We start from the raw sequence: 101,605 nt of genomic DNA, 5'->3' as shown, positions 1-101,605 counted from the left end.
CGCCAGTTTGGGGGCTTTTATGTCTGTTCGCGCGCTGACAGAATGGCGAACGAATGCGCGGGCAGCTTGGCGCTGTCGGCGTCGACCTTCGGCTCGCCCCAGGCGAGCACGAGCTCGCCGGTCACGGGCACGGTCACCGGCTCGGCGCCCAGGTTGCAGGCGATGCGTAATCCGCCGCGGTGCAGCGTGATCCAGCGCTCGGCCTCGTCGTATTCGACGACGAGGTGCTGCAGCCACGGGTCGGCCATGTCGGGGTCGTCGCGCCGCAGCGCGATCAGGTCCCGATAGGTGCCGAGCAGGCGGGCGTGCTCACCGGCGCCGACTTCGCCCCAATCCAGCTTGGAGCGTTGAAATGTCTCCGGGTCCTGCGGGTCGGGGATGTCGTCGGCGTTCCAGCCGTGTTCGGCGAACTCGGCCTTGCGTCCCTCGGCCGTGGCCCGCGCCAGCTCCGGTTCGGGATGCGAGCTGAAGAATTGGAACGGTGTCGACGCCCCCCATTCTTCGCCCATGAAAAGCATTGCGGTGTAGGGCGATCCGAGGACGAGGGCGGCCTTGACCGCCAGCTGGCCGGGGCTGAGGTTCTGGGAGGGGCGATCGCCGAGCGCCCGGTTGCCGACCTGATCATGCGTGCACGTGTAGGTGACCAGCCGGGTGGCCGGGATGGTCGCGGTGTCCAGCGGTCGCCCGTGGCGGCGGCGCCGGAACGACGAGTAGGTGCCGGCGTGGAAGTAGCCGCGCCGCAACGTCTCCGCCAGTGTGGCCAGTGAACCGAAATCGGCGTAATAGCCCTGCCGCTCGCCGGATACGGCGGTGTGGATGGCGTGGTGGATATCGTCGGCCCACTGCGCCGTCAGCCCGTAGCCGTTGCGATCGCGCGGGGTGATCAACCGTGGGTCGTTGAGGTCGCTTTCGGCGACGAGCGACAACGGGCGGCCCAGTTGGCGTGACAGCGCGTCGGTTTCGGTGGCGAGCTCCTCGAGGATGTGGATGGCCGTGGTGTCCACCAACGCATGGACGGCGTCGAGCCGCAGGCCGTCGGCGTGGAAGTCGCGCATCCAGCGCAGCGCGCAGCCGATGATGTAGCGGCGCACCTCGTCGGAGTCGGCGTCGGCGATGTTGATGCCCTCTCCCCACGGGTTGCTCGCCGACGACAGGTAGGGGCCGAAGCGGGGCAGGTAATTCCCCGACGGGCCGAGATGGTTGAACACCGCGTCGATTAACACCCCCAGCCCGCGCGCGTGGCAGGCGTCGACGAACCGGACCAGGCCGTCGGGCCCGCCGTAGGGTTCGTGCACGCTGTACCACAGCACGCCGTCGTACCCCCAGCCGTGGGTGCCGGCGAAGGAGCTGACCGGCATCAGCTCGACGAAGTCGACCCCGAGATCTACCAAGTAGTCCAGCTTTTCGATGGCGGAAAAGAAGGTGCCGCCGGCGGTGAACGTGCCAAGGTGCAGTTCGTAGATCACCGCCCCTTCGACCGACCGGCCCGCCCAGCCGTGGTCGGTCCAGGCGGCGTCGGCGGGGTCCCACAGCTGCGAGCGGGCGTGCACCCCGTCGGGCTGGCGCGGCGAGCGGGGGTCGGGCAGCACGGTGGGGTCGTCGTCGAGCAGGTACCCGTACCGCGCCGCCGGCGGCGCGTCGACGTCCGCGTGCCACCAGCCGTCGTCGGACCGCGTCATCGGGTGCACGGCGCCGTCGACGTCGAGGCGCACCCGCGCGGGTTTGGGCGCCCAGACCCGGAATTCAGTCATGCCGGCGTTCCAACAGGACGACGGGCAGGTCCGAGAACAACTGGGCCGCCGAGGTCGCCCCGCTGGCCACGGCGCCGGACAGCGCGTCGGTCCAGGTGCCCTCGGGCAGCGGCACCACGGTGTTGCCCCAGCCCTTTTCGGCCAGCCGGACGGTCCAGCGGGTCACCGCGACCAGAACGTCGTCGCCGCGGCGAAACGCCACCACGTGGTCGGCGGCATCGCCGGCGGCGAGCACCGGCCGGTGGCCGCCCCGCAGGAACGTCTCCGGGCGGGAGCGGCGCACCCGAAGCGCCGCGGCGACGACGCGAATCTTCGGATGCTGCAGGTCTTTCAGGGCGGCCCGGCGGGCGGCATAGTCGACGGCGCGCCGGTTGTCGGGGTCGACCAGGCTGTCGTCCCACAACTCGGTGCCCTGGTAGACGTCAGGTGTCCCGGGCACGGTGAGCGCGAGCAGCTTCTGGCCGAGCGCGTCGCTTGCGGCGTGCGGATTAAGTTGGGCCACAAGCTCGGTCAACTGGCCGGCCACCGGACCGTCGAGGATAGTATCCAGCCAGCGGTGCACCGCGTCCTCGAAGGCGGTGTCCGGGTCGTTCCACGAGGTGTGCCAGGCCGCCTCCCGGATGGCCTTCTCGGCGTAGGCATGCAGGCGGGCGCGCAGTTCCCCGGTCACCTGGCCGCTGACCGGCCACACCCCGAAGATGTTCTGCCACAGGAACTGTCCGGTCGCGGGGTCGGGCGAGGGGGCCTGGACCTCCCAGCGGGCCAGGAACTCGGTCCACAGCGACGGCACCTGGGAGAGCACGCCGATGCGGGCCCGCACGTCCTCGCCACGCTTGGTGTCATGGGTGGTCAGCGCCGTCATCGTCTGTGGCCACAAGCGGGCGCGGTCGGCGGCGCTCTGGTGAAACTCCGCCAGGCCGACGCCGAAGCGGTGCGGTTCGCCGCCCACCTCGTTGAGCGAGACCAGCCGGGCGTCGCGGTAGAACAGGCAGTCCTCGACGGCCTTGGCGGTCACCGCGCCGCAGAGCTGCTGCAGCCGGGTCGCGGGCTCGCCGCCCTCGGCCAACGCCGCCGCCAGCACCTGCAGCGCGGGCCCCAATTGCGGTGACTCGGCCTGGGTTTCGGCCAACGCGGTGGGCAACAGGGCGACCAGGCCGGGGTAGTCGCTGCGGTAGACGGCGATGTGGGTGAGCAGCGCGGCGATCGCGTCGGGCAGCAGCGGGTGATCGGTGCCCGCCGTCGCCGCGACCGCCCGTCGCAGCCGGGCCAGCTCGCTGCCCAGGGTCTGGGTGGCGGCGCGAACCTTCAGCTCGGCGAGCAGCGCGGGCATGGCGCCGTAATCCACACCCGCCGAGTCGACGAGCGCGGTGAGCGCCTCCTCACCGGCCGGGTCGACGAAGACGCCGCCCACCTGCCGCAGCACGTCGTAGCCGGTGGTGCCGGCAACCGGCAGCGTCGGCTCCAGGGCCTCGTCGACGGCGAGGATCTTCTCGATGACGATCCACGCGTCGGGCCCGAGCAGCTCCCGCAGGCGGGCCAAATACCCGCAGGGATCGGACAATCCGTCCGGGTGGTCGATGCGCACGCCGTCGACGAGTCCCTCCTCGAACCAGCGGGCGATTTCGGCGTGGCTGGCGTCGAACACCGCACGGTCTTCCTGCCGCAGCCCGGCCAGCGAGGTGATCGAGAAGAAGCGCCGGTAGCCGGTGACCCCGTTGCGCCAGCCAACCAGCCGGTAGTGCTGGCGGTCGTGAACTTGCGATCCGTCTTGCGGGCCGCCGCCCTCCGCGGTGCCCGGGGCGATGGGCAGGGCGAGATCGCCGAGCCGCAGCCGGTCGCCGTCGACCTTCAGGTCGGCCGCGTCGTCGTCGGAACCCAGTATTGGCAGCACAATTCGGCCGTCCTCGTCGAGGTCCCAGTCGATGTCGAAGAACGCCGCGTACTGCGAGCCCCGGCCGTGCCGCAGCACGTCCCACCACCACGCGTTTTGCTCGGGGTCGTCGATGCCCACGTGGTTGGGCACGATGTCGACGATCAGGCCCATGCCGCGCGACCGGGCCGCCGCGGACAGCCGCGCCAGGCCGTCGGCGCCGCCCAGCTCCGGTGCGACCGTGGTGGGATCGGTGACGTCGTAGCCGTGGTTGGACCCCCGGGCGGCGGTCAGCACCGGGGAGAGGTAGAGATGGGTCACGCCGAGGTCGTCGAGGTAATCCAGCAGGTTCTCGGCGTCGGCGAAGGTGAACGCGAACCCGCTGGACTCACCACGCAACTGCAGCCGGTAGGTGGACAGGACGGGAAAGGTCATGCGTCACAGGGTCTTACGAAGGATCAGCAGCGAACGTGAGGGCAGCGAGACCTTCTCTTCGGCGCTGACCACCTGATCCGCCTCACCGGCGGGATGATTGGTGTCCAGCTCCACGGTCCACTCCTGGGCGTAGTCGTCGGGCGGCATCACGAACTCGACCCGGTCGTCACCGGCGTTGAAGCACAACAGGAACGAGTCGTCGACCACGCGCTCGCCGCGGGCGTTGGGTGCGGTGATGGCGTCGCCGTTGAGGAACACCGCCACGCACTTGTGAATGCTCTCGCCCCAGTCCTCGTGCGTCATCTCGCGGCTGCTCGGATTGAGCCAGGCGATGTCGCGGACCTCGTCGCCGCTGCGGATCGGCTCGCCCTCGAAGAACCGGCGCCGGCGAAACACCGGATGGTTCTTGCGCAGGGTGGTCACCTTGCGCGCGAACGCCAGCAGGTCCGCGTTCTTTTCCACCAATGACCAGTCCATCCAGGACAATTCGGAGTCCTGGCAGTAGACGTTGTTGTTGCCGCGCTGGGTGCGGCCGAACTCGTCGCCGTGCGCGATCATCGGCGTGCCCTGGCTGACCAGCAACGTCGCCCAAAAGTTGCGCATTTGGCGGCCGCGCAGCTCCAGGATCTCGGGGTCGTCGGTGGGACCTTCGACGCCGCAGTTCCACGACCGGTTGTGGCTTTCGCCGTCGCGGTTGTCCTCGCCGTTGGCCATGTTGTGCTTCTCGTTGTAGGAGACCAGGTCGTTGAGCGTGAACCCGTCGTGGGCGGTGACGAAGTTGATGCTGGCGCTGGGGCGCCGGCCGGTCACCTCATAGAGGTCCGACGACCCGGTCAGCCGGGAGGCGAACTCGCCCAGGGTCGCGGGTTCGCCCCGCCAGTAGTCGCGCACAGTATCGCGATACTTCCCGTTCCACTCGGTCCACAAACCCGGGAAGTTTCCGACCTGGTAGCCACCCTCGCCGACGTCCCACGGCTCGGCGATCAATTTGACCTGGCTGATGACCGGATCCTGCTGCACCAGGTCGAAAAACGCGCTCAGCCGGTCGACGTCGTGCAGCTCGCGGGCCAGCGTGGCGGCCAGGTCGAAGCGGAACCCGTCGACATGCATCTCCAGCACCCAGTAGCGCAGCGAGTCCATGATCAGCTGCAGCACGTGCGGGTGACGGGGGTTCAGGCTGTTGCCGGTGCCGGTGTAGTCCTTGTACAACCGCAGGTCCGTGTCGACGAGCCGGTAGTAGGCCGCGTTGTCGATGCCGCGGAAGTTGATCGTCGGGCCGAGGTGATTGCCCTCGGCGGTGTGGTTGTACACCACGTCGAGGATGACCTCGATGCCGGCCTCGTGGAAGCTGCGCACCATGGATTTGAACTCGGCGACGCTGGCGGTGCGGTTGGCCGCGTACTGGTTGTGCGGGGCGAAAAAGCCAAAGGTGTTGTAGCCCCAGTAGTTTCGCAGCCCCAGGTCCAGAAGTCGGGAGTCGTGCATGAACTGGTGAACGGGCATCAGCTCGATCGCGGTGACATTGAGCGACTTGAGGTGGTCGATGACCACCGGGTGGGCCAGCCCGGCGTAGGTGCCCCGAAGCTGCTCGGGGATGCCGGGATGGGTCTGCGTCATGCCCTTGACGTGGGCCTCGTAGATGACGGTCTCGTGGTACGGGGTGAGCGGGGCCCGGTCGGAGCCCCAGTCGAAGAACGGGTTGCTCACCACGCTGGTCATGGTGTGACCGAGCGAGTCCACCATGGGCGGAGTACCGGGGTCGAGCCCGTCGGCGTTCGGGCCGTCCGGGTCGACGGCCTTGAGGTCGTAGGAGAACAGCGCCTGCCCGAATTGGAAATCGCCGTGAAAGGCCTTGCCGTACGGGTCCAACAGCAGCTTGCTGGGGTCGCACCGGTGCCCGGCCGCCGGGTCGAAGGGCCCGTGCACCCGAAAGCCATAGCGCTGGCCCGGGACGATGTTCGGCAGATAGGCGTGCCAGACGAACCCGTCGACCTCATCCAGCGGGATGCGCGACTCGCTGCCGTCGCCGTCGATCAGGCACAGCTCGACCTTGTCGGCGATCTCGGAGAACAGCGAAAAGTTGGTGCCCGCCCCGTCATAGGAGGCGCCGAGCGGGTATGGATTTCCCGGCCAAACGGTGGCCAGTCGGGGCTGGGCCGCGCCGGCATCGTGTGCGGCGGCGGCGCCTTCGTCCGAGCCTGGTTTGTTCGTAGGCATCATCTGACCTTATCCGCGCCCGGGTGCGGCGGCCTGTCACCACCAACCGGTGCCGGCCCCGATCTGGCGGCCCAGCTCGTTGGTCATGGTGCGCACGTAGGTGGGCGACAGGTGGTGCGCGCCGTGGTAGATCAGCACGTTTCCCTCGACGGGGCGGCAGACGTCGGCGCGGCAGATCGCGTCCGACATGTCGAGGACCTTCAGCAACGGGAATTGTGTGACGAAGTCGAGCGTCTGGTTGCGGTCGGCCAGCACGTCGGAGCGCTTGACCGCGCATGAATCGGGGCTGCCGCCCTTCTTCGCCAGGCAGTCCGCGGGGTCGAACGGCTTGCCGTTCTTGACCAGCCACGGGGTGTCCCTCATGCCGAGGATGGGAATGTTGTTGTCCGACAACGTTTGCCAGATGCCGATGTAGGTCGCCGGCATCACGTCGCCGGCCTTGATGTTCCACGGGCGGGTCGTCGTGGTGAACACGTAGTCGGGACGGTCGGTGACCAGCTTGCTCATCGTCCGCTGGACCCATTCCCGGCACTGCATGTACGGGGCGTTGTTGCCCATGATCAGCGGGACTTCCTCGGTGGACAACGGGCAGCCCATCTTCAGATAGGTGACCACCTTGAAGTGGTGCAGCTGGCCCAGCAGGTCCAGCGCGGGCAGCCAGTGCTCCGCGTGCGACCCGCCGGCCAGGGCGATGCTGCGGGTGGCCTCGACGTCGCCATAGGTGCAGTTGACCAGCGCGGGGTTGACAAAGTCACTGATGCAGCCGTCACGCGTCGAGATCGGCAGGTCCTCCTTGACCTCCAGCACGCTGGGCCGCATCGGCAGCGCCGGGACCCGCACGTGCTCGGTCAGGGCGCGCGCGCCCGGGTAGTCCTGCGGGTTGAGGACGCTGAGCTCCTTGCCCGCCGCGCGCAACACCGTGACGTGCTGACGCCAGGTGAACGACGTCGCCGTGAGCGTGACGGCGAGCAGCACCACCATCGATCCCAGCGCCATCGTCGGCCTGCGCAGGCGCAGCGACCACGGGACCGAGGGGACCCTCGGCGCGGGCGCCGGGGACGCGGCGGACGACCGGTAACGCAGCGGGTCCTCGACGAGGCGGGTGGTCAGGTAGGCCAGCGCCCCGGACACCAACAGGACCGCCGCGCCGTCGACGAAGCCGGCGTGGCGGTGGCCGCTGTAGGACAGCCAGAAGATGAGCAGCGGCCAGTGCCACAGGTACAGCGAGTAAGCCATCGCCCCCAGCGCCACCAGCGGCCCCGCCGCCAGAACCCGGTTGGGCAGCGGCATCCGGTTATCGGCGCCGGTCGGTAGGTTGGCCCCGGCCAGGATCATCAGCATGGTGGCCCCGACGGGGACCAGCGCCCAAGGGCCAGGGAATTCCTTGACGCCGTCGATGAGGGCGCCGCACGACACGATCGCCGCCAGCGCGGCGGTGGCGAGGGCGGTGCGCAGCCACATCGGCCAGCGGACGTAGGGCACGACGGCGCCGACGAGCGCGCCCAGCAGCAACTCCCAGGCCCGCGCGAAGCTGTTGTAGTAGGCCAGCGCCTGGTTGTCCTGATGGGCGACGGTGGCGTAGACGAACGAGGCCACCGTCAGCCCGCCGAGCAGTACCAGGAACGCCGTCCGCAGCCGCGGGCCGAGCGGGCGGCGCAGCAGGACGGCGCAGCCGGCGATCAGCAGCAGGAAGGCGACGTAGAACTGGCCCTGCACCGACATCGACCAGATGTGCTGCAGCGGGGTGACGGCCTCACCCGCGCGCAGGTAGTCCGCCGCCGAGTTGGCCAGCTCCCAGTTCTGGTAGTAGCCGAGGCTGGCCAGGCTCTGGTCGGCGAATGTCTCCCAGCGGGTTTCGGGTTGCACCAGGACGGTCAGCAGCCCGCAGCCGGCCAGGACCACCACCAGGGCAGGCAGCAGGCGGCGGATCAGCCGGGTCACCTCGGGAACCGGCGACAGCGGGACATCGGGGTTGAGCGCGGCGCGCAGGATCTTCCCGCCGAAGAAGAACCCGGACAACGCCAGAAAAACGTCCACGCCGCCGGACACCCGCCCGAACCAGACGTGGAACACGGCGACGAGCGCGATCGCGATGCCGCGCAGCCCGTCGAGGTCGTAGCGATAGAACCCGGCCGCGCGCGCCGGCACCGGTGCGGCGGCAACCGGTGGACGGGGCGGCGACAGGGTCTGCATGGTCAACCGCCAACTTAACCGAAAACCGCCACCCGCTCCTGGCGGCCGGCCTCGCGGCGAGCCTGCTCAGGGGAGCAAGTGGCGGGTGTTCGGCGGGGCGAAACGGCCCCGGCTGGGGGCTACCGCGTGATGCCGTAGGGCGACTGCTGCACCGGCGCCTGCTGCGGCTGCTGCAGCAGGGGCAGCTGCTGCACCGGTGCCTGCTGGACCGGGGCCTGCTGCAGGGGGGCCTGCTGGGTGGGCACTTGCTGGACCGGCGCCTGCTGCAGCGGGGCCTGCTGGGTGGGCACTTGCTGGACCGGCGCCTGCTGCAGGGGGGCTTGTTGGGTGGGCACCTGCTGCAGCGGCGCCTGCTGGAACGGCGTCTGCTGGACCCCGAGAACCCGGACCAGGTAGGGCGTCATGCCGTTGGCGCGGACCGGCGACACCTGGACCACGTCACCCACCTCGAGCATCTGGTTGTTGCCGAGGTACATCGCGACGCTCTGGGTGCCCTCGGGGCCGTAGAAGATCAGGTCGCCGCGTTGTGCCTGCTGCGGCAACACCTTCTGACCCAGCCGGTACATCTCACCGGAGGATCGCGGCAGCTTGATCCCCGCGCCGGCGTAGGCGTACTGCATCAGGCCCGAGGCGTCGAAACCGACGGTCATGGCGCCGGTGCCCTTGCCGCGGGTGGGGCCGGTGACGCCGCCGCCGGCCCAGGAAAACGGCACGCCGCGCTGCGAAAGACCGCGCATGACGACGATGTCGGCGGCCTGCTGGTAGTCCATCGGCCGGGTGCCGGGGTCGGCCGTCGCGATGCTGGCGGTGGCCAACGGGGCCACCAGCATCGCGAGACCGATCGCGAAAGCGAAGATGCGTTTCATGGGGTTCCCACCTTCTTGGGTCCTGGGCCTCCGTCGCGGTGACTTCGCGCGTCGGCCGCTAGTGCAGGCGGTGAAGGCCTCCCCGTCGGGGCCCGACGCCGCTGCATGACGCTTGGTGACGAACCCGGCCGGCCTGCCCGGATTCACACCAGTCACTACAGACACTTTTACAACAGAAGTGGACGGCGGAAAACGCCTGGTGGAGCTTCGGAAAGAATTATTTGTCGTAACGTGACCGGACGGTGACTGGCCGCCCCAATCGCGTGGGGCCCGTTGTGATTTGGGTCTCAGTGGGTCGGCGGGCCTTCAGAGCCAGTAGCGCTCGCTGAAGGTGGTCAGGATGAAGCCGGCCGCCGAGGCGACCATCAGCAGGACGAGCGACAGGACCGGCCAGAAGGACATGTACCAGCCCTTCAGGAGGGAAACGAACGGGCCGATTCCGGCCGCGGCAATCGCCGCGCCGATGCCGCCCCACACAACCGGGTGAATGTAGTAGTCGATCCCGAACGGGACCGGTCCGCAGTCCTCGCCCTGGCAGACCTTCCCGAGGTAGCCGAAGAGCCGCGCCGGCCAGTCCGTCGCCGTGGCGAGGACCAAGAGCAGCACCAGCAGCGTGACCGTGCAGATGACGTCCCAGGCCGCGATCCGCAATCGAAGCACCCGGGGGGCCTGGTGGTCGGGCTGGTCGGGGCGCCCGGGTGCCGGCGGAGCGGCGATGTGGTCACCCGGGTTTGGGTCGTCGGTCTGGTGCGGCGAAGCCATGGCCATAGATGGTCCCCGATGGCCGCGAATTGTGCGAACCGGCTGCCTCTACGCTCGATCTCTATGCCTGCGGCGAGGGCCGGGCTCACGCCCGAGGAGATCAGCGCGATCGACGCGGCGCACCTGTGGCATCCCTACAGCACCGTGGGGAGGGAGGCGGTGGCGCCCGTCGTGGCCGTCGCCGCCCGGGGTGCCCGGCTGACGCTGATCCGCGGCGGCGAGCCCGTCGAGGCGCTCGACGCGATGAGCTCCTGGTGGACCGCGATCCACGGGCACGGCCACCCGGACCTGGACGCCGCGCTCGCCGCGCAGCTGGCCACGATGAACCACGTCATGTTCGGCGGGCTGACCCACGAGCCCGCGGCCCGGCTGGCGCGGCTGCTGGTGGAAATCACGCCGGCGGGCTTGGAGACGGTCTTCTTCAGCGACTCGGGGTCGGTGTCGGTGGAGGTCGCGGTCAAGATGGCGCTGCAGTACTGGCGCAGCCGCGGCCGGCCCGCCAAGCACCGGCTGATGACCTGGCGGGGCGGCTACCACGGCGACACCTTCACCCCGATGAGCATCTGTGACCCCGATGGCGGCATGCACTCGCTGTGGACCGACATTCTGGCCCGGCAGGTCTTCGCCCCGCAGGTGCCCCGTGACTACGACGCCGCCTACATTGCGGCGTTCGAGGCACAGCTTGCCGAGCACGCCGACGAACTGGCGGCCGTCGTCGTCGAGCCGGTGGTACAGGGGGCGGGTGGGATGCGCTTCCACGATCCGCGCTACCTGACCGATCTTCGGGACATGTGCCGGCGGCACGACGTGCTGCTGGTGTTCGACGAGATCGCCACCGGGTTCGGCCGCACCGGCGAGCTGTTCGCCGCCGACCACGCCGGGGTGAGTCCGGACATCATGTGCGTCGGCAAGGCGCTGACCGGCGGGTACCTCAGCCTGGCCGCCACCCTGTGCAGCACCGAGATCGCGCACACCATCAGCTCGGGGGAGGCCGGCGCGCTGATGCACGGCCCCACGTTCATGGCCAATCCGCTGGCCTGCGCGGTCTCGGTGGCCAGCGTCGAGCTGCTGCTCGCCCAGGACTGGCGATCCAGGGTGGGGGAGATATCCGCGGGGCTGGCGGACGGACTGCGACCGGCCCGGGAGCTGCGCGGCGTGGCCGACGTGCGGGTGTGCGGCGCGATCGGAGTCATCGAATGCGACCGGCCGGTCGACCTGGCCGTCGCCACCCCGGCGGCGCTGGACCGCGGCGTGTGGCTGCGCCCGTTCCGCAACCTGATCTACGCGATGCCGCCGTATGTGTGCTCCGGCGAGGAGATCGCGCAAATCACGTCGGCGATGGTCGAGGTTGCGCGGGTGGTGGGCTTAACCGGTCGCGGTCACTCAGCGAATTCTCAGTAGATTCTTCGAAGCCGGTTAGCTCGGCTCAAAGGGTCCTCAAAGTCGCAGGCCGCAGGATCTAGCCCATGATGAGTCAGTCGCTCTGCGCCAAGTTGATCGACCGCTACGTACGCACCTGCGGCCTGCAGTTCCTCAAGGGCGAGCACGACGGCGAATACTTCTGTGTCGCCAACGCCGATGCGGGGCGGCTGCACATCCACCTCGAGATCTCACGGTCGTTCGGCGACATGTTGATCATCGGGATCGCGCCGGCCGGCTCCTTCCGCGCCGCCGACCGCCCCTGGCTCACGCGGTTAGCTGACACATGGAACAAGCAGAACCGCAAAGTCACCGCGATCGTGCACGGTTGCTCAGACCCGCAACGCGTGGGCCTCGTGGCCCGCAGGTCCCGGTGGATCCAGGACAGCATCCCCTTCGAGGAGTTCGGTTCCTTCGTCGACCGCACCATCGCCGACGCCGTCGATCTGTTTGCTGAGGCGACGGTGGTTGTCGAGTTGACCTCGACGGCGCAGCCGATGTTGCGCGACGCCAGCTGAGATTCTGGGCCGCGCGGCCGGGCGCGACGCCGCCGCAGTCCGGCCAGGCGGGGCCCGACCGCCGACGATGAAGTTGTGGCTGATCGAAGCCAACGGGGACGGTTTCCGGGGCGACTCCAGCCGCGGGGCCCGGTAGGAGCGCAACGACCCGGAGGAGCGCATGCTTTTCGGCCCACACGCACCATGTTCGAAAGCCCGCGAGCAGCGGGTATGCGGCGCCGCCAAGTTTTGTTGATCGCGATTACCGGAAGCGCCCGCGCGCCGTTGTACTTGTGTGTAATCTCCGTGACGGGCGTGACCCAGTCATCCTTCGTGCTTTGCCGCTGGGTCCGTTGTGACCGGCTGGAGGATAGATATGTCGTATGTGATGGCGTCGCCGGAGTTGATGGCGGCAGCAGCGGCGGATGTGGCTGGTATCGGTTCGACGCTCCGCGCGGCACACCTGTCGGCGGCGGCCCCGACCGTCGGGGTGATACCGGCGGCTGCCGACGAGGTGTCGGCGGCCGTCGCGCAGGTGTTCTCCCACGCCGCCCAGAGCTTTCAGGGGCTGGTCGGCAAGGCGTCGGCGTTCGGTCAGCAGTTCGCGCAGCAGTTGACGGCGGGTGGGGGCGCCTATGCGGCCGCCGAGGCCGTCAATGCCGCGTCCGTGTCCGCCGATTCGAGCTCGATTATTCAAGAACTCATCGACGCGCCGAGCGGGTTCCTCGCAGCGTTTAACAACCTCTATAACAGCACGACGGGCGTTTTGAAATTCTTCTTGAGCTTCTTCGAGCTACCGGTCTATATCGCATACGAGGCACTGGTTTTGACGTATTTGACGCTGGCCGGATTGATTGCCTTGGAGCAAACCTTGGCCAAATTCCTTACCGGCGCACCGATCCCGATTCCGTAAGCGGCCTACACGGTCAGCCGCGGGAGTTCGACCGTGGCCGGGTCGTCTTCGCGGTGCTCCTCGTGCAGCAGCAGGGACCGCACCAGCGCGCGTGGGCCTTCGGAGCGAAGCATGTAGCTGGCCGGGCGCGGGCGGACCGTCTGGGGCCACCAGAACCACCGTCCGAGCAACGCGGCGATCGACGGTGTCATGAAAGAACGCACGACCAACGTGTCGAACAGCAGGCCCAGGCCGATAGTGGTGCCGAGCTGGCCGATGACGAGCAAATCGCTGAATATCATCGAGGCCATGGTGAAGGCGAACACCAGGCCGGCGTTCGTCACGACCTTTCCGGTGCCACCCATGGCGCGGATGATGCCGGTGTTTATCCCGGCGGCTATTTCCTCTTTCATTCGGGCCACCAGAAGCAAGTTGTAATCGGATCCCACCGCCAACAGGACGATCACCGACATCGGAAGCACCATCCAGTGCAATTTGATGCCCAGAACGTACTGCCACACCAAAACCGACAGCCCGAACGATGCGCCCAGTGAAAGCACGACCGTCCCCACGATCACCAAGGCGGCCACAAAACTTCGCGTCAGCGCCAGCATGATGACGAAGATCAGGCAGAGCGCACCGACGAGCGCGATCCACAGATCGTATTTCGAGCCGTCGTCGAAGTCCTTATAGGTCGCCGCGGCGCCGGCAATGGAAATCTTGGCGCTCTGAAGCGGAGTCGTCTTGAGCGCCTCTTCGGCCGCCGTCCTGATCGGATTGATTCGCGCTATGCCCTCGGGCGTCGCGGGATCGCCACGGTGCGAAATGATGAACCGGGCCGCCTTCCCGTCCGGGGACACGAAGGAACTCATCGCGCGCTGGAAGTCGGCATTTTGGAAGACATCGGGGGGCAGGAAGAAGGAGTCGTCATTCTTGGCGGCGTCGAACGCCTGCCCCATGGTGGTGGCATTGCGGCTCGCTTCGTCCAGCTGACCGAACAGCCCGGACGTGGTGCTGTGGTTCGTCAACAGCGTCACGCGGGTGGCTTCCGCGATCGCGATCAGTGGCGGCGTCAGCAAGAGCAGTTGCGCCGCCAGCTCGTCCGCCTTCTCCGCATCCTTGACGACCATGTGCAATCTGTCGCTGAGCGCATCGACATTGTCGAACAGCTGAAATATCGACCTCAACGCAAAGCAGATGGGGATGTCGTAGCAGTGCTTCTCCCAGTAGAAGTAGCTTCGAATCGGCCTGAAGAAGTCGTCGAAGTCCGCGACGTGGCCTTCCAGCTCGTCCACGATGGATTCCATCTCTTTCGCCACGCCTACCGTTTCATGGGCCACGGCGGTGAGCTGCTTCTGCAATTCGTACAGGTGCTTCAATATCGCGATCTGTTTGGCAAGCGAGTCGGCCTCCGTGAGCATGTCGTTCATGCGGGCCTTCATGAATTGCATGTTTTGCATCAGGGACGAATTCTGAAGGCTGATCAGGAACGGTATGGAGGTGTGTTCGATCGGCGTTCCCTCGGGCCTGGTTATGCCCTGCACCCGCGAAATCCCCGGAACGCGGAATATCGCCTTGGCTATCTTGTGCAGCACCAAAAAGTCCGCCGGATTGCGCATGTCGTGGTCCGCTTCGATCATCAGAATGTCCGGCAACATTCGCGATTGCGAGAAATGGCGGTCGGCGGCCGCAAACCCCAGATTAGCGGGAAGGTCTTTGGGTAGGTATGGACGGTCGTCGTAGCTTGTTTGGTAGCCCGGAAGCGTCACCAGGCCGACCAGGGCGACCGCCAACGTCGTGACGAGGATGGGCGCGGGCCAGCGGACGATCGCGGTGCCGAACCCCCGCCATCGTTTTTGCGCGAGCCTGCGCTTGGGGTCACACAGCCCGAACCGGCTCCCGGTCGCCAGAACCGCCGGGACCAGCGTGACCGCGACGGCGACCGCGACGAGCATGCCCACCGCACAGGGCACGCCGATCGTCTGGAAAATGGGCATCCGGGTGAAGCTCAGGCACAGCATCGCGCCGGCGATCGTCAAACCGGAACCCAGGACGACGGGAGCGACCCCGCGGTAGGTGGTGTAGTACGCGGTTTCGGGATCCTCGCCGGCCTGACGGGCCTCCTGATAACGACCGAAGAAGAAGATCCCGTAGTCGGTCCCGGCCGCCATCGACAGGGTCACCAGCAGGTTGATGGCGAACGTCGAGAGCACGACGACGTTGTGATCGCCGAGAAACGCGATGATCCCTCGGGCCGAGCCCACTTCGACGCCGACCCCGATCACCACCAGGATCACGGTGGTGACCGACCGGTAGACCAGCAGCAGGACCACGAAGATGATCGCCCCGGCTATCAAGGTCATCTTCAGCAGCGAGTCGTTGCCACTGCGCACCATGTCCGGGATCAACGCCGCCGGGCCGGTGAGATGGACCTCGACACCGGGCGGGGGCGGCGTCTGCTTGATGATCTGGCGGACCGCAGTCACGGATTCCTGCGCCAAGGTGGTGCCCTGATTGCCGGCCAGATTCAGCTGCACGTACGCGGCCTTGCCGTCGGCACTTTCCACGCCCGTCGCCGTGAGGCGATCTCCCCACAGGTCCTGCACGTGTTCGACGTGCCGGGGGTCGTTTCTCAACTCGCGGACCAGTTCCCGGTAGAACGTGCGCGCGTCGTTCCCGAGCGGCTGCTTCCCCTCCAGCACGATCATCGCGAAGCTGTCCGAATCGGACTCCTTGAAGGCCTTGCCCATGCTCGTCATGGCCCGCACCGAGGGTGCATCCTGCGGTGCCAGGGGTACGGAGTGCTCTTCGCCGACCCGCTCCAAGGGAGGCACCCCGAACGTCACAAGAGCCGTCAAGGCCATCCACGCCAGGATGACGACGAGGGCAATCCGGCGGATCGTCCGCGCAAAGAACGGTCGCCGTTGGAGTTCGGTGCTCATGCGGCCTTCAACGCGCAGCCGGTGAACGCGCCCGGACCGGGCACGTCGAAGCGGCAGCCACTGCTTCCGCTATCGCCTGGTGCCACGATGCTCCCCACGGTTGCCGGTCTCGTCCTGAACTGGAAATGCGCCACTTGATCGCCGCTATCTCAGCAGTAAGGCACGCACCAACGGACGGGGTCCCGAGGGCCGCAGCATGGTGCTCGCGGGCCGGGGGCGAACCTGTTGCGGCCACCAGAACCAGCGACCCAGCAGCGCGGCGATGGACGGCGTCATGAACGCGCGCACCACCAGCGTGTCGAACAGCAACCCCAGGCCGATCGTCGTGCCCACCTGACCGATGGTTCGCAGATCGCTGACGAGCATGGACCCCATGGTGAACGCGAACACCAGCCCCGCGTTCGTCACGACCTTCCCGGTGCCGCCCATGGCGCGAATGATGCCGGTATTTATGCCCGCGCCGATTTCCTCTTTCATCCGGGCCACCAGCAGCAAGTTATAGTCGGAGCCCACGGCCAAAAGGACGATCACCGACATCACCAGCACTGACCAATGTATTTGTATGCCGAGCAAATTCTGCCAGGCGAATACGGAGAGCCCGAAGGAAGCGCCGAGCGACAGCAATACCGTGCCGACGATGACCAGGGCGGCGATGAAACTCCGCGTCATGATCAGCATGACGATGAAAATCAGGCAGAGCGCGGCGATTCCCGCGATCATGAGGTCGATTGTCGATGCCCGCACCTGGTCCCGCACCGACGCCGCCGTGCCGGAGAGGTAGATCTTCGAGTCCTCCAGCGGAGTTCCCTTGAGCGCCTCCTCGGCGGCGCTCTTGATCGCGTCCACCCGCGAAAGGCCGTCGGACGACGAGGGGTCGCCCTTCTGCAGGATGAGCATGCGGACGTCCTTGCCGTCCGGCGACACGAAGATGTTCATGATCCGCTGGAAGTCTTTGTTCTTCAACGTTTCCGGCGGCAGGTAGAAGGAATCGTCGTTCTGGGCGGTATCGAACGCCCTCCCCATGGCGGTTGAGTTGCTGCTGTTATCGCCCATGTTGCCGAGGACGCCGGACATGGTGCTGTGCATGGTGAGCAACATCGTCCGCGATTCCTGCATGATCGCGATCGTCGCCGGCAGCTGGGCCAGGATCTGCGGCAGCAGCGCGTCGACCTGATCGAGGTCCGCCACCAGCAGGATCAGCTTGTCGCTCACCGCGTCGACGCCGTCGAGCGAATCAAAGATGCTTCTGATCGCGAAGCAAATCGGAATGTCGTAGCAGTGCTTTTCCCAATAGAAGTAACTGCGGAGCGGCCTGAAGAAATCTTCGAAATCGGCGATGTGGTCGCGCAGCTCGCTCGTGAGGGCCTGCATTTCGTGCGTGTTGGCGACGACGTCATGCGTGGTGGCGACCAATTGCTTCATCACCTCGTACATGCGCTGCGTGATGTTGATCGCTTCGCTGATCAGGTCGGCCTGCTTGAGCAGGTCGTTCATGCGCGCTCGCTGAAAAGTGAGGAATTGCTGCTGGCCGGCGGCTTGCATGCTGAGTAAGTACGGGATTGTCGTGTGCTTGATCGGGGTTCCCTCGGGCCGCGTCACGGCCTGCACCGACGAAATCCCCGGCACCGCCAGGACGGCCTTGGCCAGTTTGTCCAGCACCAGAAAATCGGCCGAATCGCGCAGGTCGTGATTGGCCTCGACCAACAGGATTTCGGGCGCCATCATCGCCGACGGGGGAAAATGTCGCGCCGCGGCTTCATACCCCAAATTTCCGGGGATATCTTTGGGGATGAACTTCTGGTCGTTGTAGCTGGGGTTATAGCCCGGCAGCGTCAACAGCCCGATAAGCGTCACCGCGAGTGCCGCGGCGAGGATGGGTGCGGGCCATCGAACGATCGCCGTGCCCACCCGTCGCCATACGCGATAGCTAATTCTCCGTTTGGGTTCGAACAATCCGAACCGGCTTCCGACCGTCAGAACCGCCGGGATCAGCGTGATGGCGACCGCGACGGCGACTACAACGGCCACAGCGCAGGGGACGGCCAGTACGTAGAACGAGGGCAGCCGCGTAAAGACCAGGCAGTAAAGTGCTCCGGCGATCGTCAAACCCGAGGCCACGACGACCTTGGTGACCCCGTGGTACGTCGTGTAGAAAGCCGTCTCTCGGTCGTTGCCGGCCTGCCGCGCCTCCTGATACCGCCCAATGAAAAAGATCCCGTAGTCGGTTCCGGCCGCGATTACGAGGGAAACCAGCAGGTTTACGGCGAGGGTGCTCAGACCGATGATCCCGTGATAGCCGATAAATGCGACAACTCCCCGGGCAACCATTAATTCGATGCCGACCACCAGCAACAAAAGAATTACCGTGACGACCGAACGATAGACGATAAGCAGCGTAAAGAAGATCACCGCGATGCTCACCAGGGTGATCGTGGCAACCGTCCTGTCGCCACTGTGGCTCATGTCCGAAATGATCGCCGCGGGCCCGGTGACAAACGCTTTGACCCCTTGCGGCGCCGGCGTCCGCGCGACGATGTGCTGAACGGTTTCGATCGATTCGTTGCCCGCGGTGATAATCACCAGAACATATGCGGCCTTGCCATCGGCGCTTTGCGCGGCCTGTCTGGTTAATTCATCGCCCCAGAAATCGTTGACATGTACTACATGCTTCGGATCGTCTTTTAACTGAGAAATCAGTCGATCGTAATATCGGTGGGCATCGTCGCCGAGGGGTTGCTGACCCTCCAAAACGATCGTCGCCACACTCGTTGAACCCGATTGACCAGATTGGTCGGCCGCCTTGAAGTCTTCGTTCAGCCGTTGTGACGCCGTGGCGGACGGCGCATTAGTGAGCGTCGGGGAAACCGAATGCTGGTTCTCGACCTGCTCCAGCGGCGGGACGAAGAAATTCAACACCGCGATGATCGCCAACCACCCCAGAATTATGGCGACCGAAAATCGACGGATCGTCCGCGCCACCAAAGGCCGACCGGTCTGCAGCTGGTGGTTGGTCATGAGCCCTTCAGCATGCAGGACGTAAAGGCGCTCACCTCGTTGGTGACCTTCTCGGATTTGACCACTCCGTCGAGGAGGATGCGGCAACCGATGCTGTCGGTATCACCCTGCGCCGCAACACTTCCGATGCCCGTGGCCGCCGTGACCGCGAATTCCAGCGACCACGGCAGGGTCGCCGCGTCAATATGCTGCGGAGTACCGGTGTCGTCGTAGTAGCTGATCAGTGCCACGGTCCCCGGTGGTCCGAAGACTTCGTACCTCAGGTGCTGGGGGTTGTAGGGCTTGTTGTCGACCCTGGTGTCGGCATACGAGAGGCGCTTTTCGGAGCCGAAGAGGCCGTGCAGGCGCGAAACGGTGAATCCGCCGACGGCGATCACGGCCACGATAACCAGCGGGATCCAAAGCCGCCGCAGGCCCCGGAAGATCGCGGGCCCCGTGTTGCGACGACTCTTTTTAGGTGCCCCTTGGACCGGAGGCGTCAATGGCGGCGGGCCGGCATCTTGCCCGCTCTCGACGGCGATATCGGACCGCGCCGGCTCAACATCGCGCACACTGCCCCAGACCACCGCACCACCCTAACCGACACGAGTTGAATTACGGATGCAAACCTAATGGAGTCCAACAGCGCCTGACCAGGATTTAAGGAACTTCTCAGCATGGCTTCCGCGAAGCCGGCGCAGGGAACGATTCGTTACTCGATCTCACCGGTCAGGCCGAACTCCGCTAGCGCCCGCGCGGCGAGTTCGCGCAGTGCGGGCTTGGTGTTCTCGGCGCCCGGGTGGTAGGCCACGACGGTGAGATAAATCGTGCCGATCCCCGGCGTGCGGCAAGACACCACCTGCATATGTCCGCCCGTTCGCTCAAGCTGCTGACGCGTTGCGCGCTGCCTCGTTCCGCGGGCCCAGGCGTATTCGCATTGGGTGCCGTCCGCACAGCTCACCACCGAGCCCGCGTCGCCGAGGTTGGAAAAGATCACCGGCATGTCGGGGTCGTTGAGCTGCGTCTCGACGCCCCGTTTCCACGTCCGCTTGGGGGTGAAGGGGGACAGGGCAGCCAGTCGCGCCGATTCGTCCGGTTCACTCTGCAGAGCCTTGAGTGCCTGCTTGATGCCGGCTCGGGCGTCGCGCAGATCCGTGGTCAACCCGGTCGGGTCGAGGCTGACCCGGGCAAACGACACCGCGAGCGCGCGGGTATCGCCGTCGGTGCGGTCGGTCATGACGATTTGTAGAGTCACGGCGCCGTCGGACGCCCGTCGGCGCCCCAGGTGCTCCCCGAGTTTTGCGGCCAACGCGGCGGCCAGCGTGGTGCTCGTTCCGCCTAGCGACTCCGCGCGCGCATCCCACTGATCCAGGTCGACGAGGATCGCGATGCCCGGCACGATGACCGGGTCCGCGCCGTCGTCGACGCGACGGGCGACGGCCCGTGGTGCCGGCGACGATGGGGCCGCGTCGCGCCGCTGACGGCGACTCAGTTTTGCCAAAGCGACCAGCGCCCGAGCAACCTCGGGTGAGTCTCGAGCTGTTTGGCCGAGATCCTGCGCCAGCGCGCGCAGCCGGGTCCGCGAGCGCGGCGGCGGGTAGCCGAAATCGCGGTTGGCGCCCAGGATCGCGTCGGCGACCGCGACCAGACCGCCGACGCCGTCAATGATGTAGTGAGAGACCACCCACGTGACCGCCGTCGAGCCGTCCGTCAAGGGAAGCACGCTGAGATGCCAGCCGGGTCCCTCTTCTGGGTCGACGGGAACTTGCGAGCGTTCGTCCGCCCAGTCGCTGAGATCGGCGCGTGGGCGGGCGCGGTCGGCGAAATGTATCTCCGCCGGCCCCCGATCGACGACCCACCGATGCCGGCCGAACGGCAGCGGCGACCGCTCGATAAGCCGTCCGGACAACCCGTAACCAAAATTGTGGTGAAAACGTTTCAGCCCGTCGAAGTCGATAGCGTGCTCGTAGACCCACACGACCTGCATGACTTCCGTCTGGCCGATGGCGCGCTGTCCGGCAACGAAGCCTTGGTCCACCAATGCCAGCAGATTGTCCGGCCGGCCTTCGCCGTTGGACGCGTATTCGTTAGAGGATGCGCGGGCGCGGCGTATCCGGATTGGCACTGATTGGCCTCCTAAGACTTCAACATTCGCCCGTGACGCCTCGCGGGCATTCATGCGGTCGAGCCGATTCATCACAGCAGATTGGCCTCGGGTGCTTCGGCTCGGCCGAGCGTTTAGCCAAAAGTTAACCGGGTTCGGGGGCGCCCGGTGGCTGAAATACAGTCTGCGGCAGCCAAATCGCCGTCGGGGAAGGACCTGTTATTCGATCTCGCCAGTCAGTTCGAACTCGGCCAGCGAGCGCGCCGCCATCCCACGCAAAGCGGGCTTCGTGTTCTCCGCGCCGGGATGGTAAGCGAGCACGTGGATGAAAATCTTGCCGATTCCCGGCGAGCGGAGCGAAAGCAGTTGCAATTGCCCGCCCGTTCGCTCCAGCGTTTGCCGGGTTAGGCGCTGCCTGATCCCTCGTGCGTAGGCGTACTCGCAGTGGGTGCCATCGAGGTAGCCGACCACCGAGCCGACGTCGCCGAGGTTAGAACAAACGACGGGGCGATCGGGGTCGAGGAGCGCCGCGTCCACTCCCCGTCGCCACGCCCGTTTCGGGGTGAACGGGGCAAGCGGAGCCAGCTGCGCTGACTCGGCCGGCGTTTCCCGCAAAGTCTTCAGTGCCTGGTTGATGGCGGCGCGGGCGTCCCGCAGATCGGTCGTTACCAGCGTCGGGTCGATGCTGACGCGCGCGAAGGACACTGCGATCGCCCGCGTGTCACGAGGCGCGCGTTCGCTTATGGGCAGTTGCAGCGTGACGGCGCCGTCACCCGGACGTCGGCGCCCCATGCGCTCCCCGAGTTTCGCGGCGAGCCCCGCGGCGAGCGTGTTACTCGTGCCGCCAAGAGCCCCGGCCCGGGCATCCCAATGGTCCAGTTCGATGCCGATCGTGATGCCGGGCACGACGACGGGATCGTCGCGGTTGCCTCCGCGGTTTTCGCTGCCAGGGGCGACGGGTCGCGGTGACGGCGATCCGGCCGCTTCGCGCCGTTGACGACGGATCAGTTTGGTAAACGCGACAAGCGCCCGGGCGGCCTCGGGTGCGTCCCGGACCGTTCGGCCGGCATCCTGAACCAGCGCACGCAGTCGAGTGCGTGAACGCGGCGGCGAGTACCCGAGATCGCGCTTGTCGCCCCAGAGCGCTTCAACTATCGCGCTCAACAGCCCGATGCCGTCGACCAAATAGTGGGATGCCACCAGGGTAACCGCGGTCGAGCCGTCCGTCAGGGGGAGGACAGCGAGATGCCAGCCGGGTCCCGACTCCGGATCAACGGGCACTTGTGAGCGTTCATCAGCCCAGTCGCCGAGTTCAGCGCGTGGACGGGCGCACTCAGCGATATCGATGTCCGGCGAGCCGCAATCCAGGACCCACCGATGCCGGCCGAACGGCAGCGGCGACCGCTCGATCAGCCGCCCAAACAACCCGTGACGAAAATTGTCGTGGAAACGCCTGAGCCCGTCAAAGTCGATGGCGTGCTCATAAACCCATACAACCTGCATGACTTCCTCCAGGCCGGCGGCGTGCTGGCCGGCAAAGAAGCCTTGGTCCACGAACGCGAGCCGATCGTCCGGCGGCGCATCACCGTTCGACGGGCGTGCGGGACGTACCCGGACTCGCACTGATCAGCCTCCAGTGGCGCACGATTCGCCGGCAACGCCCGGTGGTGCGTACACCCGATTACCGGGGGCCGACGCCGCGCCGGACGCAAATGCGGTCGAACCGAATCATCACAGCAGACTAGCCTCGGTGCGTCCGGCTCGGCCAAGCAATTGGCAAAGACTTGACCGTTGACCAATTCCGGTCGGGGATTCCGATGTTGCGTTGACGCCCACGACGGAATTGGCCGAAACGCAGTCCGCGGAAGGCCAATCGCCCTGTAGACGGTGGCTTTGGCGGGCCTTTTCGAAACTTTCGGATTGGCGGATGACCACGCCGGTGTTGGGGTTATGCTGCTGGGCGGCTGAGCTGGGCACCGGGTCTGCCGCTTTCATTTCGCATTACGCGCACGGGAAGTGAAGGACCAGGATCACGCATGAAATTTGTGCTGGCGTTCTATGGGACTCGCGGCGATGTCGAGCCCGGCGTCGCCGTCGGCCGTGAGCTGCGACTCCGCGGGCACGACGTGTGCATGGCGGTCCCGCCTGACCTGGTCGGCTTCGCCGAGGCCGCCGGGCTCACGGCGATCGACTACGGGCCGGACATTCAGACGTGGCTGGAATCGACACGCAACTTTTGGACCTATTTCTTCCGGAACTTCTGGCGGATTCGGGAGGTGCGCGCGTACCTGCGGGAATCTCGGGAACCCGGCACGCGGCATTGGGCCGAGATGAGCAAGGTGCTGACCTCGCTGACGGACGGGGCCGACCTGCTGTTGACCGGCATGAGCTACCAGGAGCTCGCCGCCAACGTCGCTGAGTATCGCGGCATTCCGCTGGCCACGCTGCTTTGGTTTCCGATACGCGTCAACGGCCGCCTCGTTCCGACGCTGCCGCCGTCGGTCATCCGCTCGGCGATGAGGGTCTACGACTGGCTGGTTTGGCGCGGGGTGAAAAAGGTCGAGGAGGCGCAGCGTCAGGAATTGGGCCTACCGAGGGCCACCGGACCCGGGCCGGCGCGGATCGCCGATCGAGCATCGCTGGAAATCCAGGCATATGACGAAGTGTGCTTTCCCGGGTTGGCCGCCGAATGGGCGAAATTCGACCGTCAACGGCCCTTTGTCGGCACGCTGACGCTGGAATCGCCGACAGATGCCGACGATGAGGTTGCCTCGTGGATCGCCGCTGGAGAACCGCCGATTTTCTTCGGGTTCGGCAGCATTCCGGTCGAATCGGCCGCCGACACCATCGCCATGATCGGTAGGGCATGTGCGCGGTTGGGTGAACGAGCGCTGATTTGCGCCGCCGCGACCGATTTCGGCGACGTCCCGCATTTCGACCACGTCAAGGTGGTGGGCGCAATGAATTACGCGACAATCTTTCCGGCTTGTCGCGCGGTCGTGCACCACGGTGGTGCGGGCACCACGGCCGCGGGCCTGCGCGCCGGAGTCCCGACGCTGATCCTCTGGATGGCGGACGTCCAGCTGATCTGGGGAGCCGCGGTGAAACGGCTCAAGGTTGGCACCGCAAGGCGCTTTTCGACCGCTACCGAGAAATCACTGGTCGAGGATCTGCGGACCATCCTCGCCCCGCAGTACGTCGCCCGGGCCCGTGAGATCGCCGCTCGGATGACCAAACCCGCCGAAAGCGTCGCGGCCGCCGCGAATTTTGTGGAAGACTTCGCCCGACTTAACCGGGTTGGGTGAAACAGGTTCGCGCACAGGCAGTTTCAGCCCCGGGTCAGGTGGCGAAATGCGCCTGGTTCACGTGTTCGGCCACCCGCAGCGCGTTGGCCGCCACCGTCAAACTGGGGTTCAGACCGCTGCTGGATGGAAAAAAGGAGGCGTCCACCACGTAGAGGTTGTCCACCTCGTGTGCCCGGTTCTGTGGGTCGAGAGCGCTGGTTTTGGGATCGGTGCCGAAGCGGCATGTGCCGCAGACATGGCCCAGGGTGGAGTTGTTTGCGCCGGTGCGCAGTGTGAGGGTGCGATACGGCTTCAACACCTCTTTTATCTTCCGAATGAACACTGCGCGGCGGTCGACCTCGCTCGGGTGCAAACGGTATTGAAGCCGCAGCCGCTGGCGCCCATCCTCGCCGGGTCGGTCGCTTGGCAGGACGCGGTTGTCCAGATACGGCAGGTCCTCCATGATCGGGGCCAGCACCAGCCCGCCATTGAAGAAGCGATCGTAGATCGGCCGCACCGCCGGGCTGACCAGGCGCAGTGCCTTTGGCTGCCATCCGGGCTGGTTGGTGAACATATCCATGGACGCCAAATTCGCCATCGCGCCCGCGGACTGCACGGTGCCGTACTTCTGGCCGTCGGAGAAATAGAAATCGTTGAACCCGATTTCCTTGTTCTCGGCGGTGATCCTGCAACCGGGTTGCGGCCAGACTTCGATCCAATCCATCAGATGGCGCATCAGGTTGCGCCCCACCACATCTGAGCCGTTGGCCAGTCCGCGCGGCCACTCGCCGGAGCGGGAGTTGAGCAACAAGACCGGGGTGGCCAGCGCGCCGGCGGCGAGCACCACCACCTTGCCTTGCAACGCCAGCATGTCGGAGCGACGCTGGGCGATCACCTGCTGCACCCGGGTGCGATCGGCCTCGAGGCGCACGACCCGGCACTGGTCCAGCAAGTGCGCCCCGTGCTCGGTGACGGCGGGCAGCACGCCGTTTCGGCCCGCGTCGTTCTTGCAGGACCGCTCGCAGAGATGGGCCTGGCAGGTGGGACAGCCGTCGGTGTAGTCGCAGGCCATCGGCAGGTGGTAGGGGTGTAGTCCGCGCCCGGTCAGATAGTTGACCAGCGGCTGGTTGTCGGGCGAAAACGGCGGGGCCGCAGGCAAACCCACGCCGGCGGCCTCGGGGCGCAGGGGATCGGGTTCGCCGCGCACATTGAGGAGTTTTTCGGCCTCGGCATACCAGGGACTCAGCTGGTCGTAGCTGATCGGCCAGGCCTCGGGCACGGTGGACTCCCCGGGGTCGCGGAAGTTTTGCCGCGGGGTGAAGTCCTGGGCGAAGAACCGCTCGCAGACCATGCCGTACAGGGCCGAGGAACCGCCGGTGCCGCTGCCGATGAACGGCACGAAACGCTTCGGGCGCCGCCCGCTGATGTCTTCGATCTCGTCAGTGGAGCGCCCGGCCCGGGCCAGGGCGTCGTAGTAGGCCTCGGCGGAGCGGGCGGCGCGCGGCTCGGCGAGTTCGGGCATGGCGGCGCGAATCGTTCCCGGCGTTCCGGGCAGCGTCGAGCGGCCCTTTTCGACGAACAGCACCCGGCGCCCGGCGCGGGCCAGCGAGTAGCCCAGCATCCCGCCGCCCATGCCGGTGCCCACGACGATGACGTCCCACACCACGCGTTCGGCCTCGCGCGCACTCAGCTCGCCGACAGCCAAAATTCAACTCCTCAGCGGATGATGGCCCACGCTTGGCCCGGTCCGGGCGAATCGAGATCGTAGCATCGCATATCGCGGGCGAATGGGCGGAAAATCACGCCTCAACGCAGGCCGAGAATTGCGGTGAATTCATCGTCGTGACGGTCGCGTTGGAAGCGTGACGTTTCCACCGCGCGAAAGGCGAGCTTGCGACGCAGGTCTTCGTCCGATTCCAGCGTTATCAGGTTGGCTGCGAGTGCGTTTGCGTCGCCGGCCGGGCTTAGCAGCCCATTGATCCCCGGATCGATGATCTCCGGTGTGCCGCCCGCGTTCGTCCCGCACACCGGCAATCCGGCTCGCATCGCCTCCACGGTTACCCGCCCGAACGCCTCGCATTGGCTGCACATCAGGCCGACGTGGGCACCGGACCAGTAGGGGCTGACATCGCGCGTGCGTCCGTGGATCGCCACCAGGTCCTCGACACCCAGGCGTCGCGCGAGTTCGCGAAGCGGCTTCTGGTTGCCGGCGCCGACCAGGGTCAACTCGATGTCGACGCCGGCCTCCCTGGCGATGGCCACCGCCTCGACCGCGATGCGCTGTCCCTTCGCCTCGGAGAAGTAACCGATCAGCACAGCGCGCATGCGTTCGCCCGGGCGCCGCTCCGATGGTGTGCCGAGCGGGGTGTCGACGACCGGGTAGACGACGTGCGTCGTCATCGTCGGATCCACCGCGAGCAGAGCGTTCTCGACCGCGTGCGAATTGCAGATCACCGCTGCGGACAGCCGGCCGATGAGGCGGATGGTTCTGCGGTAGCCCAACAGGAACCAGAGCCGATGGTCGTCTTTGCCGAACTCGCGGACCAGCCAGTAATGGGGGATGCCGAGCAGTTTGGCAGCGATCGCGTGCGCGGGAATGACCATCGTATTGGTGAGCACCATCGTCGGGCGCTGTCGAACAAGTAGGAACAGCGCATGCAATATGCCGACAAGCAGAATGGCGAGATACGGAACCGTGCCGATGAGCGCCTCAATGCGTGGCGCGCGCGACCGGACGAGAAAGGCCCAGCCCGGTATCCAGGTGATCTTGGTCCGGATATCGTGCCGAGCGCATTCCGTCACCAGGCTGCCCTTCCACGGGCAGACGGCGACGACCTCGACGTCGGGCCGCTTTTCGTGGATGGCCAGGACCATATCGCGAAAGTCGAGCGCACCTCCTCCGCCAAAACTGCCCACGTTGGAGATCACCATCACGCGGGGGACAGGGCTGGCCTTGTGTGACGCTGTGATCGCGCGAAGCCGAGTTCCCACGCGGCGCAAGGCATCAGCGGCGACCATTGCGAGAGTGTATGTCGGCGCGTTTCCGATGAAATTGCGGACGCACTTCATTAAGCGCATGCACGTCGCGAAATCTGTCCGACCGACCTGCGGGTCGACTGCTAGCATCCCGTCCGTGTCTGGACGCGGCGCACCGGTGCGGATCGGCGTCCTGGGGGCGGCGCGCATCACGCCGACGGCGCTCATCAAACCGGCTCGGGACAACGCCGAGGTTGTGGTGGCCGCGGTGGCCGCACGCGACGTGTCCCGGGCGCAAGCCTTTGCCGTCAAACACGGCATCGCCCGGGTGCACGACAGCTACGAGGCCCTGCTCGCCGATCCGGACGTCGACGCTGTCTACAACCCGCTGCCGATCGGGTTGCACGGCAGGTGGACTCGGGCCGCGCTTGACGCCGGTAAGCACGTGCTCTGCGAAAAGCCGTTCACCGCCAATGCCGCCGAGGCCCGCGAGGTCGCCGAGCTTGCCGCCAAGTCGGATCGGGTTGTGATGGAGGCATTTCACTACCGCTACCACCCTTGCGCGGCGCGCGTGGAGGAGATCATTGCCTCCGAAGAGCTGGGCAAGCTGGAGCGCGTCGACGCCGAGTGGTGCTTCTGGATGCCGAGGCTCTCCCACAACCGCTACAACTACGCCCTGGCCGGTGGCGCGCTGATGGATCTCGGATGCTACGCCGTCGACATGGTGCGCAGGTTCGGCGGCTCGACTCCGGAAGTCGTTGCGGCACAGGCGAAACTACGCGGTCCTAACGTCGACCGAGCCATGACGGCCGAGCTGCGGTTTGCCGGCGGGCACACCGGGCGGATCCACTGCTCGATGTGGTCGAGCGCCCCACCGCGCTTAACCGTAAAGGTGGTTGGCGACCGCGGCGAGCTGCGGCTCAACCCGTTGATCCCGTTCCAGCGGTTCTCGGTCCGGTCGACCGCCGGAAAGCGGGTGGAGAACTTCACCGCGGGGCGCTCTACCTACGGACATCAGCTGGACGCCTTCGCCGCCGCGGTGTTGCGCGGTGAACCCGTGAAGACCACCCCGGAAGAGGCGATCGAGAACATGACCGTCATCGACGCGATGTATCGCGCGGCCGGACTTCCGCTCCGCGAGCCCGCTGCTTTGCACCAATAACACCGGCGGGTCGGACCTCTCCGCCGAGGTCGCAGCCCGTGAAAGCGCTCATTTGCAACAGACCTGATCTCTGGTCGCTCCTGTCGCATCAGTCACACAACAGGGGTGCGCGTTGCTGCGGCGGCCCGGGGTACGCAATTCATACTCGATTCAAACTTTCGGAATCGGATTCCAAACCGTATTAGACACGCGTAACCTACGCCTAAAATCACCCGCGTCCAGTAGCCGTCCAATCCCCACCGAGGGGGAGCCAATGTCTTCCTATGTGATCGCAACATCGGGAGCGTTGGCCTCTGCGTCGGCGGATCTGACCGGAATCGGGCAGACGATCGGTGCGGCCTACGCCGCCGCGGCGCCTTCGACCACGTCGGTGATGGCAGCGGCCCAGGACGAGGTGTCCGCGGCGATCGCAAAGTTGTTCGGCGCCTTTGCGCAGGAACAGCAGGCGCTGAGCGCGCAGGCGGAGGCGTTTCATGCACAGTTCGTGCAGGCGCTGAACGGCGCGGCGGGCGCCTACGCGGCCGCGGAGGCGGCCAATGCTTCACCGCTGGATTCCGCGCTGGCGGCGATCAATGGGCCCGTCCAGGCGCTGACGGGCCGTCCGCTGATCGGCGACGGCGCCGACGCGACCACCCCGGGCGCCAACGGTGGCGACGGAGGGATCCTGTGGGGCAACGGCGGTAACGGCGCGGCCGGGGCGCCGGGGACCGGGCAAAACGGCGGTAACGGCGGGTCGGCAGGCTTTTTCGGCCACGGCGGCAACGGCGGGGCCGGCGCGTCCGCTACGGCTGCCGGTGTGAACGGGGGAAACGGCGGGGCCGGCGGTAGGAATGGGCTGTTCGGCGGCGGCGCCGCCGGGAACGGCGGCAACGGCGGGGCCGGCGGCTCCGCCACGGCGGCGGGTCAACAAGGTGGGGCCGGAGGCGCCGGCGGGGCCGGCGGGGCGAGCGAGTCGCTGTTCGGGGGATCCGGCGGCAACGGCGGTGCCGGAGGCCAGGGCGGGTACAGCAGCGCCGGCGCCACCGGCGCTCCCGGCGCCCCGGGCTCGAGTTTTGCGGGCGGCGCCGGAGGGGCCGGCGGCGCTGGCGGCAGCGCCGTCGGGTTCCTGAGCTCCGGCGGCCACGGCGGTCAGGGCGGGACCGGCGGCAACGGCGGTTCCGGCGGTGCCGGCGGTGCCGGTGACTTCAGCATCAACGACGGCACGGGTGGCGCCGGCGGCGCGGGCGGGCAAGGCGGTGCCGCTGGAGCCGGCGGCGCCGGCGGCACGGCCGGCATCTTCGGCACCCCCGGTGCCGCCGGTACCGCCGGCGGTACCGGCACGTCGGGCGCCGGCGGCGCAGGCGGTCAAGGCGCGGCCGGCACCGCGCTCCACCCGGACGGCGGCAACGGCGGCGCCGGCGGAAGCGGTAGCAGCGGCGGCATGGGTGGCGCCGGCGGCAACGCCGCCGGCAATGGTCACGGCGGTAACGGCGGCACCGGCGGTGCGGCGCTTTCGCAGACAGGCACCGGCGGCGACGGCGGCGCCGGCGGCGATGGCGCCGGCAACGGCAACGGCGGTAACGGCGGTAACGGGGGCGCCGCCGCTTCGCAGGCGGGCAACGGCGGTAAAGGCGGCAACGCTCCAGGCAACGGCAACGGCGGCACGGGCGGTGCCGGGGCTGCCATCGTCACGGCCGGCACCGGCGCCGTCACACCCGGCACTGGCGGCAACGGTGGTAGCAGCGTCGGCGGTGTCGGCGGGGCCGGTGGGGCCGGGGGGGCCGTGCTGATCACGAATGGTTCCAATGCCGTCAGTGTCACCGGCGGCACCGGTGGCCATGGCGGAGGCGGCCTCTTCGGTGGGGCCGGTGGGGCCGGTGGGCAGGTCATCACCGCCGGAAGTGGTGACACCACCGGCGGCCACGGCGGCGACGGGGGCACCGCCAGCAACGGACTCGGCGGCGCCGGTGGGGCCGGCGGCAGCGTCCAATTCCAGAACAGTTCTTCGGCCGCCGTCACCGGCGGTGCCGGCGGCAACGGCGGGCAGGGCAGCGCCGGCGGCGCCGGTGGCGCCGGTGGAGTGGTCGTCTCGAACGGAACGGGAATCACCATCGGCGGCCACGGCGGCGGCGGTGGCGCCGGGAACGGCGCCATCGGTGGGGTCGGCGGCGCCGGCGGCAGCGTGCAGCTCCAGAATGCCGCCTCTACGGCCGCGGTCACCGGCGGCGATGGCGGTACCGGCGGAAACGGCACCTCCGGCGGTGCCGGTGGGGCCGGTGGGGTGGTCGTCACGAACGGAACGGGAGTCACCGGCGGCGGCCATGGCGGCGCCGCCGGCACCGGCGGCACCGGCGTGGGCGGTGCCGGCGGGGCCGGCGGTGGCGTGGCCATTCAAAATGCTGCCTCTTCGTCCACCGTCACGGGTGGCGGCGGTGGCATCGGCGGCGACGGCGCCTCCGGCGGCGCGGGTGGCGCCGGTGGGCAGGTCCTCACCAACGGCACGGGAACAATCAAGGCCGGCGTGGGCGGCGACGGCGGCAACGGCACTACCGGTGTGGGTGGTGCCGGCGGGGCCGGCGGTGGCGTGGCGGTCCAGAGTGCGTCCTCGTCGGTCGCCGTCACGGGCGGTGTCGGTGGTCATGGCGGCAACGGCGCCTCCGGTGGTGCCGGTGGCGTCGGCGGGGCCGTCATCACGAACGGAACGGGCAGCACCACCGGCGGCCATGGGGGCGCCGGTGGCACCGGCAGCAGTGGCGTCGGTGGGGCCGGTGGCAATGGCGGTGGCGTGGCTATCCAGAGCACCTCCTCCTCGGCGACCGGCACCGGCGGCGACGGTGGCGATGGCGGGAACGGCGGCGGCTCCGGTGGCGCCGGTGGGACCGGTGGGGCGGTCCAAACCAACGGGACGGGCAACACCATTGGCGGCCATGGGGGCGCCGGTGGCACCGGCGGCGCCGGCGTCGGTGGGGCCGGCGGGGCCGGCGGTGGAGTGGCCATTCAGAGCAGCTCCTCGGGCACCGGCACCGGCGGCGATGGCGGCAAGGGCGGTGACGGCAGTTCCGGCGGTGCCGGTGGGGCCGGCGGCTCGGTCATCACGAACGGAACGGGAGTGACCACCGGCGGCCACGGCGGGGCCGGCGGCAACGGCAGCCTGGGCGTCGGCGGGGTCGGCGGGACCGGCGGCGGCGTGACCATCCAGACCACTTCCTCGGCGGCCATTGGCACCGGGGGCGACGGGGGCGCCGGAGGAAACGGCTCCTCCGGCGGTGCCGGCGGCACCGGTGGTGCGGTAGTGACCAATGGCTTCGGGAACGTCGACGGCGGCCACGGCGGCGCCGGTGGCACCGGCAGCCTCGGAGTCGGTGGGGCCGGTGGCGACGGCGGTGACGTGACCATCCAGACCGCCACCTCGTCGGCCGTCGGGACCGGTGGCGCCGCTGGAGCCGGCGGGGCGGGCGCGTCCGGTGGGGACGGTGGCATCGGTGGCCAGGCCGTCACGAACGGATTCGGAAACGCCGACGGCGGCCGTGGCGGCGACGGCGGCGCGGCCACCAGCGGTGTCGGCGGCACCGGCGGGGCCGGCGGACTTGCGGCAATCACGTCTACCTTCTCCGCGGCTGCCGCCACCGGCGGCAACGGTGGGGACGGCGGGACCGGTGCCCCCGGCGGGCCTGGTGGGGACGGTGGAACGGCCACGACCCAGGGAATCGGAGCCGCCAACCCCGGCACTCCTGGTAACCCCGGCTGATGGCGGCATTGGCGGGTCTCGACGGCCGTCCGTTCGCCCGGTCGGCGCTTGGAGAGCCGGTTTCTATTCAACACGCGTATACCGACGGGTATGGTCTGACTTCGTGATCGAGCTAGATGGCGTAGCAAAGGCCTTCGGCGGAAAAATACACGCACTGCAGGACGTGAGTTTTTTCGTTCCGACGGGGTCGGTGTGCGCCCTGCTCGGTCACAACGGCGCCGGCAAGTCCACCGCGATCAAGATCCTCTCGACATTGCTGCGCCCCACCGCTGGCCGAGCCATCGTGGCCGGCCACGACGTCGTCCGAGAGCCGGCCCAGGTGCGGGCAAGCATCGGCAGCATCGGGCAGCTGGCCGCGCTCGATTTCGAGCTCACCGGCCGGGAGAATTTGGTGCTGTTCGGCCGGCTGCGGGGCATGCGGCGCAAAGAGGCGCGGCTGCGCGCCGACGCACTGATCGACGACTTCGATATGTCGCACGCCGCGGACCGGCCGGTGCACACCTATTCGGGTGGCATGGTGCGCCGCATCGACATCGCCGCCGGACTGATGGTTCCGCCGGAAGTGCTCTTCCTCGACGAGCCGACCACCGGGCTGGACCCGCGCAGTCGCCGGGATGTGTGGAACCTGGTGTCGTCCCTGTCTGCTCAGGGCGTCACGATCCTGCTCACGACCCAATATCTCGAAGAAGCCGACGTGCTCAGCGACTCGATCGTCGTCTTGAACAAGGGTTGCGTCGTCGCCAACGGGACCGCCGAAGAGCTCAAGCGCCGCGTGGGCTTGGGCTATTGCACGGTGAGCCCGGTAAATCCGGCCGACCTGGCCAAGATCCTGGAGGCGGTCGCCGACCTCGAGGGCGCCGAAGCCGATTACGAGGCGAACACCGTCTCGGTGCTGTCACCCGACGGTGTCGCGACGCTCGGTGAGGTGTTTCGCCGGGTGGACCGGCTTGGCGTTGAGCTACTCGACATCGCGCTGCGCAAGCCGTCCCTGGACGAAGCCTTCCTGCACCTCACGGCGAAAGTCACCACGTGACCGCGCTTGCCGCCCTCACCGAGCGTGCCGTGCAGAACGCGATGCGCAACGATCTGATATTCGCGGCGGTGTCGCCCGCCCTGAACTTCGTCGTCTTCAACTTCATGCTTGGCAACGTGATCGACACAGGTGGCATGGGCTACCCCCAATACGTCCTGCCGGTCGTCGTCATCCAGGTGATCTTCCTCGGCGCGCTGACCACCATCGACCGTGCCGCCCAGGACGAACGCAGCGACTTCGCGGATCGCCTCCGCACGCTTCCCATCGCCGCGGTCACACCGCTGATGGCTCGCATGTCCTATTGCCTGATCCGCGGTGCCCTCGGCCTGTTCGCCGCGATCGCCATCGGATACGCGTTCGGATTTCGGATGTTCGGCGGGTTGGTCTATGCCGCCGCCTTCGCCGTCCTCGTTCTCGTGTTGACGCTGGCGCTGTCGCTCGCCGCCGATGCGGCCGGCGTTATGTCCGTAGCCTCGCAAGGCCGGTTCGCGAGCAGCGGGGTGCTGGACCAGTTGCTCCTGGTTCCCCAAATGCTGCTGGTCATGCTGTCCACCGGGATGGCGCCGGCCGACTCGTTCCCCGACTGGTTGCATCCGTTCGTGCGCAACCAGCCGGTTTCGCAGGTCACGCAAACCCTGCGTGGGTTCACCACCGGCCATGTGGTGGCGAGCAATCTGGCGACCAGCCTGGCGTGGTGTCTTGGGCTGCTGGTGGTGTTCGGTGCCATTGCGGTGCGGGTTCAGGGGCGTCCGCAATGACCACGCACGCACCGCCGCGGACTTCCCTGGCCGGCGAAACTCTGCTGTTCGCAAGCCATCTGCTCACCCGGTGGCGGCGCCAGCCGATGGTGCTGATCCAGGCTCTGGTGTTCCCGACCTTTCTGCTGATCGCCTACAAACTGTTGGTAGGCAAGTCGATAATCAGGATCACCGGCACCGAAAGCCTCTACGGCCTGGTGCCGATGTGTGCCGTCGCCGGTGCGATGTTCGGGGCGCTCGCGACCGGCCGCCGCATGTGGATCGACCGCGACAGCGGCCTGATCGGACGACTGTGGGTGTTTCCCGTACACCGGGCCAGCGCGCTGACCGGCCGGCTGCTCGCCGAGGCCGCACGCACGCTGGTAAGTGCCTCGCTGATCACGGCGGTCGGGGTTGGGCTCGGGCTTCGCTTCAAGAACTGGCTCGCTGTCATCCCGTTCGTCCTGGTGCCGGTGCTGGTGGTCGTCGTCTTCTCGATGGCGGTGATAGCGATCGCGGTGCGGGCCAGGACCGGTTCCGCGCTCATGTGGCTGGGGGTGCCGGCCACCGGCGCGGTGTTCGCCAGCTCCGGTGTCGTTCCGACGCAAACGCTGCCTTCGTGGGTGCGGGTGGAGATTCGCCTTCAACCGCTGTGGTCAACGATCGAGTCGATGCGGGGACTTGCCCAAGGCGGTCCCGTGCTGTGGCCGCTCCTGGTGACCCTTGTGTGGTGCCTCGGCTTGGCCGCGCTGCTCGGGCCGCTGGCCGTCCGCGGTTACCGCGCCGCCGCCGAATCCGGGCACTGAAGCAACGAAAGGGCAAGACTCGCAATGAAATTCGCGCTGGCGTGCTATGGGGCGCGTGGCGATGTCGAGCCCTCCGTCGTCGTGGGCCGTGAGCTGGTGCGCCGGGGACACGACGTGCGCATGGCCGTTCCCCCCAACCTCGTCGGCTTCGCCGAGGGGGCCGGAGTTGCGGCCGTCGGCTACGGTTTGGACTCCCGGGTCATCATGGACGTGCAGCGCGACTATTGGACGCTGTTGTTTCGGAAGCCTTGGAGGATGCAGGAACTGGACAGGCTGGGACGCGAAATCTCGGAGATCGTGGCGCAGTGCTGGACGGAGGAAGCCTTCAATACGCTGAAGGCGCTGGCGGACGGCGCCGACCTGATCATCTCCGGCTACGGTTTCGAGCAGTTCCCCTTCAATGTCGCTGAGTACTACGACATTCCGTTCGCCATGCTGCATTGGTTCCCGATCCGGGCCAATGGGAAAGTCATGCCGTTGCTGCCGGCAGCGGTGGGCCGGGCCGCGATGCGCGGGTACGAGCGCCTGACGTGGGGCGGCCCGGCGAAGAATGCTGAGGACGAGCAACGGCGGCTGCTCGGCCTGCCTGCTGCGACGCGCCCCTGGCCGCGCCGGATCGAAGAGCGCGGATCCCTTGAAATCCAGGGCTACGACCGGCTTTTCATTCCGGGGCTGGAGGCCGAGTGGGCGAAATGGGATGGCAAACGCCCCCTCGTCGGCACGCTGACGTTGGGGTTTTCCCAGGACGCCGACGACGAGGTCCTGTCCTGGATCGCGGCGGGTACACCGCCGATTTGCTTCGCCTTCGGCAGTCTCGCTGTCGAATCCGCGGCCTCCGTGCTGGGCATGATCGCCGCGGCTTGCGCGCGGCTGGGCGAGCGGGCGCTGGTGTGCGCCGGCGTCAGCGACTTCAGCGACATCCACGAGTTCGACCACGTCAAGGTGGTGGGTGCGGTGAATTACGAGGCGATTTTTCCGGCCTGCCGCGCGGTCGTGCATCACGGCGGCGCCGCCACCACGGCCACGTGCCTGCGATCCGGCGTCCCGCAGGTGGTCCTCTGGACTTTTTACGACCAGCCGTTGGAGGGGGCGGCGCTCAAACGCTTGGGCGTGGGCACTTCCCGGCGTCTTTCGACCACCACCGAGGGCTCGCTGGTCAAGGACCTACGCCGGATCCTCGCCCCGGAATACCTCCGGCGGGCCCGCGAGCTTGCCCCGCGGATGACCAAGCCCGCCGTAAGCGTCGCGGCTGCCACCGATCTTGTCGAGAATTTCGCCCGTTTGCAGCGCGTTGGGTGATCAGACACGTGCGGGCGCCGGGATTTCCAATGTGGGTAGGGGTTTTGCGCGATTCCGGGCGCTTGACAAGCGCGCACCGCGCGGCGGATTTGCCCCACGGGCCTGCGCGAATGCGGCCAATTCGGCTGCGCAAATCCGGGGGCGAAAACGCCGTTTTCAGAAGGTATCGTCCAAGCTGTGATTGAGGCTTCGGTCCACGCTGTGCTGCGGGAACGCGCGAGTTCGCGGCCCGGTGAGACGGCGTTCACGTTCGTCGACTACGAGCAGGACTGGGACGGCGTTGCGGAAAGTCTGACGTGGTCGCAGCTGTATCGCCGGACGCTGAATCTCGCAGCGGCACTCGAAGGTCGCGGGTCAGTGGGTGATCGGGTGGTGGTCGCGGCGCCACAGGGGCTCGGGTACGTGGTCGGCTTCCTCGGCGCGTTGCAAGCCGGTCGGATCGCGGTCCCGCTGTCGGTCCCGCTGGGTGGTGTCACCGATGAGCGGTTCATTTCGGTCCTGAGCGACGCGTCGCCCTCGGCGATCCTCACGACCACCTCCGTCGCGGGCAACATCGCCGAGTACCTCAAGTCGAAGCCGGTCGAATCCGCGCCATCGGTGATCGAGGTTGATCTGCTGGACCTGGACTCCGAAAACGGTTCTCCTGCCGAGGTCGAGAGTCACCCCGACATCGCGTATTTGCAGTACACCTCCGGGTCGACCCGCGCTCCGAAGGGCGTCGAGATCTCGCACCAGAACGTCTTCGCCAACTTTGAGCAGATCAACGCGGACATCTTCGGCGGGGCCGCCCCGCAGGACACCACGATGGTGTCCTGGCTGCCCTTCTATCACGACATGGGTTTGTATCTGGCAATTATCTTTCCGGTCCTGGCGGGATTTCCCGCGCTGGTCACCAGCCCGGTGTCCTTCCTGCAGCGACCCGCCCGATGGGTGCAGGCGCTGGCGGGCAACAGTCATGCGTTCTCGGCGGCGCCGAACTTCGCGTTCGAGTTGGCGGCACGGAAAACGTCGGACGAGGACATGGCCGGGCTTGATCTCGGCAACGTGCTCGGCATCCTCAACGGCAGTGAGCGGGTGCAACCCGCGACACTGCAACGCTTCGCGGAGCGGTTCGCCCGCTTCAACTTTCATGACAGCATGCTGCGGCCCGCGTACGGAATGGCGGAAGCGACCGTCTACATCGCGACGCGCGAAGCGGGCCAGTCGCCGGAAGTCGTTCACTTCGAGTCCGAGAAGCTGACCGCCGGCCACGCGAAGCGATGCACCAGCGACGGCGGTACACCGTTGGTCAGTTACGGCGTGCCAAAGTCGCCGGCGGTGCGCATCGTCGACCCCGACACCAGCAGCGAGTGTCCGGCGGGAACCGTCGGTGAGATCTGGGTGCAGGGCGGCAATGTCGCGCAAGGGTATTGGGGGAATCCGCCGGGCACCGAAGGCATGTTCGGGGCGACCCTGGTCGGTGCGTCGGCCGGCACATCCGAAGGCCCGTGGCTGCGGACCGGGGATCTGGGCTTCTTCTCCGACGGCGAGCTGTTCATCCTCGGCCGGATCAAGGACCTCTTGATCATCTACGGCCGCAACCATTCTCCCGACGACATCGAGGCGACGATCCAGGAGGTCACCCGGGGCCGATGCGTGGCGATCGGGGTTTCGGATGACAGCGGCGTCGAGCAGCTCGTCGCCATCGCCGAACTCAAGAACGCGGACTCCGACGAGGCCGCGACGCAGCGGATGGGCGTCCTCAGGCGTGAAGTCACCACGGCGATATCGAAGGCCCACGGCTTGGGTGTGGCGGATCTCGTTCTGGTGCCGCCTGGTTCGATTCCCATCACCACGAGTGGCAAGGTCAGACGACGCGACTGCGTGCAGCTGTATCTGCGCGACGAGTTCACCCGCTTAGACGGGTCGGTCCGCCGGCTCGAGCAGCCCAAGGTCGAGGAGGAGGCCGACGCGGGCAGCGGCGCCGACTCGGAGTGGACGCAACGCCTGCGCACGCTCCGCCGCCAGCAGCAGACGCTCCGCCGCCAGGAGCACGACCTGCTGGTGGAGATGGTGCGCGCGCAGGCGGCGGCGGTGTTGGGGCGTCCCAGCGCCGACGACATCGACCCCGAATCCGCGTTCGGGGACTTGGGTTTTGACTCGGTGAAGGCCACGCAGTTGTTGGATCGGCTCAGGACCGAGACCGAGCTGCCGTTGCCGCCGACGCTGGCCTTCGACTACCCGACCCCCGACGAGTTGGCCACCCACCTCGGCGGGCTGTTGTACGGGTCCGTCGCGACGGCTCCCGCGGTGGAGTCGCGGGTGGGGGTGGACGAGCCGATTGCGGTGGTGGGCATGGCATGTCGGTTCCCGGGTGGGGTGGATTCGGCGGCGGCGTTGTGGGATCTGGTGGCCAGCGGCACGGATGCGGTGGGAGGTTTTCCGGTCGATCGTGGCTGGAATTTGGGGGAGTTGTTCGATCCGGATCCCGACGCCGTGGGCAAGACCTATACCCGCGCGGGCGGGTTCTTGGCCGACGCGGCCGAGTTCGACGCGGAGTTCTTCGGCATCTCCGCACGCGAAGCGCTCACGATGGATCCCCAGCAGCGGTTGCTGCTGGAGGTGTGCTGGGAAGCGTTGGAAACAGCGCGGATTGATCCGGGCGGTCTGGTGGGTTCGGAGACCGGGGTGTTCGTCGGGGCTTGGTCGCAGGCTTATGGCGCGGGCGGTTCGGAGGGGCTCGAGGGTTATGCGCTGACGGGTTTGTCGACGAGCGTGGCGTCCGGGCGGGTCGCTTATGCGCTGGGGTTGCAGGGCCCGGCGATCACGATTGATACGGCGTGTTCGTCGTCGTTGGTGGCCACGCATTTGGCGTGTCAGTCGCTGCGCAATGGGGAGTCTTCTCTGGCGTTGGCGGGTGGGGTGACGGTGATGACGACGCCGTCGGTGTTCACCGAGTTCGCCCGCCAGCGTGGGCTGGCCGCCGACGGGCGCTGTAAAGCGTTCTCGGCCAACGCCGATGGCACCGGCTGGGGTGAGGGTGCGGCGGTGCTGGTGCTCGAGCGGCTCAGCGATGCGCGGCGCAATGATCATCCGGTGGTGGCGGTGATCGCGGGGTCGGCGATCAACCAGGACGGCGCCTCCAACGGGCTGACGGCCCCGAACGGACCCTCTCAACAACGCGTCATCGCCCAGGCGGCGGCCAACGCGGGCATCGGGCTTGGTCAGGTCGATGTGGTCGAGGCGCACGGCACCGGCACCACGTTGGGTGATCCGATCGAGGCCGGTGCGCTGATCGCCACGTATGGTGCGGCCCGCTCGGCGGATCACCCGTTGTGGGTGGGCTCGATCAAGTCGAATATCGGGCACACCCAGGCCGCCGCGGGGGTGGCGGGGTTGATCAAGATGATCGAGGCGCTGCGCCACGACAGTTTGCCGCCGACGCTGAATGTGGAGGCCCCGAGCCCGCATGTGGATTGGTCGGCGGGCACGGTGCGGCTGTTGACCGAGCCGGTGCCCTGGCCGCAAACCGATCATCCGCGCACCGCAGCGGTGTCCTCGTTCGGGATTAGCGGCACCAACGCCCACGTCATCGTGCAACAAGCCCCACCGGTCGCGGCACCAGTCGATGCTGAGTTGTCGGGCGAGCAGACCGGGCTGGGGTTACCCGTGTGGCCGGTGTCCGCGCGCACGCCCGCGGCGTTGCGCGCGCAGGCCGACCGGCTGCACGAATACCTGCTGGCTCGTCCGGAGCTGGACCTCGCCGATTTGGCCTATAGCCTGGCCACCACGCGCACTCATCACCCGCATCGGGCGGTGATCACCGCCGCCGCGCGCGACGACGTATTGACCGCGATGGCCGCGCTGCGCGACGGCCACCCCCACCCCCAGGTGACCCAGCATCACTTCTTGGCCCACCTGCGCGGCAAGACGGTGTTCGTGTTGCCCGGGCAGGGCGGCCAGCACCCCGGCATGGGCCGCGAACTCTACGAACAGCATCGGGTGTTCGCCGCGATGGTCGATGACTGCGATGAGGCGTTGCGCCCGTTCACCGGCTGGTCGGTGCGCGACGTGTTGCTGCAGGCCCCGGGTGCGCCCGGGCTGGAGCGGGTCGACGTGGTGCAGCCGGTGTTGTTCACCCTGATGGTGTCGCTGGCCGAGGTGCTGGCTCACTACGGCATCACACCGGATGCTGTGATCGGGCACTCGCAGGGTGAGATCGCCGCGGCGTATATCGCCGGGGTGTTCTCGTTGCCCGAGGCGGCCAAGATCGTGGCCCGGCGCAGCCAAGCCCTCAGTGCGCTGTGTGGGTCGGGGGCGATGGCCTCGGTGTTGCTGGGCGCCGAGCAGCTCGAGCCGCTGCTGGCGCCGTGGGGGCCCGCGCTGAGTATCTCGGCGATCAACGGGCCCACCCACACCCTGATCAGCGGCGAGCCCGCCGCGCTGGAACGGTTCGCTGAAGCGTGTGAGCGCGACGGCATCCAGATCCGGGCCATCGCGGTTGACTACGCCTCGCACTGCGCCCAAGTCGAAGCGGTGCGCGAGCGCCTGCTTTCCGAGCTGGGTGAGCTCAACCCCGCCATGGCTAGCATCCCGCTGTATTCGACTGTGGGACAGGCCGTTTCGTCCGAGCCGCTCGATACTACCGCGATGGACGCCGATTACTGGTATCGCAACCTGCGCGAACCGGTGCACTTTCATGACCGGGTGCTCGCCCGGCTGGCCGCGGGTGAGTGCACGTTCGTGGAGCTGTCCCCGCACCCGGTGTTGGCGCCCGCGCTGGCCGACACGCTGGCCCAAACCCCGGCCCGCACCCAATCGGCCGTCGTCATCACCTTGCACCGCGATCGCCCCGACCACGACAACCTGGCCATGGCACTGGCCCAGCTACACACTCACGGCCACAGCCCCGACTGGCCGACCCTCTACCAGCACGCCCACACCGTCGCCCTGCCCACCTACCCCTTCGACCACCGCCGCTACTGGCTCGCCCCCACGCCGGTCGACGGCGCCCCACTCGTCGCCCTGGCCGACCGGGACGCCGACCAGGAACAGGCCAACCCCGACACACTGGTCGCCACATTGGCCGCGCAGACCCCTGAGCAACGGCGTGACACCCTCACCGCGATGGTCACCGCTGCCGCCGCCGCTGTGTTGGCCCATCCCGATCCTGCCGGACTCAATCCGGAGGAGCTCTTCAAGGATCTCGGCGTCGACTCGTTGGCGGCAATGCAGTTACGCAACGCCCTCAGCCGACACACCGGCCTGGCCCTGCCGGCAACGCTGGCCTTCGACCATCCCACCCCCGCGAGGCTCGCCGGCCACCTCGCCGACCTACTCAATGACACCGCTGCGCGCGCGGTCCCGGCCGTTCCGGTCAGCGCAGATAGCGATCGGCCGGTGGACAACAGGCTCGCCCACGTGGATCAAGCGGTATTTCTCATGATGCGAGCGGTTCACGGCACGCAGGTCCAGTTCATCTGGGTTTACGACCGCGGCGTGAATATCGATGGGCTGCAGCGTTTTCAGCGCAACCTTGGCCGCGGGTTGTTGGGACGCAGGGTCGAACGCTCCCCGATACCGTTCGCGCGCGATCACTGGGTGATGGCTCCGGCCCCGGAGGAGCTCGACATCGCCGCAACGCCCCGGCGGCGCGCCGACGTGAGCGCCTGGGCCGACGAGCGGGTGCGCCTGCCCGTCGACCCGGAGTGGGGACCCGGCTGGCATCTCGGAGTGCTCCCGCTCGAAGGCGGCGGGGCCGCGATAAGCCTGGTGGTTTCGCACACGATCGTCGACGGGATCGGGTTGGTCCAGGCGATAGCCGACGCCGCCGAGGGCAGGACCCACGATCTGGGCTATCCGCCCGCGCGATCGCGCACCGTCGGACGCGCCTTTCGGGAGGATCTCGGGCAAACCGTCAAAGAGCTGCCCGACATTGCGCACGCCTTGGTTGCCACGGCCCGGAGGGCCTGGCCCGACCGCAAAGAATTCGCATCGTCGATCAAGGCGGCGCCGTCGTCCCCGAAGGCGGCAGGCGGCGATCAGGCGGTGGAGGTACCTGCCCTGACCGCATACATCGATCCGGCGGAATGGGATGCGCGCGCGAAAAGCCTTGGGGTGAGCAGTAACTCGCTGGTGGCGGGAATCGCGTGCAGGCTCGCGGCGCGGGTGGGGCGGGTCCGCGACGACGGAACGGTCACCCTACGATTTCCGGTATCGCTACGCACCGAAGGCGATACCCGCGGCAACGCGCTCACGGTGGTCGACGTCGCGGTCGACCCGGCGCACGCGACCACGGACCTCAGGGACACGCAGGCCAAGATCTCGCGAGCAATTCTGGCGGGGATGGAAAACCCCGACGAAGAATTTTTGGCGACATTCCCACTCGCGGCAATGGTTCCGAAGCGGCTGAACCGGAGATTGGCAGGGATGGCTGCGGGCGGTGCCAGCCTTCCGGTGACGGTCTCCAATTTCGGTGACCTGTCCGCGGCGGTGAACCGGCCCGACGGCAGCGATGCCGACTATGCGTACATGCGCTCCTACGAGCCCGACATCAAGAAAAGCACCCTCGAGCACATCGGAGGACAACTGTTTGTCGGTTCGGGGCGGGGCAACGGGAAGGTCTTCATCAGGATCTCCGCGTATGTTCTCGGCCGGGAAAATACTAAAGATGAGCTGCGGGAGATCATTTCGCGTACCTTCGCCGAATTCGATCTGACCCCACAGATCGATAGCTGATTTCGCCAACCTAGCAGCTTGTTGAACACGCGTGTGATAATCCTCGCTTGGTGACCTCTCAACAGTCCGACAGCGTCAGACCCACCGAAGAGACGCAGAGTCGGCCATCAGCACAGACGCGATTTCGCCCCGACATCGAGGGGTTGCGTGCCGTCGCGGTGTTGGCCGTCGTCCTCTTCCACGCGGCGGTGCCCGGCCTCAACGGTGGGTTCGTCGGCGTCGACGTGTTCTTCGTCATTTCGGGCTTCCTCATCACCGGGCTGCTGTGGCGCGAGGCGAATGCCAGCGGCAAGGTCCGGCTCGGCGGCTTCTACGGGGCCCGGGCCCGCCGACTGTTGCCGGCATCGGCCACGGTCGGCGTGATCACCGCGATCGGCTCGTTTGTCCTCCTACCGCCATTGCAGGTCGGCAGCGTCCTTCGGGACGGCATCGCCAGCGCGTTGTATGTCAGCAACTACTGGTTCATCAACGGAAGCGTCAACTACTTCGGGAGCCACCGGCCGCCGTCGCCGTTCCAGCACTACTGGTCGTTGGGCGTCGAGGAGCAGTTCTACCTGGTGTGGCCGGCGCTAATCATCGGCACGGCCTTGGTCATCCGGCTGGTGGGTCGGCGCAGCAGGGTCCAGGCCACCGCCTCGAAACGCCCTTACCTGGTGGTCCTCGCGCTGGTCGCGCTCCTGTCCTTGGCGCTGTCGCTGGTGGACACCCTCTGGTTGCCTCCCGTGGCGTTCTATTCGTTGCCGACCCGGGCGTGGCAGTTGGCGGTCGGCGGCCTCGTCGCCCTCACCGCCGATCAATGGCGCCGACTGGCGCCACGAACTGCCGCGCCGGCCGGATGGGTCGGGCTGGCCCTGATCCTGTTGGCCTGCACCTGGTTGGGCCCGACGACGCCGTATCCAGGCATCGCGGCGCTGTTGCCCGTGCTGGGCGCGGCGCTGGTGATCGGCGCCGGCTGTGCTGTCCCGTCGCAGGGGTGCGGCCGCATCCTGGCAGTGTCGCCGATGCGAGCGATCGGCCGGATTTCCTACTCGTGGTATCTGTGGCACTGGCCTGTGCTGGTGCTGGCACCGGCTTTGCTGGGCCACCCGCTGGGCCTGGCCGCCAGGTTGGCGGCGGCCCTGTTCTCCGGCGGGTTGGCGGTGCTCACCCTGCGATTCATCGAGAACCCGCTGCGATTCGCTCCTCCGATACGCCGGTCCGCCGTGGCCAGTCTCGCGCTGGGCGGCGCCGCCACAGCGGTTGCGGTGTCCGTGGGCCTGGTGCTGCTGGAGCATGTCCCGACCCCGGTCGGGCGTGGCCCGGCGGTCGCGCCGCTGACCATCACCGCGGCGTCGGTTCCCGCCGGATCCAACATCGACGCCTACGACGCCGCGGTGCGGCAGGCGTTCGGCCAAGTGCAGGCGGCGGTCGCGGCGTCGGCGGACCTCAAAGCCGTCCCGTCGAACCTGAGCCCGCCCTTCGCGACGTCCGAAGACTTGTTGTTCAACGGCTGCCTGCGCAACATCGCCGAAGTCGGACAGCCCGAGTGCGCGACCGGCGATACCGCCTCGACGACAACAATCGCCCTGGTCGGCGACTCGAACGCCGCGATGTGGAATCCGGCGTTCCAGCAGATCGCGCCGCAGCGGCACTGGCGGCTGGAGATGCTGGCCAAGGGGGCGTGTCCGTTGATGGACCTGCCCAGCACCAACCCGCTGCAGCGGATGGCCGAGCGATATTCACACTGCGAGCAGTGGCGCGGTCAGATCATCGCACGGTTGCGCGCCGAGCGCCCGCGGCTGGTTGTGCTCAGCATGTGGCGGGGCTACCGCGCCGACACCGATCGGCTGCTCGGCGTCGACGCGTTCGGCCCGGGCTGGCTCGACAGCCTGACCCGTCTGGTGGCGCAGCTGCGCGGTATCGGGGCCAAGGTGCTCGTGCTCGGGCCGATCCCGGATCCGCAGTCCGAGGTGCCCATCTGCCTGTCCGGGCACCTCGATGACGCGACGGCATGCTCGCCGCCCACGTCGTCCGCGGTCAACGAAACCGGCATCGCGGCCGAGTCCGCCGCCACCAGGGCCGCCGGCGGACAATACGCCGACCTCACCGAGCTGTTCTGCACCAAGGCCCGCTGCCCGGTCATCGTGGGCAACACCCTCGTATACCAGGACTGGCGTCACGTGACGCACGAATACTCCCGGGTGTTGGCACCGGTAATCGGGGCGCTGGCCGACCGGTCGCTCGCCGACGGCTGAGACGTCACGTGGCGAAATGCGCCTGGTTCACGTGCGTCCCCACCCGCAAGGCGTTGGCCGCGACCGTCAGGCTGGGGTTCAGACCGGCGCTGGACGGGAAGAACGAGGTGTCCACGACGTAGAGGTTCTCCACTTCGTGCGCCCGGTTTTGGGGGTCCAGCACGCTGGTTTTCGGATCGGTGCCGAAGCGGCAGGTGCCGCAGACGTGGCCCAGGTTCGCGTTGTCCTTGCCGGTGCCCAGGGTCAGATTGCGGAACGGCCCCAACACCTCTTTGAGCTGCCGCACGAACGTCGCGCGGCGCTCGAGCTCGCTGGGGTGTAACCGGTACCGAAGCCGCAGCCGCTGGCGGTCGTCCGCGCCGGGCCGATCGGGTGGCAGGACCCGGTTGTCCAAATACGGCAGGTCCTCCATGATCCCGGCCAGCACCAGCCCGCCGGTGACGAACCGCTGATACATCCGGCGTCCCGCAAAGCTGGTCGCGCGCAGCGCCTTCCCCCGCCAGCCGGGGCGGTTGCTCAGCCACTCCAGCGGCGGTATCTCACCGAACGACTGCACGGTGCCGTACTTCTGCCCGTCGGAGAAATAGAAGTCGTTCAGCCCGATTTCCTTGTTCGGCGCCGTGATCGTGCTTTTCGGGTTTGGCCAGATCTCGATGGGCTCGAGCAGGTGGCGCATCAGGTTGCGGCCCACCCAGTCCGAGCCGTTGGCCAGTCCGCGTGGCCACTCGCCGGAGCGGGAGTTGAGCAACAACAGCGGGGTGGCCAGCGCGCCGGCGGCCAGCACCACCACCTTGCCTTGCAACGCCAGCATGTCGGAGCGACGCCGGGCGATCACCTGCTGCACCCGGCTGTGGTCCGCCTCCAGGCGCACGACCCGGCACTCGGTCAGGAGCTGGGCGCCGTGCTCGGTAATCGCGGGAAGCACGCCATTGCGGGCGGCGTCGTTCTTGCACGACCGGGGGCACAGGTACGTCTGGCAGGTGGCACAGCCCTCGGTGTAGTCGCAGGCCATCGGCAGGTGATAGGGGTGTAGTCCGCGCCCGGCCAGGTAGTTGACCAGCGGCTGGTTGTCGGGCGAAAACGGCGGCGCCGCAGGCAAACCCACGCCGGCGGCCTCGGGCCGCAGCGGATCGGGCGCGCCGCGCACCCCCAGCAGTTTTTCGGCCTCGGCATACCAGGGACTCAGCTGGTCGTAGCTGATCGGCCAGGCCTCGGGCACCGTGGAGTCGCCGGGGTCGCGGAAGTTTTGCCGCGGGGTGAAGTCCTGGGCGAAGAACCGCTCGCAGACCATGCCGTACAGGGCGGACGAGCCCCCGGTCCCGCTGCCGATGAACGGCACGTACCGCTTCGGGCGTCTGCCGCTGATGTCTTCGATCTCGTCGGTGGTCCGTCCGCCGCGGGCCAACGCGTCGTAATAGGCCTCCGCGGAACGGACCGCGCCGGGTTCGGCCAGTTCGGGCATGGCGGCGCGAATCGTTCCCGGCGTGCCGGGCAGCGTCGAGCGGCCCTTTTCGACGAACAGCACCCGCCGGCCGGCGCGGGCCAGCGACAGGCCCAGCATCCCGCCGCCCATGCCGGTGCCCACGACGATCACGTCCCACACCACGCGTTCGGCCTCGCGCGCGCTCAGGTCGCCGTCAGCCAATCGAGCTCCTCAGCGGATGATGTCCAACGCTTTGCCCGGTCCGGGGCGAATCGCGATCCTAGCATCGCGTTGCCGTCGTCCGATCCGTTCAAAATTGTCGCGGTGGCCAGCCGGATCGGCTGTTAGCATCGCCCCCATGTCTGCAGGCGGCGCCCCAGTACGGATCGGCATTCTGGGTGCTTCACGTTGGGCGCCGACGACGTTCCTGACCCCGGCCAAGGAGAACGCTGAGGTCGTCGTGGCGGCGGTGGCCTCCCGCGATGCGTCCCGGGCCCGGGACTTCGCTGCCAAACACGGCATCCCCCGGGCACACGACAGCTACGAGGCGCTGGTCGCCGACCCGGAGCTGGACGCCGTCTACAACCTGCTGCCGACCAGCGTGCACGGCAGGTGGACCCGGGCCACGCTCGACGCGGGCAAGCACGTGTTGTGTGAAAAGCCGTTCACCGCCAACGCCGCCGAGGCCCGCGAGATCGCCGAGCTTGCCGGCAAGTCGGACCGGGTCGTGATGGAGGCGCTCCAGTACCGGTTCCATCCGCTCACCCAGCGCGTCGAGCAGATCATCGCGTCGGGGGAGCTGGGCAAGCTCGAGCGGGTGGAGGTCGCCGTCTGCGTGCTGCTGCCGAAGCGCTCCAACGCCAACGTCTACGACTACTCCCTCGCCGGCGGCGCGGTGATGGATGCCGGCGTTTATACGGTCGACATGCTCCGCACGTTCGGCGGCTCGACGCCCGAAGTCGTCTCCGCGAAGGCGAAACTGGACGGTCCTCAGGTGGACCGGGTCATGACGGCAGAGGTGCGGTTCGAAAACGGGCACACGGGCCGGCTGCATTGTGCGCTGTGGTCGTCGAATCTGTTCTGGGCGAACGCCAAGATCGTCGGCGATCGGGGCCAGCTGAGCTACTTCAGCCCGGCGGCGCCGCACCTGTTGCCCCGGCTGTCGATCCGCTCGGCCGACGGAAAGCGGGTGGAGCGCTTCCCGCGGCGCACCACCTACGCGTATCAGCTCGACGCGTTCGCCGGGGCGGTGCTGCGCGGGGAGCCGGTGAAGACGACCGCGGACGGCGCGATCGAGAACATGACCGTCATCGACGCGATCTATCGCGCCGCCGGCCTCCCGCTACGCCAACCGGGCTGAGCCGCTCAGCGACGGCGCGACTTCGGCAGCGCGATCTCGGGCGGCAGCGCACCATCGGTGAACCACGCGTCGAGGGTGCGCGCGAAGAGCTCCGGATAGCGCGTGGGCCAGTCATGGGGCATGCCGAGTGCGACCCTGTCGACCCCGTTGGGCATTTGCTCGGCGAGCGCCGCGGCCCATCGCCGGACGAGCGGCAACTCCTTGGCGCCGGTCACGAACATCGTGGGCGAATCGGACTGGCCAAGTTCCGCCGGAAGCCTGAAACCCGAGGACGCCATCGTGACATCGGCGAGCTGCCCGCTGGTGATCAGCCGTACATCCTCGCGGTAGTCATCGATGTGGGCCGCGGGAACCCTTGCCTGCCAAGCAGTCCGGTAGCGGCGGACCATCCAGCGGTACGCCGAGTTCCGGGCGGGCAGTGACATCAGGCGCCGCGTCACCTCCACGAACGGCACCCGGTTGAGGATGGTCCCGCACAGCACCGCCCGATCGACGAGTTTCGGCTCGGTTGCCAGTAACTGCACCCCGACTTGGGCCCCGAGCGAGAGGCCCACCACGTGCGCCCTGCCCGTGTCGACCCGGGAGCGGATGAGCTCCGCCGCCGCCGCGGCGGCCCGGCCCATCTCGAACGGCCCCTGCTCGAAGCTTTTGCCGTAGTGCGGCAGATCGGGGACTAAACAGCGGTATTGCTGCAGGCGTTCGACCACCGGTTCCCAGTACCAACCGCTCGTATACGCGCCGTGCAGGAAGACGATTGTCGGTGCCCCGGTCGGACCGGATTCGCGCACGAACAGGTCCATGCCGGGGACCTTATCAGTCATGCGCGGGGATCTTCCGGTCTCTCGCGGTCGCCCACGGGCGGTACTCCCAGCCCAACTCCGGACGCCTGTCCAAACTTCTGGTCTATTGTACCGGTGTTGGATTAGACTGCCGGACGGGTTAGCCAGGGGCGGGAGGCCCCTTCCATTCCACAACGCGCACGGGGGACCGAAGGGTTGGGTTCCGCGATGGCTGAAGGCGTGTTCGGGCGCAGCGACGCTGAGACCGATCTACTTGTCCGTGGCATGCGGTCAGGGATCGCGGTGGTCGGCTTCGGCTACATCGGCACGGTGATCGGTGCCGTGCTGGCCGATCGCGGCTGGCCCGTGACCGGGATCGACGTGCGGCAGAACGTCGTCGACGAGATCAACTCGGGCAAGACGAGTGTGCCCGAGCCGGGGCTCGGCGAGATGGTGGCCACCAACGTGCGCGTCGGCCGCCTTCGGGCCACGACCGATTTCGGCGCCCTGGCCCACAATGACTTCGTCATCGTGACAGTGGGCACGCCGCTGGGTCCGGACTATGAGCCCATCGTCGACGACATCAAGGCGGCGGCGCGGGCGGTGGGCGAGCACCTGCACCGCGGCCACCTCGTCATCCTCAAGAGCACCGTGCCGCCCGACACCACCGAAAACATCGTGTTGCCGATCCTCGAAGAGGTCTCGGGGCTGCGGGCCGGCGTCGACTTCGGGCTGGCGTTCTGCCCGGAACGGCTCGCCGAAGGCCAGGCCATCCACGAGCTGACGTCGATCCCGGTGGTGGTCGGCGCGGTCGACGAGGTCACCGCGCGCGCCTGCTCGACGCTGTGGCGCCACGCCCTGGGCGTGGAATCCATCGTCGTCGACGATCCGCGGACCGCCGAGATGGTGAAACTCGCCGACAACCTCTGGATTGATCTGAACATCGCGATGGCCAACGAACTGGCCAAGGTGTGCGACCGGCTCAACATGGACGGGCTGCAGGTCATCGACGCGGCCAACTCGATGCCCAAGGGCACCCACAAGGTGAACATCCTGCGGCCGAGCATGGGCGTCGGCGGCTACTGCCTGACCAAGGATCCGTGGTTCGTCAACCATCTCGGCCAGTCGCTGGGGTTGGAGCTGGGCATCCCGCGCACGTCGCGGACCGTCAACGACACCATGCCCGCCTACACCTATGGGTTGCTCACCCAGCTGCTCGCCGAGCAGGACAAGGCGATCGAGACCAGCAAGATCGCGGTGCTGGGCATCGCGTTCAAGAACAACACCGGCGACTGCCGGCTCACGCCCACCAAGTACGTCGTCGAGTTGCTCGAGGCGTCCGGCTGCGAGCTGTCCATCCACGACCCCTGGGTGCCCGACGAGGAGGCACCCACGGTGACCAAGATCCCGTTGACCCCGGACATCGAGTCGGCGGTCAAGGACGCCGACGCCCTGGTGGTTCTTGCCGGTCACCGGGAGTTCCACCAGATCCCGCTGGCCCGGCTCGCGGACCTGACGGCGCCCGGCTGCGTGTTCCTCGATGGGCGGAACAGCTTCGACCCAGCGGCGGTGCGCGCCGCCGGTTTCGTGTACAAGGGGATCGGCCGGTAGCCATACTGCAGGCGAAGGTAACCCCGTACAGAGAACTGAAAGAGCAAATATGTCTCATGTCGTCGTAACGGGCGGCTACGGCCTGATCGGGTCGCATCTGGTGTCCACGCTGCTGGACCGGGGCGACACGGTGACGGTCTTCGACCAGGCCAAGAACACCCGCGACACCAGCATCGACTTCGACCGGCACGCCAACTTCCGGTTCGTGCAAGGCGACGTCACCGATCTGGCCGCGCTGTCCGAGGCCCTGACGCCCGGCGTCGACAAGGTCTTCCACCTGGCCGCGGTCGTCGGCGTCAAGAACTACATGAAGGACCCGCTGCAGGTTCTCGACGTCAACGTGACCGGCACGCGCAACGTCCTGGAGCTGAGCCAGCGGCACGGCACCCGGGTGGTGTTCGCCAGCACCTCCGAGGTGTTCGGCAAGAACCCCAACCCGCCGTGGGCCGAGGACGACGACCGCGTACTCGGCTCCACCAGGACCGCCCGCTGGAGCTACAGCACCAGCAAGGCCATGGCCGAGCACCTGGTCTTCGCGATGCACGCCGCCCACGGGCTGCCGGTGACGGTCGTACGGTACTTCAACGTCTACGGCCCCCGGCAGAACCCGATCTTCGTGATCTCGCAGTCCATTCACCGCATCCTCAATGGCCTCCAACCGCTGCTCTACGACTCGGGTGACCAAACCCGGTGCTTCACCTACGTCGACGACGCCATCGCCGGCACCCTGCTGGCGGCCGACAGCGACGCGGCGATCGGCGCGGCCTACAACATCGGCAGCATGACCGAGACCACCATCCGCGACGCGGTCGAGCTGGCGATCAAGATCGCCAACGTCGATTCGGTGTCCGAACCCGAAGTCGTCGACACGGCCGCGCGCTACGGGCGCCGCTACGAGGACATCCCCCGCCGCATCCCGGACTCCACCAAGGCGCAGCGCGAGCTGGGTTGGCGCCTCAAGGTCGACGTCGAGGAGGGAATCCGCCGCACCATCGACTGGGCGCGGGCCAACCCCTGGTACCTCAAGGGACCCGCGGGGGACTAGCCGGCGAGCGCGCGGTCGGCGAGCGCCCCCATCGCCGGTGCCAACTGCCCGGAGTACTCGGCCGTGATGTGGTTCCAGTCGAGGTAAACCATGGTGTTGCCGACGATGACGGGGCAGCGGTTCGTGGTGCAGAACAGCTCGGTCAGGTCGGCGTACTGCCCGCCGCCGGCCTTGGTGGCGCCGCTCTCGGCGGCGATCCCGGCGTCGTTGACCGCGGACGACCGTGGCGGCGAGCAGGCCGCGGCGTCGTCGAGGTGGCCGGACAGGCATTGCGGTACTACCGTGCCCGGGTCCGGGACCGGTCCGAGCACCAACACCTTGGCGCCGTCGCTGCGCAGCTGCTGCACCAGGCGGGTGAGGCTGTCGATCCACGCCGGGTCGTAGGGCGTGTAGCCCGCCTGCCAACTGCCCTCGCTGCGCTCCCGCGACATGCTCACCACGACCAGCCGCGGGTGCTCGGCGCGTAGCCGGGCCAGGATCAGCGCCCGCCACTGGTCGCAGTGCATGAAGCGCTCGATCAGGCCGTCGAGGTGTTTGGCGATGGGCACGTCGAGCAACGGGCAGCCCGCCTTGGCCATCATCTCCAGCCGCCAGTGCCGCTGTTCGGCGATCTGCTGAAACGCCGGATCCCACATGGCGGCGTGCGAGTCACCGACCAGGGCCACCGTCGTGCTCGAGGCGGTGTCACCCGTCGCGCACTCTGGCTGCCCGCTTTGGTTGGCCCCGCGGAAGCAGCCGCTGGACCACATCGCAGTCTGCCCGGCCGTCGCTTCGGCCACCGGGGGCTGCAGGTTCGACGGGACGACCCTCAGGTCGGCCGACGTCGCGACCGCGGTCTGCGCCTGCGCGAACGCCTGCTGCACCGCCGCGTCGTAGGCGTCCACGCCGGCGCCCGGTGGGACGGGTGCCGCGGTGATGGTCAACGCCGTGCCCGGGGCGCCGCGGCCGACCGGGATCGGAATCCACGCCAGCATCGCCACGCCCACCCCGACCGCCACCGCGGTCGCGGCCGCGCCGACCGCGAAACTGGCCAGCGGGGACTTGCGCAGCGGGGCGGCGTAGCGCAGCGGGTTCTCGACAAAACGCAGCGTGAGCATCCCCAAGCCGCCGGAGATCACGACGGCCACCAGCCTGCCGACCAGCCCGAGCTGATGGCCGAGCAGCGGCGCCGCCAGGACCAGCACCGGCCAGTGCCACAGATACCACGAGTAGGACAGCCGGCCCATCTCACGCATCGGCTTGAACGCCAGGATGCGGCCCGCTCCCTGCGTGGGAAGGGCGCAGCCGGCGCCGATCACCAGGACCGTGCCGAGCAGCGGCCATATCGCGGCGGTGCCGGGATACGGCGTGGCCGGGGTCAGCCGGTTGCAGACGAGCACGATCAGGGCCAGCCCCGCCCATCCGGTGATCGCGGCGGCTCGTGCCGGCAGCCGGCGCCACTGGTTGGCCGTGAGGGCCAGCATGCCGCCGACGGCCAGGTCCCAGGCCCGCGTGGGCAGCGAGAAGTACGCCGCCGGGGGTACCAGGTAGGTGGTCAGCAGGGAGAGCGCGAACGACGAAATCGCGACCAGCGCAAAGACTGTCAGGAAGGTGCGCTTGGGGGCGTTCGACAGAGTATTAGTAGTAGCGCCGGTGCGCCGGCGCGCGCGCCGGATCAGCCACCAGGTACCGATGATCAGCACCGGCCACGCCAGGTAGAACTGCTCCTCCACGCCCAGCGTCCAGTAGTGCTGGAACGGCGACGGCGGCTGATGGCCGCCGAAGTAGTCGACGTTTTCGTGAATGAACCAGTAGTTGCCGACGTACAGCGCGCAGGCGATACCGTCCTCCACGACGCCTTTGGCCTGCAACGGCGACAACAGGACGGCCGAGGCCATCACGGTCACGCTGCCGATGAGGGCGGCCACCGGCAGCAGGCGGCGGACCCGCGCGGCATAGAACTTGCGCAGCCCGATCGTGCCGGTGCCGCTCACCTCGCGCCAGAGCTGCCCGGTGATGACGAAACCCGAGATGATGAAGAAGATGTCCGGGCCGACGAACCCGCCGCTCGCGCCGGGCACGTCGGCGTGAAAGAGGAGGATGGCCACCAGCGTCAAGGCGCGCAGGCCCTCGATGTCCGGGCGGAATTCCTTGTGTGCCGAGCGCCGATCTTGCGCCGCCCCGATCGGGCTAACGCTTTCGGCCTGGACCACGGTCACCCACCTGTCTGAGGAGGCGTTCATCGAATCGAGGCATTATCACACACACGTTCAATGCCTCTCGGCCGAATCCGCCACTCCTGGGCGGCGGCCTGGTTATGCTGCTGGGCGGCTGAGCCGGAGACCCGAGAAAGGCAAAGGATCTCGCCGATGAAATTCGTGCTGGCAAACTGGGGAACTCGCGGCGAAGTCGAGCCCTACGTCACTGTCGGCCGCGAACTGGTGCGCCGCGGGCACGACGTGCACATGGCCGTCGCCCCCGAAATGGTCAGCTTCACCGAGGCGGCCGGGCCCACGGCGGTCGCCTACGGACCCGAATTGAAAGCCATCCTGGACCCGCATCGTGATTTCTGGGCGGGCCTGTTCGCCACCCCCTGGAAGGTCCGGGAGCTGGGCAGGTTGTCGGCCGAATACTCCGCCCCCCTTTCCCAGTGCCGGCCCGAGGTCAGCGCGACGCTGACCTCGCTGGCCGAGGGCTCCGACCTGCTACTCACCGGCATGAACTTCGAGGACGACGCCCTGAACGCGGCGGAGTACTGCGGCATCCCGCTGGCCACCCTGCACATCTTCCCGCTGCGTGCCAACGGCCGGCTCCTGCCGTTTCTGCCGGCGCCGCTGGCCCGCTCCGCGACACGGACGCTCGACTGGCTGGCTTGGCGCGGCGGGAAGCAGGTCGAGGATGCGCAGCGCCGCGACCTCGGTTTGCCGGAGGCGACGCGCCCCTGGCCGCGTCGGATCGCCGAACGCGGGTCCCTGGAAATCCAGGCCTACGACGCGGTGTGCTACCCCGGGCTGGCGGCCGAATGGGCGAAATTCGGTGGCCGGCGGCCGTTCGTCGGCGCACTGACGATGGAGTTGCCGACGGACGCCGACGACGAAGTCGCGTCGTGGATCGCCGCCGGAACGCCGCCGATCTGCTTCGGATTCGGCAGCGTCGGCGTCGAATCCGCTGCCGACACGCTCGCGATGATCAGCTCGGCGTGCGCGCAGCTGGGCGAGCGGGCGCTGGTCTGCGCGGCCGGGTCGGACTACAGCAACGTCCCCCACTCCGAGCACGTCAAGGTCGTGGGCGTGATGAACTACGCGGCGGCCTTGCCGGCCTGCCGCGCGTTCGTGCACCACGGTGGCTGCGGCACCACGAACGCGGGCCTGCGCGCGGGACTGCCGACGTTGATCCTGTGGACGTTGCCCGATCAGGGGCTCTGGGGAGCCCGGGTCAAACGCCTGAAAGTCGGCACCGGGCGGCGGTTTTCGGCGACCACCGAGAAATCGTTGGTCGCGGACCTGCGCACCATCCTGGATCCGCAATGCGCGATCCATGCCCGCGACCTCGCCGCCCGGATGACGAAACCCGCCGAGAGCGTTGCGGTCACCGCCGATCTGGTGGAAAACTTCGCGCGCCGCAAGCGGATTGGCTGATCGGCGGGCTCAAGCGTGGGCGAGCGCCCGGTCGGCCAGCGCCGCGATCGCCGGTGCGAGCAGCCGGGCGTATTGGAAAGTCAGATGCCCGGGGTCGAGATAAACCAGGGTGTTGCCGACGATCACCGGGCAGCGATTGGTCGTGCAGAACAAGTCGGTGAGGTCGGCGTACTGCCCACCGCCGGCGGCGGTGGCGGCGGATTCGGCCGTGATGCCGGGCTCGTTCACCGCGGTCGATCTCGGCGGCGAACAGGCCGTGGCGTCGTCGAGGTGGCCGGACAGGCAGATCGGCACATACGACTGCGGGTCGGGGATGGGCCCGAGCACCAGCACCTGCGCGCCGGTGCCGCGCAACTCCCGCACCAGCCGGAAGAAGCTGCTGTTCCACGCGGAGTCATAGGACGTGAAACCCGACGGCAAACCGTAGCGCTCGCCGTAGCGGCGCATCACGTCGAGCACGATCAGCCGCGGGTGCTCGTTGCCCAACCGCGCGATGATCTGGCCGCGCCACCGCGTGCACTCGGTGTATTCGCGGTGCAGGGTGGGGCTGAGGATGCGCAGGTCAAGCAAGGGGCAGCCGGCCTTGGACATCATGTCCAGCCGCCAGTGCCGCTGGGTGGCGACCTGCTGCAAGGCCGGGTTCCACATCGCGGCGGTGGAGTCGCCGACCAGCGCCACCGTCGTCGCCGAGGTGGTGTCGCCCGCGGCGCACTCGGGCTGCCCGTCTTGGAAGAAATTGCGCATGCAGCCGTCGCGGAACAAGGTCCGGTGTTCCTCCGCGGCGTCGGCTAAGGACGGATCGAGGTTCGACGGCACGGCTCTGAGGTCGGCCGATGCCGCGACCGCGGCGTGCGTCTGGGCGAACGCCTGCTGTACCGCCGCGTCGTAGGCGGCCATGCCGGAGCCCGCGGGCGGAGGCGCCGCGGTGATGGACAGCGGCGTAGCCGGCGCGCCCCGGCCGATCGGGGTGGGCACCCACAGCAGCAGCGCCACGCCCACGCAGACCGCCACCGCGGTGGCCGCCCCGCCGAGGGCGAGGCTGGCCCGGGCCGAGCGGCGCACGGGATCGGCGAACCGCAGCGGGTTTTCGATGAATCGCAGCGTGATTGCGGCCAGTGCGCCGGAGACGATGGCCGCGGTCAACCTGGCGGCCAGCCCGAGCGGGTGGCCCAGCAGCGCGGGGGCGAGCAGCAGCACCGGCCAGTGCCACAGGTACCACGAATAGGAGATCCGCCCGATCGCGCGCAGCGGCGACGTTCCCAACACGCGCCCGCATCCCTGCGACGGTGCGGCGCAGCCGGCGCCGATCACCAACATCGCGCCGAGCGTGGGCAGCAGCGCGGCGGTACCCGGATACAGGGTGGACGAGCTCAACTGGTTGCTGGCCACCAGGATCGCCGCGAGGCCCGCCCATCCGACGAGCGCGGCGGATCGTGCCGGCAAGCGTCGCCATTGGCCCGCGGTGAGGGCGATGAGCCCGCCGGCGGCCAACTGCCAGGCCCGGGTGGGCAGCGAAAAGAACGCCACGGGAGGCGCCAGATAGGTGACCGCCAACGAGAGCGCGAACGACGCGGCCGCGACCAGCGCCAAGACCACGAGATAGGGACTCTGAGATGAAGGCGAGGAGGCGGCGTTTGTCTTGGTGCGCCGACGCGCACGCCGGATCAGCCACGCCGTCCCGATGATCAGGGCCGGCCAGATCAGGTAGAACTGCTCCTCCACCCCGAGCGACCAGTAGTGCTGGAACGGCGAAGGCGGCGCCATGCCGCCGAAGTAGTCGACGCCTTGCTGGATGAACCAGTAGTTACTGACGTAAAGCGCGCTGGCGATGCCGTCGAAGATGACGGATCGGGCCTGCAACGGGGGGAGCAGGACGGCCGAGCCGACCAGGGTGATGACGCCCACGGTGGCCGATGCCGGCAGCAGTCGGCGGGCCCGGGCCCCGTAGAACTTGCCCAGCCGGACGGTGCCGGCGCCGCTCACCTCGCGCCACAGCAGTCCGGTGATCAAGAAGCCCGAGATGACGAAAAACACGTCCACGCCGACGAATCCACCGTCGAACCCGGGCACGTCCGCATGAAACAGGACGACCGCCAGCACGGCGACGGCGCGCAAGCCCTCGATGTCCGGTCGGAACCGCGACTGTGCCGAGGGCCGACCCCGCGCCTCTTCGGTAGGGCGAACGCTGTCGGACTGGCGCAAGGTCACCTACCTGGAAGCGGACACGTTCTCTCGAATCGAGGAATTATCACACACGCGTTCAACACGCCCGACCGACTTCACCACTATTCGCAGGCCCGCCGGCCGGGCCCGGGCCGGCGCTAGACCGAGGATTCGGGTTGCTCGCCGATCCATTCCAGCAGGGCGGGCAGACCGTCCTCGAGCGTCCACTTCGGACGCCAGTCGAGCCCGTTCTTGGCCGGGTCGATGTCACACCTCGCGGCGCGTACGTCGCCGTCGCGGAATTTCCCGACGACGTTCGGTCGGGGGGCGTCGCAAATGGCGGCGATCTTTTCCGCCAGCTGATGGATGGTCGTCGGGATCCCCGACCCGATGTCGAGGCAGCGCGTCCCGTTCGCGGGTTTCTCGATCGCGGCGAACAGGGCCTCGACGATGTCGTCGATGTATACGAAGTCACGCAGGATGTGTCCGTCTTCGTAGACTTCCAACGCGCATCGCTGCCGCGCCAGTCGTGCGAAAAGGGCAACAATTCCGGTGTAGGAGTTGGTCAGCGACTGTCCCGGTCCGTAGACGTTCTGCAGACGCAGCATGCTGAGGTTGGTGTCGTGCGCGGCCGTCCAAGCGGCCAGGATGTGCTCTTGGGCGAGCTTGGTCGCGGCATAAATGTTGGTGGGCCGCGGCTCGGTTCGGCCGGCGCAGCTCGCAAGCGGGACAACCGGATCGTCGGTGGGGCCCTGCGGATCCCAGATGCCGGCCTGCAGCTGCGCGTGGCTGCGGGGCTGCGGATAGAAGATCTGGGAGCCGCATTGCCAGGAGCCCTCGCCGTACACGGCCCTCGACGACGCCAGGACCAGTTGGTCGGGCGCGTGTCCGCAGCGGCTCAGGGCGTCGAGGAGTTGCGTCGTTCCCACCACGTTCACCGAACCGTGGCGGGTGGCCTCGGAAAGCGACTGCGCCGTTCCCGTCTCGGCCGCCAAATGGACGATCTGGGTCGGACGGACCAACCGAAGCACGGCGTCGCAGTCCGGGGCGTGGGTGACGTCGCCGGTGAAGAACCGCACCGACGGCGGCAGCTCGATCGCCGCGCTTTTGCCGTGCACCTGCGGGTGCAGGACGTCCATGACGGCGACGTCATAGCCGGCGCCGACGAGACGGCGCGCGAGCGCCGACCCGATGAATCCAGCCCCGCCAGTGATCAGAACGGGTGTTGACAACGGCCGACGCCTCCGGTTCCTCGGTACAGAAGTTCAGGTAGACCGGCAGGCGTTGCCTGGGTGCGGTCCGCGTGATCATACCGAGAGCCCGCATTTTCATCGCCGGTATCGGCGATAAGAAAACGACCGTCCTGCCGGACGGATCAACCGCCGGTAGACGTGCGGCCGGGCACCGTATCCGTGGCCGCCGCGCCGGCGAGCGCGCGGTCGGCGAGCGCGCCCATCGCGGGTGCGAGCGCCTGCGCGTACTGGCTCGTCAGGTGATCGTCGAAATACACCATGGTGTTGCCCACGACCACTGGGCACCGGTCGCCGGCGCAGAACAGCGGGGTGAGGTTTTCGTAGCGTCCGCCGCCGGCCTTGGTGGCAGCGGTCTCGTCGGCGATGCCGGCTCGGTTCAGCGCCTTCGCCCGGGGCGACGAGCAGGCCGTCGCGTCGTCGAGGTGATCGGACAGGCAGATCGGCACCGACTCGTAGGGATTCGGAACGGGCCCGAGCACCAGCACCTGCGCGCCGGCACCGCGCAGCTCCTGCACCAGCCGGGTCAGGCCGTCGGACCAGGCCCGGTTGTACGGCTTCGGCAGGTAGTCCAGGCCGCCGTACCCGCGGGACATGCTCACCACGACCAGCCGGGGGTGCTCAGCGCGCAACCGGGTCATGACCTCCCCGCGCCACTGCTCGCAGCGTTGAAAGTAGTCGACCATGCGGGCGACGAAGCCGGTGATGGGCAAGCTCATCGGGGGACACGCCCCCTTGGTCAGGGTGTCCAGCCGCCAGTGCCGCTGCTCGGCGACCTGCTGGAACGCCGGAGCCCACATCGTGGCATGCGAGTCACCCAAGAGGGCCACCGTCGTCTTCGAGGCGGTATCGCCCATCACGCACCCGGGCTGTCCGCCTCCCAACAGATTGTGTTGGCAGCCGTTGAAGAACTCGGCTCTGTATTCGGCGGCCGCGTGCGCGAGAGACGGCTCGAGGTTCGACGGCACGGCCCTCAGGTTTGTTGCCGCCGCCACCGCGGCCTGCACCTGGGCGAACGTGTCGTGTACCGCCGCGTCGTACGCGTCGATGCTGGAGCCCGGAGCGGGGGGCGACGCCATGACGGTCAACCGCGCGGCCGGCGCGCCGCCGCCGACGGGGTTGGGCACCCGGGCGATCATCACCACGCCCACGCACACCGCGGCCGCGGTGGCGACACCACCCAGCGCGAGGCTCGCGAGCGCGGACCGGCGTATCGGGGCGGCGAACCGGAAGGGGTCCTCGATGAAACGCACCGTGAGCACGGCCAGTCCGCCGGAGATGAGGACCGTCGCCAACCGGCCGGCCAACCCCAGGGGATGGCCCACGACGAACGGTGCGAGCAGCAGCACAGGCCAATGCCACAAGTACAAGGAGTAGGACACCCGGCCGATCGCCCGCATCGGCGCCGCAGCCAGCACGCGTCCGCAGCCCTCGGCGGGCGCCGCGCAGCCGGCGCCAATCACCAATACCGCACCCAGCACCGGCAGCAGCGCGGCGGTGCCCGGATACAGGGTGCCCGGGCCGAGCAGGCCGCAGGCCAGCAGGATCACCGCCAGACCCGCCCATCCCGCGATGGTGGCGGCGCGCGCCGGGAGGCGGCGCCATTGGGTGGCCATGAGCGCCACCAGGCCGCCCGCCGCCAACTGCCACGCTCGGGTGGGCAGGGAAAAGAACGCCACCGAGGGCGCCACGAAAGTGGCGGCCAGCGACAGCGTGAACGACACCGCCGCGACCAGGGCAAGGACCACCAGATACGGGGTTTGCCTGGAGGGGGTTTCGGCCTTGGTGCGCCGGCGTATGAGCCATATGAGCCAGGTCGTGCCGATGATCAACGCCGGCCAGACGAGATAGAACTGCTCCTCCACGCCCAGCGACCAGTAGTGCTGAAACGGCGACGGCGGCTGCACCGGGGAGAAGTAGCTCAAGCCCTCATGCGCGAAGTGGTTGTTGCTGACGTAGAGGGCGCTGTAGATCCCGTCCACCAGCACGCCGTGGGCCTGCAACGGGGGCAACAGGGCGGCCGAGCAGATCGCGGTGACCACCCCCACCGCGGCCGAGGCCGGCAGCAGCCGCCGAGCTCGGGCCCCGTAGAAGCGGCTCAACTTCACGGTGCCGGCGGAGCTCACCTCGCGCCACAGCAGCCCGGTGATCAAAAAGCCCGAGATGACGAAGAACACGTCCACGCCGACGAACCCGCCGCCCACACCCGGCAGGCCGGCGTGAAAAAGGACGACCGCAGCGACCGCGACAGCGCGCAGGCCCTCGATGTCGGGGCGAAAGCCCGACGCTATTGAGCGCTGGCTGCGCAGTCCTTCGCTGCGTACAACGCGGTCGGCATGAAGCACGAAGCAACCTTGAAAAGAAGAAGAAAGAGGACGTGTCCCCCCGGTCCGGGGAAGTATCACACACGTGTTGAACGCATTGGGTATGTTTGCGAATCATTGTTCATCGTCTTGGGAAGGCGGAGCTCGCGCATGACCAACCTGGAGGTGCGGTGAGCGTCGTCGATAGTCCGACCGTGCAGAGTCCGGACGTCGATCGGACGAACCTCCACACGGTATGGAAAGCGGTTCTGGTCTGCGTCGCGCTTCTGCTGGCCGCGGCATGCTATGTCCAGCCTTTACTCCTCGTCGGGTTGGGCGGCCTTCTGCTGCTGTGGCTGATCGCACGCCTGGTCTACCGCGACCGCGACCGCTACATCCCGAACCTGTATGCCCGGGACACCCGGGTGTACGACGACGCATATCGCGCGTTCATCGCCCGCACGCTCGAGGACATGCGCCAGTGCAAGATTCGCGGCCACACGCTTTTGTGGGAGGCGTCGCGACTACCGAAACCAACCCGCCAGGACTCCGACGAACTGCTGCTCGACCTCGGCGTCTGGCTCGGATGGTCGACGAGGCTCATGTCGGACGCTTCCGGCCGCCAGGTGTACGGCTTCGACACCTTCGAGGGTCTCGTCGAAGACTGGCAGATCGACGACCAGGCCCTCATCAAGCAGGGCACCTTTTCGCTGGCCGAACCGCTCGCGCAACGTTCGATGCAAGACACCGGGGTGAGCTTGCACGACGGCGTCCCCGACGCGCTCGGTCGCAAAGTGCAGTTCGTCAAGGGGAGCACCTACGACACGCTGGCCCCGTTCTTGGCCGAACGACCGGACGCGCCCATCGCGTTATTCCACATGGATTTGGACACCTACGAGAGTTGCCTGCACGCGCTGGAAACCTGCAAGGACCGTTTCGTCGAAGGATCCATCCTCGTCTTCGACGAATACCTCGTCACCAACGCCGAAATGCTGGCGTTCTTCGAGTTCGTCAGCAAGTACGAGCTTCAGTGGCGATACCGCGCGTGGGGCCTGGAGATCATGGAGATGAATCTCGAGATGGTCGTCTCGCGGTGGAAGCGCGCGACCTACTATCTGCCCTGGATTGCCGGGTATTGGTTGGTGGGCGACGGCAGCTACGTCTGGAAGTTCTTTCGCAAGCGGTTTTGGCGATTCTGGTTGGGCGCTCCGGTCGGCGACATCTTCTTCATGCTCGGTGCCGCCGGACAACGCAAGTCGGTCAGCCTGGAAATCACCGGCCTTGGCAAGCTCGACCCGGCCCGCCAGCGTGACCGAACCGGATGACCTAGGTCCAGGGCCGCGGCGATGAAGTTTGTGTTGGCGAGCTGGGGAAGTCGCGGCGATGTCGAGCCCAACCTGGCCGTGGGGCGTGAGCTGGTGCTCCGGGGGCACGACGTGTGCATGGCCGTCCCGCCCGATCTGGTCGCCTTCACCGAGGCGGCGGGGGTTCGGGCGGTCGGCTTCGGACCCGAAGCGCGGTCCATCCTGGACTCGCACCGCGATTTCTGGACGTGCTTTTTCAGCCACCCCTGGCGGGTTCGGGAGCTGATCAGGTCGCGGCTCGCGATCGCCGGGCCCCTGCTGCGGGGGTGGCAGGAGATGAGCACGACGCTGAAGTCGCTGGCGCACGGGGCCGACCTGATATTCACCGGCATCAATTTCGAGGACGCCGCCGCCAACATCGCGGAGTACTACGCCATTCCGTTGGCCACGTTGCATTACTTTCCGCTGCGCCCCAACGGTCTGACCCTGCCTTTCCTGCCGGCGCGGCTGCGGCGCTCGGCGGTGGCGGCGTTCTGGTGGGTGTCGTGGCGGGGGATGAAGAAGGCGGAAGACGCCCAGCGCCGCGAGCTCGGCCTGCCCAAGGCAACCGGGTCCGCGCCACGACGGATTACCGAACGCGGATCGCTGGAGATCCAGGCCTACGACGAGGCGTGCTTTCCGGGGCTGGCGGCCGAATGGGCGAAGTGGGATGGTCAGCGCCCGTTTGTGGGCACGCTGACGCTGGAAATGCCGACGGACGCCGACGAGGAGGCCGCGTCCTGGGTCGCGGCGGGAACGCCGCCCATCTTCTTCGGCTTCGGCAGCATTCCGGTCGAATCTCCCGCCGACACGATCGCGATGATCGCCGCGGCCTGCGCGCAGTTAGGCGAGCGGGCATTGGTGGGCGCCGCCGGGACCGATTACGGTGACGTCCCGCATTTCGACCACGTCAAAGTGGTGGGCACCATCAATTACGCGACGGTCTTTCCCGCCTGCCGCGCGGTCGTTCACCACGGCGGTTCGGGCACCACACCCGTTGCCATGCGCGCGGGGGTCCCCCAGCTGATCCTTTATTGGGACCTCGTGCACGCGGTCTACGGTTCCGCGGTCAAGCGGCTCAAGGTGGGCACCGCCCGGCGTTTTTCGACCGCCACCGAGCGATCGCTTGTCGCGGATTTGCGGACCATCCTCGCCCCGGAATACGCCGCCCGTGCCCGCGAGCTGGCCACCCGAATGACCGAACCCGCCAAAAGCGCGGCGGCCGCGGCCGACCGCTTGGAGAACTTCGCCCGCTTCAAGCGCATTTGTTGATCGGCGGAAGTATGGTTTAGCACTTGTTAGACCCAAGTAGAAGAGCAAGGGAGCTCCATGAAGTTTGTGCTGGCGTGCTGGGGAAGCCGCGGCGATATCGAGCCGGTCGCCGTCGTCGGCCGTGAGCTGGCGCGCCGCGGGCACGAGGTGTGCATGGCCGTCCCGCCCGACCAGATCGCCTTCGTCGAGAAGCTCGGGCTACAGGCCGTCGCCTACGGGGTCGACTGGTCCGAGAGCATGAAACCGTTGCGCAGCTTCATGAGTTTGTTTCGCCGCCACCCCTGGAAAGTCGCGGGCCTGATCAAGTTCTGGCGCGACCGGTGGGATGTCTTCACCGGGTGCTGGATGGACATGAGCAGGACGCTCGTGTCGGCGGCGGAGGGCGCCGACCTGCTGTTGACCGGCCAGAGCTGGGAGGAGCAGGCGAGCAGCGTCGCGGAGTACTACAACATTCCGTTGGCCACGCTGCATTACAACCCGATCCGGGCCACGGCCGCCCGACAGGTAAGGGCGTACGAGTGGGGATATTGGCTGCTGAGCAAGAAGGTCGAGGCCGCGCAGCGCCGTGAGCTCGGCCTGCCGAAGGCCACCAAACCCGCGCCACAACGGATCGTCGAACGCGGTTCGCTGGAACTGCAGGCCTACGACGCGGCACTCTTCCCCTGGCTGCCGGCCCAGTGGGCGGAATTCACCAAGGAGCGGCCCAATGTCGGCACGCTGACGTTGGAGTGGCAGACGGATGCCGACGACGAGATCGCGGCATGGATCGCCGAAGGGGAGCCGCCGATTTCTTTCGGCTTCGGCAGCATCCCGGTGGACGACCCGATCGAGATCATGACCATGATCGGCGCGGCCACCGCGGAGCTGGGGGTGCGCGGGCTGGTGGTGTCGGCCGGCAGCGACTACAGCAATGGCCCCCACTTTGACCACGTCAAGGTGGTGGACACGATGAATTACGCCAGGATCTTTCCCACGGTTCGCGCGATCGTGCACCGCGGGGGTTCGGGCACCACCAACGCCGCGCTGCGCTCGGGCGTCCCCGCGTTGATTCTCTGGAAGTTGCCCGACCAGTTCTTCTGGGGAAATCAGATCAAACGATTGAAGGTGGGCACCGCGCGGCGCCTTTCGACCGCTACCACCGAAACGCTCCTGCAGGACCTCCGAACCATTCTCGCCCCGGAGTACGCCACCCGGGCGCGCGAAGTCGCCGCCGAAATGAGCGTTGCGTCCAAAGGCACCAAGGCCGCCGGCGACCTGGTCGAAAATTTCGCCCGGTCGCGGGTCGCCGGCTGACCGGCGGATCGGCGCGCCGGTCGGCAACCGGGGTGACCGCAGTCTCACTTACCTATTCGCGTGACAGGCGTCTCACCCAGCAAGTATGGTCTAGAACTTGTTATACCCATGTCGAGTAGATGGTCTGGAGACGCGGTTGAGCATCAATCCCTTCGAAGACGGCGGGGGCTGCTTTTTCGTCTTGGTTAACGACGAGGAGCAACAGCAGATGATCGGCGGCCGGAAATGACTGATCTACGTGGATCACAGGGGACGGGTGACAGCTTCGCGATAGTCGGGTATGCCGCGCGCCTTCCGGGCGCCGCCGACGCCGACGAGTTCTGGGAGGTGCTGGCCGAAGGCCGGGATGCGCTCTCGGAGGTGCCACCGGACCGCTGGGACGTCGACCAGTTCTATGACCCGGACCCCGACGCGCCCGGAAAGATCGTCAGCCGCCGGGCCGGGTTCATCGACGACGTAACGGGATTCGACGCGCCGTTCTTCGGCCTGTCCAACCGGGAAACCATGCTGATCGACCCGCAGCACCGGATCCTGCTGGAGACGGCGTGGCAGGCGGTCGAGCACTCGGGAACCGCCCCGTCGGCACTGGCCAACACCAAGACCGGTGTGTTCATGGGTCTGGGCACCCACGACTATCTGGGCCTGATCTCCGAACAGCTGAGTTACGAGGAGATCGAGGCCTACGTAGCGATCGGGACGTCGTCCGCCGCGGGAGCGGGCCGCATCAGCTACGGGCTGGGGCTGCAGGGCCCGGCGGTGTCCGTCGACACGGCGTGCAGCTCGTCGCTGGTGGCCGTCCATCAGGCGTGCCAGGCGCTGCGCTTCGGAGAATGTGACCTGGCTTTGGCCGGCGGCGTGAACGTCCTGCTCAGCGCGAAGACCGCGATGACCTTCTCGCACGCGCACATGCTGGCCCCGGACGGGAAGTGCAAGACCTTCGACGCGTCCGCCGACGGCTATGTGCGCGGCGAGGGCGCCGGTGTCGTCGTGGTGAAGCGCCTCGAGGACGCCATCCGGGACGGCGACCGGATCCGGGCCGTGATCCGCGGCAGCGCGGTCAACCAGGATGGCGCGTCGGGCGGATTGACGGTGCCCAACGGCGTTGCCCAGCAGCGGGTGATCGCCGAGGCGCTGCAGTGCGCCGGCGTCGCACCCGGCGACGTGGGATACCTCGAGGCGCACGGGACCGGCACCTCGCTTGGTGATCCGATCGAAGTCCAGGCCGCCGGTGCGGCGTTGGGCAAGGGCCGCGACGCCGACCGGCCGCTGCTGATCGGGTCGGTGAAGACCAACATCGGGCACCTGGAGGCGGCCGCCGGAATCGCGGGCCTGATCAAGGTGATCCTGTCGCTCGAGCACGAGGTGCTGCCGAAGCACTTGAACTTCAGCAAGCCATCGCCGCACATTCCCTGGGATCGGCTTCCGGTGCGGGTGGTGGAGGAGGCACAGCCCTGGCCACGCGACGGGCGGCCCCGCATCGCCGGGGTCAGCTCGTTCGGGTTCTCCGGGACGAACTCGCACATCATCATCGAGGAAGCTCCCGAGCCAGCCCCGGTTGCAACCGCGGCGCCGTCGGACGACCGGCGCTTCAGCCTGTTGCCCCTCTCGGCGCGCAATCCCGCCGCGTTGGCGGCGCTCGCCAAGGCCTACGCCGATTGGCTGGGCGCCCACCCGGACGCCTCGTTGGCCGACGTCTGCTTGACCGCCGGGGCCGGGCGATCACACTTCGAGCACCGGGCCGCCCTGGTGGTGAATTCGACGGACTCCGCGCGTGAGCAGCTGGCCGCGCTGGCCGACGATCGCCCGGCGCCGGGCCTGCTGCGCGGTGATTGCACCGACCGGCCGAAGACGGCGTGGTTGTTCACCGGGCAGGGCAGCCAGTACGCCGGCATGGCGCGGGAGCTCTTCGAGACCGAGCCGGTGTTCGCCGAGACGATGACCCGGTGCGCGGCGGCGGTCGCCGACGTCCTCGAAAGACCTTTGCTTGACGTGATTTTCGACCCGGACGGTGACGACGCCCTGCGGCAGACCAGTTACGCCCAGCCCGCCTTGTTCGCGGTGGAGATGGGCCTGGCCCGCCTCTGGCAGTCCTGGGGCTTCGAACCGGACGTGGTGATCGGCCACAGCGTCGGCCAATACACCGCGGCCTGCGTGGCCGGCGTGTTCGGGCTCGAGGACGGAATGCTGCTGATGGCCGAGCGCGGCCGCCTGTTCGGCAGCCTGCCCGACGGCGGCCGGATGGTCGCCGTCTTCGCCGCCCCCGAGCGGGTGGAAAGCATGACCGACGAGTTCCCGAGCCTGTCGGTGGCCGCCTACAACGGCGCCAACACCGTGCTGTCGGGACCCGTGCAGGATCTCGACCAGGCGGTGGCCGGCTTGGAAGCCGACGGTGTGCGCTGCGACTGGCTGGACACCAGCCACGCCTTCCACTCGGCGCTGCTCGATCCGGTCCTCGACGAATTCGAGGCGTACGCGAACCGATTCGAGTTCGGCGCGCCCCAAAAGACGTTGGTGTGCAACCGCACCGGCGCGGCCCTGGGCAGGAGCGCGAAACTGGACGGCGCGTACTGGCGCCGCCACGCGCGGCAGCCGGTGGAGTTCGCCAAGAGTGTGCGCACGCTTTCCGAACTGCACTGCACGATGCTGCTGGAGATCGGCCCGCAACCGATCCTCACCGCGGCGGCCATGCGTGCGTGGCCGGACCCGGCGACCGCGCCGCGGGCGATCGCGTCGATGCGGAAGAACATCGCCGATCACCGCCAGATCACCGAAGCGCTCGCCAACGCCTACATCGTCGGGCACCGGCCGGACTTCGCCGCGTTGGCGCCGGTGACCGCGCGCAAGCTCGACCTGCCCACCTATCCGTTCCAGCACCGCGAGTACTGGTTCCGTGAGCAGCGGGCCGCGGCCACCCAGACCGCCAGCCAGCCGTCGGCCGTGCGGACCCAGGCCGTCGGGCTCCTGGAGGACGGCCGGATCGAGGAGCTCGCGGCGCTGCTGGGCGGCGGGAACACCGATCCGCAGACCGTCGATGTGCTGAGACAGCTTGCGGCAGAACACAACCAGCAGCGCAACGCCCAGTCCATCACGGACTCCCGCTACGAGATCCGCTGGGAGAAGTCCGCCGCCAAGGCCGCCGCGGCGGCCGGCGATGGCTCGTCGTGGCTGCTCGTCAGCGACGACGCCGCGGCGGTCCAGCCGTTGGTCGACGCGCTGACCGCGCGCGGGCACCGGGCCCGAATCGTGGGACTGCCGGTATCCGACGCCGACGCCGAGCGGCTGCAGGGCGTGTTGCGCGACGCGGTAGCGGACGAACCGGCGCTGCGCATCCTGCATCTCGCGGCCCTCGGATCGGACCCGTCACCGTCGACGCAATCGCTGTTGCGGATGCAACACCAGATCCTGAGCGGAATGCGGCGACTCTTCTGCGCCGCGGCCGCCGCCGACCTGCGCGCACCGATCTGGCTGATAACCCGTGGCGCGCAACGGGTCACCGACGCGGACAAGGTGTCACCGGCGCAGTCCTGCCTGTGGGGCTTCGGTCGCGCCGCGGCGCTGGAACATCCCCGACTGTGGGGCGGACTGGCGGATCTGGCCGGCAGCGGTGCCGACCAGTGGTCCGCGCTGATCGACCAGCTGGTGTCGGCGCCGGCGGGTGAAGACCAAATCGCGCTTCGGGACAACGCGGTCTACGCCCCGCGGCTGACCCGACGCTCGGGTCAGCCGGCCGCGACGCCGCTGGCGCTGCGCGAGGACGCAACGTATCTGGTGACCGGCGGGCTCGGCGCGATCGGGCTGGAAGTCGCCGAATACCTGGCCGCGCACGGCGCCCGGCATGTGGTGCTGACCAGCCGCCGCGCACCCAGCGAGGCCGCGCAACAACGCATCGACGCGATCCGCGAGCAGACCGGCGCCGAAGTCCGGGTCATCACGGCCGACGTGGCCAACCCACACCACGTCGCCCACGTGCTGGCCACCTTGCGGGCCGACCTGCCGCCGCTGGCCGGGATCGTTCATGCCGCGGGCGAGATCAGCACCACCCCGCTGCAAGCCCTGGATGACGCCGAGGTAGATCGGGTTTTCGCCGGGAAGGTTTGGGGCGCTTGGAATTTGAGCGAAGCCACCACCGACCTGAAGCTGGACTTCTTCCTCAGCACCTCCTCGATCGCCGGGGTCTGGGGCGCCGGCGGCCAGACCGCTTACAGCGCGGCCAACGCCTTCCTCGACGGGCTGGCCTGGCGCCTCCGTGAGCAGGGTGTGCCCGGGGTCAGTGTCAACTTCGGCCCGTGGTCGAACGCCGGCATGGCCGACGAGGCCGCCCGCGCGGAACTGGACAAGCGTGGCGTCCGGCCGTTGTCGCCCGCCGATGCCTTGGCGGGGATGGCGGAGCTGATGGCGTCTTCCGGCAAGGGCGCGGCACACGGCGTGGTGGCCCGGATCGACTGGGCCAAGTTCCTGCCGCTCTACCAGATGGCGGGGAAGCGAGCGTTCTTCACGCAGTTGCAGCGTGAGGTGCCCGAGTCGGAACAGGGACCGTCGTCGGCGTCGGGGTCCACCCAGTTGGTCGACCGGCTCACCGCCGCCCCGGTGCAGCAGCGCAAGAAGCTCGTCGTGGACTATCTGCGCGACGCCGTCGCGGAGGTGACCCGCATCGACCCCGCGGAAGTCCGCGAGGAGGCCGGGCTTTTCGACCTCGGCATGGATTCACTGATGGCCGTCGAACTGCGGCGCCGGCTCGAGCGAGCGGTGGGCGCGGAGCTGCCGTCGACGCTGGCGATGGACTACCCGCGCATCACCGACGTCGCCAACTTCCTGGTCAACGACGTCCTCAGCTTGGACGCCCCGGCGCCGGCGGCCGCGCCGGCGCAGCCTTCGCCGGCCGCGGCCGCGGTGACGGCGCGCACCGACGAGCCGATCGCCATCGTCGCGGTGGCCTGCCGCTTCCCGGGCGCGCCGGATCCCGAGGCGTACTGGGACCTGCTGTCCGGCGGCGTCGACGCGATCCGGGAGATCCCGGACGACCGCTTCGACGTCGACGAGTACTACGACCCGGATCCCGAGGCACCGGGCAAGATCTACACCCGCTACGGCGGATACCTGGAAAGCATCGACGGATTCGATCCGGAGTTCTTCGGCATCTCCCCGCGCGAGGCCGTGTGGATGGATCCCCAGCAGCGGTTGATGCTCGAGATCGCGTGGGAGGGCCTGGAGCGTGCCGGGTACGCGCCCGCGGGGCTGCGCGGCAGTCGAACCGGCGTGTTCGTGGGCGTGGCCGCCAACGAGTATTCGCAGCTGCTGAACGCCAACTCGGTCGACACCATCGAGGCCCACTTCATCACCGGCAACGCGCTCAACGTCATCGCGGGCCGCGTCGCGTTCGCGCTCGGGCTGGAAGGGCCGGCCATGGCGGTGGACACCGCGTGCAGCGCCTCGCTGGTGGCGGTCCATCAGGCCTGCCAGGCCCTGCATTCGGGTGACTGCGACATGGCGCTGGCCGGCGGGGTGAATGTCTTGGTGAGCCCGGCGTCCATCGTCGCCACCTCGCGCGCCAGAATGCTTGCCGCCGACGGCCGTTGCAAGACGTTCGACGCGGCCGCGAACGGGTACGCGCGCAGCGAAGGCTGCGGGATCCTGGTGCTCAAACGGCTGAGCGACGCCGAGCGCGACGGCGACCAGATTTGCGCCGTCATCCGGGGCAGCGCGGTCAACCAGGACGGCGCGTCCAGCGGGTTGACGGTGCCCAACGGTGGTGCGCAGCAACGGCTTATCGCCGCGACGCTGGCTCGCGCCGGTGTCGAGGGCCGCGAGGTCGACTACCTCGAGGCGCACGGCACGGGCACCTCGCTCGGCGACCCGATCGAGGTCCAGGCGGCCGCGGCCGTCTACGGCGCCGGCCGTGACCCGAACCAGCCGCTGCTGATCGGATCGGCGAAGACCAACATCGGCCACCTCGAATCGGCGGCCGGGATCGCCGGCCTGATCAAGGTCGTGTTGTCGCTGCAGCACGAAGTCCTGCCGCAGAACCTGCACTTCGAGAACCCGTCGCCGAACATCCCGTGGGACTCGCTGCCGGTGCGGGTGGTGGACAAGCCGCTGCCGTGGCACGCCAACGGCCGGCCGCGCCGCGCCGGGACGAGTTCCTTCGGGTTCTCCGGCACCAACGCGCACGTCCTCATCGAGGAGGCGCCGCCGAAATCCGATGTCCCCGAGGAATCTTCGGCGGGCGACGTCGCGCCCGACGTCACCGCGGCGGCCGAGCAGGCCGCCGGACACGAACCGGTCGGCGTGCTGCCCCTGTCGGCGCGGTCACCGCAGGCACTGGTGTCGTTGGCGCAGCGGTACGGGGCCTGGCTGGACGAACACCCCGAGGCCGACATCACCGACGTGTGCTACACGGCCGCGGTGGGGCGTTCGCACTTCGAACACCGGGCCGCGCTGGTGGTGGACTCGGTTCAGGCAGCCCGCGATCTGCTGGCCGGGCTGGCCGAGAACCGGCTGGGGCCGGGTGCGGTGCGCGGCGAGTGCGGTGACCCGCCGAAGACGGCGTGGCTGTTCACCGGGCAGGGCAGCCAGTACTCGGGTATGGCGCGCGAGTTGTTCGACACCGAGCCGGTTTTCGCCGACACCGTGAAGCAATGCGCGGCGGCGATCGACGGGATGCTGCCGCGCCCGTTGCTCGAGGTGATGTTCGACGACGACGCGGGAGACACCCTGCGGCACACCTCGTTCGCCCAGCCGGCGCTGTTCGCCGTCGAAATGGGCCTGGCCCGGCTGTGGCAGTCCTGGGGCATCGAGCCCGACGTGGTGCTGGGTCACAGCGTGGGCCAGTACGCGGCGGCCTGCGTGGCCGGCGTGTTCAGCCTCGAGGACGGGGCCCGGCTGATGGCCGAGCGTGGCCGGCTGTTCGGGAACCTGCCCGAGGGTGGGCGGATGGTGGCGGTTTTCGCCGACGCGCAGCAGGTGGAACGCATCGCCGACGAATTTCCGCACATCTCGGTCGCCGCTTACAACGGCCCCAACACCGTGCTGTCGGGTCCGGCGGGCGATCTGGAACAGATCGTCGCCAGGCTCAGCGGCGACGGCACCCGCTGCACCTGGCTGGAAACCAGTCACGCCTTCCACTCGGAGTTGCTGGAGCCGGCGCTCGACGAATTCGAGTCGTTCGCAAACGGTTTCGAGTTCGCCGTTCCGACCCTGCCCCTGGTGTGCAACCGCACCGGCGCGGTGATCACCGCGGAGACCCCGCTGGACGCACAGTATTGGCGGCGGCACTCCCGCCAGCCGGTGCAGTTCGCCGAAAGCGTGCAAACCGTGGCGGCGCTGGGCTGCTCGGTGTTGATGGAGATCGGTCCGCAACCGGTCTTGACCGGGGCCGCGGTCCAGGCCTGGCCGGAATCCTCGGCCACCCCGCGTTCCGTCGTGTCGCTGCGCAAGGGCGTCGACGCCTGGCAGCAGATGGCGGAAGCGCTGGCCGCGGTGTATGTCGCGGGCCACCGGCCCGATTTCGCCGCGCTGTACCACCGGCCGCATCGCACGGTCGAATTGCCCACCTATCCATTCCAGCGCCGTCGCTTCTGGCCCAAGACCGCCGACGTCGCGATCGACGGCGCCGTCGCATCCGGAATCCTGGGTAGCGCAAAGGATCTCGCGTCTGGCGACTCGGTCTACACCAGCAGGTGGTCCGTCAAGTCGCAGCCGTGGCTGTCCGATCACGTCATCTATGGCACCGTCGTCGTTCCGGGCGCGACGTACGCGGCGATGGCCATCGCCGCGGTCGGGGCGCCGGCCCAGGTGCGCGACGTCTTCTTCTACGAACCGATCATCCTGCCGGACAAGAACTCCCGGGAGGTGCAGCTGACCGTGCATCCCCTCGAGGACGGGAGCGGCTGGACCTTCCAGGTGCACAGCCGCCCGTACGGCGATCGCGACGCCGAGTGGGCGTTGAACGCCGACGGTCGGATCGTCGGCGGCGACGGTGACGCTGCGGACGAGCCCGCGCTGGAGCCGACGGAATCCATCGACGCCGCGTGCGAGCGGCTGGGGCGCACGCGCCCGCAGCAGCTGTTCGACACCTTCGCCGACATGGAGCTGACCTGGGGTCCGACCTGGTCCACGTCGCTCAAATCGCTGTGGGCCGGCGACGGCGAGGCGGTCGGCGACATCGCGATCGGCGAGGAGCTTGCCGAGCAGCTCGGGAGCGAGCCCATCCACCCGGTGCTGCTCGACCTGTGCACGGGAATCGCCTTCCCGGCCTTGGAGGCCGCGCTCTCGGCGACCGAGGACGGCCAGGGCCTGAGCGACCTGTTCCTGCCGCTGCGGTACGGGCGGGTGGTGCTGCACGACAAGATGCCACGGCGGTTCTACTGCCGCGCGCGGTGGCAGAGTGGCGGCCTGGACAGCGAAACGCAGGCCTTCGACCTCGATTTCGTGGATCGCGACGGTCGCCAGCTGGGCGAGATTCGCGACTTCACGGTCAAACGCGCGCCGCGGGAGGCGCTGCTGCGCGGGCTCGGCGGCGATGCCACCCGCAACCTGTACACCCTCGGCTGGGAGGAAGTGCCGGCGCCGGCGTCGGACGGCGCCGACAAGAGCGGCGACGGCACCTGGCTGATCGCCGGGTTCGACGGGCTGGCGGCCGAGGTGCCGGGCGCAGTCTCGGTGGACAGTGCGGTCGATCCCGAGCAATGGAGGCGGCTGCTCAATGAGGCGCAGGAGCGCGGCGCCCCGGTCTCCGGCGTCGTCTGGCGCAGCCCCGGACGGCCCGAGACGGAAGAAACCGGCCCCGAATTTGCCACCCGGCTCGAGACCGAGATCGACGAGCTGCTCACGGTGGTGCGCACGCTGCTGGCGCAGCAAGACCTGAAGCTCACCGGCGGGCTGTGGATCGTCACCGAACGCGCGGTGGCGACCGAATCCGGCGAGCCGGTGGACTCGGCACAGGCGGCGCTGTGGGGCTTCGGGCGCACCGTGATCACCGAGCAGCCGAGCCTGCGCTGCCGGCTGGTCGACTGCGACGGTGCCGAGGATGCCGGGCGCGCGCTGGCGGGCCTGCTCGGCACACCCAATGACGAGCCCGAACTCGCACTGCGCCAAGGAAAGTATTTCGTGCCGCGGCTGCTGCCGTGGGCGCGCGACGGCCATCTCGAGGTACCGCGCTCCAGCGATTACCTCCTGGATGTGACCGAGCGCGGCGCGATCGACAATCTTCGTCTGTCCGAGATCCACGTCCCGCCGCCGGGCGCGGGCGAGGTGCAGATCCGGGTGGAGGCCGCCGGCCTCAACTTCCGGGATGTGCTCAACGTGCTCGGCCTGTATCCGGGCGACCCGGGACGGATCGGCGGCGGTGACCTCTCCGGCGTTGTCACCGAGTTGGGTTCCGGCGTCACCGGTTTCGAGGTCGGCCAGCGCGTCTTCGGCTTCATGCCGGGGTCGTTCACCACCCGGGTCAACGTGCCAGCCCAGTTCCTGGCGGCCGTGCCGAGCGGGGTGAGCGCCGTGGGAGCGGCGACCATCCCCGCCGGGGCGCTGACGACGCGGCTGGCGTTCGACTGGGCGCAGGTCGGGCCCGGTGATCGGGTGCTGATCCACGCCGCCAGCGGTGGCGTCGGTCTGGCCGCGATCCAGATAGCCCAGCAGCGCGGTGCGACCGTGTTCGCCACCGCCAGCGCGTACAAGCGCGCGACGCTGCGCAAGATGGGCGTGCAGCACATCTACGACTCGCGCAGCACGGATTTCGCGGACCAGATCCTGGCCGACACCGGCGGTGCCGGGGTCGACGTGGTGCTCAACAGCCTCACGAACGAGGGCTTCATCGAAGCGACCGTGCGGGCGACCGCGCAGGGCGGCCGGTTCGCCGAGATCGCCAAGCGGGACATCTGGACGCGCGAGCAGATGGCGGCGGCCCGTCCCGACATCGCCTACGAGATCATCGCGCTGGACTGGTGCATCGAAAACGAACCCGAGCGGACCGGGAACTTGCTGGCCGAACTGGCGGACAGCATGGCCGCCGGCGAACTGACGCCGCTCGCGGCCGAGGTCTACCCGGTGACGGAGGCCAAGACCGCGTTCCGGCGCATGCAGCAGGCCCGGCACATCGGCAAGATCGTGCTGCAGATGCCGCAACCGCTGCAGCCGCGCGGGGACCGCAGCTACCTGATCACCGGTGGCGTCGGTGCGCTCGGCCTGCACACGGCGGCCCATCTGGCCCAGCTCGGCGCCGGTGACATCGTGCTGACCAGCCGTCGCGCCCCCGATGCGGACGCACAGCTGGCCATCGACGACATCACCGAGCGCTACCGGAGCCGCATCCACGTCTTCACGGCCGACGTCGGCGACGAGCCGGAGGTCGAAAAGTTGTTGGAGCGGATCCGGGCTGAGTTGCCGCCGCTGGCGGGGGTGGCGCACCTGGCGGGCGTCCTCGAGGACGCGCTACTGCCGCAGCAGAGCCTCGAAGGGTTCCGCAAGGCGCTGGCGCCCAAGGCCTTCGGCGGCTGCCACCTGCATCGGCTCACGAAGAACGACGACCTCGATTTCTTCATCGTCTACTCGTCGGCCTCCAGCGTGATCGGTTCGCCCGGCCAGGCCAACTACGCGACCGCCAACGCGCTGCTCGACGGGCTCGTTGCGGAGCGCAGGGCCCAAGGGCTGCCGGCGACGGCGATCAACTGGGGTCCGTGGGCCAAGGGCGGCATGGCCACCTCGCACGCCGCGCGCGCCAACCTCAGCGCGCAGGGCCTGATCCCGCTGGAACCCTCGGCGGCCCTCACCGCGCTCGACGAGATCCTCGCCCACGGAACCGGGCAGGCGACCGTCATCAAGGCCAACTGGCAGCGCGCCGCGAAGGGGCTGGGCGCCTCCCGCCCGGCGATGCTCGACCACGTGCTGCCGAGCGCTGTCACGGCCACCCGCGGCGACAGCGAGTTGTTGCGGCAACTGCACGAGGTGCCCGAAGCGGAGCGCGGCAGCTTCCTGACCGAATACCTGCGGTACGAAGTCCAGAATTTCCTGAGGCTCGCGCAGCCGCCGGCGGCAACCAGCCGGTTCCTGGAGCTGGGCACCGACTCACTGATGGCGGTCGAATTCAGCAACCGGTTGCTTCCGCAATTCGGCGGCGCGTTCACGATCAGCGCCACCGCGGTATTCGACTATCCGACCATCGGGTCGCTGGCCGAGTACCTGGCCGGTCAGGTGCCGGAATCGGATAAGGCGGATTCGGTGGGATTGGCCGAGCCCACGTAATCATCTCCCGGAAGTCAACGAAGGGTCGCTAATCAAGAGGCCGATAACGTTCCGTTGCGCCTCGCCAGAAGGTCAAAACTAGACGGGAGCACGCGGGACGTGGCCATTGCAGGGGAGTGCGCCGACCCACCCAAGGTCAGAAGGCGGATTCTCGTCACCGGCGCGCCCCGATCGGGCACGACCTGGACCGGCCGAATGATCGCCCACGCGCCGGGAATGGGCTATATTCACGAGCCCTTCACTCCGGAAAACGGCGATTTGTGCGGCTTCGCCAATCCCATTAGGGCGAAATTCCAGTACATAACGGACGAGAATTCTCACCGATTCTCGAGATATCTTAATGATCTGGTTGATTTCAAATACCCGGTGCGAACAAATCTCCTGCACTCCAGGAGCGTGCGCGAAGCGGGACGAAGTCTATTGGCCTTTGCCAATCTTTCCACGCACCGGATAAGGAAAGACACGGCGGTCATGAAAGATCCGCACGCCCTATTTTCCGCGCCCTGGTTGGCCCGCCAATTCGACATGAACGTGGTGGTCATGATCCGGCATCCCGCGGCGCTGTGCTCCAGCCTGAAGATTCTGAATTGGAAATTCGACTTCAACCACTTCCTGCGTCAGCCGCAGCTCATGCGCGAAACCAGGCTGGCGGACTTCGAATCGGAGATTCGTTATTTCGCCGAGCATGAGCAGGAAATCGTCCCGGTAGGCGCCCTGCTATGGAACTGCATATACGCGGTGATCGACGAGTACCGCACGCGCCATCCGGGGTGGCTGTTTCTCAAGCACGAAGAATTGTCCATGGACCCGGTGGGTAGTTTTCGGAAAGTCTATGCGACGCTCGGCCTGGAATTCACGGCCGGCGTCCGTACCGCCATCGAGTCAAGCTCGGGGGAACAGAACCCTTCGGAACCGCAGCGGGGCGACGAATTCAGCATCAGACGCAACAGCAGAGTGAATGTCTCGAACTGGAAGAGCCGGCTCAACGACCGCGAAATTCTCACCGTCAAAGAGCGAACAAGCGAGGTATCGACGCTCTTCTATTCAGACCTCGAGTGGTGATGTCTTCCGGAGGCTAGCCGGCTTCGGTGCGCAGTTGGGATCTCAGGATCCGGTACTCCAACAGGCCGGCCCGCATCTGCTCGTAGATGGCGGAGCCCGGCAGAGCGAGGAAATTCGCGACGCGGGCATTTCCGTCGCCGTAGACCTGGGCCCAGGTGTCACTGGCCTGGTCGCGCGAGGCCAGCACGTTCGCCGTAATGTCCCGGTCGTTTTCGGTGACGAAGCCCGAGCGCTTCAACCGCATCCGCACCTGGTCCCAGTCCTCGGGGCTCAAGAAGTCGGTGTGTAGGAACCATCCGCCGGGTCGGCTGATCCTGCGCACCTCACCCAGGAATTTCGGCAGGTTGCCGTACGAGTGCGAGGACTCGATGTTGACGATGGCATCGCACGACGCGTCGGGTAGGGGGACATTCAATGCGTCGCCGACCATGAAGTTGATCGGGCGTTTGACGTGCGTCTTGCTGCAGAAAGCGATGGCTTCGGAGGACATGTCGATGCCGATCACCTGGGCGTTGAACTTCTCCGCCACCAGTGCGGCGTTGCCGCCGCGGCCACATCCGATTTCGACGACGGTGCGGTCGTTGAGGTCTACGGACCCGATGACTTCGAACACCAGCCGGACCGAGTTGGCGTTGAAGGTTCCCGGGCGAATGGTGAACGCGGATTCGTCGTCGGTTCCCATCGGGGCGTAGCCGTAATTGAGGAAGAACGATGAATCGGCGACCCCCGCGTCCTCGAGGCGGCGGCTGAGCAAATTATAAAAGCTTTTCCACCCGACGGCGGTCGTGGACAGCAGGTCGTCAGCGAGGTGCTCCGACATTGCGACCGATGAATTATCCTTCGATTCAACCTGCGCCGAAGATTCGCTATGGCTGTCCATTTATTTCGCCCCAACCAGCTCTAATTTGTGGATATTTTGATTCCGAATACACTGTTCGCGCCGCTCAATCACGTTGGATGCTACACGACCGGCTCGCGTCTGGTGAGGGCTCAACCCGGACCCGTTAACCTCATAAATTCATCTGGTCCGGACGCCTCCAATTCGCCCCGGCCGGCGCCGCCGGCTCATCGGTCAGGTCGCCGCGGCAAGGCTGCTTTCGCCGTCCGAAGGGCACCCGAGGGGACGCGGGCGTTGCCCGGTAGCCGGCACGGCCCGCCGAGACGACGCGCGGCGGTTTCCGCCACCTAATACATATCGTGTGCGGGCGGCGCCGAGCGAGGGTCCCGGTGCCTCGCGCGGGCAGGGCGGTGCGGCCCGAAGGCGAAACCGGTTCCCGGTTACTTTGACCCCCCGACGGATCTCCCGGTGTCGTTCCGGGCCGGGGCCATGGCGACGACGGAGGCCACCGCGTCGGCTCGTCGCACTTTCTCGCCAGTCGTTGCAGGTCGCGGCAGGGGTGCGTGGACCGATGCCGCGCCGCAGACCACCGATAGGGAACCGGCCCGTAAAACCGTACCATTAGTTTGTCTAGGCAAGATTCCGGATGTGATGGCGTTAGTAGATCCCGGCCGCCGCAAATTCCACGAAGGCTTAGACAACCTCTGTGGGCCTCCAGTATGGTTTAGAACTTGTTATACCCATGTCCAGTTAGACGGTCTGGAGACGCGGTGAGCACTAATCCGTTCGACGACGACGACGGCAGTTTTTTCGTCTTGGTCAACGACGAGGAACAACACAGCCTGTGGCCGGCGTTCGCCGATGTGCCGGCCGGCTGGCGGGTGGTGTACGGCGAAGCGGACCGCGCAGCGTGCCTGGACTACATCGAACAGAACTGGACCGATATACGGCCGAAAACTCTGCGCGAAAGGTTAGCGGCGGGACAGGGGTTTGATAGGTAATCCGGATGGAACTTGATGACCGGGCTCTCCCGCTGACGCGGGGACAGCTGGACATTTGGCTCGCGCAAGAAACGGGTCACTCCGGCACGGAGTGGCAGCTTGGCGTGCTTGTCCGATTCGACGGCACCGTAGACCGCGAATTGCTTCAGCGGGCGATCCGCCACGTGATGCGGGAGGCCGAACCGGCCAGGGCCGCCGTATTCGAGGTGGACGGCCAGGTCTTTCAAAGAGCGATCGAATACCCGGACCTCGAAGTGGCCTTCCACGACCTGAGCGACACCCGCCATCCGGTGCAGGAAGCCCGTCGAATGGCATTATCGATCCAACAGACGCCGATGCCCCCGGCCGGACCGCTTTTCAAGTTCACGTTATTCCAAACATGGTCCGATGAATTCTATTTGTTCGGGTGCTTCCATCACATAATTGTGGACGGCACCGGAATCACGCTTATCGCGAATCGAATTGCGACCGTGTACGCCGCGATTGTTGCAAACGCAACCATTCCGCCCGCGTTCTTCGGCTCGTTGCCGGACTTGGTTCGCCTCGAGTCGGAGTACGAAGTGTCCACCGATTACCGGGACGATCAGGACTACTGGACGGCGAACCTGCCCCCGGAAAGCGGACCGCACAACGGGTTCCTCCCGGCCGCGGATGAGGGGGAGCGGTCCGCGCCGTCCGCGCCGGTTCGCCTGGACCCGGCCGTCCTCCGACGAGTCCAGGAGTTGTCCGACGAGTGGAAGGTGCCGCGCTCGTCGGTCATCACCGCGGCGTGTGCGCTGTTGGTGCGCGGGTGGTGCGCCGAGGGCTCGGAGGTGGTGCTCGAGTTTCCGGTCAGCAGGCGCGTGCGTCCGGAGTCCAAGACGCTGCCGGGGATGGTCTCCGGGGTGGTGCCGCTGGTGTTGAGCGTTTCGCCGAACTCCACCGTCGCGGGCTTCTGTGAGTATGTCGATGCGCGAATCCGGGAGGCGCTGGAGCATCAGCGGTTCCCGGTGCACGCCCTGGAGCGCAAGGCCGGTCAGGGGCGGTCGACCAATCGGGTGAGCGTCAATTTCATGCCGTCGAAGATGACCATGGACTTCGCCGGCGTCGCGGCGTCGGCGTCCTTCACCAACCCCGTTCAGGTAGGCGCCTTCGCGTTGATGTTCTCCGGCGGCGGGGACCAGATTTTCCTCAGCACGGCGGGCACCGGCAGCCCGTTGGCGAATTTCGACGTCGCCGAGTTGGCGAGGCGGCTGGGCCGGGTGCTGGTCGCGATGACCGCCGACCCGGGGCGGCGGATCTCGTCGATGGAGCTGTTCGATGCCGCGGAGCTGGAGGGGCTGGACGGTTGGGGCAACCGGGCGGTGTTGAGCCAGCCGGCGCCCGCTTCGCAGTCGATTCCGGCGATGTTCGCCGCGCAGGCCGCGCGCGCCCCGGAGGCGGTGGCGATCACGTTCGGGGACTCGTCGTGGACCTACCGCGAGGTAGAGGAGGCCGCTGACCGGTTGGCGCACGTGCTGGCCGGCCACGGGGTGGGCCCGGGGCGGCGGGTCGCGCTGCTGCTGGAGCGCTCGGCCGAGGCGATCGTGGCGATCCTGGCGGTGCTCAAGACCGGGGCGGCGTACGTGCCGATCGACCCGGCGGTGCCGGCGGCCCGAATCGATTTTATGCTCGACGACGCCGCGCCGACCGCGGCGATCACCGCCGCCGGCCTGGTCGACCGGCTCGGCGGGCGCGATCTGCTGATCATCGACCTCGCTCAGCTCGCCGACCCCGCCGTCGGCCCCCAACCCGGCACGGCGCTGCCGGTGCCGGAGCCGGACAACGTCGCCTACCTCATCTATACGTCGGGGACGACCGGCGTCCCCAAGGGCGTGGCCATCACCCACCACAACGTCACCCGGCTGCTGGAGTCCCTGGACGTCGAGCTGTCGCCGGGGCATGTGTGGTCGCAGTGGCACTCGCTGGCATTCGACGTCTCGGTCTGCGAGATCTGGGGTGCGCTGCTGTCCGGCGGGCGCCTCGTGGTGGTTCCCGAGTCGGTGGCGCGGTCGCCCGAGGACTTCCATGCCCTGCTGGTCAAAGAACGGGTCGAAGTCCTCAGCCAGACCCCGTCGGCGTTTTATGCGCTGCAAACCGCGGACGCGCTCGCCCGCGAGCTCGGACGTCAGCTGCAACTCCGGGCGGTGATCTTCGCCGGTGAGGCACTGGAACCGCAGCGGTTGCGGACGTGGCTGGACAACCACCCTGAATCACCGCGGCTGCTCAACTTGTACGGCACCACCGAGACGACGGTGCACGCCTCGTTCCGGGAGATCTTCCCCGCCGACGTCGACAGCCCCCTCAGCCCCATCGGCGTGCCGTTGGGCCGGTACGCCTTCTTCGTCCTCGACGCGTGGATGCGACAGGTGCCGGCCGGGGTCGTCGGTGAGTTGTACGTGGCCGGCGGCGCCGCCGGGTGTGGGTACTGGCGGCGGCCGGGCTTGACGTCGACGCGGTTTGTCGCGTGCCCGCTCGGGCAGCCCGGTACTCGCATGTATCGCACCGGGGACCTGGCGTGGTGGGGCGCCGACGGGCAGCTGCGCTACGTGGGTCGGGCCGACGAACAGGTCAAGATCCGCGGCTTCCGCATCGAGCTGGGCGAGGTCCAAGCCGCACTCGACGGCCTGGACGGGGTCGAGCAGGCCGTCGTGATCGCGCGCGAGGACCGCCCCGGTGACAAGCGCCTGGTGGGGTATGTGACCGGGACCGTCGAGCCGGCCTCGTTTGCAGCGCGAGCGCGCGCCGCGCTGGCCGAGCGGCTGCCGGCCTACATGGTGCCGGCCGCGGTGGTGGTGATCGACGCCGTCCCCCTGACCGTCAACGGCAAGCTGGACAAGCGGGCCCTGCCGGCACCCGAGTACCAGGACGTCGATCGCTACCGGGCCCCGGGCAACGCGGTCGAGGAGATCCTGGCCGACATCTACGCGCAGGTGCTCGGGCTGGAGCGCGTCGGGGTGGACGAGTCGTTCTTCGAGCTCGGCGGCGACAGCATCTTGTCGATGCAGGTGGTGGCGCGCGCGCGGGCCGCCGGGGTGGTGTGCCGACCGCGGGACATCTTCGTCGAGCAAACCGTGGCCCAGCTGGCCCGGGTCGCCGAAGTCGCCACCGGTGGTGCCGACGCAAGCGACGAGGGACTCGGCCCGGTGGTCGCGACACCGATCATGCGCTGGCTGCGCGGTGTCGCGGGACCGGTCGACGAGTTCAACCAGACCGTGTTGGTTCAGGCGCCCGCGGGGGCGACCGAGGCCGACGTGGTGGCGGTGTTGCAAGCCGTGCTGGATCGCCACGCCACGCTGCGGCTGCGGGTCGACGGCGACGGTGCGGACGGCTGGTCGCTGACGGTGCCCGAGGCCGGCTCGGTGGACGCCCGCGGTTGCCTGCGCGCGGTGCCGGCGTTGTCCGACGAGGCGGTGATCGAGGCGCGGTCGCGGCTGGACCCGGCCGCCGGGGTGATGCTTAGCGCGCTGTGGGTGCCCGACACCGGGCAGTTGGTGTTGATCGTTCATCACCTGGCGGTGGACGGGGTGTCGTGGCGGATCCTGCTCGAGGACCTCAACATCGCCTGGGCCCAGCATCGCGGCGGGCAGCAGTTGGTGTTGCCGGCGCCCGGAACGTCGTTTGCGCACTGGTCGTCGCTGCTGGCCGAGCATGCGCGCAGCCCCGAGGTGGTGGCGCAGGCCGACGCCTGGCGGCGGATCGCGGCGGCGCCCGCGGCGCTGCCGGCGGTGCGCCCCGAGGTGGACACCTACCAGACCGCGGGCAGCCTGTCGGCGCAGCTGGATGCCGAGACCACCCGCGCGCTGCTCGACGAGGTGCCGGCGGCGTTTCACGCCGGGGTGCAGGACATCCTGCTGATCGCGTTCGCCTTGGCGGTGGCGGAATTCGTGGGCAGCGGCGGCGCGCCGATCGTCATCGACGTGGAGGGTCACGGGCGCCAGGAGGACCTGGCCCCCCATGTCGACCTGTCCCGCACGGTCGGCTGGTTCACCACCAAATACCCGGTGTCGGTCTCGGTCGGCGGGCTGGACTGGGCGCGGGTGGTGGCCGGTGACGCGGGGCTGGGGACGGTCGTCAAAGACGCCAAAGAGCAGCTGCGCGCGCTGCCGGACGGCTTGACCTACGGTCTGTTGCGCTACCTGAACGGCGACGTCGAGCTGCCCCCGTCCGACCCGCCGATCGGGTTCAACTATCTGGGGCGGCTCGGTGGGGCGGCCGAGGCGTCCGACGACGTGTGGCGGCTCGGTCACGACGGCTGGTCGGTCACCGACGTCGCCGCGGCCATCCCCATGCCGCTGATGCACACCGTGGAGCTCAACGCCAGCACGGTCGACGCCGACACCGGCCCGCAGCTGCACGCCCGCTGGACCTGGGCGCCCTCGACCCTGAATCACGCGCAGGTCAGCCGGCTGAGCCGGTTGTGGTTCGACGCGTTGGCCGGCATCTGCGCGCACGTGCGCGGCGGCGGGGGCGGGTTGACGCCCTCCGACATCGCGGCCGGCCTGAGCCAGCAACAAATCGACGACCTTCAGCGGCAATATGCGGATAGCTGACGTATTGCCACTGACCCCCCTGCAGCAGGGGCTGTGGTTCCATGCCATCACCGCCCAGGGCGGCGACGACATCTATTCGGTGCAGCTGGAGATCGCGCTGAGTGGTCCGCTCGATCAGGACCGCCTGCGCGACGCCGTGCTCGCGGTGGTTACCCGCCACCCCAACCTCGCGGCCCGATTCTCCGACAAGTTCGACCAGCCGGTGCAGATCATCCCGGCCGATCCCGTGGTGCCGTGGCGCTACGTCGACCTGCGCGGGGGCCGCCCGGACACCGACGAGCAGATCCGCGAGGTGTGCGCCGCCGAACGCGCCGCGGTCTGCAATCTCACCAACCAGCCGGCCTTCCGCGCCGCGCTCATCGGCATCGGCGAAGATCAGCACCGGCTGGTGCTGACCAACCACCACATCGTGATGGACGGCTGGTCGCTGCCGATCCTGCTGGGTGAGATATTCGCCAGCTATCACGGGCAGTGGCTGCCGGCGGCGGCGAAATATCGAAGCTTCGTCACCTGGCTGACGAGCCGTGACCTCGATGCCGCCCGCGAAGCCTGGCGCGAGGCGCTGGCCGGATTCGACACCCCCACGCTGATAGCCCCGCCGGGCCGGTTGGGCCTGGGGCCGCGCGGCGTTGCGTCGTTCCACGTGCCCGAGCAAACCACGCTGGCGTTGGGCGAGCTGGCGCGCTCCAGCCACACCACCGTCAGCACCGTGGTGCAGGCCGCGTGGGCCCAGCTGCTGATGTGGCTGACCGGCCGCAACGACGTCACCTTCGGCACCACGGTCTCGGGGAGGCCGCCCGAGGTGCCCGGCGCCGACACGATGGTGGGCTTGTTCATCAACACCGTGCCGGTGCGGGCGAGCATCACCGCGAACACCACCACCGCCGACCTGCTCGATCAACTGCAGAACGCCTACCGCCACACGCTCGACCACCAGCACCTGGCGCTCAGCGAGCTGCACCGGATCACCGGCCAGGACCAGCTGTTCGACACCATGTTCGTCTACGAGAACTACCCGCTCGACGCGGCCGCATTGTCGGGCGGCCAAGGTGACCAAGGCTTGGCCATCACCGATTTCACCCACCGCGAGTACAACCACTACCCGCTCGCCGTCCAGGCCATGCCGGGCGGCGCGGAGATGGGTCTGCGCGTCGAGTTCGACACCGACGTGTTCGACGCGGCCGACATCGAAACGTTGATCGAGCGGTTCAAGCGGGTGCTGGCGGCGATGACGGCCGATCCGGGTCGGCGGTTGTCGTCGATGGATGTGCTGGACCCCGCCGAGCACGCCCGGCTGGAGCGGTGGGGCAACCGCGCGGGGTTGACCCAGCCGGTGGGTGTGCCGGTGTCGATTCCGGTGCTGTTCGGCGCGCAGGTGGCGCGCACGCCGGAGGCGGTGGCGATCACCGCGGGAGACCGCTCGTGGACCTACCGCGAAGTCAAGCAGGCGGCAAACCGGTTGGCGCACCGGCTGGCCGGCCAGGGCGTGGGTCCGGGGCAACGCGTGGCGCTGTTGTTGCCGCGGTCGGCCGACGCGGTCGTCGCGATGCTGGCGGTGCTGAAGACCGGGGCGGCGTACGTGCCGATCGATCCGACCGTCCCGGCCGCCCGGATGGGGTTTGTGCTCGACGATGCCGCGCCGATCGCCGTGATCACCAACGCCGGCCTGGCGGACCGGCTGGACGGGCGCGATGTGGCGGTCATCGACATCAACGACCCCGCAATCGATCGCGAACCCAGCACCCCGATGCCGGCACCGGCCCCCGACGACGTCGCCTACCTCATCTACACGTCGGGCACCACCGGAACCCCCAAGGGCGTGGCGATCCCGCACCGCAACGTGACCCGGTTGCTCGAAACGCTGGACGTCGACCTGGAATTGGCGGGCCAGGTCTGGTCGCAGTGTCACTCGCTGGCGTTCGATTTCTCGGTGTGGGAGATCTGGGGGGCGCTGCTCTACGGCGGCCGGCTGGTGATCGTGCCCGACTCGGTGGTCCGCTCGCCGCAGGAGCTGCACGCCCTGTTGGTGGCCGAAGAGGTCACCGTGCTGAGCCAGACCCCGTCGGCGTTTTACGCGTTGCAGACCGCCGACGCGGCGCAGCCCGAGCCGGAACCCCGCCTGAAGCTCGAGGCCGTGGTGTTCGGCGGCGAGGCGCTGGAACCGCAGCGACTGCGGGGCTGGCTGGACAACCATCCCGGTTTGCCGCGGCTGATCAACATGTACGGCATCACCGAGACGACCGTGCACGCGTCGTTCCGCGAGATCGTCGCCGGCGACGTCGACAGCATCGCCAGCCCCATCGGGGTGCCGCTGGCCCATCTCGGATTTTTCGTGCTCGACGGGTGGCTGCGGCCGGTTCCGGCAGGCGTGGTCGGGGAGTTGTACGTGGCCGGCGCCGGGGTGGCGGACGGTTATGTCGGCCGGCCCGCGCTGAGCTCGACGCGGTTCGTGGCCTGCCCGTTCGGGGAGCCGGGTCACCGGATGTACCGCACCGGCGACCTGGTGTGGTGGGGCGCCGACGGCCAGCTGCGCTACGTCGGACGCGCCGACAAACAGGTCAAGATCCGCGGCTACCGCATCGAGCTCGGCGAGATCCAGGCGGCGCTGATGGCGCTGGACGGAGTCAAGCAGGCGGCGGTGATCGCCCGGGAAGACCGCCCCGGGGACAAGCGCCTGGTCGGCTACGTCACCGGCAGCGTGGACCCGGCCTCGTTCGGGGCGTCGGCGCGTGCGGCGCTGACCGAGCGGCTGCCGGCGTACATGGTGCCGGCCGCGGTGATGGTCATCGAGGCGCTGCCGCTGACGGTCAACGGCAAACTCGACACCCGGGCCCTGCCGGCACCCGAATACTCCGACGGCGACCACTACCGCGCCCCGACCACCGCGGTCGAGGAGCTGCTGGCCGGCATCTACGCGCAGGTGCTGGGTGTGGAGCCGCCGCGGCTGGTCGGGGTGGACGACTCGTTCTTCGACCTCGGCGGGGATTCGCTCTCGGCCGTGCGCCTGGTCGCCGCGGTCAACACCGGCCTGGATGCTGGTCTTTCGGTGCGCACGTTGTTCGAGGCGCCCACGGTCGCCCAGTTGGCGACCCGAATCGGTGGGGAGGAAGCCCGGTTGGAGCCGCTGCTGCCGTTCGCGGCGGTGGAGCGGCCCGCGGTGATCCCGCTGTCGTTCGCCCAGAGCCGGTTGTGGTTCATCGACCAGTTCCAGGGCCCGTCGACGATCTACAACATGGCGGTCGCCCTGCGGTTGCGGGGGCGGATGGATGCCTTCGACGAAGAAGCGTTGGGCGCCGCGCTGTCCGACGTGGTGGTCCGGCAGGAGAGCCTGCGCACGCTGTTCGCCGCGCACGACGGCATACCGCGCCAGCTGATCGTGCCCCCCGAGCGGGCCGACTTCGGTTGGGCCGTCGTCGACGCCGCCGGCTGGTCGGAAAGCCAGCTGGCCGAGGCGTTCGACGCCGTAGCCCACCACCATTTCGACCTGGCATCCGAGATCCCCATGCGGGCAAGGCTTTTCCGGATTGCCGACGACGAGCACGTGCTGGTGGCCGTGGTGCATCACATCGCCGCCGACGGCGCGTCGATCACCCCGCTGGTGCGGGATCTCGGGGTGGCGTACGCCTGCCGCAGGGTGGGGCAAGCCCCCGACTGGACCGATCTGGCGGTGCAGTACGCCGACTACACGCTGTGGCAGCGCGGGCAGCTCGGGGATCTCAGCGATAGCGGCAGCCGGATTGCGGCGCAGTTGGCCTATTGGCAAGAGGCCCTGTCGGGGATGCCGGAGCACCTGCAACTGCCCACCGATCGGCCCTACCCGCCGGTCGCGGACTACCGCGGCGCGAGCGTGTCGGTGGACTGGCCCGCGGAGCTGCAGCAGCAGGTGGCCCGGGTGGCCCGGGAACACAACGCCACCAGCTTCATGGTGATGCAGGCCGCCATGGCCGTGCTGCTGGCCAAGCTCAGCGCGAGTTCCGATGTGTCCGTAGGGTTTCCGATCGCCGGACGCGGGGACCCCGCGCTGGACGAGCTGGTGGGCTTCTTCGTCAACACCCTGGTGTTGCGGGTCGATCTGGCCGGCGATCCCAGCGTCGCCGAACTGCTCGCTCAGGTGCGCGCGCGCAGCCTGGCCGCCTACGAGCACCAAGACGTGCCCTTCGAGGTCCTGGTGGAAAGGCTCAATCCCACCCGCAGCCTGACCCACCACCCGCTGGTCCAGGTGATGCTGGCCTGGCAGAGCGGGCAGGGCACCGGCGGCCCCGCCGCCGGGCTCACCCTGGGAGGGCTGCAGGTCACACCGCTGCCGCTCGACACCCGGACCGCCCGTACCGACCTGGCGTTCTCGCTGGGGGAGACGTGGACCGACGACGGCGAGCCGGCCGGAATCGCCGGGTCGGTGGAATTCCGGACCGACGTGTTCGACGCCGCCAGCATCGAAACGCTGATCGAGCGGCTCAAGCGGGTGTTGGCCGCCATGACGGCGGATCCGGCGCGGCGGCTGTCGTCGGTGGATCTGCTCGACGAGGCCGAGCACGCCCGCCTCGACGAGGTGGGCAACCGCGCGGTCTTGAGCCTGCCCGCGCCGGCCGCGGTGTCGGTACCCGAGCTGTTCGCCGCGCAGGTGGCCCGGGCCCCGGAGGCGCCGGCGGTGACCTTCGCGGGCCAAACGATGACCTACCGGGAACTCGACGAGGCCGCTAACCGGTTCGCGCACTTGCTATCTGGCCGCGGGGTGGGCCCCGGTGGTTGTGTGGCGTTGCTGCTGGAGCGTTCCGCCCGGGCCGTCGTGGCCATGCTGGGGGTGCTGAAGACCGGGGCGGCCTACCTGGCCATCGACCCGGCGCTGCCCGCGGCCCGGATCGGGTTCATGCTGGGTGACGCCGCGCCCGTCGCCGCGGTCACCACCGCCGGGCTGGCCGACCGGCTGGACGGGCGGGACCTGACGGTCATCGACATTGACGACCCCGCCGTCGAGGACCAACCGGCCACCGCGCTGCCGGCGCCGTCGGCCGACGACATCGCGTACCTGATCTACACCTCGGGGACCACCGGGACGCCCAAGGGCGTCGCGATCGCCCACCGCAACCTGGCGCACCTGGCGCAGTCGTCGCACCCGGCGCTGCCGGCGACGCAGGTGTGGACGCAATGCCACTCGTACGCGTTCGACTTCTCGGTCTGGGAGATCTGGGCCGCGCTGCTCGGCGGCGGGCGGCTGGTGGTGGTGCCCCCGTCCGTCGTCGCCTCACCGGACGACTTCCACGACCTGCTGGCCCGGGAACGGGTCAGCGTGCTCACCCAAACCCCGTCGGCGGTGGCCGCCCTGTCCCCGCAACGGTTGGAGGCCGAGGCGGTGCTGCTCGGCGGCGAGGCCTGCTCGGCCGAGGTGGTGGACCAATGGGCGCCCGGGCGGGTGGTGGTCAACGCCTACGGACCCACCGAGGCGACGGTGTACGCCTCGATGAGCGCGCCGCTGCGGGCGGGGTCCGGCGCGGCTCCGATCGGTGCGCCCGTGTCGACGGCGGCGCTGTTCGTCCTGGACGAGTCGCTGCGGCGGGTGCCGGCCGGTGTGGTCGGGGAACTGTACGTGGCCGGGCGGGGCGTCGGCGTCGGATACGTCGGCAGGACCGGGCTGACCGCCTCGCGCTTCGTGGCCTGCCCGTTCGCCGGCGCGAACGCGCCCGGGACCCGCATGTACCGCACCGGCGACCTGGTGCGGTGGCGCGCCGACGGGCAGCTGCAATACCTGGGCCGCGCCGACGAGCAGGTCAAGATCCGCGGATACCGCATCGAACCGGGCGAAGTCCGGGCCGCGCTGGCCGCGTTCGACGGTGTGGAGCAGGCGGTGGTGGTCGCCCGCGAGGACCGCCCCGGCGACAAGCGCCTGGTCGGATACATCACCGGGACCGCGGACCCGGCCGCGCTGCGATCCGCGCTGGCCGAGCGGCTGCCGGCCTACATGGTGCCGGCCGCGGTGGTGGCGCTGGACGCGTTGCCGCTGACGGTCAACGGCAAGCTCGACGCCAGGGCCCTGCCGGCACCGGAATACGAGGCCACCGATCGTTACCGTGCCCCGAGCAACCCGACCGAGGAAATCCTGGCCGGCATCTACGCCCAGGTGTTGGGCGTGGACCGGGTCGGGGTGGACGACTCGTTCTTCGACCTGGGCGGGGATTCGCTGTCGGCGATGCGCCTGGTCGCCGCGATCAAGACCGGCCTGGGCGCCGGGGTCGCGGTGCGCGCCGTGTTCGAGGCGCCCACGGTGGCCCAGTTGGCGACCCGCCTGCACGGTGGCGAGGGCGGCCTGGACCCGTTGGTGGCCGTCGAGCGGCCCGCGGTCATTCCGTTGTCGTTCGCCCAGCACCGGTTGTGGTTCATCGACCAGCTGCAGGGCCCGTCACCGGTCTACAACCTGGCGGTGGCGCTGCGGCTGCGCGGACGGCTGGATGCCGACGCATTCTGCGCGGCGCTGGCCGACGTGGTGGGCCGCCACGAAAGCCTGCGCACGCTGTTCGCCGCCCCCGACGGGATACCGCAACAGCTGGTGCTGCCCGCCGAGCGGGCCGACTTCGGTTGGGACGTGGTCGACGCGACCGGGTGGTCGCGACGCCGGCTGCAGGCGGGCATCGAGGAGACGGCGCGGCACAGCTTCGATCTGGGAGCCGAGATCCCCTTGCGGGCAAGGCTTTTCCGCGTCGCGGACGACGAACACGTGCTGGTCGCCGTGGTGCACCACATCGCCGCCGACGGCCTGTCGATCCCCCCGCTGGTGCGTGACATATCCGTCGCCTACGCCAGCCGGTGTCTCGGACAGGCACCCGGTTGGACGCCGTTGCCGGTCCAGTACGTCGACTACACGCTGTGGCAGCGCGCGCAATTCGGCGATCTCAACGATCAGGACAGCCCCATCGCCGCGCAGCTGGCGTACTGGGAGCAGGCCCTGGCGGGGATGCCCGAGCGGCTCGGGTTGCCCACCGACCGGCCCTACCCGCCGGTGGCCGATCAGCGGGGCGCCAGCGTGGTGCTGCAGTGGCCCGTCGAGTTGCAGCGGCAGGTCGTGCGGGTGGCCCGCGAACACAACGCGACCAACTTCATGGTGATGCAGGCCGCGCTGGCCGTGCTGCTGGCCAAGCTCAGCGCGAGTTCCGATGTGGCGGTGGGCTTCCCGATCGGGGGACGCCGCGACCCCGCGCTCGACGAGCTGGTCGGCTTCTTCGTCAACACGTTGGTGTTGCGCGTGGACGTGGCGGGCGACCCGAGCGTCGCCGACCTGCTGGCCCAGGTGCGGGCGCGCAGCCTGGCCGCCTACGAACACCAGGACGTGCCCTTCGAAGTGGTCGTCGAGCGGCTGAACCCGACCCGGTCGCTGACCCACCACCCGCTGGTGCAGGTGATGCTGGCCTGGCGGACCCTGCACGACACCGCCGGCGACCCCACCGCCAGGTTCGCGGCGGGAGAGCTGGAGCTCACCCAGATGCCGGTGGACACCGGCACCGCCCGCATGGACCTGGCGCTTTCCCTGGAAGAGCACTTGGACGCGGACGGTGAGCCGGCCGGCATCGGCGGGGTGGTGGAATTCCGCACCGACGTGTTCGACGCGGCCACCATCGAAACCCTGATCGAGCGGTTGCAGCGCGTGCTGGTGGCGATGACCGCTGACCCGACCCGGCGGCTGTCGTCGATCGGCGTGCTCGATGACGCCGAGCGAATCCGGTTGGAGGACTGGGGCAACCGGGTCGCGTTGACCGAGCCGGCGAGGCCGCCGGTGTCGATTCCGGAGCTGTTCGCCGCGCAGGTGGCGCGGGTGCCCGACGCGGCCGCGGTGACCTTCGAAGGCCGGTCGATGACCTACCGCGAACTCGACGACGCGGCAAACCGGTTGGCGCGCCTGTTGGCCGGCGGGGGCGTAGGGCCGGGCCGGCGCGTGGCGCTGCTGCTGCCCCGCTCGACCGAGGCGATCGTGGCGATCCTGGCGGTGGTGAAGACCGGTGCGGCGTACGTGCCGATCGATCCGGCGGTGCCGGAGGCCCGGATGCAGTTCGTGCTCGGCGACGCCGCGCCCGTCGCCGCGATCACCACCGCGGAGTACCGCCCCCGGCTGGACGGACACGATCTGCTGATCATCGATGTCCAAGACGCCGCCGGCGACGCCGCCGACCCCGCCGTTGACGCCCGCCTCGGCACCTCGTTGTCGGTGGCCTGCCCGGACGACGTCGCCTACATCATCTACACCTCGGGCACGACCGGCACCCCCAAGGGCGTCGCGGTCCCGCATCGCAACGTCACCCGGCTGCTGGACACCCTGGCCGGCGACATGGACCTGGTGGGCCGGGTGTGGTCGCAGTGTCACTCGCTGGCGTTCGACTTCTCGGTGTGGGAGATCTGGGGCGCGCTGCTCTACGGTGGCCGCGTGGTGGTGGCGCCCGACTCGGTGGTGCGCTCGCCCGAAGACCTGCATGCACTGCTGGTGACCGAAAGGGTCAGCGTCCTGAGCCAGACGCCGTCGGCGTTCTACGCCCTGCAGGCCGCCGACGCGTTGCAGCCCGAGCTGGCGTCCCAGTTGCAGCTGGAGGCCGTGGTGTTCGGCGGCGAGGCGCTCGAACCGCAGCGCCTGCGCGCGTGGCTGGACAGTCACCCGGCCCGGCCCCGGCTGATCAACATGTACGGCATCACCGAGACGACGGTGCACGCCTCGTTCCGCGAGATCGTCGCCGACGACGTCGACACGGCCGTGAGCCCCATCGGGGTGCCGCTTGGCCACCTGGGTTTCTTCGTGCTCGACGAGTCGTTGCAGCCCGTGCCCCCCGGTGTGGTCGGCGAGCTGTACGTCGCCGGCGCCGGCTTGGCGCACGGGTACGTCGGGCGCGCGGGCCTGACCGGGACGCGGTTCGTCGCGTGTCCGTTCGCGGGAGCGCCGGGACAAAGGATGTATCGCACCGGCGACCTGATGAGCTGGGGCGCCGACGGGCAGCTGCGTTACATGGGCCGTGCCGACGAGCAGGTCAAGATCCGCGGCTACCGCATCGAGCTGGGCGAGGTTCAGGCGACGCTGAACGGCCTCGACGGCGTCGAGCAGGCGGTGGTGATCGCCCGCGAGGACCGCCCCGGCGACAAGCGCCTGGTGGGTTACGTGACCGGAACGGCGGACCCGGCCGAGGTGCGCGCCGCGCTGGCCGACCGGCTGCCGGCCTACATGGTGCCGGCCGCGGTGGTGGCACTGGACGCGCTGCCGCTGACGGTCAACGGCAAACTCGACACCCGCGCCCTGCCGGCGCCGGAGTATCAGGACGTCGATCACTACCGCGCCCCGGCCGATGCGGTCGAGGAGATCCTGGCCGGCATCTATGCGCAGGTGCTGGGGCTGGAGCGGGTCGGGGTCGAGGAGTCCTTCTTCGAACTCGGCGGGGACAGCATCCTGTCGATGCAGGTGGTGGCGCGGGCGCGCGCCGCCGGCGTGGTGGTTCGGCCGCGCGACATCTTCGTCGAGCAGACGGTGGCCAAGCTCGCCCGGGCGGCCGGGGTGGTCGCCGACGAGGCCGAGGTGATCGACGAGGGCGTCGGCGCGGTGGTGGCCACGCCCATCATGCGCTGGCTGCAGAGCGTGGATGGACCGATCGACGAGTTCAACCAGACCGTGCTGGTGCAGGCCCCGGTGGGGGTGACCTCGTCCGACGTCGTGGCGGTGTTGCAGGCACTGCTGGATCGGCACCCGATGTTGCGGCTGCGCGTCGACGACAACAACACCGACGGCACCGACGGGTGGTCGGTGACGGTGCCCGAACCCGGCGCGGTGGACGCGCGCGGGTGCCTGCAAACGGTGGACGTGCTGTCCGACGACGCGGTCACCGCGGCGCGGTCGCGGTTGAACCCGGCCGCCGGGGTGATGCTGAGCGCGCTGTGGGCGGCTCCCACCGGGCAGTTGCTGTTGATCGTTCACCACCTGGCGGTCGACGGGGTGTCGTGGCGGATCCTGCTCGAGGACCTCAACCTGGCCTGGGCGCAGCACCGCGGCGGCCAGCAGGTGGTGTTGCCGGCGCCGCGGACGTCGTTCGCCCGGTGGGCGGCGCTGCTGGCCGAGCACGCCCACCGTCCCGAGGTCGTGGAGCAGGCGCGCGCGTGGCGGCAGATCGCCGCGCTGCCCGCGGAGTTGCCGGCGGTGCAACCCGAGGTGGACACCTATGCGACCGCCGGGAACCTGTCGGTCGAGCTCGACGCCGAGACGACCCGGATGCTGCTCGGCGAGGTGCCGGCGGCGTTCCACGCCGGCATCCACGAGATCTTGTTGATCGCGTTCGCCTTGGCGTGTGCCGAGTTCTTGGGCACTGGCGCCGCGCCCATCGTGATCGACGCGGAAGGTCATGGGCGCCAGGAGGAGCTGGACGCAGGCGTCGACCTGTCGCGCACGGTGGGGTGGTTCACCACCAAGTACCCCGTGGCGCTCGCGGTGGGCGGGCTGGACTGGGCGCAGGTCCTGGCCGGTGATGCGGGGCTGGGCGCGGTGATCAAGGACGCCAAGGAGCAGCTTCGCGCCCTGCCGGACGGTCTGACCTACGGGATGCTGCGCTACCTGAACAGCGATGTCGACCTCGAGGGGCCCGACCCGACGATCGGGTTCAACTACCTCGGGCGGCTGGGCGCCGCGGCGACCGAGGTGTCCGGGGACATCTGGGAGATCCGCCAGGACGGCTGGTCGGTGACCGGCGTTGCCGCGGCGACGCCCATGCCGCTGATGCACACCGTCGAGCTCAATGCGGGCACCCTGGACGCCGAGACCGGCCCGCGCCTGCGCGCGGGGTGGACGTGGGCCCCGTCGGCCCTGGATCAGGCGCGGGTCAGCCGGCTGAGCCGGTTGTGGTTCGACGCGTTGGCCGGCATCTGCGCGCACGTGCGCGGCGGCGGGGGCGGCTTGACGCCGTCGGACATCGCGCCGGCCCGGCTGAGCCAGCTGCAGATCGACGAGCTGGCGCGGCAATACCGCATCGCCGACGTGCTGCCGCTGACCCCGCTGCAGCAGGGGCTGCTGTTTCACGCCAGCACCGCCCAGGGCGGCGACGACGTGTACGCGGTGCAGCTCGACGTCACGCTGAGCGGTCGGCTCGACCAGCACCGCCTGCGGGACGCCGTGCACACCGTGGTCGCCCGCCACCCCAACCTGGCGGCCCGCTTCAGCGCGCGGTTCGACCAACCGGTGCAGATCATCCCGGCCGACCCCGTGGTGCCGTGGCGCTATCTCGACCTCAGCGGGGGCGATGCGGACGTCGACGAGCAGATCCAGGAGGTCTGCGCCGCGGAACGCGCCGCGGTCTACGACTTGGCCGACCATCCCGCCCTGCGGGTCGCGCTGATCCGCACCGGGCAAGACCGGCACCGGTTCGTGCTGACCAATCACCACATCGTGCTGGACGGGTGGTCGCTGCCGATCCTGCTGGGCGAGCTGTTCGCCAGCTATTACGGCCAGCGGCTGCCCGCGGCCGGGTCGTACCGCAGGTTTGTGTCGTGGCTGGCCGGCCGTGACGTCGACGGCGCCCGCGCGGTGTGGCGCGAGATATTCGACGGCTTCGCCGCGCCCACACTCGTCGGGCCGCCGGACTGGTTCGGGCTGGGCCGGCGCGGCGTTGCGTCGTTCCGGGTGCCCGAAGACACCACCCGGGCGCTTGGCGAGTTGGCGCGCACGCGGCACACCACGGTGAGCACCGTGCTGCAGGCCGCCTGGGCGCAGCTGCTGACCTGGCTGACCGGCCAGCGCGACGTCGCCTTCGGCGCCGTGGTCTCCGGGCGGCCGGCCGAGGTGCCCGGCGCGGACTCGATGGTCGGGCTGTTCATCAACACGGTGCCGGTGCGGGCGACCATCACGAACGAGACCACCGCCACCGACCTGCTGGATCAACTGCAAGGCGAACACAACCGCACGCTGGACCACCAGCATCTGGCGCTGAGCGAGGTCCACCGCGTCACCGGCCACGCAAGGCTCTTCGACACCGTGTTCGTCTACGAGAACTACCCCGCCGATCCCGCCGCCTTGGCGGGGACCGACGGGTTGGCCGTCACCGACATCGCCAACCGCGACTACTACCACTACCCGCTCACCGTCCAGGCGCTGCCGGGCCGGGAGTTGGAGCTGCACGTCCAATTCCGCGCGGACGTTTTCTCACCGGCCGACATCGAGGCGCTGATCGAGCGGTTCCAGCAGACGCTCGTCGCCATGACCACCGGCCCGACGCGACCGTTGTCGTCGATCGCGGTGCGAGACGACGGGAAGCACGCGCGCCCGGACCGGTCGGGCTACCACCCGGCGCCGGCGCCGTCGGTGCCGGATCACAATGGCAACGGAAACGGCCACCATGCCCCCACCAGCCTGGTCGAACGGATCTTGACCGGCATCTACGCGCAGGTGCTCGGGCTGGACCACGTCGGAATCGACGAGTCGTTCTTCGAACTCGGCGGGGACTCCCTTGCCGCGATGCGAGCCACGGCCACGATCAACACGGCCCTCGACGCCAACCTCGAGGTGACCGCGCTGTTCGAGGACCCGTCGGTCAGGCGGTTGAGCCAGCGCTTGGCCGGACATGCCTGCGCGGTGGATGTTCCCGCCGCCAGCCCGGCCGGCGATTAGCCGCACACGGGGCCGGTGCGGTCGCTACCACATGGATGGCACTAGGCGGTAGCGAACCTTCTGCGTGTACTCGAGGTACCCCTCCAACTCCTTCTGGAGCAGCTTCTCCTCGTCGCGGATGCGCGAGGCCAGCACGAGCAGGCCGGGAACGACGAGAACCAGTCCCCAGTAAGAACCGAGCGCGAGGGGGATGCCGACCATCATGATCACGTTGCCGGTGTACATCGGATGCCGCACCAGCCCGTACAGACCGCTGGAGACGACCTCTTGGCCCGACTGCACCTGGACGGTCGCCGACGCGTAGCTGTTCTGGATGATCACCAGCGCCACCACGCCCAGGCCGATGGCGACCAGGACGTCTCCGACCCCGCAGACCGCCGTCGGCACCGGCGACCAGCCGAAGCGGTGATCGAGGGCGCTGACCACGACCATGGCGGCCAGCGATACGTACAAGCCGGCGATGATGACGCGCTGCGCCGTCCGGCCCTCGGCCGCCGGGCCCCCGCGCATCCGGGCTTCCAGCGCGGCGGGATTCCTACGGAGTAAGTAAACGGCGGGGATCCAGGCCGTGATTCCGACGACGACCAGAAAAACCCATGCCTGCCAGTAATTGAATGTGCCCGCGGGAAAAAATAGCATCGCGCCGAACACGACGAACTCAACAACACCGAAGACCAGCATTTTAGGAATGGCTTTCACCCATCCTCCTTCGTCCGTCGGTACGGGACGCCAAGAGCGCAGCGTTCATTGCCGCAGCCGCCGGCGGCACAGCACTGAAACTACCGTCGCCCACCCGAAGGATGTGTGCGATTCGTGATAGCCATACGCCGGACCCCGGGGCGGGTCCGGCGCGGGCGTCGAGTCGGCTAAGGCTTACGGAAGGAGGCGCTCAGCCGGCACCTGCGCTACCGGAAGCAACGCGAAATCATCTACGGGCGCGCATTCCCTGGGTGTGTCCCGGCAGGAACCCCCGCGCCGCAGTTTCTCGATCGCGGCGAGCACTTGGCGGCCCACCGCCATCTGGTACTCACGCAGGTATTGCGCGCGGCGCGGGTCGTCCTCTGCCAAGTGGTGGGTGAGCGGGTGCTGCGTCTTCCAAACCGCGTCCTGCGCCGCTTCCCCCACGGCGACCAGAAAGTCGTCCTCGTCCATGCTCCCCCAATCGCGCGCCACCGCTCCAGTATCGGTAATTCTCCATCTGGAAGGCAGTTTTAGCAATTTTTACCCACGGCATTTCGTTATTAAACATCTGCCAAGTGAGAATGGATCCAGTAAACATTTTCATGTCGGCAACTATCGCCCGGAAATGAGCCTCGCGTACGGTCATTACGAACTGATCGCCCTGCTTGACATGGCATCTGGTACCGGCGCGGGTTCGTGGAAGGCTCGAGGGTACGGGTCGTAGGGGTTGGGGAGGGCAAATTCCTTTTCGAAGCCGGCGAAGTTCCCCTGACGCAAATTAAGGTTTTCACTTGGTTTGCCGACCCGCCCGCTGTCTGCCCAACGTAATTGGAGTTCACCAGCCCGAACGGCGGCGACGAGACAGGCGCCGCCGAGCTCGGGAAATTGCCGGCAACGGAAATTTCACCGGCTCGATGGAGCCGGCCAACCGTGGCGGGCGGCTCTGGGTGCGTCGACGCGCCCGCCGATGGCATCCGACGTCCTCGAGTAGCGGCATCCCGGCGCGTGTTCGCGAACTTTCGCGCCGAACCACCGAAAGATACGCAAAGTTGAGAATGCCGCACCGGATCGTGATTTAGGATCGATTACGGCGGAATGAGATGAACGAAGTTATGTGTGCCGATCATGACCGGGGTTGGCAACGGTGACCGCGCTGCGATGGCAAGCGCGAACGCCGGGACCCCGCCTGATCGCCGTTTGCGACCGGCCCGCCGCGGGCGCAGAACACCACGGACGAAATCCCGTGAAACGTTGTAAGGCACGTGTACAACGGGATAGGTTTTCACTTTCGTCCTTGGATTGTGATCGTCGCGTGAAGGCCTGCGAGCCGGAGGCGGTCTTCGGAGGTCAGCGGTGTCCTATGTGATCGCAGCGCCGGACGTGCTTGCGGCCGCGGCGGCGAAGGTGGCGAGCATCGGCTCGTCGGTCAGCGCTGCGAATTCGGCGGCGGCGGCCTCGACCACCGGTGTCGTCGCGGCGGCCGGTGACGAGGTTTCGGCGGCGGTCGCGTCCGTATTCTCCGACGTCGCAAAGCAGTTTCAGGCCTTAAGCGCTCAGGCAGCGACCTTTCAATCCCAGTTCGTGCAGGCCCTGACGGGGTCGGGCGGGGCATATGCGGCGGCCGAGGCGACCAACGCCGCCAGCATTTCGCCCTATTCGATCTTCGCGCCGATCTGGAACGCGGTGGCCGACGCCTCCGGGGCGACCCCGCCGCCCAGGACGGACGTCCTGGGGACCGTGATGTACGAGTTGAACCAGACCAGCCAGCAGCTCGTCGGGGCACCGCTGTTCTTCAACGGCGCCGACGGAACGCAGGCCAGCCCGAACGGCCAGAACGGTGGCCTGCTGCTCGGCAATGGCGGCAAAGGCTGGGACTCCACCGTCGCCGGCGTGGCCGGCGGCAATGGCGGGCAGGCCGGGATCTTCGGCAACGGCGGCGCCGGCGGCCTGGGCGGCGCCGGTGCCTCCGGCGGGAACGGCGGGGCCGCCATTTGGGGCGGCAACGGCGGGGCGGGCGGGGCCGGCGGGGCCTCCCTCACCTCGGGGGTGAACGGTGGTAATGGCGGCACCGGCGGGCCCGGTGGGTTCCTGTCGGGTGTCGGTGGTGCCGGCGGGGCCGGCGGGAACGCGACCGACGCGACCGGCGGCACCGGCGGAGCCGGCGGCAACACGGGCTTCCTCGGCGGCGCCGAATTGGGGGTGGGCGTTCCGCAAGGCGGTACCGGCGGGGCGGGCGGCATGAGCCTCACCGGCCAGGGCGGCACCGGCGGGGCCGGCGGCGCCGGCTTCACGTTGGGCGGGACCGGCGGGGCCGGCGGCCAGGGCGCCACCGGCGGTGACGGCGGCGCGGGCGGTGTCGCGTTCAACCTGGGCTGGGGAACCGCCACCGGCGGGACGGGCGGCGAGGGCGGCATCGGCACGGTCGGCGCCGGGGGCAACGGCGGCCACGGGGGCGGCGCGATCATGGGTCCCTACAACTTCACCATCGACACCTTCAACGGCCTGGCGCTCTACCCGCCCGAGTGGGGCACGGCCACCGGCGGGCTCGGCGGCGCAGGTGGCTTCGGCGTCACGGTCGGCGGTACCGGCGGCACCGGCGGCACCGCGCAGAACTACTTGGCGACGGGACATTCGATCGGCGGCACCGGCGGGACCGGCGGCGGCGGCGCCACCGGCGGCAACGGGGGCAACGGGGGCAACGTCTTCGCGATCACCGCGGGCAATACCACCGTCGGAACCGGCGGCGCGGCCGGCGGGACCGGCGGGACCCCCGGCAACCCCGGGCAGGTCATCACACCTTAGCGACGGCCGATGTCGCCCGCCCCGTAGGCTGAACGCCCATGAATGCCTTACCGCGGGCACCGATCGAGCTATCACCGCTGGCGTGGCTGGACGCGGTGGAGAAGCAGCGCCGCGAGGCCGGGCTGCGACGCTCGCTGCGCCCGCGTCCCGCGGTCACGACCGAGCTGGACCTGGCTTCCAACGACTATCTCGGGCTGTCGCAGCACCCCGACGTCATCGAGGGGGGCGTTGCCGCGCTGCGCATGTGGGGCGCCGGGGCCACCGGCTCGCGCCTGGTCACCGGCGACACCGAGCTGCACCAGGAATTCGAGTCCGAGCTCGCCGACTTCGTCGGCGCCGCCACGGGCTTGCTGTTCTCCTCCGGATACACCGCCAACCTGGGGGCCGTCGTCGGCCTGTCCGGCCCCGGTTCGCTGCTGGTGTCCGACGCCCTTTCGCACGCCTCGCTGGTGGACGCGTGCCGACTGTCGCGCGCCCGGGTGCGGGTGACGCCGCACCGCGACGTGACCGCCGTCGACGCGGCTCTGGCCTCCCGCGACGAGGAGCGCGCCGTCGTCATCACCGACTCCGTCTTCAGCGCCGACGGCTCGCTGGCCCCGGTGCGCGAACTGCACGAGGTGTGCCGCCGCCACCGCGCGCTGCTCATCGTCGACGAGGCGCACGGCCTCGGGGTGCGCGGCGGTGGGCGCGGGCTGCTGCACGAGCTCGGCCTCGCGGGCGCGCTCGACGTCGTGATGACCACGACGCTGTCCAAGGCGCTCGGCAGCCAGGGCGGGGTGGTGCTCGGCCCGGCCCCGGTGCGCGCGCACCTGATCGACGCGGCCCGGCCGTTCATCTTCGACACCGGCCTGGCGCCGGCGGCGGTGGGCGCCGCGCGGGCCGCGCTGCGGGTGCTGCAGGCCGAGGGGTGGCGGCCGGACGCGGTGCTGCGCCACGCCCGCTTCCTGGCCGAGACGTGCGGCGTGCCGGACGTGCCGGCGTCGGCGGTGGTGTCGGTGATCCTGGGCGATCCGGAAGTCGCGCTGGCCGCCGCGACCGCCTGCCTGGACGCCGGCGTCAAGGTGGGCTGCTTCCGCCCCCCGACCGTGCCCGCGGGGACGTCGCGGCTGCGCCTGTCGGCGCGCGCGTCGCTGGACGCCGACGACCTCGACACCGCGCGCCGGGTGCTGACGGACGTGCTCGGCGTGGCGCGCCGTTGACGGTTCTGGTCGTCACCGGCACCGGCACCGGGGTCGGCAAGACGGTCGTCACCGCGGCACTGGCCTGCCACGCCCGTCAGGCCGGTCTCGACGTGGCGGTGTGCAAGCCGGTCCAGACCGGCACCGACGCGGGCGACGACGACCTCGCCGAGGTGGGCCGGCTGTCCGGGGTGACCGAACTCGTCGGGCTGGCCCGCTACCCGCTGCCCATGGCGCCGGCCGCCGCGGCCGAGCAGGCCGGGACGACGCTGCCCACCGGCGAGCGCGTGCAAAGGCTCATCCGCGACCTGGACCGCCCCGGGCGGCTGACGCTGGTCGAAGGCGCGGGCGGCCTGCTGGTCGAACTCGCCGACCCCGGCGTCACGCTGCGCGACCTCGCCGTCGGGCTGGGCGCCGCGGCGCTGGTCGTGGTCGGCGCCGAGCTGGGCACCCTCAACCACACCGCGCTGACCCTGGAAGCCCTTGCCGCCCAACGAGTTCCGTGCGCCGGGCTGGTCATCGGGAGCTGGCCGGCCCGGCCCGGCCAGGTGGAGACGTCGAACCGGTCGGCGCTGGCAAAGCTGGCCCCGGTGCGGGCCGCGCTGCCCGCCGGCGCGGCATCCAGGCCCGACTTCGCGGCCATGAGCGCCGAGGCGTTCGACCGCGACTGGGTGACCGCGCTGGTGCGCTGATGGTCCATTCCATCGAGCTGGTCTTCGACCCCGACACCGAAGAGGCCGTTCGTGGCATCTGGCGGGAGTTGGCCGTCGCCGGCATCCCCAGCCAGGCGCCCGCGAGCCGGCCGCACGTCACGCTTGCCGTCGCCGAACGCATCGACCCCCAGGTCGACGCGCTGCTCGGTCCGGTCGCCCGACGACTCCCGCTGGACGCGGCGATCGGCGCGCCGGTGCTGTTCGGGCGGGCGAACGTCGTGTTCGCGCGCCTGATCGTGCCGACCAGCGAACTGCTGTCCCTGCACGCGGATGTGCACCGGTTGTGCGGTCCGCATCTGGAGCCGGCGCCGATGTCGAACAGCCTGCCCGGCCAATGGACCGCGCACGTGACCATGGCGCGCCGCGTCGGTGGCCACCAGCTTGGCCGTGCGCTGCGCATCGCGGGCCGACCGTCGCAGCTGGACGGCCGCTTCGCCGGTCTGCGCCGCTGGGACGGCGGCAAGAAGGTCGAGCACCCGCTGTAGGGCGCGTGCATCCTGGGCTTCGCGTGTGAAGCCACGGCGCGAAAATCGCC

The 101,605-nt window shown here is 68.5% G+C and carries 51 protein-coding genes; 29 read left to right on the top strand and 22 right to left on the bottom strand.

The window, feature by feature from the left end; translation table 11 throughout:
* Positions 1-17: 17 nt before the first annotated feature.
* From treZ to AC5Y4S_RS26370, 6 genes are all read right to left on the bottom strand, one after another.
* Entirely contained in the window at positions 18-1,751 is a 1,734-nt protein-coding gene (gene treZ, locus AC5Y4S_RS26395) for a malto-oligosyltrehalose trehalohydrolase (protein ID WP_500035519.1), read from the bottom strand.
* Positions 1,744-4,056 carry a malto-oligosyltrehalose synthase gene (gene treY / locus AC5Y4S_RS26390; RefSeq protein WP_500035518.1) on the bottom strand — a complete coding sequence of 771 codons (2,313 nt, stop codon included), beginning with the start codon at positions 4,054-4,056 and terminating at the stop codon, positions 1,744-1,746. Before treY ends, treZ begins: the two co-directional genes overlap by 8 nt.
* 3 nt (positions 4,057-4,059) lie before the next feature.
* Entirely contained in the window at positions 4,060-6,273 is a 2,214-nt protein-coding gene (glgX, locus tag AC5Y4S_RS26385; RefSeq protein WP_500035517.1) for a glycogen debranching protein GlgX, read from the bottom strand.
* Positions 6,274-6,309: 36 nt separating this feature from the next.
* Positions 6,310-8,466, bottom strand: a complete 2,157-nt coding sequence (sucT, locus tag AC5Y4S_RS26380) for an acetyltransferase SucT (RefSeq protein WP_500035521.1) — start codon at positions 8,464-8,466, stop codon at positions 6,310-6,312.
* A 119-nt stretch (positions 8,467-8,585) separates the two neighbouring features.
* Complete coding sequence (gene ripD, locus AC5Y4S_RS26375; protein ID WP_500035516.1) at positions 8,586-9,332, bottom strand: NlpC/P60 family peptidoglycan-binding protein RipD; 747 nt, start codon at positions 9,330-9,332, stop codon at positions 8,586-8,588.
* Positions 9,333-9,638: 306 nt separating this feature from the next.
* On the bottom strand, positions 9,639-10,094 hold the full coding sequence (locus AC5Y4S_RS26370; RefSeq protein WP_500035515.1) for a hypothetical protein: 456 nt from the start codon (positions 10,092-10,094) through the stop codon (positions 9,639-9,641).
* A gap of 63 nt (positions 10,095-10,157) precedes the next feature.
* Between AC5Y4S_RS26370 and AC5Y4S_RS26365 the strand changes: the two genes are divergently transcribed.
* From AC5Y4S_RS26365 to AC5Y4S_RS26355, 3 genes are all read left to right on the top strand, one after another.
* Entirely contained in the window at positions 10,158-11,495 is a 1,338-nt protein-coding gene (locus AC5Y4S_RS26365; RefSeq protein WP_500035514.1) for an adenosylmethionine--8-amino-7-oxononanoate transaminase, read from the top strand.
* Between the two features lie 68 nt (positions 11,496-11,563).
* On the top strand, positions 11,564-12,031 hold the full coding sequence (locus AC5Y4S_RS26360) for a hypothetical protein (RefSeq protein WP_500035513.1): 468 nt from the start codon (positions 11,564-11,566) through the stop codon (positions 12,029-12,031).
* A 355-nt stretch (positions 12,032-12,386) separates the two neighbouring features.
* Positions 12,387-12,923, top strand: coding sequence for a PE family protein (locus tag AC5Y4S_RS26355; RefSeq protein ID WP_500035512.1), 537 nt, complete (start codon positions 12,387-12,389; stop codon positions 12,921-12,923).
* Between the two features lie 5 nt (positions 12,924-12,928).
* On the opposite strand, the gene AC5Y4S_RS26350 is transcribed toward AC5Y4S_RS26355, so the two are convergent.
* The 5 genes from AC5Y4S_RS26350 to AC5Y4S_RS26330 form a co-directional block, all read right to left on the bottom strand.
* Positions 12,929-15,844, bottom strand: coding sequence for an MMPL/RND family transporter (locus AC5Y4S_RS26350; RefSeq protein ID WP_500035511.1), 2,916 nt, complete (start codon positions 15,842-15,844; stop codon positions 12,929-12,931).
* Positions 15,845-15,988: 144 nt separating this feature from the next.
* Positions 15,989-18,859, bottom strand: coding sequence for an MMPL/RND family transporter (locus AC5Y4S_RS26345; RefSeq protein ID WP_500035510.1), 2,871 nt, complete (start codon positions 18,857-18,859; stop codon positions 15,989-15,991).
* A complete protein-coding gene (locus AC5Y4S_RS26340; protein ID WP_068184521.1) occupies positions 18,856-19,272 on the bottom strand; it encodes an MmpS family transport accessory protein in 417 nt (138 codons plus the stop codon). The genes AC5Y4S_RS26345 and AC5Y4S_RS26340 overlap by 4 nt, the downstream gene beginning before the upstream one ends.
* Before the next feature lie 278 nt (positions 19,273-19,550).
* Complete coding sequence (locus AC5Y4S_RS26335) at positions 19,551-20,963, bottom strand: condensation domain-containing protein (protein WP_500035509.1); 1,413 nt, start codon at positions 20,961-20,963, stop codon at positions 19,551-19,553.
* A 198-nt stretch (positions 20,964-21,161) separates the two neighbouring features.
* Positions 21,162-22,496, bottom strand: coding sequence for a hypothetical protein (locus tag AC5Y4S_RS26330; protein ID WP_500035508.1), 1,335 nt, complete (start codon positions 22,494-22,496; stop codon positions 21,162-21,164).
* A gap of 482 nt (positions 22,497-22,978) precedes the next feature.
* Between AC5Y4S_RS26330 and AC5Y4S_RS26325 the strand changes: the two genes are divergently transcribed.
* Positions 22,979-24,247: a glycosyltransferase gene (locus AC5Y4S_RS26325; protein ID WP_500035507.1), complete on the top strand. Its 1,269-nt coding sequence runs from the start codon at positions 22,979-22,981 to the stop codon at positions 24,245-24,247.
* 34 nt (positions 24,248-24,281) lie between these two features.
* On the opposite strand, the gene AC5Y4S_RS26320 is transcribed toward AC5Y4S_RS26325, so the two are convergent.
* A complete protein-coding gene (locus tag AC5Y4S_RS26320; protein WP_500035506.1) occupies positions 24,282-25,931 on the bottom strand; it encodes a GMC oxidoreductase in 1,650 nt (549 codons plus the stop codon).
* Between the two features lie 101 nt (positions 25,932-26,032).
* Positions 26,033-27,244 (bottom strand): glycosyltransferase family 4 protein, encoded by a 1,212-nt coding sequence (locus tag AC5Y4S_RS26315; protein ID WP_500035505.1) that lies wholly within the window; start codon positions 27,242-27,244, stop codon positions 26,033-26,035.
* Positions 27,245-27,359: 115 nt separating this feature from the next.
* Here AC5Y4S_RS26315 and AC5Y4S_RS26310 point away from each other — a divergent pair, with 115 nt between their 5' ends.
* The 8 genes from AC5Y4S_RS26310 (at position 27,360) to AC5Y4S_RS26275 (ending at position 44,917) form a co-directional block, all read left to right on the top strand.
* The gene (locus tag AC5Y4S_RS26310; protein WP_500035504.1) at positions 27,360-28,364 is read left to right on the top strand and encodes a Gfo/Idh/MocA family protein; all 1,005 of its coding nucleotides are present in this window, start codon (positions 27,360-27,362) and stop codon (positions 28,362-28,364) included.
* A 253-nt stretch (positions 28,365-28,617) separates the two neighbouring features.
* On the top strand, positions 28,618-32,091 hold the full coding sequence (locus AC5Y4S_RS26305) for a PE family protein (RefSeq protein WP_500035503.1): 3,474 nt from the start codon (positions 28,618-28,620) through the stop codon (positions 32,089-32,091).
* Positions 32,092-32,194: 103 nt separating this feature from the next.
* Positions 32,195-33,124, top strand: a complete 930-nt coding sequence (locus tag AC5Y4S_RS26300) for an ATP-binding cassette domain-containing protein (protein WP_500035502.1) — start codon at positions 32,195-32,197, stop codon at positions 33,122-33,124.
* Complete coding sequence (locus AC5Y4S_RS26295; RefSeq protein WP_500035501.1) at positions 33,121-33,882, top strand: ABC-2 transporter permease; 762 nt, start codon at positions 33,121-33,123, stop codon at positions 33,880-33,882. The genes AC5Y4S_RS26300 and AC5Y4S_RS26295 overlap by 4 nt, the downstream gene beginning before the upstream one ends.
* Positions 33,879-34,667, top strand: coding sequence for an ABC transporter permease (locus AC5Y4S_RS26290; protein ID WP_500035500.1), 789 nt, complete (start codon positions 33,879-33,881; stop codon positions 34,665-34,667). The genes AC5Y4S_RS26295 and AC5Y4S_RS26290 overlap by 4 nt, the downstream gene beginning before the upstream one ends.
* A gap of 24 nt (positions 34,668-34,691) precedes the next feature.
* Positions 34,692-35,966 carry a glycosyltransferase gene (locus tag AC5Y4S_RS26285; protein ID WP_500035499.1) on the top strand — a complete coding sequence of 425 codons (1,275 nt, stop codon included), beginning with the start codon at positions 34,692-34,694 and terminating at the stop codon, positions 35,964-35,966.
* 177 nt (positions 35,967-36,143) lie between these two features.
* Positions 36,144-42,683, top strand: a complete 6,540-nt coding sequence (locus AC5Y4S_RS26280) for a fatty-acid--AMP ligase (protein ID WP_500035498.1) — start codon at positions 36,144-36,146, stop codon at positions 42,681-42,683.
* A gap of 50 nt (positions 42,684-42,733) precedes the next feature.
* Positions 42,734-44,917 (top strand): acyltransferase family protein, encoded by a 2,184-nt coding sequence (locus tag AC5Y4S_RS26275; RefSeq protein ID WP_500035497.1) that lies wholly within the window; start codon positions 42,734-42,736, stop codon positions 44,915-44,917.
* Positions 44,918-44,921: 4 nt separating this feature from the next.
* Here AC5Y4S_RS26275 and AC5Y4S_RS26270 read toward each other — a convergent pair whose 3' ends face one another.
* A complete protein-coding gene (locus AC5Y4S_RS26270) occupies positions 44,922-46,562 on the bottom strand; it encodes a GMC oxidoreductase (protein ID WP_500035496.1) in 1,641 nt (546 codons plus the stop codon).
* 136 nt (positions 46,563-46,698) lie between these two features.
* Here AC5Y4S_RS26270 and AC5Y4S_RS26265 point away from each other — a divergent pair, with 136 nt between their 5' ends.
* Entirely contained in the window at positions 46,699-47,700 is a 1,002-nt protein-coding gene (locus AC5Y4S_RS26265; protein WP_500035495.1) for a Gfo/Idh/MocA family protein, read from the top strand.
* A gap of 5 nt (positions 47,701-47,705) precedes the next feature.
* Here the strand turns inward: AC5Y4S_RS26265 and AC5Y4S_RS26260 are convergent, their stop codons facing one another.
* The gene (locus tag AC5Y4S_RS26260; protein WP_500035494.1) at positions 47,706-48,521 is read right to left on the bottom strand and encodes an alpha/beta fold hydrolase; all 816 of its coding nucleotides are present in this window, start codon (positions 48,519-48,521) and stop codon (positions 47,706-47,708) included.
* Between the two features lie 186 nt (positions 48,522-48,707).
* On the opposite strand from AC5Y4S_RS26260, the gene AC5Y4S_RS26255 reads away from it, so the two are divergent.
* Positions 48,708-50,090: a nucleotide sugar dehydrogenase gene (locus AC5Y4S_RS26255; protein ID WP_500035493.1), complete on the top strand. Its 1,383-nt coding sequence runs from the start codon at positions 48,708-48,710 to the stop codon at positions 50,088-50,090.
* Positions 50,091-50,139: 49 nt separating this feature from the next.
* The gene (locus tag AC5Y4S_RS26250; RefSeq protein ID WP_500035492.1) at positions 50,140-51,135 is read left to right on the top strand and encodes an NAD-dependent epimerase/dehydratase family protein; all 996 of its coding nucleotides are present in this window, start codon (positions 50,140-50,142) and stop codon (positions 51,133-51,135) included.
* Here the strand turns inward: AC5Y4S_RS26250 and AC5Y4S_RS26245 are convergent.
* Positions 51,132-53,357: an acyltransferase family protein gene (locus AC5Y4S_RS26245; protein ID WP_500035491.1), complete on the bottom strand. Its 2,226-nt coding sequence runs from the start codon at positions 53,355-53,357 to the stop codon at positions 51,132-51,134. The genes AC5Y4S_RS26250 and AC5Y4S_RS26245 overlap by 4 nt on opposite strands.
* A 126-nt stretch (positions 53,358-53,483) precedes the next feature.
* Between AC5Y4S_RS26245 and AC5Y4S_RS26240 the strand changes: the two genes are divergently transcribed.
* On the top strand, positions 53,484-54,752 hold the full coding sequence (locus AC5Y4S_RS26240) for a glycosyltransferase (protein ID WP_500035490.1): 1,269 nt from the start codon (positions 53,484-53,486) through the stop codon (positions 54,750-54,752).
* Positions 54,753-54,761: 9 nt separating this feature from the next.
* On the opposite strand, the gene AC5Y4S_RS26235 is transcribed toward AC5Y4S_RS26240, so the two are convergent.
* From AC5Y4S_RS26235 to AC5Y4S_RS26225, 3 genes are all read right to left on the bottom strand, one after another.
* Positions 54,762-56,960 (bottom strand): acyltransferase family protein, encoded by a 2,199-nt coding sequence (locus AC5Y4S_RS26235; protein WP_500035489.1) that lies wholly within the window; start codon positions 56,958-56,960, stop codon positions 54,762-54,764.
* Positions 56,961-57,073: 113 nt separating this feature from the next.
* Positions 57,074-58,147: an NAD-dependent epimerase/dehydratase family protein gene (locus AC5Y4S_RS26230; protein WP_500035488.1), complete on the bottom strand. Its 1,074-nt coding sequence runs from the start codon at positions 58,145-58,147 to the stop codon at positions 57,074-57,076.
* A 143-nt stretch (positions 58,148-58,290) separates the two neighbouring features.
* Positions 58,291-60,474 carry an acyltransferase family protein gene (locus AC5Y4S_RS26225; protein WP_500035520.1) on the bottom strand — a complete coding sequence of 728 codons (2,184 nt, stop codon included), beginning with the start codon at positions 60,472-60,474 and terminating at the stop codon, positions 58,291-58,293.
* 185 nt (positions 60,475-60,659) lie between these two features.
* Here AC5Y4S_RS26225 and AC5Y4S_RS26220 point away from each other — a divergent pair, with 185 nt between their 5' ends.
* The 6 genes from AC5Y4S_RS26220 (at position 60,660) to AC5Y4S_RS26195 (ending at position 76,676) form a co-directional block, all read left to right on the top strand.
* Positions 60,660-61,793, top strand: a complete 1,134-nt coding sequence (locus AC5Y4S_RS26220; RefSeq protein ID WP_500035487.1) for a class I SAM-dependent methyltransferase — start codon at positions 60,660-60,662, stop codon at positions 61,791-61,793.
* A gap of 21 nt (positions 61,794-61,814) precedes the next feature.
* Positions 61,815-63,083, top strand: coding sequence for a glycosyltransferase (locus AC5Y4S_RS26215; RefSeq protein ID WP_500035486.1), 1,269 nt, complete (start codon positions 61,815-61,817; stop codon positions 63,081-63,083).
* Between the two features lie 57 nt (positions 63,084-63,140).
* On the top strand, positions 63,141-64,376 hold the full coding sequence (locus tag AC5Y4S_RS26210; RefSeq protein WP_500035485.1) for a glycosyltransferase: 1,236 nt from the start codon (positions 63,141-63,143) through the stop codon (positions 64,374-64,376).
* Positions 64,377-64,512: 136 nt separating this feature from the next.
* Complete coding sequence (locus tag AC5Y4S_RS26205) at positions 64,513-64,605, top strand: MbtH family NRPS accessory protein (protein WP_197519270.1); 93 nt, start codon at positions 64,513-64,515, stop codon at positions 64,603-64,605.
* A complete protein-coding gene (locus tag AC5Y4S_RS26200) occupies positions 64,602-75,614 on the top strand; it encodes a type I polyketide synthase (RefSeq protein WP_500035484.1) in 11,013 nt (3,670 codons plus the stop codon). The genes AC5Y4S_RS26205 and AC5Y4S_RS26200 overlap by 4 nt, the downstream gene beginning before the upstream one ends.
* A 99-nt stretch (positions 75,615-75,713) precedes the next feature.
* Positions 75,714-76,676: a sulfotransferase gene (locus AC5Y4S_RS26195; protein WP_500035483.1), complete on the top strand. Its 963-nt coding sequence runs from the start codon at positions 75,714-75,716 to the stop codon at positions 76,674-76,676.
* Between the two features lie 13 nt (positions 76,677-76,689).
* Here AC5Y4S_RS26195 and AC5Y4S_RS26190 read toward each other — a convergent pair whose 3' ends face one another.
* Positions 76,690-77,496 carry a class I SAM-dependent methyltransferase gene (locus AC5Y4S_RS26190; protein WP_500035482.1) on the bottom strand — a complete coding sequence of 269 codons (807 nt, stop codon included), beginning with the start codon at positions 77,494-77,496 and terminating at the stop codon, positions 76,690-76,692.
* Positions 77,497-78,284: 788 nt separating this feature from the next.
* On the opposite strand from AC5Y4S_RS26190, the gene AC5Y4S_RS26185 reads away from it, so the two are divergent.
* From AC5Y4S_RS26185 to AC5Y4S_RS26175, 3 genes are read left to right on the top strand one after another with little or no spacing between them, the layout of a single operon-like run.
* A complete protein-coding gene (locus AC5Y4S_RS26185; RefSeq protein WP_067160589.1) occupies positions 78,285-78,515 on the top strand; it encodes an MbtH family protein in 231 nt (76 codons plus the stop codon).
* Between the two features lie 5 nt (positions 78,516-78,520).
* Positions 78,521-83,086, top strand: a complete 4,566-nt coding sequence (locus tag AC5Y4S_RS26180) for an amino acid adenylation domain-containing protein (protein WP_500035481.1) — start codon at positions 78,521-78,523, stop codon at positions 83,084-83,086.
* A complete protein-coding gene (locus AC5Y4S_RS26175) occupies positions 83,073-95,696 on the top strand; it encodes an amino acid adenylation domain-containing protein (protein WP_500035480.1) in 12,624 nt (4,207 codons plus the stop codon). The genes AC5Y4S_RS26180 and AC5Y4S_RS26175 overlap by 14 nt, the downstream gene beginning before the upstream one ends.
* A gap of 24 nt (positions 95,697-95,720) precedes the next feature.
* On the opposite strand, the gene AC5Y4S_RS26170 is transcribed toward AC5Y4S_RS26175, so the two are convergent.
* Entirely contained in the window at positions 95,721-96,395 is a 675-nt protein-coding gene (locus AC5Y4S_RS26170) for a methyltransferase family protein (protein WP_500035479.1), read from the bottom strand.
* A gap of 174 nt (positions 96,396-96,569) precedes the next feature.
* Positions 96,570-96,848, bottom strand: a complete 279-nt coding sequence (locus AC5Y4S_RS26165; protein WP_500035478.1) for a hypothetical protein — start codon at positions 96,846-96,848, stop codon at positions 96,570-96,572.
* An 882-nt stretch (positions 96,849-97,730) separates the two neighbouring features.
* Here AC5Y4S_RS26165 and AC5Y4S_RS26160 point away from each other — a divergent pair.
* The 4 genes from AC5Y4S_RS26160 to AC5Y4S_RS26145 are packed head-to-tail and all read left to right on the top strand — an operon-like array spanning position 97,731 to position 101,555.
* A complete protein-coding gene (locus AC5Y4S_RS26160) occupies positions 97,731-99,179 on the top strand; it encodes a PE family protein (protein ID WP_500035477.1) in 1,449 nt (482 codons plus the stop codon).
* 38 nt (positions 99,180-99,217) lie between these two features.
* Positions 99,218-100,378: an 8-amino-7-oxononanoate synthase gene (locus tag AC5Y4S_RS26155; RefSeq protein WP_500035476.1), complete on the top strand. Its 1,161-nt coding sequence runs from the start codon at positions 99,218-99,220 to the stop codon at positions 100,376-100,378.
* Positions 100,375-101,049 carry a dethiobiotin synthase gene (gene bioD, locus AC5Y4S_RS26150; RefSeq protein ID WP_500035475.1) on the top strand — a complete coding sequence of 225 codons (675 nt, stop codon included), beginning with the start codon at positions 100,375-100,377 and terminating at the stop codon, positions 101,047-101,049. The genes AC5Y4S_RS26155 and bioD overlap by 4 nt, the downstream gene beginning before the upstream one ends.
* Positions 101,049-101,555: a 2'-5' RNA ligase family protein gene (locus AC5Y4S_RS26145; RefSeq protein ID WP_500035474.1), complete on the top strand. Its 507-nt coding sequence runs from the start codon at positions 101,049-101,051 to the stop codon at positions 101,553-101,555. The genes bioD and AC5Y4S_RS26145 overlap by 1 nt, the downstream gene beginning before the upstream one ends.
* Positions 101,556-101,605: the final 50 nt, after the last annotated feature.

The sequence above is a fragment of the Mycobacterium sp. NGS64 genome (genome assembly GCF_059812245.1).
Note: the sequence above shows the minus strand (reverse complement) of the source record. Positions and strands in the feature narration are given on the sequence as shown.

What these genes read in the sequence shown, in the direction of transcription:
- treZ (WP_500035519.1), bottom strand. Translation starts at nt 1,751, where the DNA reads ATGACTGAATTCCGGGTCTGGGCGCCCAAACCCGCGCGGGTGCGCCTC.
- treY (WP_500035518.1), bottom strand. Translation starts at nt 4,056, where the DNA reads ATGACCTTTCCCGTCCTGTCCACCTACCGGCTGCAGTTGCGTGGTGAG.
- glgX (WP_500035517.1), bottom strand. Translation starts at nt 6,273, where the DNA reads ATGCCTACGAACAAACCAGGCTCGGACGAAGGCGCCGCCGCCGCACAC.
- sucT (WP_500035521.1), bottom strand. Translation starts at nt 8,466, where the DNA reads ATGCAGACCCTGTCGCCGCCCCGTCCACCGGTTGCCGCCGCACCGGTG.
- ripD (WP_500035516.1), bottom strand. Translation starts at nt 9,332, where the DNA reads ATGAAACGCATCTTCGCTTTCGCGATCGGTCTCGCGATGCTGGTGGCC.
- AC5Y4S_RS26370 (WP_500035515.1), bottom strand. Translation starts at nt 10,094, where the DNA reads ATGGCTTCGCCGCACCAGACCGACGACCCAAACCCGGGTGACCACATC.
- AC5Y4S_RS26365 (WP_500035514.1), top strand. Translation starts at nt 10,158, where the DNA reads ATGCCTGCGGCGAGGGCCGGGCTCACGCCCGAGGAGATCAGCGCGATC.
- AC5Y4S_RS26360 (WP_500035513.1), top strand. Translation starts at nt 11,564, where the DNA reads ATGAGTCAGTCGCTCTGCGCCAAGTTGATCGACCGCTACGTACGCACC.
- AC5Y4S_RS26355 (WP_500035512.1), top strand. Translation starts at nt 12,387, where the DNA reads ATGTCGTATGTGATGGCGTCGCCGGAGTTGATGGCGGCAGCAGCGGCG.
- AC5Y4S_RS26350 (WP_500035511.1), bottom strand. Translation starts at nt 15,844, where the DNA reads ATGAGCACCGAACTCCAACGGCGACCGTTCTTTGCGCGGACGATCCGC.
- AC5Y4S_RS26345 (WP_500035510.1), bottom strand. Translation starts at nt 18,859, where the DNA reads ATGACCAACCACCAGCTGCAGACCGGTCGGCCTTTGGTGGCGCGGACG.
- AC5Y4S_RS26325 (WP_500035507.1), top strand. Translation starts at nt 22,979, where the DNA reads ATGAAATTTGTGCTGGCGTTCTATGGGACTCGCGGCGATGTCGAGCCC.
- AC5Y4S_RS26315 (WP_500035505.1), bottom strand. Translation starts at nt 27,244, where the DNA reads ATGGTCGCCGCTGATGCCTTGCGCCGCGTGGGAACTCGGCTTCGCGCG.
- AC5Y4S_RS26305 (WP_500035503.1), top strand. Translation starts at nt 28,618, where the DNA reads ATGTCTTCCTATGTGATCGCAACATCGGGAGCGTTGGCCTCTGCGTCG.
- AC5Y4S_RS26290 (WP_500035500.1), top strand. Translation starts at nt 33,879, where the DNA reads ATGACCACGCACGCACCGCCGCGGACTTCCCTGGCCGGCGAAACTCTG.
- AC5Y4S_RS26285 (WP_500035499.1), top strand. Translation starts at nt 34,692, where the DNA reads ATGAAATTCGCGCTGGCGTGCTATGGGGCGCGTGGCGATGTCGAGCCC.
- AC5Y4S_RS26265 (WP_500035495.1), top strand. Translation starts at nt 46,699, where the DNA reads ATGTCTGCAGGCGGCGCCCCAGTACGGATCGGCATTCTGGGTGCTTCA.
- AC5Y4S_RS26260 (WP_500035494.1), bottom strand. Translation starts at nt 48,521, where the DNA reads ATGACTGATAAGGTCCCCGGCATGGACCTGTTCGTGCGCGAATCCGGT.
- AC5Y4S_RS26255 (WP_500035493.1), top strand. Translation starts at nt 48,708, where the DNA reads ATGGCTGAAGGCGTGTTCGGGCGCAGCGACGCTGAGACCGATCTACTT.
- AC5Y4S_RS26250 (WP_500035492.1), top strand. Translation starts at nt 50,140, where the DNA reads ATGTCTCATGTCGTCGTAACGGGCGGCTACGGCCTGATCGGGTCGCAT.
- AC5Y4S_RS26245 (WP_500035491.1), bottom strand. Translation starts at nt 53,357, where the DNA reads ATGAACGCCTCCTCAGACAGGTGGGTGACCGTGGTCCAGGCCGAAAGC.
- AC5Y4S_RS26240 (WP_500035490.1), top strand. Translation starts at nt 53,484, where the DNA reads ATGAAATTCGTGCTGGCAAACTGGGGAACTCGCGGCGAAGTCGAGCCC.
- AC5Y4S_RS26215 (WP_500035486.1), top strand. Translation starts at nt 61,815, where the DNA reads ATGAAGTTTGTGTTGGCGAGCTGGGGAAGTCGCGGCGATGTCGAGCCC.
- AC5Y4S_RS26210 (WP_500035485.1), top strand. Translation starts at nt 63,141, where the DNA reads ATGAAGTTTGTGCTGGCGTGCTGGGGAAGCCGCGGCGATATCGAGCCG.
- AC5Y4S_RS26200 (WP_500035484.1), top strand. Translation starts at nt 64,602, where the DNA reads ATGACTGATCTACGTGGATCACAGGGGACGGGTGACAGCTTCGCGATA.
- AC5Y4S_RS26190 (WP_500035482.1), bottom strand. Translation starts at nt 77,496, where the DNA reads ATGTCGGAGCACCTCGCTGACGACCTGCTGTCCACGACCGCCGTCGGG.
- AC5Y4S_RS26180 (WP_500035481.1), top strand. Translation starts at nt 78,521, where the DNA reads ATGGAACTTGATGACCGGGCTCTCCCGCTGACGCGGGGACAGCTGGAC.
- AC5Y4S_RS26175 (WP_500035480.1), top strand. Translation starts at nt 83,073, where the DNA reads ATGCGGATAGCTGACGTATTGCCACTGACCCCCCTGCAGCAGGGGCTG.
- AC5Y4S_RS26165 (WP_500035478.1), bottom strand. Translation starts at nt 96,848, where the DNA reads ATGGACGAGGACGACTTTCTGGTCGCCGTGGGGGAAGCGGCGCAGGAC.
- AC5Y4S_RS26155 (WP_500035476.1), top strand. Translation starts at nt 99,218, where the DNA reads ATGAATGCCTTACCGCGGGCACCGATCGAGCTATCACCGCTGGCGTGG.
- AC5Y4S_RS26145 (WP_500035474.1), top strand. Translation starts at nt 101,049, where the DNA reads ATGGTCCATTCCATCGAGCTGGTCTTCGACCCCGACACCGAAGAGGCC.